109 protein-coding genes and 1 pseudogene (2 of these 110 cut by a window edge) are annotated in these 115,343 nt (G+C 62.8%); 64 read left to right on the forward strand and 46 right to left on the reverse strand.

The window, feature by feature from the left end:
* The 5 genes from WJU18_RS21100 to WJU18_RS21120 all read left to right on the forward strand — a co-directional run.
* Positions 1-744, forward strand: partial view of a KpsF/GutQ family sugar-phosphate isomerase gene (locus WJU18_RS21100; protein ID WP_423455403.1) — the 3' portion only. 234 nt of this gene lie to the left of the window's left edge; the window shows 744 of its 978 coding nt (coding positions 235-978); the start codon falls outside the window, past its left edge; its stop codon occupies positions 742-744.
* 91 nt (positions 745-835) lie between these two features.
* On the forward strand, positions 836-1,798 hold the full coding sequence (locus tag WJU18_RS21105) for a hypothetical protein (RefSeq protein ID WP_423455405.1): 963 nt from the start codon (positions 836-838) through the stop codon (positions 1,796-1,798).
* A 123-nt stretch (positions 1,799-1,921) separates the two neighbouring features.
* Positions 1,922-3,898 carry a capsular polysaccharide biosynthesis protein gene (locus WJU18_RS21110; protein WP_423455407.1) on the forward strand — a complete coding sequence of 659 codons (1,977 nt, stop codon included), beginning with the start codon at positions 1,922-1,924 and terminating at the stop codon, positions 3,896-3,898.
* Between the two features lie 78 nt (positions 3,899-3,976).
* Positions 3,977-4,663 (forward strand): hypothetical protein, encoded by a 687-nt coding sequence (locus WJU18_RS21115; RefSeq protein ID WP_423455408.1) that lies wholly within the window; start codon positions 3,977-3,979, stop codon positions 4,661-4,663.
* Complete coding sequence (locus WJU18_RS21120; protein WP_423455410.1) at positions 4,558-5,478, forward strand: hypothetical protein; 921 nt, start codon at positions 4,558-4,560, stop codon at positions 5,476-5,478. Before WJU18_RS21115 ends, WJU18_RS21120 begins: the two co-directional genes overlap by 106 nt.
* A gap of 7 nt (positions 5,479-5,485) precedes the next feature.
* Here WJU18_RS21120 and WJU18_RS21125 read toward each other — a convergent pair whose 3' ends face one another.
* Entirely contained in the window at positions 5,486-6,460 is a 975-nt protein-coding gene (locus WJU18_RS21125; protein WP_423455412.1) for a Bug family tripartite tricarboxylate transporter substrate binding protein, read from the reverse strand.
* Positions 6,461-6,689: 229 nt separating this feature from the next.
* On the opposite strand from WJU18_RS21125, the gene WJU18_RS21130 reads away from it, so the two are divergent.
* The 13 genes from WJU18_RS21130 (at position 6,690) to dnaJ (ending at position 20,582) form a co-directional block, all read left to right on the forward strand.
* The gene (locus WJU18_RS21130; protein ID WP_423455414.1) at positions 6,690-7,478 is read left to right on the forward strand and encodes a crotonase/enoyl-CoA hydratase family protein; all 789 of its coding nucleotides are present in this window, start codon (positions 6,690-6,692) and stop codon (positions 7,476-7,478) included.
* A gap of 43 nt (positions 7,479-7,521) precedes the next feature.
* A complete protein-coding gene (locus WJU18_RS21135) occupies positions 7,522-9,420 on the forward strand; it encodes a feruloyl-CoA synthase (protein ID WP_423455415.1) in 1,899 nt (632 codons plus the stop codon).
* Between the two features lie 20 nt (positions 9,421-9,440).
* On the forward strand, positions 9,441-10,688 hold the full coding sequence (locus WJU18_RS21140; protein WP_423455417.1) for a thiolase family protein: 1,248 nt from the start codon (positions 9,441-9,443) through the stop codon (positions 10,686-10,688).
* A gap of 25 nt (positions 10,689-10,713) precedes the next feature.
* Positions 10,714-11,478 (forward strand): SDR family NAD(P)-dependent oxidoreductase, encoded by a 765-nt coding sequence (locus WJU18_RS21145; protein ID WP_423455419.1) that lies wholly within the window; start codon positions 10,714-10,716, stop codon positions 11,476-11,478.
* A 68-nt stretch (positions 11,479-11,546) separates the two neighbouring features.
* Positions 11,547-11,957, forward strand: coding sequence for an acyl-CoA thioesterase (locus WJU18_RS21150; protein WP_423455421.1), 411 nt, complete (start codon positions 11,547-11,549; stop codon positions 11,955-11,957).
* 70 nt (positions 11,958-12,027) lie between these two features.
* Positions 12,028-13,167 carry an ABC transporter substrate-binding protein gene (locus tag WJU18_RS21155; protein WP_423455423.1) on the forward strand — a complete coding sequence of 380 codons (1,140 nt, stop codon included), beginning with the start codon at positions 12,028-12,030 and terminating at the stop codon, positions 13,165-13,167.
* Positions 13,168-13,244: 77 nt separating this feature from the next.
* A complete protein-coding gene (locus WJU18_RS21160) occupies positions 13,245-14,954 on the forward strand; it encodes an acyl-CoA dehydrogenase family protein (protein ID WP_423455424.1) in 1,710 nt (569 codons plus the stop codon).
* A gap of 5 nt (positions 14,955-14,959) precedes the next feature.
* A complete protein-coding gene (locus tag WJU18_RS21165; protein WP_423455426.1) occupies positions 14,960-15,448 on the forward strand; it encodes a MarR family winged helix-turn-helix transcriptional regulator in 489 nt (162 codons plus the stop codon).
* 181 nt (positions 15,449-15,629) lie between these two features.
* Positions 15,630-15,938 (forward strand): winged helix-turn-helix transcriptional regulator, encoded by a 309-nt coding sequence (locus tag WJU18_RS21170; protein WP_423455428.1) that lies wholly within the window; start codon positions 15,630-15,632, stop codon positions 15,936-15,938.
* Positions 15,939-16,087: 149 nt separating this feature from the next.
* Positions 16,088-16,438 (forward strand): FKBP-type peptidyl-prolyl cis-trans isomerase, encoded by a 351-nt coding sequence (locus WJU18_RS21175; RefSeq protein ID WP_423455430.1) that lies wholly within the window; start codon positions 16,088-16,090, stop codon positions 16,436-16,438.
* Positions 16,439-16,664: 226 nt separating this feature from the next.
* Entirely contained in the window at positions 16,665-17,234 is a 570-nt protein-coding gene (gene grpE / locus WJU18_RS21180) for a nucleotide exchange factor GrpE (protein ID WP_423455432.1), read from the forward strand.
* 92 nt (positions 17,235-17,326) lie between these two features.
* Positions 17,327-19,294, forward strand: coding sequence for a molecular chaperone DnaK (dnaK, locus tag WJU18_RS21185; RefSeq protein ID WP_423461067.1), 1,968 nt, complete (start codon positions 17,327-17,329; stop codon positions 19,292-19,294).
* 151 nt (positions 19,295-19,445) lie between these two features.
* Entirely contained in the window at positions 19,446-20,582 is a 1,137-nt protein-coding gene (gene dnaJ / locus WJU18_RS21190) for a molecular chaperone DnaJ (protein ID WP_423455434.1), read from the forward strand.
* A 38-nt stretch (positions 20,583-20,620) separates the two neighbouring features.
* Here dnaJ and WJU18_RS21195 read toward each other — a convergent pair whose 3' ends face one another.
* From WJU18_RS21195 to WJU18_RS21205, 3 genes are all read right to left on the reverse strand, one after another.
* A complete protein-coding gene (locus WJU18_RS21195; RefSeq protein ID WP_423455436.1) occupies positions 20,621-21,739 on the reverse strand; it encodes a PA0069 family radical SAM protein in 1,119 nt (372 codons plus the stop codon).
* A gap of 190 nt (positions 21,740-21,929) precedes the next feature.
* Entirely contained in the window at positions 21,930-22,397 is a 468-nt protein-coding gene (locus WJU18_RS21200) for a DUF1854 domain-containing protein (protein WP_423455437.1), read from the reverse strand.
* Positions 22,394-24,676 (reverse strand): ABC transporter ATP-binding protein, encoded by a 2,283-nt coding sequence (locus tag WJU18_RS21205; protein ID WP_423455438.1) that lies wholly within the window; start codon positions 24,674-24,676, stop codon positions 22,394-22,396. The genes WJU18_RS21200 and WJU18_RS21205 overlap by 4 nt, the downstream gene beginning before the upstream one ends.
* Before the next feature lie 210 nt (positions 24,677-24,886).
* Here WJU18_RS21205 and cphA (WJU18_RS21210) point away from each other — a divergent pair, with 210 nt between their 5' ends.
* Together cphA (WJU18_RS21210) and cphA (WJU18_RS21215) are read left to right on the forward strand one after the other, a co-directional pair.
* Positions 24,887-27,082 carry a cyanophycin synthetase gene (cphA, locus tag WJU18_RS21210; protein WP_423455439.1) on the forward strand — a complete coding sequence of 732 codons (2,196 nt, stop codon included), beginning with the start codon at positions 24,887-24,889 and terminating at the stop codon, positions 27,080-27,082.
* Positions 27,083-27,137: 55 nt separating this feature from the next.
* On the forward strand, positions 27,138-29,804 hold the full coding sequence (cphA, locus tag WJU18_RS21215; RefSeq protein WP_423455440.1) for a cyanophycin synthetase: 2,667 nt from the start codon (positions 27,138-27,140) through the stop codon (positions 29,802-29,804).
* Positions 29,805-29,856: 52 nt separating this feature from the next.
* Here the strand turns inward: cphA (WJU18_RS21215) and WJU18_RS21220 are convergent, their stop codons facing one another.
* Entirely contained in the window at positions 29,857-30,468 is a 612-nt protein-coding gene (locus WJU18_RS21220) for a GNAT family N-acetyltransferase (RefSeq protein WP_423455441.1), read from the reverse strand.
* A gap of 4 nt (positions 30,469-30,472) precedes the next feature.
* Positions 30,473-31,051, reverse strand: a complete 579-nt coding sequence (locus tag WJU18_RS21225) for an RNA polymerase sigma factor (RefSeq protein WP_423455443.1) — start codon at positions 31,049-31,051, stop codon at positions 30,473-30,475.
* Between the two features lie 264 nt (positions 31,052-31,315).
* On the opposite strand from WJU18_RS21225, the gene WJU18_RS21230 reads away from it, so the two are divergent.
* Positions 31,316-31,912, forward strand: a complete 597-nt coding sequence (locus WJU18_RS21230; protein WP_423455444.1) for a hypothetical protein — start codon at positions 31,316-31,318, stop codon at positions 31,910-31,912.
* Between the two features lie 46 nt (positions 31,913-31,958).
* Here the strand turns inward: WJU18_RS21230 and WJU18_RS21235 are convergent, their stop codons facing one another.
* Entirely contained in the window at positions 31,959-32,399 is a 441-nt protein-coding gene (locus tag WJU18_RS21235) for an ATP-binding protein (RefSeq protein ID WP_423455445.1), read from the reverse strand.
* Between the two features lie 22 nt (positions 32,400-32,421).
* Between WJU18_RS21235 and WJU18_RS21240 the strand changes: the two genes are divergently transcribed.
* Entirely contained in the window at positions 32,422-32,757 is a 336-nt protein-coding gene (locus tag WJU18_RS21240; RefSeq protein WP_423455446.1) for an STAS domain-containing protein, read from the forward strand.
* Between the two features lie 18 nt (positions 32,758-32,775).
* Entirely contained in the window at positions 32,776-33,510 is a 735-nt protein-coding gene (locus WJU18_RS21245) for a response regulator transcription factor (protein ID WP_423455447.1), read from the forward strand.
* 8 nt (positions 33,511-33,518) lie between these two features.
* Here the strand turns inward: WJU18_RS21245 and WJU18_RS21250 are convergent, their stop codons facing one another.
* The 14 genes from WJU18_RS21250 to sctW form a co-directional block, all read right to left on the reverse strand.
* Positions 33,519-33,968 (reverse strand): type III secretion system chaperone, encoded by a 450-nt coding sequence (locus WJU18_RS21250; protein ID WP_423455449.1) that lies wholly within the window; start codon positions 33,966-33,968, stop codon positions 33,519-33,521.
* Positions 33,969-34,038: 70 nt separating this feature from the next.
* Positions 34,039-34,299 carry an EscF/YscF/HrpA family type III secretion system needle major subunit gene (locus WJU18_RS21255; RefSeq protein ID WP_423455450.1) on the reverse strand — a complete coding sequence of 87 codons (261 nt, stop codon included), beginning with the start codon at positions 34,297-34,299 and terminating at the stop codon, positions 34,039-34,041.
* Positions 34,300-34,353: 54 nt separating this feature from the next.
* A complete protein-coding gene (locus WJU18_RS21260; protein ID WP_423455451.1) occupies positions 34,354-34,668 on the reverse strand; it encodes a hypothetical protein in 315 nt (104 codons plus the stop codon).
* A 56-nt stretch (positions 34,669-34,724) separates the two neighbouring features.
* Positions 34,725-36,068: a type III secretion system inner membrane ring subunit SctD gene (gene sctD / locus WJU18_RS21265; protein ID WP_423455452.1), complete on the reverse strand. Its 1,344-nt coding sequence runs from the start codon at positions 36,066-36,068 to the stop codon at positions 34,725-34,727.
* 22 nt (positions 36,069-36,090) lie between these two features.
* Entirely contained in the window at positions 36,091-38,220 is a 2,130-nt protein-coding gene (sctV, locus tag WJU18_RS21270) for a type III secretion system export apparatus subunit SctV (RefSeq protein ID WP_423455453.1), read from the reverse strand.
* A gap of 5 nt (positions 38,221-38,225) precedes the next feature.
* Positions 38,226-38,663, reverse strand: a complete 438-nt coding sequence (locus tag WJU18_RS21275) for a tetratricopeptide repeat protein (RefSeq protein ID WP_423455455.1) — start codon at positions 38,661-38,663, stop codon at positions 38,226-38,228.
* A 39-nt stretch (positions 38,664-38,702) separates the two neighbouring features.
* A complete protein-coding gene (locus WJU18_RS21280; RefSeq protein WP_423455457.1) occupies positions 38,703-39,122 on the reverse strand; it encodes a hypothetical protein in 420 nt (139 codons plus the stop codon).
* A gap of 25 nt (positions 39,123-39,147) precedes the next feature.
* Positions 39,148-40,050 (reverse strand): hypothetical protein, encoded by a 903-nt coding sequence (locus WJU18_RS21285; protein ID WP_423455459.1) that lies wholly within the window; start codon positions 40,048-40,050, stop codon positions 39,148-39,150.
* 328 nt (positions 40,051-40,378) lie between these two features.
* Positions 40,379-40,831 (reverse strand): type III secretion system chaperone, encoded by a 453-nt coding sequence (locus WJU18_RS21290; protein WP_423455461.1) that lies wholly within the window; start codon positions 40,829-40,831, stop codon positions 40,379-40,381.
* Between the two features lie 35 nt (positions 40,832-40,866).
* Entirely contained in the window at positions 40,867-41,331 is a 465-nt protein-coding gene (locus tag WJU18_RS21295) for a type III secretion system chaperone (RefSeq protein ID WP_423455462.1), read from the reverse strand.
* 42 nt (positions 41,332-41,373) lie between these two features.
* On the reverse strand, positions 41,374-43,557 hold the full coding sequence (locus WJU18_RS21300; RefSeq protein WP_423455464.1) for a hypothetical protein: 2,184 nt from the start codon (positions 43,555-43,557) through the stop codon (positions 41,374-41,376).
* 16 nt (positions 43,558-43,573) lie between these two features.
* On the reverse strand, positions 43,574-43,999 hold the full coding sequence (locus WJU18_RS21305; protein WP_423455466.1) for a type III secretion system chaperone: 426 nt from the start codon (positions 43,997-43,999) through the stop codon (positions 43,574-43,576).
* A 174-nt stretch (positions 44,000-44,173) separates the two neighbouring features.
* On the reverse strand, positions 44,174-44,551 hold the full coding sequence (locus tag WJU18_RS21310; protein ID WP_423455468.1) for a hypothetical protein: 378 nt from the start codon (positions 44,549-44,551) through the stop codon (positions 44,174-44,176).
* 4 nt (positions 44,552-44,555) lie between these two features.
* The gene (gene sctW / locus WJU18_RS21315) at positions 44,556-45,665 is read right to left on the reverse strand and encodes a type III secretion system gatekeeper subunit SctW (RefSeq protein WP_423455470.1); all 1,110 of its coding nucleotides are present in this window, start codon (positions 45,663-45,665) and stop codon (positions 44,556-44,558) included.
* Positions 45,666-45,856: 191 nt separating this feature from the next.
* Between sctW and WJU18_RS21320 the strand changes: the two genes are divergently transcribed.
* From WJU18_RS21320 to WJU18_RS21455, 28 genes and pseudogenes are all read left to right on the forward strand, one after another.
* Positions 45,857-46,648, forward strand: a complete 792-nt coding sequence (locus WJU18_RS21320; RefSeq protein ID WP_423455471.1) for a hypothetical protein — start codon at positions 45,857-45,859, stop codon at positions 46,646-46,648.
* Positions 46,649-46,881: 233 nt separating this feature from the next.
* Positions 46,882-47,175, forward strand: coding sequence for a hypothetical protein (locus WJU18_RS21325; protein ID WP_423455473.1), 294 nt, complete (start codon positions 46,882-46,884; stop codon positions 47,173-47,175).
* Positions 47,176-47,211: 36 nt separating this feature from the next.
* Positions 47,212-47,775, forward strand: a complete 564-nt coding sequence (locus WJU18_RS21330; RefSeq protein WP_423455475.1) for a hypothetical protein — start codon at positions 47,212-47,214, stop codon at positions 47,773-47,775.
* A 29-nt stretch (positions 47,776-47,804) separates the two neighbouring features.
* A complete protein-coding gene (locus WJU18_RS21335) occupies positions 47,805-48,326 on the forward strand; it encodes a SycD/LcrH family type III secretion system chaperone (RefSeq protein WP_423455477.1) in 522 nt (173 codons plus the stop codon).
* A gap of 45 nt (positions 48,327-48,371) precedes the next feature.
* Positions 48,372-49,472: a type III secretion system translocon subunit SctB gene (sctB, locus tag WJU18_RS21340; protein ID WP_423455478.1), complete on the forward strand. Its 1,101-nt coding sequence runs from the start codon at positions 48,372-48,374 to the stop codon at positions 49,470-49,472.
* A gap of 15 nt (positions 49,473-49,487) precedes the next feature.
* A complete protein-coding gene (sctE, locus tag WJU18_RS21345; protein WP_423455480.1) occupies positions 49,488-50,714 on the forward strand; it encodes a type III secretion system translocon subunit SctE in 1,227 nt (408 codons plus the stop codon).
* Positions 50,715-50,760: 46 nt separating this feature from the next.
* The gene (locus WJU18_RS21350) at positions 50,761-51,267 is read left to right on the forward strand and encodes a SycD/LcrH family type III secretion system chaperone (RefSeq protein ID WP_423455482.1); all 507 of its coding nucleotides are present in this window, start codon (positions 50,761-50,763) and stop codon (positions 51,265-51,267) included.
* Between the two features lie 19 nt (positions 51,268-51,286).
* Entirely contained in the window at positions 51,287-51,691 is a 405-nt protein-coding gene (locus WJU18_RS21355) for a hypothetical protein (protein ID WP_423455484.1), read from the forward strand.
* Positions 51,692-51,750: 59 nt separating this feature from the next.
* Entirely contained in the window at positions 51,751-52,188 is a 438-nt protein-coding gene (locus WJU18_RS21360) for an EscI/YscI/HrpB family type III secretion system inner rod protein (RefSeq protein WP_423455486.1), read from the forward strand.
* Between the two features lie 13 nt (positions 52,189-52,201).
* Entirely contained in the window at positions 52,202-53,026 is an 825-nt protein-coding gene (gene sctJ / locus WJU18_RS21365) for a type III secretion system inner membrane ring lipoprotein SctJ (RefSeq protein WP_423455488.1), read from the forward strand.
* Positions 53,027-53,104: 78 nt separating this feature from the next.
* Positions 53,105-53,746, forward strand: a complete 642-nt coding sequence (locus WJU18_RS21370) for a hypothetical protein (RefSeq protein ID WP_423455490.1) — start codon at positions 53,105-53,107, stop codon at positions 53,744-53,746.
* Positions 53,716-54,357, forward strand: coding sequence for an HrpE/YscL family type III secretion apparatus protein (locus tag WJU18_RS21375; protein ID WP_423455491.1), 642 nt, complete (start codon positions 53,716-53,718; stop codon positions 54,355-54,357). Before WJU18_RS21370 ends, WJU18_RS21375 begins: the two co-directional genes overlap by 31 nt.
* Complete coding sequence (sctN, locus tag WJU18_RS21380) at positions 54,354-55,757, forward strand: type III secretion system ATPase SctN (protein ID WP_423455493.1); 1,404 nt, start codon at positions 54,354-54,356, stop codon at positions 55,755-55,757. The genes WJU18_RS21375 and sctN overlap by 4 nt, the downstream gene beginning before the upstream one ends.
* Before the next feature lie 10 nt (positions 55,758-55,767).
* Positions 55,768-56,277 carry a type III secretion system stalk subunit SctO gene (gene sctO, locus WJU18_RS21385; RefSeq protein WP_423455494.1) on the forward strand — a complete coding sequence of 170 codons (510 nt, stop codon included), beginning with the start codon at positions 55,768-55,770 and terminating at the stop codon, positions 56,275-56,277.
* On the forward strand, positions 56,274-56,933 hold the full coding sequence (locus WJU18_RS21390) for a hypothetical protein (RefSeq protein WP_423455496.1): 660 nt from the start codon (positions 56,274-56,276) through the stop codon (positions 56,931-56,933). The genes sctO and WJU18_RS21390 overlap by 4 nt, the downstream gene beginning before the upstream one ends.
* Before the next feature lie 7 nt (positions 56,934-56,940).
* The gene (gene sctQ / locus WJU18_RS21395) at positions 56,941-58,044 is read left to right on the forward strand and encodes a type III secretion system cytoplasmic ring protein SctQ (protein ID WP_423455498.1); all 1,104 of its coding nucleotides are present in this window, start codon (positions 56,941-56,943) and stop codon (positions 58,042-58,044) included.
* Positions 58,045-58,083: 39 nt separating this feature from the next.
* Positions 58,084-58,734 (forward strand): type III secretion system export apparatus subunit SctR, encoded by a 651-nt coding sequence (gene sctR, locus WJU18_RS21400; RefSeq protein WP_423455500.1) that lies wholly within the window; start codon positions 58,084-58,086, stop codon positions 58,732-58,734.
* A 16-nt stretch (positions 58,735-58,750) separates the two neighbouring features.
* Positions 58,751-59,020: a type III secretion system export apparatus subunit SctS gene (sctS, locus tag WJU18_RS21405; RefSeq protein ID WP_423455502.1), complete on the forward strand. Its 270-nt coding sequence runs from the start codon at positions 58,751-58,753 to the stop codon at positions 59,018-59,020.
* Between the two features lie 19 nt (positions 59,021-59,039).
* A pseudogene (gene sctT, locus WJU18_RS21410) lies at positions 59,040-59,795 on the forward strand (type III secretion system export apparatus subunit SctT); the annotation flags it as partial.
* A 58-nt stretch (positions 59,796-59,853) separates the two neighbouring features.
* A complete protein-coding gene (gene sctU / locus WJU18_RS21415; RefSeq protein ID WP_423455504.1) occupies positions 59,854-60,912 on the forward strand; it encodes a type III secretion system export apparatus subunit SctU in 1,059 nt (352 codons plus the stop codon).
* A 14-nt stretch (positions 60,913-60,926) separates the two neighbouring features.
* Positions 60,927-61,298, forward strand: a complete 372-nt coding sequence (locus tag WJU18_RS21420) for a CesT family type III secretion system chaperone (RefSeq protein ID WP_423455506.1) — start codon at positions 60,927-60,929, stop codon at positions 61,296-61,298.
* Positions 61,291-62,523 carry a secretin N-terminal domain-containing protein gene (locus WJU18_RS21425; RefSeq protein WP_423455508.1) on the forward strand — a complete coding sequence of 411 codons (1,233 nt, stop codon included), beginning with the start codon at positions 61,291-61,293 and terminating at the stop codon, positions 62,521-62,523. The genes WJU18_RS21420 and WJU18_RS21425 overlap by 8 nt, the downstream gene beginning before the upstream one ends.
* Positions 62,424-63,260 carry a hypothetical protein gene (locus tag WJU18_RS21430; RefSeq protein WP_423455509.1) on the forward strand — a complete coding sequence of 279 codons (837 nt, stop codon included), beginning with the start codon at positions 62,424-62,426 and terminating at the stop codon, positions 63,258-63,260. Before WJU18_RS21425 ends, WJU18_RS21430 begins: the two co-directional genes overlap by 100 nt.
* Positions 63,261-63,280: 20 nt before the next feature.
* On the forward strand, positions 63,281-64,297 hold the full coding sequence (locus WJU18_RS21435) for an ABC transporter substrate-binding protein (protein WP_423455511.1): 1,017 nt from the start codon (positions 63,281-63,283) through the stop codon (positions 64,295-64,297).
* Positions 64,298-64,349: 52 nt separating this feature from the next.
* Positions 64,350-65,051, forward strand: coding sequence for a hypothetical protein (locus WJU18_RS21440; RefSeq protein WP_423455513.1), 702 nt, complete (start codon positions 64,350-64,352; stop codon positions 65,049-65,051).
* The gene (locus WJU18_RS21445; RefSeq protein WP_423455515.1) at positions 65,051-66,241 is read left to right on the forward strand and encodes a hypothetical protein; all 1,191 of its coding nucleotides are present in this window, start codon (positions 65,051-65,053) and stop codon (positions 66,239-66,241) included. Before WJU18_RS21440 ends, WJU18_RS21445 begins: the two co-directional genes overlap by 1 nt.
* The gene (locus WJU18_RS21450) at positions 66,231-66,980 is read left to right on the forward strand and encodes a hypothetical protein (protein ID WP_423455516.1); all 750 of its coding nucleotides are present in this window, start codon (positions 66,231-66,233) and stop codon (positions 66,978-66,980) included. Before WJU18_RS21445 ends, WJU18_RS21450 begins: the two co-directional genes overlap by 11 nt.
* A gap of 41 nt (positions 66,981-67,021) precedes the next feature.
* Positions 67,022-68,296, forward strand: coding sequence for a PP2C family protein-serine/threonine phosphatase (locus tag WJU18_RS21455; protein WP_423455518.1), 1,275 nt, complete (start codon positions 67,022-67,024; stop codon positions 68,294-68,296).
* 30 nt (positions 68,297-68,326) lie between these two features.
* Here WJU18_RS21455 and WJU18_RS21460 read toward each other — a convergent pair whose 3' ends face one another.
* The 8 genes from WJU18_RS21460 to WJU18_RS21495 form a co-directional block, all read right to left on the reverse strand.
* Positions 68,327-69,418, reverse strand: a complete 1,092-nt coding sequence (locus WJU18_RS21460; RefSeq protein WP_423455520.1) for a hypothetical protein — start codon at positions 69,416-69,418, stop codon at positions 68,327-68,329.
* A gap of 133 nt (positions 69,419-69,551) precedes the next feature.
* A complete protein-coding gene (locus WJU18_RS21465; RefSeq protein WP_423455522.1) occupies positions 69,552-71,192 on the reverse strand; it encodes a hypothetical protein in 1,641 nt (546 codons plus the stop codon).
* Between the two features lie 111 nt (positions 71,193-71,303).
* Positions 71,304-71,810 (reverse strand): hypothetical protein, encoded by a 507-nt coding sequence (locus WJU18_RS21470; RefSeq protein WP_423455524.1) that lies wholly within the window; start codon positions 71,808-71,810, stop codon positions 71,304-71,306.
* 144 nt (positions 71,811-71,954) lie between these two features.
* Positions 71,955-73,184 (reverse strand): PucR family transcriptional regulator, encoded by a 1,230-nt coding sequence (locus WJU18_RS21475; protein WP_423455526.1) that lies wholly within the window; start codon positions 73,182-73,184, stop codon positions 71,955-71,957.
* Between the two features lie 200 nt (positions 73,185-73,384).
* On the reverse strand, positions 73,385-74,518 hold the full coding sequence (locus tag WJU18_RS21480) for a branched-chain amino acid ABC transporter substrate-binding protein (protein WP_423455528.1): 1,134 nt from the start codon (positions 74,516-74,518) through the stop codon (positions 73,385-73,387).
* A gap of 104 nt (positions 74,519-74,622) precedes the next feature.
* A complete protein-coding gene (locus tag WJU18_RS21485) occupies positions 74,623-74,811 on the reverse strand; it encodes a hypothetical protein (RefSeq protein WP_423455530.1) in 189 nt (62 codons plus the stop codon).
* Between the two features lie 176 nt (positions 74,812-74,987).
* Complete coding sequence (locus WJU18_RS21490; protein ID WP_423455532.1) at positions 74,988-75,416, reverse strand: DNA polymerase III subunit chi; 429 nt, start codon at positions 75,414-75,416, stop codon at positions 74,988-74,990.
* Positions 75,417-75,436: 20 nt separating this feature from the next.
* Positions 75,437-76,978 (reverse strand): leucyl aminopeptidase, encoded by a 1,542-nt coding sequence (locus tag WJU18_RS21495; protein ID WP_423455534.1) that lies wholly within the window; start codon positions 76,976-76,978, stop codon positions 75,437-75,439.
* Between the two features lie 23 nt (positions 76,979-77,001).
* Here WJU18_RS21495 and lptF point away from each other — a divergent pair, with 23 nt between their 5' ends.
* From lptF to WJU18_RS21510, 3 genes are read left to right on the forward strand one after another with little or no spacing between them, the layout of a single operon-like run.
* Positions 77,002-78,210 carry an LPS export ABC transporter permease LptF gene (gene lptF, locus WJU18_RS21500; RefSeq protein ID WP_423455536.1) on the forward strand — a complete coding sequence of 403 codons (1,209 nt, stop codon included), beginning with the start codon at positions 77,002-77,004 and terminating at the stop codon, positions 78,208-78,210.
* On the forward strand, positions 78,107-79,228 hold the full coding sequence (lptG, locus tag WJU18_RS21505) for an LPS export ABC transporter permease LptG (protein ID WP_423455538.1): 1,122 nt from the start codon (positions 78,107-78,109) through the stop codon (positions 79,226-79,228). The genes lptF and lptG overlap by 104 nt, the downstream gene beginning before the upstream one ends.
* A gap of 26 nt (positions 79,229-79,254) precedes the next feature.
* Positions 79,255-79,602: a sirohydrochlorin chelatase gene (locus WJU18_RS21510; protein ID WP_423455540.1), complete on the forward strand. Its 348-nt coding sequence runs from the start codon at positions 79,255-79,257 to the stop codon at positions 79,600-79,602.
* 641 nt (positions 79,603-80,243) lie between these two features.
* On the opposite strand, the gene WJU18_RS21515 is transcribed toward WJU18_RS21510, so the two are convergent.
* On the reverse strand, positions 80,244-80,699 hold the full coding sequence (locus WJU18_RS21515) for an Lrp/AsnC family transcriptional regulator (protein WP_423455542.1): 456 nt from the start codon (positions 80,697-80,699) through the stop codon (positions 80,244-80,246).
* Between the two features lie 107 nt (positions 80,700-80,806).
* Between WJU18_RS21515 and mdeB the strand changes: the two genes are divergently transcribed.
* On the forward strand, positions 80,807-83,410 hold the full coding sequence (mdeB, locus tag WJU18_RS21520) for an alpha-ketoglutarate dehydrogenase (protein WP_423455544.1): 2,604 nt from the start codon (positions 80,807-80,809) through the stop codon (positions 83,408-83,410).
* A gap of 75 nt (positions 83,411-83,485) precedes the next feature.
* On the opposite strand, the gene WJU18_RS21525 is transcribed toward mdeB, so the two are convergent.
* The 9 genes from WJU18_RS21525 to WJU18_RS21565 all read right to left on the reverse strand — a co-directional run bounded on the left by WJU18_RS21525 (position 83,486) and on the right by WJU18_RS21565 (position 91,734).
* Complete coding sequence (locus WJU18_RS21525; protein WP_423455546.1) at positions 83,486-84,385, reverse strand: NAD(P)-binding domain-containing protein; 900 nt, start codon at positions 84,383-84,385, stop codon at positions 83,486-83,488.
* A gap of 5 nt (positions 84,386-84,390) precedes the next feature.
* Positions 84,391-85,200: an RraA family protein gene (locus tag WJU18_RS21530; protein WP_423455548.1), complete on the reverse strand. Its 810-nt coding sequence runs from the start codon at positions 85,198-85,200 to the stop codon at positions 84,391-84,393.
* Positions 85,197-86,183, reverse strand: coding sequence for a Bug family tripartite tricarboxylate transporter substrate binding protein (locus WJU18_RS21535; protein WP_423455550.1), 987 nt, complete (start codon positions 86,181-86,183; stop codon positions 85,197-85,199). The genes WJU18_RS21530 and WJU18_RS21535 overlap by 4 nt, the downstream gene beginning before the upstream one ends.
* A gap of 4 nt (positions 86,184-86,187) precedes the next feature.
* Positions 86,188-87,192, reverse strand: a complete 1,005-nt coding sequence (locus WJU18_RS21540) for a Bug family tripartite tricarboxylate transporter substrate binding protein (RefSeq protein WP_423455552.1) — start codon at positions 87,190-87,192, stop codon at positions 86,188-86,190.
* An 85-nt stretch (positions 87,193-87,277) separates the two neighbouring features.
* Positions 87,278-87,670 carry a carboxymuconolactone decarboxylase family protein gene (locus WJU18_RS21545; RefSeq protein ID WP_423455554.1) on the reverse strand — a complete coding sequence of 131 codons (393 nt, stop codon included), beginning with the start codon at positions 87,668-87,670 and terminating at the stop codon, positions 87,278-87,280.
* Positions 87,671-87,717: 47 nt separating this feature from the next.
* Entirely contained in the window at positions 87,718-88,395 is a 678-nt protein-coding gene (locus WJU18_RS21550; RefSeq protein WP_423455556.1) for a 4-carboxy-4-hydroxy-2-oxoadipate aldolase/oxaloacetate decarboxylase, read from the reverse strand.
* Positions 88,396-88,451: 56 nt separating this feature from the next.
* Positions 88,452-89,642, reverse strand: coding sequence for a mandelate racemase/muconate lactonizing enzyme family protein (locus WJU18_RS21555; protein ID WP_423455558.1), 1,191 nt, complete (start codon positions 89,640-89,642; stop codon positions 88,452-88,454).
* Positions 89,643-89,723: 81 nt separating this feature from the next.
* A complete protein-coding gene (locus WJU18_RS21560) occupies positions 89,724-90,719 on the reverse strand; it encodes a zinc-binding dehydrogenase (RefSeq protein WP_423455560.1) in 996 nt (331 codons plus the stop codon).
* A gap of 100 nt (positions 90,720-90,819) precedes the next feature.
* Positions 90,820-91,734 (reverse strand): LysR family transcriptional regulator, encoded by a 915-nt coding sequence (locus WJU18_RS21565; RefSeq protein ID WP_423455561.1) that lies wholly within the window; start codon positions 91,732-91,734, stop codon positions 90,820-90,822.
* A 127-nt stretch (positions 91,735-91,861) separates the two neighbouring features.
* Here WJU18_RS21565 and WJU18_RS21570 point away from each other — a divergent pair, with 127 nt between their 5' ends.
* On the forward strand, positions 91,862-92,803 hold the full coding sequence (locus tag WJU18_RS21570) for a CysB family HTH-type transcriptional regulator (protein ID WP_423455563.1): 942 nt from the start codon (positions 91,862-91,864) through the stop codon (positions 92,801-92,803).
* Positions 92,804-92,816: 13 nt separating this feature from the next.
* Positions 92,817-93,986: a pyridoxal phosphate-dependent aminotransferase gene (locus WJU18_RS21575; RefSeq protein WP_423455565.1), complete on the forward strand. Its 1,170-nt coding sequence runs from the start codon at positions 92,817-92,819 to the stop codon at positions 93,984-93,986.
* Between the two features lie 53 nt (positions 93,987-94,039).
* Here the strand turns inward: WJU18_RS21575 and WJU18_RS21580 are convergent, their stop codons facing one another.
* Positions 94,040-95,980, reverse strand: coding sequence for a hypothetical protein (locus WJU18_RS21580; RefSeq protein WP_423455567.1), 1,941 nt, complete (start codon positions 95,978-95,980; stop codon positions 94,040-94,042).
* A gap of 227 nt (positions 95,981-96,207) precedes the next feature.
* Here WJU18_RS21580 and WJU18_RS21585 point away from each other — a divergent pair, with 227 nt between their 5' ends.
* Positions 96,208-97,932, forward strand: coding sequence for a tannase/feruloyl esterase family alpha/beta hydrolase (locus WJU18_RS21585; protein WP_423455569.1), 1,725 nt, complete (start codon positions 96,208-96,210; stop codon positions 97,930-97,932).
* 68 nt (positions 97,933-98,000) lie between these two features.
* Here the strand turns inward: WJU18_RS21585 and lpdA are convergent, their stop codons facing one another.
* The 3 genes from lpdA to aceE are packed head-to-tail and all read right to left on the reverse strand — an operon-like array spanning position 98,001 to position 104,275.
* Positions 98,001-99,839, reverse strand: a complete 1,839-nt coding sequence (gene lpdA, locus WJU18_RS21590; protein ID WP_423455571.1) for a dihydrolipoyl dehydrogenase — start codon at positions 99,837-99,839, stop codon at positions 98,001-98,003.
* Positions 99,840-99,850: 11 nt separating this feature from the next.
* A complete protein-coding gene (aceF, locus tag WJU18_RS21595) occupies positions 99,851-101,548 on the reverse strand; it encodes a dihydrolipoyllysine-residue acetyltransferase (RefSeq protein WP_423455573.1) in 1,698 nt (565 codons plus the stop codon).
* Between the two features lie 12 nt (positions 101,549-101,560).
* Positions 101,561-104,275, reverse strand: coding sequence for a pyruvate dehydrogenase (acetyl-transferring), homodimeric type (aceE, locus tag WJU18_RS21600; protein ID WP_423455574.1), 2,715 nt, complete (start codon positions 104,273-104,275; stop codon positions 101,561-101,563).
* 194 nt (positions 104,276-104,469) lie between these two features.
* Here aceE and WJU18_RS21605 point away from each other — a divergent pair, with 194 nt between their 5' ends.
* From WJU18_RS21605 to folD, 3 genes are all read left to right on the forward strand, one after another.
* Positions 104,470-107,007, forward strand: a complete 2,538-nt coding sequence (locus tag WJU18_RS21605) for a PAS domain-containing sensor histidine kinase (RefSeq protein ID WP_423455576.1) — start codon at positions 104,470-104,472, stop codon at positions 107,005-107,007.
* Positions 107,004-107,630, forward strand: a complete 627-nt coding sequence (locus WJU18_RS21610) for a response regulator transcription factor (protein WP_423455578.1) — start codon at positions 107,004-107,006, stop codon at positions 107,628-107,630. The genes WJU18_RS21605 and WJU18_RS21610 overlap by 4 nt, the downstream gene beginning before the upstream one ends.
* Positions 107,631-107,762: 132 nt before the next feature.
* Positions 107,763-108,617: a bifunctional methylenetetrahydrofolate dehydrogenase/methenyltetrahydrofolate cyclohydrolase FolD gene (folD, locus tag WJU18_RS21615; protein ID WP_423455580.1), complete on the forward strand. Its 855-nt coding sequence runs from the start codon at positions 107,763-107,765 to the stop codon at positions 108,615-108,617.
* Positions 108,618-108,654: 37 nt separating this feature from the next.
* Here folD and WJU18_RS21620 read toward each other — a convergent pair whose 3' ends face one another.
* Together WJU18_RS21620 and WJU18_RS21625 are read right to left on the reverse strand one after the other, a co-directional pair.
* On the reverse strand, positions 108,655-109,650 hold the full coding sequence (locus WJU18_RS21620) for a Bug family tripartite tricarboxylate transporter substrate binding protein (RefSeq protein ID WP_423455582.1): 996 nt from the start codon (positions 109,648-109,650) through the stop codon (positions 108,655-108,657).
* Positions 109,651-109,722: 72 nt separating this feature from the next.
* The gene (locus WJU18_RS21625) at positions 109,723-110,934 is read right to left on the reverse strand and encodes a M20 aminoacylase family protein (protein WP_423455584.1); all 1,212 of its coding nucleotides are present in this window, start codon (positions 110,932-110,934) and stop codon (positions 109,723-109,725) included.
* A gap of 95 nt (positions 110,935-111,029) precedes the next feature.
* On the opposite strand from WJU18_RS21625, the gene WJU18_RS21630 reads away from it, so the two are divergent.
* The 3 genes from WJU18_RS21630 to WJU18_RS21640 all read left to right on the forward strand — a co-directional run bounded on the left by WJU18_RS21630 (position 111,030) and on the right by WJU18_RS21640 (position 114,934).
* Positions 111,030-111,908 (forward strand): LysR family transcriptional regulator, encoded by an 879-nt coding sequence (locus WJU18_RS21630; RefSeq protein ID WP_423455586.1) that lies wholly within the window; start codon positions 111,030-111,032, stop codon positions 111,906-111,908.
* A gap of 272 nt (positions 111,909-112,180) precedes the next feature.
* Entirely contained in the window at positions 112,181-114,211 is a 2,031-nt protein-coding gene (locus tag WJU18_RS21635) for a M3 family metallopeptidase (RefSeq protein ID WP_423455588.1), read from the forward strand.
* Between the two features lie 81 nt (positions 114,212-114,292).
* Positions 114,293-114,934 (forward strand): glutaredoxin family protein, encoded by a 642-nt coding sequence (locus tag WJU18_RS21640; protein WP_423455590.1) that lies wholly within the window; start codon positions 114,293-114,295, stop codon positions 114,932-114,934.
* A gap of 44 nt (positions 114,935-114,978) precedes the next feature.
* Here the strand turns inward: WJU18_RS21640 and rpiA are convergent, their stop codons facing one another.
* Positions 114,979-115,343, reverse strand: partial view of a ribose-5-phosphate isomerase RpiA gene (rpiA, locus tag WJU18_RS21645; protein ID WP_423455592.1) — the 3' portion only. Its footprint extends 325 nt past the window's final position; 365 of the gene's 690 nt are visible here — the last part of the coding sequence; its start codon lies beyond the right edge, outside the window; it ends in the stop codon at positions 114,979-114,981.

A 115,343-nucleotide genomic window follows, 5' to 3' on the forward strand; every position in this document is an offset into this window, starting at 1 on the left:
CATCCGGGCGAGGCCTTCCATGGCGATCTGGGCATGATCAGGCCTGTCGATGTGGCCCTGCTCATCTCCAACTCAGGCGAGACCGAGGAGGTATTGCGCATCCTGCCTTTCCTGGAGCATCAGCAGAACCAGATCATCGCGCTGACAGGCGGCATGGAATCCACCTTGGCTCAGCACTCGCACGTGGTGCTCGATGTCGGTGCCGAGCGGGAAGCCTGCAAGAACAACCTGGCGCCCACCAGTTCCACCACCAACACGCTGGCCATGGGGGATGCCCTGGCCGTGGCCCTGACGGTCAAGCGGGATTTCCAGCCCGAGGACTTCGCACGCTTTCACCCAGGCGGCAGCCTGGGGCGCCGCCTGCTCACGAGGGTGTGCGATGTGATGCAAAAAGGGCCACTGCCGGTCTGCTTGCCGGAAGCCTCTTTTCGTGATGTGGTCACCTCCATCACCGACGGGAGAATGGGTCTGACGCTGGTGATGGACGGGCAGGATCTGCGCGGCATCATCACCGACGGCGATCTTCGCCGGGCATTCGAGGCCCAGGAAGATGTCAATCAACTGACTGCGGCGCAGATGATGTCGCCCTGCCCGTTGACGATCGATCAGCACATGCGCTTTGCCGAGGCAGAAGCCTACATGCGGGATGAAGAGGTCAGAGCCCTCGTGGTGCAGGATGAGGAAGGGCAAACCATAGGCGTCCTCCAGATCTATGACATCAAGAACGAAGAACTGTCGGTTTGATTAGGGTGTGTCGTCAACTAAAACCCCCTAGACCGTGATCAAGGCTGTCGTTGTCTCCACCAATTTTCGCAACACCGAGAATTGGCTGCCTGTGTTCGAAAAGATCATCGAAGACGGCGGGCGGTGCAAGGCCATTTACTTCCCCTGGAACGGCGATGACTCGTTCCATCGGATGAATGACCTGAAGATTCCGGTGCAATGCAAGCTGGAAATATCAGCCTTGAGCAACGCCGCGCTGCCTGAGGAAGAGCTCGATCGCGTACTGGCCCAGCATATCGGCGAGGAGGATGTCGTGTTCCTTTGCGACATGCAGTCCTACCCCTCTTCAAAGATCCATGAAATCCTGCTGAATCGTGAACGCCGGCCATTGGTCGTCGGACTTCAGCATGGCCTTTTTCAATCCTGGTGGCTGTACAACAGGAATTTTTGCGCCGACTATCTTCTGTCGTTCAACAAAAGAGCGGCCTCCTCGATATTTCCTGCGTACAGGAAAAGAGTTTTCCCCGTAGGCCTGCCCAAGCTGGACCGCCTGGCCAACCTGGCCACCGCCGATGGCGGGTATGTGCTCTACCTGGCGCAGAAGTACCCTGAAGCCCATCTGGTGGAAGGCGTTCTGCAGGAAATGGAGAAGGAATTTTCCATTCCGGTTTTCGTGAGGAACCATCCTCAATACCCGGAGGAAGTGCGGCACGCCGGAGCACGGGAAATGCCGCTGATCAATGGCAAGCCCATTGCAGACTGCAGCTATGAAGAACAGATCGCCAACGCGAGCTGGGTACTGACTTCCCACTCCACGGGCGGGCTGGAAGCCCTGTACCTCAAGAAAAGCGTCGTCCTGCTTCCCAATCATGGGCTGACGGCCTGGCCAGACTACCCTGGCGTGGCGTTCGATATTTCCGCCAAGGCCATTTTTCATGCCTTGGGCAGAACGAAAGCCTATCGGCAGGATGTTGATCTATTCCTGAAAAACGCCATGGAGTCCAAATACAGAAGCCATACCAAAAGCGCCCTTTCCACGATTTACGCACTCGTGGAAAAGGCCCGGTCTTTCTAGGTCGCCACCTTCTGCCAAGAAGATGCGGATTGGCTTTTTTCACGGGGAATCGCCCGGATCCCCTGCCTCGCGCAACTGGTGGGTGACGAGGTACTCGCACTCCATCGTTGGAGAGGTGCGCAAGTGGATGCGATCGCCGGCTGGGGCCTTCGCCCCGGCGCGCAAGCAGCACGCCGGTATGCCCAGCACCATGGACTTCCCTATGTTGCGCTGGAAGACGGCTTTGTCCGGTCCTTTGGCACTGGACGAATCTTTCCGCCTCTGTCCCTGGTCCGGGACGAAGAAGGCATCTACTACGATTGCACCGGCCCCAGCGCCCTGGAGAACCTGCTCAGCAGCGACGCCAGATGGCAGACGCAGGATGCGGAGGCAGCCCGCCGGGCGCTCGGGCAACTGCTGCAACTGGGTTTGAGCAAGTACAACCACGCGCCGGATGTGCTCCCCGGCCTTCTGCGTACGGGCGATTCGGTTCGGATCCTTGTGGTGGATCAGACCGTAGGCGATATGAGTGTCGCCTTGGGGGGAGCCGACGCGCAGAGCTTTCAATCCATGCTGCAAGCCGCGCGGGATGAGAATCCCGGCGCCACCATGTATGTCAAGACGCACCCGGAAGTCAGCGCGGGCCACAAACAAGGGTATCTGACCGACGTGCAGCCGGATGCCCGCACAGTGCTGCTGCGCGATGCGGTCAATCCGCTCGGCCTGCTCGGCTCGATGGACAAGGTGTATGTGGTCAGTTCCGCCATGGGCTTCGAAGCCCTCCTCGCAGGCAAGCCCGTCATCTGTTTCGGCGTGCCTTGGTATGCGGGTTGGGGTGTCACGGATGATCGCCAGCCGCGGCATCCGGCGCTTTTACGGCGCGCGGGCCGGCGCCGCAGCGTGGAAGAGCTGTTCTCAGCCGCCTATCTGCACTACGCGCACTATCTGAACCCTGAAACGCGGCAGCGCGGCAGCGTGTTCGACGTGCTGGATTGGCTGGCACGCCAGCGCGAGATGGCGCAGCGCTTTTCGGGCCGGCTGATTCTGGTGGGCTTCCGGCGCTGGAAGGCGGCCCAGGTCAAGGCCATGCTCGAACTCCATGCGGGCCAGGTCGTGTTTGCCGGGGACGCCGCCGCGGCCGCGGCGCTGCAGCCCGCCGAAAACGATCACCTGATCTGGTGGGGAGCCACGCCGCCCGAGGGCGTGCGGGAACTGGCCCAGGCCACCGGCGTTCGCGTGCTGAGGATGGAGGACGGCTTCGTACGCTCGGTAGGATTGGGGTCTGACTTGATTCCGCCGCAATCCTTCGTGCTGGATGCCGCCGGGATTTACTTCGACCCCAGCCAACCGTCCGAACTGGAGATCCTGCTCAACACGCAGGTGTTCACACTGCAAGATCTGGAGCGTGCGCGGAATGTCCGCGCCTTCATCGCCCGGCACGGCATCACCAAGTACAACCTGGAGCCCCGCATGGCCGTGCAATGGCCATCAGATGGCCGGCAGGTCGTGCTGGTGCCGGGACAGGTGGAAGACGATGCGTCCATCAGATTCGGCTGCGACGCACAAGGAGTGCATACCAACCTGGGTTTGCTGGCTGCGGCACGTGACATGTTTCCTGATGCCTTTATTGTTTTCAAGCCGCATCCAGATGTGATCAGCGGCAATCGCCGGGGACACGTGGAGCCGGCCCAGATCCTGCATCACGCCGATCACATCGAGCCGAAAGCCTCCGTGGTGAGCTGCATCGACGCCTGCGATGCGGTCGTGACCATGACCTCATTGGCCGGCTTCGATGCCCTGCTCAGAGGCAAGCGGGTGGTGCTGCATGGCCGTCCGTTCTATGCGGGCTGGGGCTTGACCGAGGACATGCTGCCGGTGCCCCGCCGCAGCCGCGTGCTGTCTCTGGACGAACTGGTAGCGGGCGCGCTGCTCCACTACCCGCTGTATTGGGATCCTTTGCTCAAGGGCTACACCACCTGCGAAGCCGTGCTGCGCCGTTTGCTGGAGGAACGTACAGCGTTGGAGAACCGAGGACATCTGCGCCTGCTGCGCACAGGCTGGCTGCGGCGGCAGGCGCGCAAGAGCCGCGTGCTGCTTCGCGCCTGGCTCTCCAACGGTTGATCCTCACTTCCTACTCTTTACTCTTTATTTCAACTGCTTTTCCTGATGATCGCGCAACTTGCGTGAAGCTTGCGGAACGTGAACAAACTCAAAACAATCACGTGGCATGAGCAGCGTCTTTACGGCCTCAATGGTCGTCATGAGACCACTGCGGAGGCTTGCCACTCTTCCACTAAACACAAGGCCAGCGGCTTTGCAGGCAAGCGCATCTTGCTGCTGCAAGGGCCCGTTGGTCCTTTCTTCTGGAACCTCGCCAAGGACCTGCGATCGGCGGACGCAACCATCTTCAAGTTCAATTTCAACGCAGGAGATTGGCTGTTTTATCCGCGCGGCGCGTCTTCATTCCGAGGAGAACTGCCGCAATGGCCTGCCGTGCTGGAAGCGTTCATCGTGGAGCACCAAATAGACGCTGTGCTGATCTTTGGCGATTGCCGCCCCGTGCATCGCTGCGTCCCGGCACTGACGGAGCGTCTGGGCTGCGCACTGGGCGTGTTCGAGGAAGGCTACCTGCGTCCTGACCATGTCACGTTCGAACCCAGAGGCGTGAATGGACACTCCAACTTCCATGAACATCTGGCGGCAAGGCTCAAGCAACGCTCGCGGATGGGATTGGCCCTGTCTTCGCATGCGCCCGTGCCATCCGGGAAGCCCTGGAAAAAGTGGGCAACTCGTTCGGGCACGCCGCCACGTGGGGATTTATTTACTTTTTCGTGGCGTGGGTGTGGCAATGGCACTGGAACAATGCGCTCCATCACCGGCGCATGACGGCACGAGATGCCCCCTGGTGGTGCCTGAGTTACCTGCGCAAGCTCTGGTATCGCCATGCCGAGAAACAGGCGGGATCCTCCCTGCTGCACGGGAATCTGCGGAGAAAGTTCTTCCTCGTTCCGCTGCAGGTCTACAACGATCCCCAGATTCTGGTTCACTCGGATTTTGAGGGCGTCGCCGATTTCATCGGCCACCTCATGTGCTCTTTCTCGCATGCCTTGGCCAGGGAACAGACTGAAGGTCTGCCGGAGAGCGGCCGCTCCATCGCCGGCGACGTGCTGGTCTTCAAGCACCATCCCATGGATCGCGGCCACAGGAACTACGCCAGGATCATCCACCGCCTTTCTCAGCGCTACGGCCTTGAGGGGCGAGTTCTCTACATCCACGATCAGCACTTGCCTTCATTGCTCAAAAGCGCGAAAGGCGTTGTGCTGGTCAACAGCACGACCGGACTCTCCGCCTTGGGTCACGGCGCGCCGGTCAAGGTCTGCGGCAAAGCGCTTTACGACCTTCCCAAGCTCACCTACCAAGGGCCGCTCAAGGACTTCTGGTTCCTGAGCCAACAGGCCAAACCGGATAAAGCCGTCCTGCTGCGGTTTCGCGATGCCCTGATCGAATGCACGCAACTCAACGGCAGCTTCTACCGAAAACTCCCGGATGTGCCCTGGCAATGCGGCGTTGCCCTGAATGGACGGATGGCTCCACGTTTATGGCGCAGCGGCCATCTGACAAACCCTGCGTGCTGGCCGGAATGTGGCGAAACACAAGCGCCAGCCCACGAGTGGGCTGGCGGTCATCTGGGGGATTGCTAGCGGGCTCCTATTGCCGCTCGATCTTCGCTCGCGTAATCACTTCACCCCAACGCTGAATATCGCTGTTCAGCATGGTGGCGGCATCAGCAGGTGTACCGGGATGCGGATCGAGGTTGAGCGCTTCCAGCTTCTTGCGTACATCGGCATCATGCAGGGCGGCATTGATCTCATGATTCAGACGCTCCACCACAGCTTGAGGCGTTTTCGAAGGCACGGCCAAACCGTTCCAGGAGGCGGCATTGAGGTTCTTGACGCCTGCTTCCTGCGCGGTGGGCACATCAGGCAGCACGCGTGAGCGCTTGGCGCCCGTAACCGCCAACGGGCGCAGGGCCTTGCCCTGGATCTGAGACAGCAGTGGGCTCAGGATGTCCAACCCTGCCTGGATCTGCCCGCCGCGAATAGCGGTAATGACATCCGGCGTGCCCTTGAACGGCACGACCTGGGCATCGATCCCCGCCGCAGTCTTGAACAACTCGGCAGCCAGGTTTTGCGTGGTGCCAATGGCAGGCGTGCCGATATTGAGCTTGCCAGGGTTGGCCTTGGCCCAGGCGACCAGATCGCCCAAGGTCTTGAATTCACCAGTGGGTGAACTCACGATGACCAGGTCGAAAGTGGCCAATGGCGCCACGGGTGTGAAATCCTTGCGGGCATCAAAAGGCAGCGATTTGAACAGCGACTCGCTGACAGCTGTGCCGCTGGAGATGAGCAGCATGGTGTAGCCATCGGCCGGCGCATTCGCCACCGCCTGGCCGGCCACCACTCCGCCAGCCCCAGGACGGTTGTCGATCACCACCGGTTGGCCGAGGCCCTTGGCCATTTTTTCGCCTACGGTACGCGCCGTGAGATCCGCCGCGCCGCCGGGCGCATTGGGAACGACGATGCGGACAGGCTTGTTGGGGAAAGCCGCTTGCGCCCAAAGAGCGGCAGGGGTAAATACGATGGCGCAGGCCAATGCGCCGGTCAGCAGGAAGTGGCGTCTCATGATGATCTCCTTTGTTTCTTTGTACAGCCTCATTTTTGCATGACGGCTACACATTCATGGCAAGGGCAGTTGCGAAGGCAAGACGCTTGAGCCCGGCAGCGCAGAAGGAGCGTCATCCGCTCGGGGTCTCGTCCATTAATACAAGGGTAAACACCTAGAAATAAATTGCGCCTACCGCTTGAATTTGATTATTTTAAATAATCATAATCACCCATTGCTGGAGATATGGATGACGAAGAATTTCAAGGACCTTTCGCTGGAAATCCGTGGAGATGAGAAAGAAATCGCCCTGATTCGCCTGACCCGCGGAGCCAAGCGCAACGCGCTGTCCGATGGGCTGATCCTGGCTATCCGCGACACCTTCCAGAACCTGCCGGATACGGTGCGTGCCGCGGTGATTGACGGCGAAGGCGAGCATTTCTGCGCTGGCCTTGATCTTTCCGAGCTGAAAGAGCGCGATGCCGGACAGGGCATGCTCCATTCACGGCTCTGGCATTCGGCCTTGGAGTGCGTGCAGCATGGACCGGTGCCGGTCATTGCCGTGCTGCATGGCGCGGTGGTTGGTGGCGGGCTGGAGTTGGCGAGCGCAGCCCACATCCGCGTGGCCGATGACAGCACTTTCTACGCGCTGCCCGAAGGCTCGCGGGGCATCTTCGTCGGCGGGGGCGGCTCAGTGCGCATCCCCAAACTGATCGGCGCTTCACGCATGCTGGACATGATGCTCACGGGCCGTGTCTATAACGCCCAAGACGGCGAGCGGCTTGGCTTCGCGCAATACCTGGTGCCTGCGGGACGGGCGCTGGACAAGGCCCTGGAGTTGGCCGCGCGCATCGCCCAGAACGCGCCGCTCACCAATTATTCGCTGATGCATGCCCTGCCCCGCATTGCCGAGCAGCCGGCTGATCATGGCTTCTTCACCGAAGCGCTGATGTCGGCCATTGCGCAGTCGGCGCCCGAGGCAAAGGAGCGCGTGCGCGCTTTCCTCGAAGGACGAGCGTCCAAGGTGCAGAAGGCCTGAACGAGCGACGTCAAGTCAACCACACAATGAAGCGAGACTCTGCGTGACAGCCCCCGAAACCGCCCAAGCTCAACCCAAATACCGCCCCCTCGACTTCGGTGTAACCCGCGTGACCACGCGCGAAGGCCAAGATGGTGCGCAATACCTGGCCGCCGACATGGCGCTGGACTCGTTCAGCGAGCGCATGTCCGACCGCCTGGTTCACTGGGCGACCACCACACCGGATGAAACCTTTGTCGCGCAGCGCGAACGGGGACAGGATGGATCGCTGGGTGAGTGGCGCCGCGTCAGCTACGCCCAGGCGCTGGATGCCGCGCGCCGCATTGGCCAGGCGCTGCTGGATCGAGGCCTTTCGGACGAGCGCCCCGTCATCATCCTGAGCGACAACAGTATCGACCATGCCCTGCTGGCCCTGGGTTGCCTGTACGTGGGCATTCCGTATTGCCCTGCTTCACCGGCCTATTCCACCATCAGCAAGGACTACGGCAAGCTGCGCCACGTCATCAACACGCTCACGCCCGGCCTGATCTGGGCGGACAACGGCGAACGCTATGGCGCTGCCATTGCCGCCGCCGCGCCGGCCGATGCGGAAATCGTGCTCTCCCAGCAGGCCGGCCACGCGCATCTGCAAGGCCGCGCGTCGACCCCGCTGACTGCCCTGCTGGCCACCGAGCCCACGCCCGCCGTCGACGCCGCCCAAGCGGGCACGGGGCCGGACACCATCGTCAAGTTCCTGTTCACCAGCGGCTCGACCAAGCTGCCCAAGGCGGTGATCAACACCAACCGCATGTGGTGCTCCAACCAGCAGCAGATGCGGCAGTCGATGCCGATCCTGACCGAGGAGCGGCCGGTGCTGATCGACTGGCTCCCCTGGAACCACACTTTCGGGGGCAACCACAACGTGGGCATGGTGCTGAACAACGGCGGCACGCTCTATATCGATGAGGGCAAGCCCACGCCGGCGCTGGTAGGCGAAACGCTGCGCAACCTGCGCGAGATCGCGCCTACCATGTACTTCAACGTGCCGACCGGCTTCGAAGCCATTGCCAACGCGATGAAGACCGACGACACCCTGCGCCGGAATTTTCTCTCGCGCGTGAAGATGTTCTTCTACGCCGGTGCGTCTCTGGCTCAGCCCGTGTGGAACTCGCTGTTCGAAAGCGCGGAGCGCGAAGTGGGGGAGCGCATCGTCATGGCCTGCGGTTTCGGCATGACCGAATCCAGCCCCTACGGTCTGTTCCCGACCAGCCCGGACATTCGGGCCGGCGATCTGGGCCTGCCCACGCCGGGCATGGAATGCAAGCTCGTGCCCCTGGCCGGCAAGACCGAGTTGCGCTACCGCGGCCCCAACATCACTCCCGGCTACTGGCGCGCGCCAGAATCCACGGCAGAAGCTTTCGACGACGAAGGCTTCTTCTGCACCGGGGATGCGGTGCTGTGGATCGACCCGGCCGATCCGCACGCCGGCCTGCGCTTTGATGGCCGCATCGCGGAAGACTTCAAGCTCGCCACCGGCACCTTCGTGAGCGTGGGCCCGCTGCGTGCCCGTGTGATCGCGGGTGGCGCGCCCTATATCCAGGATGTGGTGCTCACCGGGCTGGACCGCAAGGAAGTCGGCGCGCTCGTGTTCACCACGCCCGCCGTGCGCACCCTGACCGATCTGCCCGCCGATGCGCCTCTGGCTGATGTGCTGGCCGATCAGCGCGTGCTGGCGAAATTCCAGAGCCTAGCGACCGATCTCTCGCTGACCGCCACCGGCAGCGCCAATCGCGTCACGCGCCTGATGCTGATGTCGGAGCTTCCCTCGATTGACAAGGGCGAGATCACCGACAAGGGCAGCATCAACCAGCGCGCCGTGCTGAAGGAGCGCGATGCGCTTGTGCAGGCGCTGTATGCGGAAACGCCAGGGCATACCGTCATCAAGCCCTCCGCGCAACCATGACATCTACGCAAAGGAACAGCATGAAAACCAAGGGATTCTTCTCCGCCTTCGACGACGTCTGGATGCTCGATGGCGTGCGCACACCGATGGTCGACTACTGCGGCGCCCTGGGGCATATATCGCCCACCGATCTGGGTATCAAGGCCGCGCGCGAAGCACTCAAGCGCACGGGTGTGTCTGCGGCCGATATCGGCTCGGTGGTTTGCGGCAACATGGCGCCGGGCGACTTTGACCAATTCTTCCTGCCGCGCCACATTGGCCTGTACGCAGGTGTGCCGGTCGAGGTACCAGCCATCATGGCGCAGCGCATCTGCGGCACAGGGTTCGAATTGTTCCGGCAAGCGGGCGAGCACATTCAAGGCGGCGCGTGCGAAGCGGCGCTGGTGGTCGGCACCGAGAGCATGACGCGCAACCCCATCGCCTCGTTCGACAACCGCACAGGCTTCAAGCTCGGCGCGCCAGTGGGCTTCAAGGACTACATGTGGGAGGCGCTGAAGGATCCGGCCGCCGGCATCAACATGATCCAGACGGCGGAAAATCTGGCGAAGAAATACGGCATCACGCGCGAGCAGGTGGATGAATTCGCTTCGGCCTCGTTCGCCAAGGCCGTAGCGGCGCAAGAAAGCGGCTTCCTGGCCGGCGAGATCGTGCCCGTGGCCACCGAGAAGTTCGAGCTTGAAGGCTACAAGCCGCGCGGCATCCGCCTGCAAGGCAAAGTGACCGAGGTGGCGCATGACACGCATGCGCGTCTTTCACCGGTTGAGGTGCTGGCCAAGCTGAAGCCGGTCTTCGAAGGTGGCGTGCAAACCGGCGGCAACTCTTCTGCTCTGGTCGACGCTGCCGCCGCCGCCGTGGTGGCCTCGGGCGCTTACCGCAAGGCTTCAGGGCGCCCGGCCCTCGCGCGCGTGGTGGCGGCAGCCGCTGTCGGCGTTCCGCCCGAGATCATGGGTATCGGCCCGGCGCCGGCCATTCGCCTGCTGCTCGAACGCACAGGCCTGAAGCTGGAGGACATTGGCCGCTTCGAGATCAACGAGGCCCAAGGTGCGCAGACGCTGTCGGTCGCCAAGGACCTCGGGCTTGATCTGGCCAAGCTCAACGTCAATGGCGGTGCGATCGCGCTGGGGCATCCGCTCGCGGCCACGGGCGTGCGATTGACGATCACCGTCGCACGGGAAATTCAGCGCGCGGGTTTGAAGTACGGCATTGCGTCGGCTTGTATTGGTGGCGGCCAAGGCATTGCGCTGCTGCTGGAGAACCCGGCGGTTTGAGGCAACCCATCGTAAGGAACACATCATGAAGATCGAAGGAAAAGCAGCCCTGGTCACGGGCGGAGGCTCCGGCCTGGGTGAAGCCACCGCGCGCGAACTGGCCCGCCTGGGCGCCAAGGTGGCCGTGCTGGATCTGAACATCGATAACGCCCGCCGGGTGGCGCAAGAGATCGGCGGGATCGCGATTCAGACCGATGTGAGCAACGGCCCCAGCATGGAAGCCGCGTTGGCCGAAGCCGCTGCAGCGCATGGTTCTGCACGCATCCTCATGCAGATCGCCGGCATCGGCACAGCCAAGCGCGTGATCGGCAAGGACGGCAGCGCCGCTTCGCTGGAAGACTTCGCCAAGGTGATCAATGTCAATCTGGTCGGCACCTATAACGCCGCACGCCTCTTTGCCGCGGCGGCCGCCAAGCTCGACCCCATGGAAGACGGCGAACGCGGCGCCATGGTCTTCACAGCCAGCGTGGCCGCATTCGATGGCCAGGTAGGCCAGCAAGCCTACAGTGCTTCCAAGGGCGGTGTGGTCGGCATGACGCTGCCGATGGCGCGCGATCTGGCGCAACACGGTATCCGCGTCTGCACCATTGCGCCCGGGCTGTTCGCCACGCCGCTGATGCGCACACTGCCCGAACCGGTGCAGCAATCGCTGGCGGCTTCGATCCCCTTCCCTTCCCGTCTGGGCAAACCCGAGGAATTCGCCGAACTGGCCTGCCACATCGTCACCAACGGCCATTTGAATGGCGAGGTCATCCGGCTTGATGGCGCCTTGCGCATGGCACCGAGGTGACTACGGGTTGAGGGCGGAAATTCAGCGAAACTACGCCCCCACCCTCTGCTCGATTCTCAACCACCCCTATGAAGACTACCGTTTACGACGTGAAAGTGATGTTCGGCGACTGCGATCCGGCCGGCATCGTGTTCTTTCCGAATTTCAGCAAATGGATGGATGCGTCCTCGCTCGACTTCTTCGTGCAGTGCGGCATCCCGCCCTGGCGGGAGCTGAGGAAGACCACCGGCATCATCGGTACACCACTGCTGGAAATCCACACCAAATTCATGCGCCCGGCCACCTATGGCGACCTGCTGCATGTGCACACCTGCGTGGAAACCTGGAATGCCAAGACCTTCGTGCAGAAGCACACGGTCATGAAGGGCGACGAAGTGCTGTGCGAGGGCCGTGAAACACGCGCCTTCTGCATTCACCCCGAAGGCGGCCGGCTGCAGGCCATACCGGTGCCTGATTTCATCAAGGAAGCCTGCTCCTGACCGGCGGCCCATGTCCATTCATTGCCACTCGTTTCAATCATCACCCAACCACAACCAAGGAGACAAAACGATGACCCGCTTCAAGAAACATGCGCTCGTAGCCGCCGCCGCGCTGCTGGTGACCGGCAGTGCACTGGCCGACATCACGATCGGCGTGGTCGCGCCCCTGACCGGACCTGCCTCTGGCCTGGGCATTCCAGCCGGCAACCAGGTCAAGCTCTGGCCCAAGCAGATCGGGGGTGAGAAGCTGAACGTGATCCTCATGGACGACGCCAGCGACCCGACCCAGGGCGTGACACACGCCAAGCGCTTCGTCACGGCCGACAAGGTGGACATCATCATGGGTTCGGTCGCCACGCCGGTGGCCGCGGCCATCGCCCAAGTGGCCGAGGAATCGGCCACGCCGCAAGTAGCATGGTCGCCGGTGGCGCTGCCGGCTGGCAAGGACAAGTGGGTGTTCCGCCTGCCCCAATCCAACGCGGTCATGGGCCACGCCATCATCGATCACATGAAGCGCCAGGGCATCAAGACCGTGGGCTTCCTCGGCTATAGCGATGCCTATGGCGAGACCTGGCTCAATGACTTCAAGCCACAAGCCGAAAAGGCAGGCATCAAGCTCGTGGCAGTAGAACGCTTCGCTCGCGCCGACACCAGCGTGACCGGCCAGGCGCTCAAGCTGGTCTCTGCCAATCCCGATGCCATGCTGGTGGTCGCCTCGGGCTCCGGTGCCGCGATGCCGCAAATGGCCTTGATGGAACGGGGCTTCAAGGGCAAGGTCTATCAGACCCACGCCGCCGCCACGCGCGATCTGATGCGGGTGGGCGGCAAGCAGGTGGAAGGCAGCTTCGTGGTTTCCGGCCCCGCGGTGCTGGCCGAACAACTGCCTGATTCGCACCCTTCGAAGGGCGAAGCGATCAAATTCGTGCAGCAATATGAGAAGGCTTACGGCCCAGGTTCCCGCAACCAGTTCGCTGGTCATGCCTATGACTCGATCCTGATCATGGAAAAGGCCGTGCCAATCGCGCTCAAGAAGGCCAAGCCCGGCACACCTGAGTTCCGCGCCGCGCTGCGCGATGCTTTTGAAGGCATGGGCAGTACCGTGCTCGCCCACGGTGTGCTGAACTGGACGCCGCAGGATCACTGGGGTTACACCAACGACACCGGTGTGATGATGCGCGTGACGAACGGCGAGTTCAAGGTCGAGAAGTAATTTCTGGACGGCCGTGGTTGGACTCCGGCTTACGCCGGAGCCAGCTGTCCGGGAATTCCTATCCCTGAACTTCAAGCATGAACGACTACCGCGTCCCCACTTCCGATATCAGCTTCATCCTTTTCGACACACTGCAGGCCTCGCGGCAATTGGCCGCCCTGCCGGTCATGGCCGAAGCCGATGAGCCGCTGATGCGGCAGTTGCTCGAGGAGATGGGCAAGTTCGTCAGCGGCCAGATCGCTCCGCTCAATCGTGTGGGCGACGAAACAGGCGCCCGCTGGCATGATGGCGCGGTCACCATGGCACCCGGCTTCCGGGACGCCTATCAAGCGTTCTGGCAGGCCGGCTGGCCGGCATTGTCGGCTGCGCCGGAAGATGGCGGACAGGGATTGCCCGCCATATTGGAGGCCACCCTGTATGAGAGCCTCTCGGCGGCCAACCACGGCTGGACCATGGCCCCCGGCCTGCTGCATGGCGCTTACGAATGCCTCAAGCACCACGGCAGTGAGGCACTGAAAACCCAGTACCTCTCCAAGATAGCCACCGGTGAATGGCTGGCCACCATGTGCCTGACCGAACCGCAGGCCGGCAGCGATCTGGGGTTGGCTTCCACCCGGGCCGTGCCGCAGGCGGATGGCAGCCATCGGATCACCGGCACCAAGATATTCATCTCAGGCGGCGAGCACGACCTAACGGACAACATCGTCCATCTGGTGCTCGCGCGCGAACCCGGCGCCCCGCCGGGGCCCAAGGGCTTGTCGCTCTTTCTGGTACCCAAGTTCTACCCCGATGGCAGCCGCTCCGCCGTGGCGTGCGAACGCATCGAGGAAAAAATGGGTTTGCATGGAAGCCCGACCTGCGTGATGCGCTTTGACGACGCCACCGGCTGGATCATCGGGGCGCCGGGCAAAGGCTTGACCGCCATGTTCGTCATGATGAACGCGGCCCGGCTGCATGTGGCGCTGCAAGGTATCGGCCTGCTCGACGCCGCCTGGCAAAAAGCCGACGCTTATGCCCGGGAACGGCGCCAGATGCGCGCACCGGGCGCCTCATCCACCAGCCTCATCGCCGACCACCCGGCCATGCGCCGCGTACTCGATACCCAACGCGCCTGGATCGATGGCGGCCGGGTACTCGCCTACGCCACTGCGCTTGAGCTCGACATGGCCAAGCACCACCCTGACCCGGCCCGCCGCCAGCAAGCAGAGCGCTGGTGCGCGCTCGTGACGCCGGTGCTGAAGTCGGCCTGGACGCATCAGGCCTTTCATGGTGGCAGCGACTGCCTGCAGGTATTTGGCGGCCACGGCTACGTGCGCGAATGGGGTATCGAGCAGCATGTGCGCGATGCCCGGGTGACCATGATCTACGAGGGGACCAACGAGATCCAGGCCATCGACCTGCTGGCGCGGAAGGTGCTGGCCGATGGCGGCGCGGGCCTCGGCTTGCTGCTGAACGAGCTGAAAGCCGGCCTGGGCGAGACCGCGCTGGCACGGGAAGCCGCGCACGGTCTTCAAGCGCTGGATACCCTGACCCGCCAACTGGCCCCTGCCTGCGCGAAAGACAGTGCCTTGGCCTATTGGGTCGCCGACGACTATCTCCGTGCCACCGCCATTGCGCTGCTGGGCTGGGCCGGCGCACGCATCGAAGCCGTGGTGCAAGACTTGCCGGCCCTCGAGGCAGCCCGCTGGCAGACGCCGCTGCAAGCGCTCACCCATTGGGTCCTTCCCGAATTCGAATGGCGCCGTGGCATCATGGAACGACGCTTGGCCCCGGCGCTCGCACCCTGATTCCCATGAGTGAACAAAACCACACCACCAAGAACGGCAGCAAAGCCGCTTCCGCGGTAGAAGAAATAGATACCCGCTACCTGAAGACCCTGCTCGGCTACAACGCCCGCCGTGCCGCGCTCGTCGTGATCAGCCTGTTCGTGCCGCGCATGGCCGAATTTGGCCTGAGGCCGGTGGATTTCTCGATCCTGTCGGTGATCTGCCATAACCCGGGCATCACCTCGAAGCAGCTGTGCAGCGTGCTCGATCTGCTGCCTCCGAACCTGGTTGGCAAGATCGGGGCCCTGGAGCAGCGCGGGCTGCTCGAACGCCACCCGCACCCCTCGGATGGCCGCGCCCTGGGATTGCACTTGACGCCAGAAGGCCTGAGCCTGATGCAACAGGCCGAACGCACGGCTTTCGAGCTGGAATCCGAGGCCGCCAGCGCGCTCTCGGCAGCCGAGCGTAGGACGCTACTCCGGCTGTTGCAAAAAGTATACGATCGCCCCGCCTGAGAGTGAGTCCAAAGCCTCCTCGCGGTGCACGGAAGACGAGCTGAAAACCTGGGGAAAGTCCCAATTTTGTAGCAGACAACCCACGCCCCATCTTCATATGAAGCTATTAAACGTGTAGCGCCTCAAAAAATTGAGCTATATTCAGGCTGACATACAGATACTACCTGAGGAGAAGCCTGAAATGAGTCCCAAAGAAAACGCGGCTACCGGCCAGCTTCTGGCACTGCTGGAAGCCCGCTACGCTATCCGGGTACTATGGGCGCTCCGTGACGGGCATCCTCAGACCTTTCGCCTTCTGCAGGACAGCGTGGGCGGCATCACCCCCAATACGCTCAATACGCGGCTGAAGGAGTTGCGGGCAGCCAGCCTCGTCACTCATGGCAATGACGGCTACAGCCTGACTTTGAGCGGCTCCGATCTGGTCAAGCGCCTGTCTGATCTGCAGGCCTTTGCCACCAAGTGGGTGGCGGCTCAGGCCAAGAAGAAATAATACTTAACTCTATACACTCCGCTCTATCCAGCCTTCGGAGTCCAGCGCCTCCTTTCTGAAATCTTGCCTTTTCCGGCTGTCTCCCCCAGTTTTCCGCCTCCGGGCAGCTATATTCGGGCCCAAATCCTCAACTCTCTTTCCTGCTTGCAATGAACACTACTCCCAGCGGCCTGCAATACACCGACACCCAAACCGGCACCGGCGATGAGGCTCGTCCCGGCCAATACGTGACCGTGCACTACACCGGCTGGCTCTATACCGACGGCCAGCAGGGCGCCAAGTTCGACTCCAGCCGCGACCGGAACGATCCGTTTCAGTTTCCGCTCGGCGCCGGCCATGTGATCAAGGGCTGGGACGAAGGCGTTGCCGGCATGAAGGTCGGCGGCCAGCGCACCCTGATCATCCCGGCCGAATTGGGCTACGGCGCGCGCGGCGCCGGTGGCGTGATTCCTCCCAACGCCACCCTGAAGTTCGATGTGGAACTGCTTGGCGTGAACTGATCGCACGGCTTTTGCATCTCCTCCTCCAAGCCCCAAGCGGAAGGGGCTGGAGGCTTGCGCAGCCCTTTTCTTGAGAGTTTCGAAGGGATTTTGGGGCGTTTTACCCCGTTTTTCGCCTTTTTCTCCCTCTTGATTTCCTCTCCCGGGGCTCCACCTAAGACACGAGTTACGTATAAGAGAGCGCGCGCCCAAGCCGCGCAGGTATTGTTTTTTTCCATCGAACCGCATGTCTGATCAAGCCAAACCTCACTCCCAAATGCCGGCCGACGCTCCCTTCAGCCCGGAAGAACTGGAAGCGGCCGCTGCTGCCAACGAGCATGATGCCGTCGCCCAGCTGGACAATGCCCTGGCCGAAATCGAAACACTGAAAGCCAAAGCCGCCGAATTGAACGATCAAGTGCTGCGGGCACAGGCCGACGCCCAGAATACCCGCCGCCGGGCAGACGAGGAAATCGCCAAGATCCGCAAGTTTGCCGTTGAAGCCTTCGCCGAAGGCCTGCTCCCGGTGCTCGACAGCCTGGAAGCCGCCCTGGCGATCGAGCACGGAACCGTCGAGCAGCTGCGAGAGGGCACCGAAGCCACCCGCAAGCAGTTGATCAGTGCGCTGGAACGCAGCAAGGTGGTGGAGATCAATCCGGCCCCTGGCAGCAAATTCGATCCGGCGCAACAGCAGGCCATCAGCATGGTGCCCGCCGAACAGGAACCCAATACCGTGGTGAGCGTGCTGCAAAAAGGCTATCTGATCGCCGACCGCGTACTGCGCCCCGCGCTGGTCACCGTGGCCGCACCCAAATAAAAAGCGCCCAAATAGAAAACAGAGAGGAAGGACAAGGCGCTGCGGACTTGAAAAACCGGCACTTATCCACAACCTCCTGAGCATCTGAACCAATACCCACCCAAGCGGAGAACAATATGGCAAAAATCATCGGCATTGACCTGGGCACCACCAATAGCTGCGTGTCCATCATGGAAGGCAACTCGACCAAGGTGATCGAGAACGCCGAAGGCGCGCGTACCACGCCTTCCATCGTCGCCTACCAGGAAGACGGCGAAGTTCTCGTCGGCGCCCCCGCCAAGCGCCAAGCCGTCACCAACCCCAAGAACACCATTTACGCCGTCAAGCGCCTGATTGGCCGCAAATTCGACGAGCCCGAAGTGCAGAAGGACATCCACCTGATGCCCTACCAGATCACCAAGGCCGACAACGGTGACGCCTGGGTGGAAGTGCGCGGCAAGAAACTGTCGGCGCAGCAGATCAGCGCCGAAATCCTGCGCAAGATGAAGAAAACCGCCGAGGACTACCTGGGCGAGGCCGTGACCGAGGCCGTCATTACCGTTCCGGCTTACTTCAACGACAGCCAACGCCAAGCCACCAAGGACGCCGGCCGCATCGCAGGCCTGGACGTCAAGCGCATCATCAACGAGCCGACCGCCGCCGCGCTGGCCTTCGGCCTCGACAAGCAGGCCAAGGGCGACCGCAAGATCGCGGTGTATGACCTGGGCGGCGGTACGTTCGATATCTCCATCATCGAGATCGCCGACGTCGACGGTGAAAAGCAGTTCGAAGTGCTCTCCACCAACGGCGACACTTTCCTGGGCGGCGAAGACTTCGACCAGCGCATCATCGACTACATCATTGGCGAGTTCAAGAAGGAGCAAGGCGTTGACTTGTCGAAAGACGTGTTGGCCCTCCAACGCCTGAAGGAAGCTGCCGAGAAAGCCAAGATCGAGCTCTCCAGCAGCGCTTCGACCGACGTCAACCTGCCCTACATCACGGCCGATGCCTCTGGTCCGAAACACCTGAACATCAAGCTGACTCGCGCCAAGCTGGAAAGCCTGGTCGAAGAACTGATCGAGCGCACCATCGCACCTTGCCGCACCGCCATCAAGGATGCCGGCGTCAGCGTGAGCGACATCAACGACGTGATCCTGGTCGGCGGCCAAACCCGCATGCCCAAGGTGCAGGACAAGGTGAAAGAGTTCTTCGGCAAAGAGCCTCGCAAGGACGTGAACCCCGACGAAGCCGTGGCCGTGGGTGCTGCCATCCAGGGCCAGGTGCTGAGCGGCGACCGCAAGGACGTGCTGCTGCTGGACGTGACGCCTCTGTCGCTGGGCATTGAAACCCTGGGCGGTGTGATGACCAAGATGATCACCAAGAACACCACCATCCCGACGAAGTTCGCGCAGACCTTCTCCACCGCCGAGGACAACCAGCCGGCCGTGACGATCAAGGTTTTCCAGGGCGAGCGCGAGATGGCCAACGGCAACAAGCTGCTGGGCGAGTTCAACCTGGAAGGTATCCCACCCTCGCAGCGCGGTCTGCCGCAGATCGAGGTGGCCTTCGACATCGACGCCAACGGTATCTTGCACGTGTCCGCCAAGGACAAGGGCACTGGCAAGGAAAACAAGATCACCATCAAGGCCAACTCAGGCCTGTCGGAAGCCGAGATCCAGCAGATGGTCAAGGATGCCGAACTGAACGCCGCCGAAGACCACAAGAAACTGGAGCTGATCCAGGCCCGCAACCAGGGCGATGCCATGGTGCACAGCGTGCGCAAATCGCTCGCCGAGCATGGCGACAAGCTGGAAGCCGGTGAGAAGGAAACAGTGGAAGCCGCCATCAAGGATGTCGAGGAAGCCCTCAAAGGCGACGACAAGGCTGCCATTGAATCCAAGACCGAGGCGCTGATGGCTGCCAGCCAGAAGCTGGGCGAGAAGATGTACGCCGACGCGCAAGCCGCTGCCCAGGCTGCGGGTGCGGGCGCGGGTGCAGCCCCTGGCGGTAACGCCCCGGGTGCCGCGGCCGCAGACGACAACGTGGTCGATGCGGAAGTCAAGGAAGTCAAGAAAGACTGATAGCCGCTCCCCGGCTCCATGGCAGATTTCGCGCGCATCAGCACCGTGATCTGCCGGTCTGGAAAGCCTCGATCATCCCTGATCGGGGCTTTCAGCCATCAGAAGCCAAGGCGCCAAGCCGCCGAGGTCTTCGTCATTTGTCATTGCTGCTATGGCTACCAAACGTGATTTCTATGAAGTATTGGGCGTACCTAAGAACGCGTCTGATGACGAGATAAAAAAAGCTTATCGCAAACTGGCGATGAAGTATCACCCTGACCGCAACCAGGGTGATGCGCAAAGTGCCGAGCTGAAATTCAAGGAGGCCAAGGAGGCCTACGAGATGCTCAGCGATCCGCAAAAGAAAGCGGCTTACGATCAGTACGGCCATGCAGGTGTGGACCCGAACATGCGGGGCGGCCCCGAGGGCTTCGGCGGTTTTGCCGAGGCGTTCGGCGATATTTTTGGCGACATCTTCGGTCAGCAGGGAGGGCGCGGCGGTGCGCGTGGCGGCCGTCAGGTCTTCCGTGGCGGCGACCTCAGCTACGCCATGGAAATCTCGCTAGAAGAAGCCGCTGGCGGCAAGGAAGCGCAGATCCGCATCCCGAGCTGGGACGAATGCGTCACCTGCCACGGCTCCGGTGCCAAGCCCGGCACCAGCGCCAAGACCTGTGCCACCTGCCACGGCCAGGGCGTCGTGCAGATGCGCCAGGGTTTCTTCAGCGTGCAGCAGACCTGCCCGCACTGCCACGGCACGGGCAAGATCATTGCCGAACCCTGCGGCACCTGCCATGGACAGGGCAAGACGAAAAACCAGAAGACGCTGGAAGTGAAAATCCCCGCCGGGATCGACGACGGCATGCGTATCCGCTCGGTCGGCAATGGTGAGCCCGGCGTCGGCGGCGGCCCTCCTGGAGACCTCTTCATCGAGATCCGCGTGAAGAAGCACGACATCTTCGAGCGCGACGGCGACGACCTGCACTGTGTGGTACCCATCAGCTTCACCACGGCCGCGCTCGGCGGTGAGATCGAAGTACCCACACTGGGCGGCAAGGCTGCCATCGACGTGCCCGAAGGCACCCAGGCTGGCAAGCAGTTCCGCCTGCGCGGCAAGGGTATCAAGGGGGTGCGCTCCAGCTACCCAGGTGATCTGTATTGCCACATCAGCCTGGAAACTCCGGTCAAGCTGACCGAACATCAACGCAAGCTACTCAAGGAGTTCGACGAGTCGCTGAAAAAAGGCGGCGCCAAGCATTCGCCCAGCACCGAAAGCTGGACGGACCGGTTGAAGAACTTCTTCGGGGCCTGAGGGCTTTGCGCAGGGTAGGCATCAATGCCTGCCCTGCATCAAAACAAGCTCCCCTGCCCCGCTTGGGAGCGCGGCCTGAACTGCGACAGATCCAACGGCGTCCTTTCAAGCTCGTAACCTAGCCGCGCACAAGCCCGGTTGAACCGCTGATCCAGAAGCTGGGCCCATATGCCGCTGCCGTGCATACGCTGCCCCCAACTGGCGTCGTAATCCTTACCCCCACGCATATCGCGCACGCGCGCCATCACACGATGGGCTCGATCAGGAAAATGCGCTTGCAACCACTCCTGAAAAATCGGCCCCAGCTCCCACGGCAACCTCAGCACGGTGTAGAAAGCCCTGCTGGCACCAGCCTCTCGGGCTGCGGCCAGCACCTGCTCCATGTCTTCGGTCACGAACGGAATCTGCGGCGCCACGCTCACGCCCACGGGCACGCCGGCTTCCGCCAGCGTGCGAATGACCCTGAGACGGCGCTGCGGTGCGGCAGCGCGCGGCTCCAGCTTGCGAACCAGCCGGGCATCCAGCGTGGTGATGGTGACATAGACCGCCGCCAGCCCCCGCGCGGCCAGCGGTGCAATCCGATCAAGATCGCGCTCCACGCCACTCGATTTGGTGATGAGCGAGAACGGATGCCCGGCCTCGGCCAGCACCTCGATGACACCGCGCGTCAGTTTCAACTCCCGCTCTACCGGCTGATAGCAATCCGTGGCTGAACCGATGTTGATGATGGATGGCCTGTAGCGCGGCGCCGCCAGTTCGCGCGCCAATTCGGCCGCAATGTTTCGCTTGGCGATGATTTTTGTCTCGAAATCCAGTCCCGGGGAATAGCCCAGATAGCTGTGCGTCGGCCTGGCGAAGCAGTAGATGCAGCCGTGCTCGCAGCCGCGATACGGATTCACGGAGTAATCGAACGGAATATCCAGTGAATCGTTGGCGCTGATGGCACTCTTGCAGTCTTCCAGGATGATCTCGGTGGCGGGCGCCAAAACTTCATCATCGCCTTCCGTGGCCTGAACTTCAGCGGATTCCCATCCGTCATCGAACGCGCTTCTCTGCTCGCGCATGAACCGGTGCGCCAAGTTGGAAACCGCACCGCGCCCCTTGTGCAACCGCACAGGCACCGCAGGTACATCAGGAGGATGGCGATCAGGATCCATGAACAAAGCCCATTCAATTTACTGTTTATTTATACAGTAAATTGAATGGGCTTTGCAAGCAGGAAGGCGGAGGAGTTGGGGGTTGGGGAGCGGGCGGGTTTGAAACCCGCCCCTACGAGCGACGTCAAACCAGATTCGCAGCGCCCCGCCGCAGGGGCGAGTTTCAAACTCGCCCTCCCCGCCTGGCTGACTACAGGAACCGATCCAGCAGCTTTTTACTGTGCCGGTCCATATCGAGCAGATCCTTGATGAGGTATTGCACTCCGTGCGCGTCGTTCACGATCAAAAGGCCCGGCCCCAGGCGCCGGATGTCTTCCTCGCCCTTCAGCACGAAGCTCGTGTGGCCGCGATCGGTTTCCACCTCCCAGGTGCTGGGCGTTGCGAAGCTGCTCACGCTTTTCAGCCGCTGCAGCACGGGCATGAATTCGCGCTGCTCCAGAGCTTCGGCCAGCAAGGTGCGTTTAGGTTCCTCCAGTGAGGAAAGCTCCGGCACCCAGGCCAATTCATGACCGTCCACGTCGAGCACGCTCACACCTTCGTCGGGCGCGGCAATGGGAAAGGCTCGCACGGCAACCACGCTGACGTGCTCCTGCCCTTGGGCATCGGTGAGCACCAGGCGGTTGAAAGCGTCCCGGCGCAAGTCGAAATCGGTGTTCATTGGCGCGCCTCCTCAAGATGGCCGGTGGACGGAGAGTCCATTTCCAGCATGCGCTCGCGCTCGGCTTTTTCCTGACGGGCCTGAGCTTCGTAGAGGCGCCAGTACGCGCCTTTCTCGGCAATCAACTGCTCGTGCGTGCCCTCTTCCACCTTCCGGCCCTTGTCCATGACCACCAGACGGTTGGCCTTGCGCAGGGTGGAAAGGCGGTGGGCAATGGCAATGGTGGTGCGCCCGCGTACCAGATTGTCGAGTGCCTTCTGGATTTCGCGCTCGGTTTCGGTATCCACCGAAGCCGTGGCCTCGTCCAGGATCAGGATGCGCGGATCGATCAGCAGCGCCCTGGCAATGGAAATGCGCTGCCGCTCACCACCCGAGAGTCCCTGGCCCCGCTCCCCCACGAGGGAATCGTAACCTTGCGGCAACCGGAGTATGAACTCGTGCGCATGGGCCGCCCGGGCGGCGGCGATGATTTCAGCCCGGGTGGCATGGGGTTTGCCATAAGCGATGTTCTCGGCAATGGTGCCGAAAAACAGGAAGGGCTCCTGCAGCACTAGTCCGATGTTACGCCGGTAGTCGGCCAGCCGCAGCTGGCGGATATCGACGCCGTCGACGGCGATGCTCCCTTCAGTGAGGTCATAGAAGCGGCAGATCAGGTTCACCATCGTGCTCTTGCCAGAGCCGCTGTGCCCCACCAGGCCAATCATCTGGCCGGGTTCGATATCCAGATTCAGCCCTTTGATGACGGCCCGGTTGCCATAGCGGAAATGCGCATCGCTCACGGTGATGCGGCCTTTCACGGCTGGCAGGTCGACCGGGTTGGCGGCTTCAGGCACGCTGGAAACATGGTCCAGGATCTCGAAAATGCGTTTGGCGCCCGAAGCGGCCTTCTGGGTGACCGACACGATGCGGCTCATGGAATCAAGCCGGGTATAGAAGCGCCCGATGTAGGCAATGAAGGCTGTGAGCACGCCGACGGTGATCTGGTGCTTGCTCACCAGCCAGATTCCGAAGATCCAGACCACCAGCAAACCGATTTCCGTGAGCAATGTCACAGTGGGGGAAAACAGCGACCACAGCTTGTTCAGTTTGTCGTTCACGGCCAGGTTGTGGCGGTTGGCCTCGGTGAAGCGCCGGGCTTCGCGGTCTTCCTGCGCGAAAGCCTTCACGACCCGGATGCCGGGAATGGTGTCGGCCAGCACGTTGGTGACTTCGGACCAGACGCGGTCGATTTTCTCGAAACCGGTGCGAAGGCGGTCCCGCACCACGTGGATCATCCAGCCAATGAATGGAAGCGGTACCAAAGTGACCAGCGCCAGCGCCGGATCGATGGAAAAAAGGATGATCGCGGTCATGATCATCATCAGGACATCTGTCGCAAAGTCAAGCAAGTGCAACGATAGGAAAACGTTGATGCGGTCAGTCTCGGAGCCGATGCGCGCCATCAGGTCGCCGGTGCGGCGGCCGCCGAAATATTCGAGCGACAGATTGAGCAGATGCTCGTAGGTAGTGGTACGCAGATCGGACCCGATCCGCTCGGACACCAGAGCCAGGATATAGGTCTTGGCCCAACCCAGCACCCAGGCCACCAGCGCAGCGCCAAATAGCCCCCCCAGCAGCATGGTCACCAGGCTCATGTCGATCTCCTGGCCGTTCTGGAAAGGGATCAGCACCTTGTCCATGAGCGGCATGGTGAGGTAGGGCGGTACGAGTGTGGCTGCGGTGGACGCAAGCGTCAGCAGAAAGGCCGCCAACAGGGGCCATTTATAGGGTTTGGCGAAACGCCAGAGGCGAAACAGCGTCCAGGTGGAAGGCGGTTTTCCGATCTCGGCGGCCTCGTCTTCCTCGGCTGGATCTTCGGGATCAGCGGCGAGGTCCGCAGCAGGCACCGCGCCGCCCTCCGACATGCCGGCCAGCAGGATGTCGAACTGCGCCAGCAGTTTGAGCGCGGCCGGATTGCGGCCCAACGTATAGCGCCAAACGCCCAATTGGCTGCGCTCGTCACGCAACTCCAGGGTGCCGACGCCGGCGTGATCGTGGTGCGCCAGAACCAGGCCTGGCCGCAGATCCCAGGCGCTCCACGCTGTTTCATCCGGAAACCGCGCAATAAACCTTTGATTTGTAATGAGGATCAACCCTGAGCCGAAACGCAATTGATCGGTCAGGTCAACTTCCAGCGTGGCGCGAACGTTCTCTTCTGGACGCAGCGCCAAGCCGGCAAAAGCCCCTTCCGGGATCAAGGTTTCAGGGGAGGTGAAGTCGGTGGAAGTTTGCAGCGGCATGAATTGAACAACGCATCGCACCCGTTTTGGGGCGACGACGAAAGCTGAAACCAAGAAAGCGAGTGCTCTCCAGATGAGGCGAACCAAGCACGATGAACAGGCCTTCTCGACCGGTAGCGCGGGGGTAGCGGATTTTATCCGCCGGCCAACCGTATCACGGCCGACGGCATTGCTGTTGGTGCGCCCCTGCCGCCCACAGTGTTTCCCGATATGGTGATCCGCCGCATGGCCTTTCTGCGCGGACCCAATATCTGGACCTACCGCCCGGTGATCGAGGCCATCGTGGACATCGGGATCCTGGAAGAGCAGCCCTCCAACACCCTGCCGGGCTTCTACGAACGCCTGACGGCCTGGCTACCCGGGCTGATCGAGCACCGCTGCAGCGTCGGCCGCCGGGGAGGTTTCCTGATGCGCCTGCGCGACGGCACCTGGCCTGGCCACATCCTGGAGCATGTGGCGTTGGAGCTGCAAACCCAGGCCGGCATGAAAACCGGCTTCGGCAAAGCCCGCATGACGGACGAATATGGTGTCTACAAGGTAGTCATCCGCACCCGGGACGAACTCATTGGCAAGACGGCTCTCGAATCAGCCCGAGATCTGGTGATGGCCGCCATCAACGACCGTCCCTACGACGTGGCCGCCACTGTCGCCCGCCTGACGGAAATGGTGGACCAGCGTTGCCTGGGCCCCAGCACGGCCAGCATGGTCGAAGCGGCCGGCGAGCGTGGTATCCCCCACATCCGCCTGAACGAAGGCAATCTGGTGCAATTGGGCTACGGCTCCGCGCAACGCCGCATCTGGACCGCCGAAACCGACCGCACCAGTGCCATCGCCGAGGGTATCTCGCGTGACAAGGACCTGACCAAGGAACTGCTGGCGTCCTGTGGCGTACCGGTACCCGAGGGCCGCACGGTGAGCAACGCGGCGGAGGCTTGGGAAGCCGCCGAACGCATCGGCGTGCCGGTGGTGGTCAAGCCGACGGACGGCAACCATGCCCGCGGGGTTTCTCTGAACCTCAATACGCAGCAGGAAGTCGAGGACGCCTTTGTCGCCGCGGAAAGAGAAGGCTCCGAGGTCATGGTCGAGCGCTTCATTCCCGGTCAGGAACACCGCCTGCTGGTGGTGGGCGGCAAGGTGGTCGCGGCCACACGTGGCGAAATCACCCGGGTCAGCGGCGACGGCCGCTCCACCATGGCGGAGCTGATCGAGCTGCAAGTCAATTCCGATCCGCGGCGCGGCCCCGAAGAGCACCTGCCGCTCGATACCGTACGGGTCTATGAAAACCCGGTCACCCAGCTCGAGCTCGCCCGCCAGGGCCTGACAGCCGAAAGCATTCTGCCGATCGGCCGCACCGCCGTGGTCGAGCGCACGGGCAACATGGCCAACGACGTCACGGACCGCGTGCACCCCGATGTAGCGCATCAGGTCTCCCTGGCGGCGCGCGTGGTGGGCCTCGATATCGCTGGCATCGACCTGGTGGTGGAAGACATCGGGCAGCCGCTGGCACCCCAGGGGGGCGCCATCGTCGAAGTCAACGCTGGCCCGGGCCTGCTGATGCACCTGAAACCCGCTGTCGGCCGTGCGCAGCCAGTGGGCGAAGCCATCGTGAAGCATCTTTTCCCGGCCTCCGAGGCTGGGCGCATCCCGGTCGTCGGCATCGTCGGCCAACCGGGAGACGTCCTTACGGCCCATCTGGTGGCCTGGCTGCTGCAGCTGGACGGCCGCGTCACAGCCCTGGCCTGCCAGGACGGGCTTTACCTGGGGCAGCGCCAACTATCCAAAGGCAGCGCGCTGGGCTGGGAAAGCGGCGAGCGCATGCTGATCAACCGTACAGTACAGGCTGTGGTGCTGGAAACCTCCGCCCGCCATATCCTGGCCGAGGGCCTGCCTTATGACCGCTGCGAGGTAGGCGTGGTCACAGCCATGCCCTCCACCCACGGCCTGGAAGAGTTCTACGTGCGCGATGCCGAGCAGATGCGCAACGTCGTGCGCACCCAGATCGACGTGGTGCTGCCCAGCGGCGCCGCGGTGCTCAATGCCGATGACGCCGAAGTCCTTGATCTGGCCGACTACTGCGATGGCGAAGTCATCCTCTACAGCCTGAACGAACACAACCCTGGCGTGGCCAAGCATCGTGCAGGCAAGGGCCGCGTGGTATTTGCACGTGAATCTGCCCTGGTTCTCGCCACTGGCGAGCGCGAAATACCGCTGGCGAACCTTTCGGCGCCTGCCTTCTCGCGCCTGATGAGCGCCCAGGCCGGCGACGCGCGTGCGCCCGTACTGGCGGCGGTGGCTGGCGCCTGGGCGCTCGGTGTATCGCCCGAACTCATTCGCGGCGGCCTGCAACGTTTCGGTGAGCCCGTGCGGGCCCCCCAGGCCCCCGTTCTTCAGGCTGCTGCGCAGTAAACCTCTTCGCGCACTGACCCGTTCATCCTTTTTTTCAGCAGAAGAAAGTAGTCTCATGCAAGTCACTCGTATACGTGCGTTGCGCGGCCCCAACCTGTGGAGCCGTCATACGGCTATCGAGGCCGTCGTTACCTGCGACGAGGCCGAGCGCGACCTGCGCCCCACACCCGCCTTTGAAAGGCGTCTGCGGGAGCTTTTTCCGTCTGTCGGCGCCCTGCACGCCAACAAGCCCAGCGTGCCGATCTCGATGGCCCATGCCGTCGAGTTGACCGCCCTGGCGCTGCAAGCCAATGCCGGATGCCCTGTTACCTTCAGCCGCACGACGGCCACCGAGGAACCTGGTGTGTTCCAGGTGGTGGTGCAATACACCGAAGAGGCTGTGGGCCGGCTGGCTTTCGAGAAAGCACAGGCCCTGTGCCAGGCTGCCTTGACAGAAGGCCAGTTCGACGTAGCCGGTGCACTGGCGGAGCTGCGCGAACTGGACGAAGATGAGCGCCTGGGGCCTTCCACTGGGTCCATCGTGGACGCAGCCGTGGCACGCGGCATTCCTTTCCGCCGCCTCACCAGCGGCAGCCTGGTGCAGTTTGGCTGGGGCAGCAAGCAGCGCCGCATCCAGGCGGCCGAGGTGGATCGCACCAGCGCCATCGCTGAATCGATCGCGCAGGACAAGGACCTGACCAAGAAGCTGCTGCATGCCGCCGGCGTACCGGTGCCTCTGGGCCGTCCTGTTTCCAGCGTGGAAGATGGATGGGCCGCCGCCGAGGAACTTGGCCTGCCAGTGGTCGTGAAACCTCAGGACGGCAACCAGGGCAAGGGCGTCACAGTGGGCATTTTTGATCGCGCGCATTTCGCGATTGCCTACGAAGCCGCCGCCAGATTCGGCGGCGTCATGGTCGAACGCTTTTTGCCAGGGCATGATTTCCGCTTGCTCGTGGTGGGTAACAAACTGGTGGCGGCTGCCCGCCGCGACCCGCCCCTGGTGATCGGAGATGGCATTCAGACAGTGCGCCAACTGGTGGACGAAGTGAACCGGGACCCTCGCCGCGGCGAAGGCCATGCCTCCTCGCTCACCAAGATCCGCTTCGACACCATTGCCGAAGCCCGCTTGGCCGAGCAGAACCTCACCCCCGATTCGGTGCCGGCCAAGGGCCAGCGCGTGGTCCTGCGCAACAACGCCAACCTGTCCACCGGCGGCACTGCCACTGACGTCACAGACAGCGTGCACCCTGAAGTGGCAGCGCGCGCCATCGAAGCCGCGCAAATGACCGGCCTCGACATCTGTGGTGTCGACGTGGTGTGCGAAACCGTCATCAAGCCGCTCGAGACGCAAAACGGCGGTATTGTCGAAGTCAATGCGGCCCCCGGCCTGCGTATGCACATCAGCCCTTCCTTCGGCAAAGGCCGTGACGTGGGCGAGGCCGTGATCGCGCAGATGTACCCGAACGGCGACAACGGCCGGATCCCCGTGATCGCCGTGACCGGCACCAACGGCAAGACCACTACCGTGCGCCTCACCGCGCACCTGTTGAAATCGCAGGGCCTGCGGGTTGGCATGACGAACACGGACGGTGTTTACGTGAATGGCCGGCAGATTGACTCCGGCGATTGCTCCGGCCCGCGCAGCGCCCGCAACGTGCTGATGCACCCCGACGTGGATGCCGCCGTCCTCGAGACTGCACGCGGCGGTCTGCTGCGCGAAGGCTTGGCTTTCGATGAATGCCAAGTGGCCATCGTGACTAACCTGGGCGCAGGTGACCACCTGGGCTTGAACTACATCACCACGCTCGAAGACTTGGCTGTCCTCAAGCGCGTGATCGTAAAGAACGTTTCCAGCAGCGGCATGGCCGTGCTCAACGCCGCTGATCCAGCCGTGGCCGCCATGGCTGTGCACTGCCCCGGCTCCGTGACTTTCTTCGCTCAGGATGGTGCGCACCCCGTGATCGACACACACCGCGCCAAGGGCCGGCGCGTCGTGTTCGTGGAGGGCGGCGATATGGTGTGCGTGGAAGGCCGCTTCGAGAAGCGCCTGCCGCTGGCACGCGTGCCACTCACCCGCAAAGGGCAGATCGGCTTCCAGGTGGAAAACGCGATGGCCTCCGTGGCCGCTGCCTGGGCTGTGAATGTCCCCTGGGAAGCCATCCAGCGAGGGCTCGCAAGCTTCGTGAGCGACCTCCACGGCGTCCCCGGCCGTTTCAACGTGTTCGATTACCGTGGCGCCACCCTGATTGCCGACTACGGCCACAACCCCGATGCCATCGCAGCCCTGGTGGCCGGTGTGGAAAACATGTCTGCCCGCCGCCGCTCGGTGGTGATCAGCGGCGCCGGAGACCGGCGCGACGAAGACATTCGCGGTCAGACCCGCATCCTGGGCGCGGCCTTCGATGACGTGATCCTTTACCAGGATGCCTGCCAGCGGGGCCGTGCCGATGGCGAAGTGCTGGCTCTGCTGCGCGACGGCTTGAAAGGTGCCCAGCGTACCACCCGCGTGGAAGAAGTGCATGGCGAATTCCTCGCTATCGATAGCGCGCTGCAAAGCCTTGAAAAAGGTGATCTGTGCCTGATCCTGATCGATCAGGTGGAAGAAGCGCTGGCGCATATCCGCCAACGCGTCGATGCAGCGAATGCGGCGTCCGCCAAGGCACCCGTTCCGGCGAAAACCCGCCGCAACAAGCCTCGGCCCGCAGCCGCCCACTCAGGGGTGGGTCTGCACTCGATCCCCTGACCGGCCTCCGCTCTCCCTCTCGCGCCAAAGCAGGAGGGAGAGAAGGAAAACCTCAAGAAAACGAGCATCCAGCAGGGTGCGTAGACAGATCGGCAGCCAGCAGCTGCCGCCGCAAGCCGTCCACCTCCCCCACCCAGCCGAGACGAAAACCTTCATGCATGAGGTTGTGCCGGCTGGCGTGGTTGTGTGGCGACACCACGGCCACACAAAAATTCCGCCCTCTGCTCCGGGCCAAGGCCATGCGCGCCTTGAGCAGCAAACGCTGCAAATGCTGGCCGCGATAGGACGTGCTCACCATGCAGCTCGCCAGATGGGCCACCCGGGTATCAACCTCCCCCAGACTCAAACCGGGGGCGCCCGCCTCTTTCGCGCCAAGGAAAGTCAGCGCCTCGTTCACAAAAAACCGTCCCAAATTGCCCGGGTCGCCGCGCTGAGGCAAACCGAGCATGCCGTAGGCGACAAGGCGGCCCTCGTCGAAAAGCCCCAGGGTTTCGCCCCGTCCCTGGGACGTCTCGACATGCATTCGCACGAATTCCGGCTCGGCGGATTCACGCACGTAGAGGTCAGGATCCGCCAGGTTGGCGAGCACCTCATCCCGCAGCCGCATCAGCGCAGAAATATCCCTGGGCGTCAAAAGACGCAGGGAAAGCGGATTGGAAGGCACTTCTTTATTGCTTCAGGAAATCCAGCTCGACACCCCTGCCTTCCAGCTTGGCGCGCAGCGCAGCGCGCGCACGGGAGAGGCGGCTGCGCACTGTACCGACCGGCACTGTCAGCAGGACAGCGGCTTCCTCGTAGGACAGCTCATCCACGGCAACCATGAGCAGCACTTCCCGCATTCTCGGGGGCAACTCCTCCAGCGCGGCCGCCAGCGCTCCGATCTGCTCGGTATGCTCGGCCTGCTCTTGCGGATTGGGCTGTTCGCTGGCGCTGTACTGCAGCTCGGAATCGTCCGTAAAATCGAATCTCCGATGGGACGCGCGCGAAAGGTAGTTGCGCACCAGGTTCATCGCAATGCCGTACAACCAGGTCGAGAGTTCGGATTGGCCGCGAAAACTCTCGAAAGACCGCACAGCCTCGGTGAAGGCCTGCTGTGTCAGGTCTTCCGCGTCGCTTTGATGGCCGATGTTCTTGATGATGAAACGATGCAGCCTGGTCCAGTGCTCTCTGACGAGGTCACGAAACAGGATGTCGGCGCCAGCCTCCTCGCTGGCATCGTCCGCATCAGGAGGGGGTTCAAACGACATATCCACCGCATGCCTGCCGCCAATGCCAGCCCCAGCGAAGTCGCCGCCAGAAGTAACCGGAAAGTGCGAAAGATTACACATTTGCACTCATCGTACTAATGAGAAACAAGAAAAACATCCCTGAAATCCGGTAGGACGAAAGTATTTTGTAGTGCCCGCTTCGAAGAGCTGTTTTTTGGAAAAAGCGGAACGTTTGGCACCGTACGGTTACTTACCGAGGCAATTAGCCGCACTCCTTCATTCACAAAAAAACAAGAGACCGTCTTGAGCATTGAAAACCCCTCCTCAGCGTCCGGCCCACGCGTAGCGCCGTCTTTGGACGAGTTTCGCAAGGCGGCGGAACAGCATGACGCCATCTCGCTCACGCTCGACGGCGAGCGATGGCAGGTCAAGGGCACGGGCATCCTGCCAGGTAGCGGGCGGCAAGTGGCATGGGTAAGCCCCGAGAACGCACGGATCGACACCACATCCGCTTTTACGCAGGCTCTGGAACAATCGTTTTCGGCGGGCATCAGCCGCGCCGTAGCGCGAGAACTCGACTTGCAGCCCCGGCCCGGCCAGCCCTTGTCGTCACGCGCCGTCACGCAAGCGATCGACATGGCGAAAACAGGCCAGCAGGCACTTGCGGGGGTTGATTTCTTTACGCGCCTGCAGTTCTCCGCTGTCCAGGGCGGCCCGGAATTCAAGCGTGTATGCGCCGAAGAGGGCCACGCCGCAGGCAAGCTTTCCCAAGCCGACCTTCAACATCTCGACCACCTGCTCGATCAGCACTTCCAGCAAGCCACATCGAACGGCGCATCTCCCGTCACTTACCACGAGGCCGAGCGCTGGCTGAAAGAGGCGCTTCGCTCGCTGGGCTGAACCAGGAGCGCGTTCAAGCAATCGGTTCTAAGAACGTGTTCACGTTCTAAGGCTCCCCTGCCACGAGCGTCAAGACGTTTCGCCCGCCTTCGCGGGTGTAGTGGACTGATTTCAGATAGTGGCGCATCAAACGCAGGCCATGGCCGCCCATTTCCGCGGTTTCAACGGATTCGGCCTGAGGCCCGGGTACAGCCAGCGTAGGGTCGAATGCAGGCCCTGTATCTTCTATGCGCAGCGCAATGCCCTGCGGCCCATCAAAGCAAGCCAGGCGGATGAGGGTCTCCCGGCCGCCCTCCGAGTCCCCGAAGGCATGGGTGACGATATTGGTCAAAGCCTCGTCCACACTGAGAATCAAACCGAAAGCAGCGCGCTCGTGCCATCGTGCCTCGGCCGCGAATGCCCGCAGCCAAGCCAGCGCGACGCCAATCTGATCGATCCGCGGTTCGATCTCAAGGACTCTCGGTGCGAAGGCGTCAGGACGTATCACTCTGCAACGGTATCATCACGCCATGATTGCCCATGAAGCCCTTGCCCATGCCCGTCTCATCAGCTTCACAGGCCAGCTCAACAGCGGCAACTCGGCGAGCGCCGAAAACGACATCCTGGGCTTGATCGCGCAGGGCGACCGGAAACTGATTCTCGATTTCAGCCACCTGGACTACATCTCCAGTGCAGGCTTGCGCGTCGTGCTGGTCGCGGCCAAGCGCCTGAAACCAGAGGGTGGCCGCCTGGTCTTGTTCGGAATGCAGCCGCAGGTGCGCGAAGTGTTCGACATCAGCGGTTTTCTCAACATCCTGGATGTGGTTGCATCGCGCGAAGAGGCCATCGCCCGCGTGGGCGCGTGACGGATGGCTGCAGGCACCATGAGTGAATTTGAGAGAGACCAGGACGACGCACTGCTTGATCCTGAGTCGGGAAAACCGTCTGCCGTGCTGCTGATCGAAGATGAGCCCGCAGCGGCCATGCGCATGACTGCGCTGTTGGATCGTATGTACCCCGGTGTGCTGATGCGCCACGCGTCCACGGTGGCGCAAGCGCGCACCTACATCCAGAGCACGCGATTCGATCTGGTTCTGGTGGACATGCAGTTGCCTGACGGCTCGGGCATCGAATTGCTTCAGCAATTGGCGCTTGCGCAGCCCAAGGCGGTGGGCCTGGTGCTTTCGGCCTGGGGACAGCCCGACACCATCGTGGGGGCCATCCGCGCAGGCGCGCGAGGTTACCTGCTCAAGAATGTCGACGACCTGGAGATCGAGCGCAGCCTCGCGAGTGTCGAGCGCGGTGGTGCCCCGATCGATCCGGTAATCGCCAGGCGGATTCTGTCCTTGATGTCGTCCGGCACCGGGACTGCGGCCCCGATGGCCCCAGCCACCGCAGGCTCCGCGGCGGCACCCGCAAAAACAGAAACGCTGCTGAGCCGCCGCCAGACGGAAATACTCCGGGCTGTCGCCAGCGGACAAACCAATCGTGAAATCGCACAGGCCTTGAACCTCTCGGCACATACGGTCGAATGCCATACGCGCAGCATCTACCGCAAGCTGGCCGTACACACACGAACAGAAGCCGTGGTGTTCGCGAAAACACAAGGATGGATTTAAGAGCCTGTTCACACTCTTTGGGAGGCGCGCGCCATGGCCATGGCATCGGCAGTCAGGAGCCCTGACACCTCTCCCTCCAAGCGCCGCTCCCAAAGATCGATGCCGTTGAGCATGCCTTCCATCTTGGCCAGCAGTTGCGCGGCACTGTCGTCGCCCAGCATGACTTCCTGCTGAAGACAGGCCTGCCCTTTCTCGTCGAGCGCAAACCAGCCGCCTCCCGTGCCGGCGCCCCACAGATTGGCTTGCAGCAGCACCCGCTCCATGCCGCCCGTACCAGACGTTCCGTCGCAGGCGACGCGCATGCTCATCACCAAGCGCCTTTGCGCCCCCGATGCGCGCAGTTCAAGCATCCGCTGGCCATCGAACACCAAACGGCAGCAGCCTTGCGCGTCAAGCGCAAGGCCGGCAATGCCCAACTGTTCGCCGAGGGCGCTCAGCACCGCACCGAATGAACTCACAGCACAGAAAGATGAGGGGTTTGAAAATGCGCTTGAAAATCAGGCCACCGGCCCAATCAAGCCCGCCCTGTCAGGCGGCCTTTTGGATGATGCCTTTCAAGGCGTCTCCAAGCTCCTTATTGATGGTGCTTTGGAGCTGAATCAGCATTGTCCATTTTTGAAGGCCTACTTGCATATCAAGCAAATCGGTCTGAGTCGGGTTGTCGCCCAGGTTGTCCAGCCTCGTGCGCAAAGCGGTTTCGGTGTTTCCCAAGACGGGACCCATTTTCTGCGCGATATACGCGAAATTGATGCCGCCGGATGTGCCAGGACTGAAGCCACCACTTGCCATGAGATACCTCCACAAACAAGACCATCAAAAAAGAGAACTGATTCAGCGTTGCCTTCACCGCATTCTCGCACCATGGCCACCGGAAGACGCGGCCTTGCCAAGAATTTCCCTGGCGGTTTCACATGCTTTTGCCACCGCGCGCAACCGAGCAAACCCGGCAGGATCGCTACCGGCGGCGATGGCTTGCTTCGTGCGCTGTGCCAGAGATGCCAAGCGGGCATCCGCGGCCTCGATTGCGGCCTGTGCCTCTTCCTTGGGGCCTGCCAGGGCCTTCTCGAGTTCGCTGATCGGCCCCAGACCCCCAGGCTCCACGGCCTTACCGGGCGCGGACAGCGGCCGGGGGGAAGAAGTATCGGTTGAAGAAGACATCTTGGTCGTTTCCTGATCAGGGTTCGAGAGTGTGTTCAATTTTTTCAGACGGATATTCACCTGGCCACCACCAGGCGCCGGGGGGCATCAAATACCAGGACATCCGGCTCGATCGACTGCAAGCGCCAACCGGCATGCGTCCCACCTGGCAGCAGCTTGCCTCCACCGGGCAACACCAGATAAGGCACATCACCTCCCACCACCCCCCGAATAGGAAAGGGAGGCTTGGCGTGCGCGGCCTGGCTCGTTGGCGCAAGCAGTTCCGGCACGACGCGCAAGGGCAATCCCGGAAATCGTTCGGCCAATGCGATGAGGGTATTTTCCAGACGGCCGCGGCTCTGATCAGACAGCGAGAGCGCCGCCACGATCAGGGTGCCGTCCCAGTGAGCTCGTACGTTGCCGAAACCCGCCGCGGCCAGCGCAGCTTGCACGTCAGGGGCCAGTTTCTCTGCCAGACGAAGCTCGCTGGCGAGCTTCATGCCAGCGGGCAGAAGCGGCCGAACCGCAGCCAGAACCTCCGCTTCGCCGGCTTCGGACAGCACGATGCCGCGTACACGCAAAACACCGGGACCGCCGGGCGAGAAATCAAGCTGCGGGTAACTGCCGGCCAGTTGAGCACGCAATTCAGTGCGCACATCGCTGGCCACGAACACGCGCATGAGCGGCGCCGGGCGGCGCATGCCCAGCACATCTGCCAGTCGATCGAACTGGGCCACTGCATCCACCCAGCCGCTGACCTGCACCCGCCCATCCCGCTGTGGCGTCAATTGCAGGCGCAACGCGGGATCGACCTGCGCGATGGCCAGAGCCAGATCCGGCACCTGCCGCTGCGCCTCGGCCGTCAGATCAGCCACCACCGATACCACCGGCCCTGCCGCACCTTGAGTCCCACGCTGCAAACGCTCCCACACCACGGCGCCCAGCAACGCCAGTACCAGCAAGACGGTAATCCACGGCCAGACGGCCCGGTACCGGCTGCGCTTCGCTGGTACCGAAGAAGTTTCAGGCGCGTGAACGGTCTCGACGATGCCGGGCTTCTCTTGTTCGCTCACGATCTCCGGCTCCGCGGAAAGCGCGGGAACCGCTTGAGGTATGGGCGGCCAATCCGTATGCGGCGCACTCACGCACAGAGCCAGTTGGCCCCAGTAAGCGGGCACGCCCATGCGCGGCGCCTGGGCCAGCGCCTTGGCATCGGGTTCGGCATCGGCACTCGCCAACAGCCAGCGCTCCTCGTCAACCAAGTGCAAGCGCGCAAGCCCAGCGCCGGGATCCAGGTCGGTCAGAATGACATCGGCCTCGTCGCTCACACCCACCAGCAAACCGTTCCGAGCCACTGCGCAAGCACCTGCATGGCGGCCGCTCAGCACGCGCAGCTCGAGTGCCAGTACATCGCGCATCATGGCGTAACCCCCTGGCCCAGGTTCACAGATCGATCCTCGCCAGCGGCTGGATGTTGATCTCTTGCGTCAGCTCCTGGTAGCTGAGCACCGGCAGTTCATACAGCTCCTGCTCGATCATCTTGCGCATGTAGCGGCGGATGTCCATGGAGGTGAGCAGCACGGGGCGTTGAACGCTCGCCCCCACATCACCCACCGTTTTCTTGATGCTTTCCACAAGCCGTTTGGATACCGCAGGATCAAGCGAGAGGTAGCTGCCAGCCGAGGTCTGACGGATCGCACCGCGCACCTGGTCTTCTATGCTGGGCGCCAGCAAATAGGCTGGCAGCACGTTCTGCCCGCTGGAATGCTTGTAGCTGATCTGACGCTTGAGTGTGGAGCGCACGTATTCGGTCAGAAGCACGGAATCCTTTTCCTTTTGCCCCCATTCGATCAGCGACTCGAGAATGGCGCGCAGATTGCGCACGGAAATATCTTCCGACACCAGGCGCTGCAGGATCTCGGCGATTTTCTGGATCGGCAGTACGCGGGTCGACTCCTTGACCAGATCCGGAAAGCGCGCTTCCATCGCGCTGAGCAGGAAGCGTGTTTCCTGGATACCGATGAAATCGGCCGAGTACTTCTTGAGCACGAATGCCAGGTGATAGGTGAGTACCTGGCTGGCGTCCATGAAGGAAATGCCCGAACTCGCCAGCGTCTCGCGCAATGCCTCCGGGGCCCACAGCGTAGGGATGTGTGGCAGGAACTTGCGATCGGTCTCATAGGCGATCTGCAACGCATCAAGGTTTTGCGCACTCTCGCGCACCAGCAGCCACCCGGGCCGCAGCCGGCCCTGCGATACCGGCACCTCTGACAGCAGGATGTTGTAGCTTTCCTCCGGCAGCGCCTCATTGAACCGCAGTTGAATGCCAGGGAACGGCACGCCCAGATCAAAATACAGCGCACGGCGGATCTTGAGCAATTCGTCGTTCAGCGTCTGGGCATCAAAACTGTTCTGCAGGCCGGTGGCCACATCCATCAGCAGCGGCACCGTGGGCGCGAACTCCTCGCTGCCATCGGTCTTGGGCTTGCGCAGCTTCTCGCCGGCGGGCTGCATGGCCGGGACCTCCGTGATTTCGCCTGTCTTCTCGTTGACCACGCGGCGTGTTCCGCGCACCAGCACGAAGCCGATAGTACCGATCACGGCCGCCAGAATGGCGAACACCGGAAAAGGCATACCGGGAATCAGCCCCAGGCCCAACGCCACCGCCGCGGCGATCAACAGCGCACGCGGTTGGCTCAGCACCTGCGCACCGATATCCCGGCCCACGTTGGAAGGCTCATCGCCCGTCTGCACCCTGGTCACGATCATGCCCGCGCAGATGGCGATGAAGAGCGCCGGAATCTGAGCGATCAGGCCGTCACCGATGGTGAGCACCGAATAAGTCTTTGTGGCGTCGGCCGCCGTCATGCCGCGTTGCATGGTGCCGATGATGATGCCACCCAGCAGATTCACCGCGACAATGATCAGGCCCGCGATCGCGTCGCCCTTGACGAACTTCATGGCGCCATCCATGGCGCCGTAGAGCTGGCTTTCCTTTTCAACGAGTCCGCGGCGGCGCTTGGCCTCTTCCATGTCGATGGTGCCAGCGCGCATGTCGCCGTCGATGGACATCTGCTTGCCCGGCATGGCGTCCAGCGAGAAACGCGCCGCCACCTCGGCCACCCTTTCGGCGCCCTTGGTAATGACCACGAACTGCACGATGGTGAGGATCAGAAACACCACCAGGCCCACTACCAGATTGCCGCCAACCACGAAATTACCGAAGGTGGTAATGATGTGCCCTGCATCGCCCTGCAGCAGGATCAACCGCGTGGTGGCAATCGAAATGCCCAGGCGGAACAGCGTGGTGATCAGCAGCACCGAGGGGAATGAGGAAAACGCCAGCGGTGAAGGCAGGTACATGGCCACCATCAGCAGGATGGCCGAGATGGTCATGTTGGTGCCGATCAGCATGTCCACCAGCCACGTGGGCAGCGGGAGGATCATCATGAAGATCACCGCCACCAGGAAAAACGCCAGGATCAGGTCGTTTCGGCTAGTGGCCAATTGCACCACCCGCTGCAAGCGGGCAAAAGGAACGTGGGAGGTCGTGGAGGTCTCGCCGCTGGCCATCGCACTCAGTTGATTGGGGGTTGATCTGCCGCCGCGGCGGTACGGGTTGCCGAGGAGGCTCCGGCTTGAGGGGCACGCAAGGCCACATGGGCGCGCATGGCGCCAGCGGCTTCGGCGCGTCGGCCCAGCACTTGAAATGCCTGCGCCCGCACCAGATGAAACGCAGCATCCACCGCCCCCAGCATTGCAAGGCGCTCCAGGGTCTCCAGGGCACGCTCCGGCTTGTCGGAACGGACCTGAGCCAGCGCTAAAGCCAACAACGTTTGCGGATGGTCAGGCTGAAGCGCATCCCGTGCGGCCAGAAGCACTGCTGCCTTGTCTGGCAAACCATGGCGCAAATAGATATGGCTGAGCAGATCCATCAGTTCGATCTGCTCAGGAAATTTGTCCTGAGGCCGCGCCAGTTCGGGCTGCGGTCCGGTGGCGTCTGGCTCAGTGGGCATCGAGGCGGTGCATATCGGGGGAATGTGTGTTGGCAGTTCTCAACCTTGATAGAGCACGCTGCGGTACATCTGCACCAGGCCGCGCAAATCGCGTTCCCTCCTGAGCAATCTCACGACTCGTTGAAGGACTCGTTTTCTCTCTGGCGGCATGGATTGCGGACTCTTCTGGTTTTCGTCTATCTGTTCGGAAAGCGCGGCATACAGGCTATCGAGCACTGACTGGAACCGGCTGGGAACCAACAGATCCCGGTTCTCGAGCTTGGGGCGGATCGCGTCCTCCAGAAATTCATCGAGCGTGGGCTGGGCAAGCAGCATTTCCAGCTGCGGCCGGCCGCCCAGCTCGGAAGGCGGCCCTTCCTGGCGAAGCGGAAGATGGTGCGTTTCGCCCCTGCGGGCATAGGTCACGCGATCGATGCCGCGATCGAAAGCAAGGTGTGGGCCGAGATGGTTGTCTGCCATGGGGATCTCAGCTCCTTATTTGCATTCAGCCCTGAATGAGCAAAGGCTTCACTCGGAAGCTGTAGGCGACCGCCGACTTGTCTTTCGAACCGGGATTCAATGGATAGGGTTCAATGCTCAGGTCGGGGTGAACGACAAACGAGAAGCGTGTGGTCGCCGCGCTCGCGGCTGAATCGAGTTGAACCACGGCGCCCTCTCCATCCAGCAGCCAACTCAGCGCTTGGTTCTCCAACTCGAAAAGCAAGTGAATACGGCCATCGGGCAGACGCGCAATCGACACGGATTTGTCTTTGGGCTGCTCGATCAAGGCAACCCCTGAAGAAGCCCCTTCGGGAAGCAGCCACCCCTCCTTGACCGCGTGCGTGTGGAATCCCACGACGTTCTGGAAAGCAAAGTGGCTCACAGTCATGCACAGGGCAGTATCACCCTGGCATTCGTTCAACAGCGCCGTCGCCGCGCTTTGCAGAGCATGCTCTTGAGCCGTCCCGCCTGGCGGGGCGTGCGGCTCCATCTTCGCCCCTCCGATGAAGTAATCCATCCGGGCCAAGTCCTTGCCCATGCCACGGCAAATGTACCGAGCATCGCCCGTGGTACTGGCCGGGAGCCGATCGTCCTGCAGCTCCCTGGGGCCCGGTGTTTTGTGGAGATAGGCCGCAAAATGCCTGTCAAGTACCGGGCCGCCCATTTTCTCTTGCGGGGCGGTGATGCCTGCCCACAGACGGCTGGGCCATTCCACCACGAATCGGCCAAGCGCGGCCAACCCATTGGCAACCGGCGCAAAGAACGCCTTGAAGGCCGCCTTGGCACGCGCGGCCCAGCCCAAGCTCTCTTCACGCTGCTCGCCACTCCCGACGGTTACCGGCTGAAGGACAGTTTCGGCAGCACCCGCAGGAGCAGACCGGGCGGAAGCATACCGCTCCTCGAGCATAGCCCTCACCTCGTCTGCCAATGCATGCAGGGCCTGCCGCCCTTCGCCTCCACCCAAACCAATCATTCGACCCAGCAGCCCACCGGAGCCTGGACTTAGAAGTGGCTCAGCCATCGACGGGGATGTGGACAGCCCTGGCTGAGCCAAACCTCGCGATCGAATACCCGGAATCTGAGATGGATTGAGATCCACCATGCCTGCCTGTCCTTTCGTCAAGCCACCCCACTGCGCGCCGGCGGCGATGTTTCAGCCACGGCCCATCCGCGCGCTCTTCCTGTAGGTAACAAAGGAGGCGTCATAGGTTCCATGAATAGATATGGAAATTGCTTCAGCTCACATGCGCATGCGCTTCGGAAGCAAGCAGTTCATGGATTCTGGCGCCCTGCCCCCGCTCAAGTGCCTCGGCCCATCGTGCGGAGGCGTCGGCCAGTTCACCCCACGCGATGGCAAGGCGGTTCGGGGGCGCATCCAGCGGCTCGCGGCGGGACAGGACCAGCCGGCCCGACCTCTGCAGACCCAGTGTGGCGCCAGACGTGGCAGGCCCCAAGGTATTGACCTGCAACAGCAGTTTCAGCAACTCGGGGGCGGCATTGACAGGCAGGGGCTCGGTACCGACATAGCATGCGCCTTGCATGGAACCGCCCATGCTGTCCGGCTCATAGGACAGCGCAATGGCCACGCCATCGATGATGAGTTCCTGGTATTGGGTCAAAGCGGCGGCATCCAGGCCAATGTCCTGAGCCAGTTCGGCCAGGGCGATTTCATAGCGTTCTTGAGACATGGGAGTAGCCAACGGAGAGATCAGGCGCGCCTATATCAGGCCCGCATATGGAGCATGTGCTGGAAATCCGGTGGCGATGGCTCGTTCTTCGGCTGAGCGGTCAGTCTGGCAGCCCAGTCATCGGCATCCATGCACAGCGTGTCCAGCATCGCCCCGAATGTGGCGACACTCAATGAGCCCATCCGCCTGGCCGCGCTCATCATGAGGGTGTCGCTGCCGCGCAGGCCCAAGGTGGAACCCTTCGAGCCCGCCCATAGATTGTTGGCCTGCAGCAGCAGCCGGCAGAGATCGTCGGCAGGCCACCGTGTGAACCTTGCCACGTCGGTCCGGCAAATGACCACGCCCTCTTCTGGTATGAGCTCATGAGGCATGAACGAGAGGCTCACCGTGCGGCCGTTGATCACAAGCTCCTCCGTTTCTGCCAAGACGGCGCCGTGCGCCCCGGGGCGCATGTGCTGCTGGTAGGCTGTCAGTAGTTCCGAGTAATATTCTTTGCTCATGTGGTCTGGAATCCGGTCACACGGGAAGATCGGCATGCAGCCTCACGCCGTGGAAAGCGCCCCCGTGAAGCCCTTGACAAGCTGCCAGTCCTGAGCGGCCTTGAACCGCTCCTGATCAATCTGCAGCAAGGTCATTTCATGGCTGAGCTTGCCGATCAGTTCAGCCTTGCGATCTTCAAGCGCTGCCTGCGGCCACTTCGCATAATCCGCCTTGTTCGCGCCCTCCTGCGCCGAAGAGCCAGGCTTCAACTGAGCCCATTTTTCCGCCACATAGAGCGAACGCATGGCCTGGCTTGCGTGGACCAGCGGGGTGAACATCGGCTTGGGCTGTTCCTGCACGAACATCACGCGCAGTTCGGAAACGCCCTCCCCGTTCAACGCATGCTCGAACTGCATGCTGCGTGCGCCGTTCGGGAAACCCGCGCCATGGTCATCAATGGTCATGCGGCCGCGAGCCTCACTCCCCGTCAGACCGGCCATGGTTCCGGTATAGGCTGAAGGCACGCTCATCAGGAAGTTGTAGAGCTGTCCATCAGGATCGGCCACGCTCATCGAACCGTCCGGGTTCAAGGCCGTGGAGAAACTCAATCCATCGGCGGATCTCTCCGCTTCAACTGCGACATGCCAGGCCAGTGCGCGCGCCAGCATCAGGCTCGCGGGAATGGCATATTCAGGCGAGATCTGAACCACACCGAAAGCCTTGCCCTTGCTTTCAAGAATGCTCTGCGCCAGGTTTTCACCCATGTGCACCCTGCTCCGGACAGAAGCCAGCCTGGCTTCGCATTCGGACTGGGAATAGCCCGCCTTCACCATGACGGCGAACACGTCGTCGCCGCTGGCACTGGAACCGGCTCTGGCCTTCGACAGCGTGCCCAGTGCATGCTTGTAGGCAGCCGCGAATGACTCCTCGCGCTGTGCCTCCGCTTTTTGCTCGCGGGCGCGCTCGAAGATATTGGACAGGCCGACCAGGAAATCCAGGAGTTTCGAGCATGCGCTCGCCACGGGCGCGAAGAACGACCGAAACGCCGATGCAACGCCCGAAGCCAAGTCCATCACCTGCCCGCGCATCGTGCCATCACCCAGCTGGGCAACGCCTGAAGTTCCGGCAGCCGCGGCAGATTTTTCCGAGAGTGCCCGCTCCACCTGGGCCAATTCGCTATTGAGCGCATTCACGGTCTGGTTGCGTTCCAGGGAAACCACCATGGTTCTCTCGCCAACCATCTGGCGCAGCTTTTCCTGCTCTTTCATCCGATCGAGATGCCCGAGCTGCACATGAACCTTCTCCAGCACATCGTTGATCAGGCCCTTGGCCGTTTCGTCTTTTGCCAGTTGAGGAAAGTTGAGAACGGTCTGGATCACCGAGTAGAGTGCGCTGCCTCCGCCCAGGACGCTCATTGCCAAGCCAGTCACCGCACCGCCCCCCAGCATGGAAGCCGCGAATTCCGCCAGAAGAGGAAAAGATGCGGCGACCGCTACCTGGCCCGCAGAATCTCCCGTCGCCCGCAAGGCCCCCTTCAACTGATGCCACAAGCGGTGTCCGTGATCGGAGTAGGAGAGCTCCTGCGTATCCAGGCGTCCGTGATCCCCCAGCCCCGTCAGTCCTGGCAAGCCCATGTAGCGCAGATGCTTGTCGAGCTTCATCAGACTGGCATCGATCTCGCGGGAGATCTCCCCCATGTCGTCGAGCGCTTTCGTGGCTACGGTCTCCTTGGCGGTATGGACCTGAGGCGGCGCGGGACTCGCAGGGGCCGCCAAGGTAGAGGAAGCCCCCGAAGTATCGGGCTCGCCGCCAACGCTGTCTTCAGCATCGAGCTGCTCCAGGCCCGGAAACAGCAACCTCGACATCAGGCGGTCGAAAAACCCTTCCTGCCTCTCGACCGCTTTCTGGATTTCGGCGCGCTTCTCTCCGGTACCCAGTCTGGCCTCTTCCGCCCATCCGGAGACGGCTTCGATTCCTTCCCGGATCACCTCGGGCGCCTCCTCGGCATCGAAGAACTCTTCGCCGTCGATGACCGTCGCGTTGCCTGCATCCAGAAGACTCTTTGCCGTATGGCCATTCCCGACCGAGATGGTGTGCGCCCGCCCTTCCAGGCCAAGCGGCGTCCGAACCGTGCCGGATTCCAACCGCCCATCGGACGTGGAAGCGAAAGGAGAAGAAGAAGGCGCTCCACCGAACGTGCCTTGCGCGTGAGTACCGGAATTTCCGTCTAACTTGAGGCCTGACATGGCTTCCTCGCTCTCTTCAGACAGCCACCTGGGACAGCTGGGGCCGCACCTTGCCCTGCACCACCTCGCGCCACAGCAAGGCCACGTTCTTGAATGCCTGCAGCGCCGCGGAAAGCGACCTTGCATCGCTCACCGCCAACGACAAGCGCGCGCACAGCAGCACGGCACCCGTGCCGGCCTGCAGACCCAGCGTGCAGCCGCCAGTGCCCACCCACAACCCATTGGCCTCCAGCATCAGCTTCATCAGCGCGACCTGGTCCACCTGCACCGAAGGCCGCCCCAAAGTGGAAAAGAAAATCACGTCGTCAGTGTCCTGATCCCCCTCGGGCGCCAGGCCGATGGCGATGCCGGAGATCACGACCTCCTGGTTGGCCAGAAACTCCTGCACAGGCAAATCTGCATGGCGGGCGTAGTCTTCAAGCAATGCGGTGTAACGTGTCATGGATAAATGCCTCTGGTGGAGAGAAATGCGCGTCATGCCGGGCAAAGCCGCGCGAACTGGGGAGCAACAATCGCCCTTCAACGATCGCCCTTCAACGATCACCCTTGCTTCTTGAGTAACCGGCGGGCGCCGTCAGTTCCATCGGGCGCCAGGCGCCCCCGACTTCCCCTTGAATCAACTGCGCAGCGCCGCTACGTATTCCCGCAGCCAACGGGTCAACCGGTGCAGCTCGCGGGCGGAGCAGTCCCGCTCGGGCAAACGGACCGCCAGCACGAGGCTGTCCGTGCCTCCAGCGCTGTGCAAGCCCACCTGCAGGGCAGGCTCTCCCGGTGGCGGGTCGCCAGCGCGCTTGAAAGCCCGCCACAGAAGATGAGGAGCGTCGTAGGGCGCGGGTTCGGCCCAGTGCAGCACCACGTCTTCGCCCTGGCGGAAAAGCCCCAGGACGGCACCATGGTCAAAACGCAGTTGCACCGCCCCGGAAGAGCCCGGCGCCAGTGTTTCAACACCGATATCCCGGCCAAAATCCGCCAAGGCATGTTCAAGGGTAGCCATGCCTTCAACCTTCCTCTCGGTCAATCGCCACGTCGAGCGCATCCTGCGCCGCCGTGAGCACGTTCTGGCGCTGGTCTTTATCGACAAAGATCCTCGGCGGCATATCGCGCAGCAAGCCCTTGATGCCCGTCAGGAAGTTGATCTGCGGCTCCACCTCTGCCGCCCCCGCAGCCTCGGCCAGCCTGATGAAACGATCGGACGAGACCCATGTTTCGCTGCTGAGGCCAACCAGATCCTTCATCAGTGCCACCGGTGCGTCGTCCGCGCCGATGCCGTGCCGTGCCTGCATCTGCGCCTGCAGCTCCTTGCAGCGCTCCAGGACCGTGTTGGCCACCCCCAGGTAATACAGATCCTGCATCAGGTTCTGTAGATGCTCGACGCTGGTGCTGGGGCGCGCAGCCGCCAGATCCTGCCCAAGCGCCCGTTGCAGGCGCTCGAGCCCGGCCACCAGGCCGGTGTCGCCAAACTGATCAAGCACGAGATTCAGTGCGCCAGCCAACGTGGCGTGGCCCAGCACCAGATCCACGTAAGTGAGCTGAAATTGCGCCACGCCCGCCGGGCCGCTGCCCTCCTCGGCCGCGGCGCCGATGGTGTTGATGTCGGCCCGTATGCGTGGGCCATGCTCCACTTCAAGCTGATCGATCGCGTCGAGCAGGCCCTCGAGGGTCTGCTCGGATGCGCCTTCCCGCTCACCCTGCTGCAAAGCATATTGCAGCGCAAGGTACTGCGAGGCAGGCCGAAGGAATGCCTGCTGCGCATAACGAAAAGGCCTTTCCTCCCCGCTCAGTACCCGCTGCACAAAGCTCAGCAGCTTGGCTGAGCCTTCTTCGTCCTCGCCGGTATCCTCCAGGTAGCTTTCGATCGCCTCGGAGCTCATCAGGGAACGAGGCCGTGCCAACTCCTTCTTGCGCTCCGCGACGTGCTTGGACTCGGCCGATTCGGCGTGATGGAGGCTGATTTCCTCGGCGGCCTCGGCGAGCATCGAGGCGTCGGCCTCCACCTCGAGTTGCTCAGCCCCCATCTGGCCGCGCATGCCTGCGCTGTGGTCAGCCGTGCGCCCGCGGGACCTCTCGAAAGGCGTGGAAAAACTGCCGGCGGTATCGATCGGATTCATCTCAGGCCCCAAAAGGACGAAGGAAATGCCGGCCCGCGCCGGCAAGAGATGAGTCACACCCGCAAGGAAAACGTTCCATCCACGGCGAAACAAGAAAGAAGAGTGAAGTGGAACGCTTTCAACCGCCCGGTTACTTACCTCGTGTACACAGCACCCGCTTTGGCGGCCTCGCCTGAAACCAGGAGCAATTTGTGAGCAGCGTACTTTCCCCGATCACCATCGGCAGCCCCCAGAGCGCCGCCCCTTCGAACTTCGATCTTGAAGCTGCCGTCCTGGCAACCACACTGGAGCGAATCAGCCTGTTCGACGGGCAAATTGCCGATCTGATGCAAAAAATGAAGGAAAGGAATACCAAGGCTGCCAATTACAACGCGGTACTGCAGGAGCTCAACAAAATCAAGAACGCCTTCAAAAATGATGCGAAGGCCGGCGACAAGGTCGACAAGACCATGGTCGAGCAATATAAGAAAGATTTTGAGAAAGCCTGCCAGGAAGCCGGCTTGACGCCCGATGTTTCAAAGAAAATCGACAACAAAAGCAAAATCTCCGAGCAAGAGGCGATTGAAAACCAAGCCATCAAGGATATTGCTGATTACAAGAAAAGAATTGCCGAAAAAGAAAAACAAATAGAAAACGAGCCCAATAAACGCGAAAAGGCCTTTCTCGTTTCCGAAAAGAACGCACTCGTCAACGAACACAACGCGAAGATCAAGATAAAAGACGCCGCCACAGCGCAATTGAAAACACTTAAAGCGCAGCACAACCCTGATGGCGCCATGACCGACGCGACCACCAAGGCCGATATTGAAAACGCTATCAGCAGGGTGCAAGGCCTGGTGGATGAAAACAACAATACCAGCCAGATGGATCAGCTCCAACTTCAATCGCTGATCAGCAAGCGGAATGCGCAGTTCGAAATGGCCAGCACCGTGGTCAAGAAAATCATCGATAGCGTTTTGGCCATCACCAGCAACATGCGCTGAGCGGAACCTCGGGGCCATCCCGGAACCGCGAGCGGTCCAGCGAAATAACGCCCCCACGCTTCCCCGCTTCGCGTGGTCCGCTGCCCCCGAGGGGGCGCCTTTTGTTTTGGGGCGGCCCGGCAACAAAAAAATCCACCGGAATGGAACCGCCCGCCCGGCGCTGTTACTCACCCCACATAGGCGATGCAAAAAAACACCGCCCAGCCACCAAGCCACCTCAAGGAATCCAGCTCATGCCGTCCTCCAGCCTGCTCCTCCGGAACAAGGAGATCATTGAACAAGCCGAGCAAGTCTTGCAGGAAAGCAGGGAATTCTTTCAAAAGCACGGGCTTGACCCCGACAAAGCCGCGGCCTACTTCGAGTCCATTACCACCCCCGAAATGCGTGCCGAGGCAAAGGCCGCCTTCGAGGCGGACATGCAGGCCATTGAGCAGGAAGTGCGTGAACAGATGGTGAGCAGAGCTTCCCAGCCATCTGCCAAACCGAGCGCGCGCACCACTCCCCGTCCCCCGCGGCAAATGATCTGACGATCTCCCCCCGAACACCCCAGCCAGGAGCCCACCATGTCAGCCGTCGCTCTCTCCCCCGTCACTATTGGCGGCGCCCAAAGCGCCGCGCCTTCCAATTTCGACCTGGAAACCGCCATTCTCTCCGTCACGCTGGATCGTATTGCCTTGTTTGACGGGCAGATCGCCGATCTCATGCAGAAAATGAAGGATCGGAACGACAAGGCTGCCAAATACAACGCTGTCAATCAAGTACTCAACAAGATCAAGAACGCCTTTGCCAATGATGCCAAAGGCCAAGACACCATTGACGGTAAAAAAGGCGGCAATGCGAAGGATTACCAAACCGAACTCACCGAGGCTTGCAAGGCCGCAGGAATAGACATTGCCATTGAGCGCGATGGCAAGGCCATCGACTTCAAGGATTTCAAGCTCTCCGATATCGAAAACCTGATCAGCAAAACCCAAGGTTTGGTGGACGAAAACAACAACACCAGCCAAATGGATCAGCTCCAACTGCAATCACTCATCAGCAAGCGGAACGCGCAGTTCGAGATGGCCAGCACGGTGATGAAGAAAATCATCGACAGCATCATGGCCATTATCAGCAACATGCGTTAAGGCATGGATCTTTAGTAAGGAGATCCAAAATGATGCAGTTTTCCCCCGTCAATGATTTGAGCGGCGCCGAAGCCATGGCGCAGATTGGCGACATGCAGGAATGGCTGGCCGCCGGCGGCGCCGTGGCCGATGCGGTGAACGTGCCCCAGGCGCAGCGGGAAGCGCTCTACCAGTTTGGGTACGGCCTCTACACGCAAGCCAAGTATGCGGAAGCCTTCAAGATCTTTGCGCTGCTGGTGGTGTATGAGCATCTCAATGAGCGCTATCTGATGGCCTTGGCGGGCGCCGCGCAGATGCTGGGGCGCTATGAAGACGCGCTGCAGCACTACGCCACGGCCGCCATGTTGCTGATGGATGACCCCCGCCCCGTGGTCCATGGCGCGGAATGCCTTCTGGCCCTGGGCCAGACCGACCTCGCCCGCGACAGCCTGAACATGGCCATCGAGCTGGCGGAAGGTGCCGAACCTCATTCGGCCATCAAGGTGCGCGCAGAAGCGTTGCGGGCAACACTGAACAGCCAAGCTGCGGCAGGCTCGCAGCCCCGGCCATGAATCGCTGCCGTTGAATCCCCCTTTCATCTTCCTACAGGATCCATCATGTCTAGCCAAGGCGTCTCCGGCACTCTCACGAAGTTCGTTGCTCCGGCCTCACACGGCGCGAAGGTCTCCGGCCCTTCAGACACGTCTGCGCCGGGCAATGCCCTGTTCTCGGACGAAGACCCCGACCTCGACATGATCGGCAAAGGCCACGGAAGCGGGCACGAGGGTGTTGATCTGCCCACGCCCGCGGCGGCCAACCGCTCCATCGTCCTGTCCACTGCCCAAACGCTGACCGAATTGAGTGCCGCTCAAGCCGGGGCTGACGCCTATGCTGTTCTGGCCTTGATCACCAACTCGCTTCGGGAGCAGCATGCCGGCGCGCGCCAAATACGAAACCAGGAAAGGCAGTCCGAGCTGAAATCCAAATACGCGGGTGCAGAGGAAATCCGCAAATCCATCCCGGCGCGCATGTGGGGCGGCATTGTGGCGGGTGGCATGACCGCGATCGGCGGGGCCGTCTCTTTCGGAGGGGCAGCCATCAGCGCCACCGCCTCATCGCAAACACTCAAGAACTCCCTGGAAACCAAACCCCATTTTGACGCGCCGGGCGGCCAGCCTATTGCGCCAGCCCCGACATCGCCCATGGCGGGCAAGGCATCGGAACAAGGCATTGAACTGACGGAGGTGAAGCCGATGGTTCAGCCGGCCACGTCCGATGCCCCCGCGCTCTCTGCTGACACCAGCACCCTGAAGACCAAGCCTCTTGATTCCCAGACGGCCCAAGCCGATACGCCAGCAGCGCAGGAAAAGCCCCTTGAACAAAGGGAGCTTGAAGCCAAGGAACTCGACAACTGGCACAAGGACCTCGCCAACCAGCTTCACAAGGACAGCCATTCCGCCACCAAGGGTGAAGCGGCCTCCAAGATGCTCCATGGCGCCGGAAGCGCGACAAACGGCTTTGCGGAAAGCTTCGCCGCCGAACACGACGCCAAGAAAGCCGATGAAGAAGCGACTGCCAAGGCGCATGAAATGGGCTACCAGCAATCCAACGACGAACTGAACCAAACGCAGGGCCTGCTGCGTGACCTGTGCGACAAGCTGGGGGCCATCTTGCAGTCTGATGTTGAAGCCTCCCGCTCCGTCAATCGCAACATCTAAGCCGGAGTGATTGCCATGAATGCAATGGTCGACAACGGATCGCTGCGGCCTACCACGCTGGGCAACACCTCGATGGCCTTCGGTGATGGCGTCGAGGACCTGGAAAAGGCAGGCACGCCGCAGCCTACGCCTCTTATGCCCACTGTCACGTCCACTGACGCGCCAGTCCCCGGCCTTCTTGACCCGGCTCGGAATACCGGCCCGTTGAAGGATACAAACGGCGCGCCAGCCTTGGCTCGCCCTACCATGAACTTCTCGCCGGAAGACCTGATCGCCGCGCTTGAAAGCTTGCGCAATCAGTCCTTGAAAGGACAGGAAGCGAACGCGCTCGGCAGAGTGGAAAAATCCCGCATCGACTCGAAAAAGGCCAACGAAAGCCAGCAGGCGAAGATCAAGGAATGGAGCGCTGACTGCGAGAAAGCCGCCAAAGCCGAGCGCAGGGCCAAGATCTTCGGATGGATCGGCAAGATCGCCGCTTTCCTGGCCGCGGGGGCGGCCGTGGTGGCCACTGTGGCGACCGCGGGTGCCGCCTCGCCCTTGCTGGCGGTGGCCGCCATCGGGCTGGCGAGCGCCACGCTGGCCGTGATCGATCAGGGTGTGAAGGATTTAGGCGGCAGCGAACGCGGATTCTCGATGTCCGTCATCTTCGGCAAGCCCATGGAGTGGATCCTGTGCGCGGCGGGCGTCGACAAGGAAAAGGCGGCACAGATCGGCCTGGTCGTGGCCGGTGCCATCGGCATCGCTTCGGGCGGCTTGCCGATTCTGATTGACCCACAGCTGTTGGGCGAAATGTCGAAGGGCATCTGCCAACTCGCCGGCGCCTCGGAAAAAACCACCATGGGCGTCACGATGGGCGTAGGCCTCGCCGCCACCGTTACGGTGGGGATCATCATGGCCGTCGTTGCCTGGAAGCTCCCGCCAGCAGAGTCCGTCAGCAAGATCGGCCAGGTGTTCACTGGCGCGGGCACGCAAATGCTCCAGGGCTCCACTCAGATGGCTCAAGGCGGCAACATGATCGCCCGTGCGGTCTATGAGGCGAATGCCACCGGAAAGGTAGCCGACAAAAAACTGCTTGAAGCCCTGATGGTCGAGTTCCAGAGGGCCATGGAGATCAGCCTGGATGATCTCAGGAAGATCATCCAGCAGTTGCAGAAAGCCGTGGAAGCGGTCAGCTCGATGATCAACAGCTTCGTCGAAAGCTCCGTGCAGATCGTCACCAATCTGAACAAGAGCCCGGTTTGATCCCGTCCGCCCCTTGTTTGAAATCTCTTCGAAAAATCACGCACCCATGACCACCGCAACGACGAATGAAATGGTTGAGGACGCCTTCGACGCGCATGCTTTTTCCGCCGATTTTCGCAAGGGCTTCGAGACACTGCCCGCCTCGCGGCGCTTCACGCCCGAACAGCTGGAAGTGATCTACGGAATGGCCTACGCCCACGCACAACAAAGGCAGTGGGACAAGGCCTTGCCCATCTTCGCCTTTCTTTCCCAATATGGGCCGACTCGCCGGCACTATCTGGCGGGTCTCGCGCAGTGCATGCGCGAACTGGGCCGGCATGAAGACGCCAAGAATCTGTATTCACTCATGCTGATGCTCTTTCCCGACCACCCCGAACCGCTTTTGTACATCGCGGAGTGCCAGATAGCGCAGGGAGATAGGGCAACCGCCCAAACTACATTGAGTGAGCTTCGCGACATCCTGGCGGAAAGCAGCCCACCACACCCACTGCAAGCACGTGTTCAAGCGCTGCTGGCACGCCTGGGTACGAACGCGCCACAAGCCGCCGCGTGAACATACCAGCCTGTCATTGATGACCTCCCATTCACCGCTGCCTGACAGCGACGATATCCGGCTCCTGACCGAAATCGGGTTCCTGGCATCTGCCAGGGGTGATGTTGCGCGCGCCGAAGCCATCTTCGGCGCGCTTCTGCTTTTGCGGCCGGATCAGGCTTTCGCCCATGTGGGCCTGGCCACCGCGCTGATGAATGCCCGCCGCCCTGGCGATGCAGCCGCCCGACTGGCTGCAGCACGCATCCCCCAAGGCGCGGACGAAGACATGGTGCAAGCCATGCACGGTCTGGCTTTGCAGCTGGATGGGCGGGTAAGCCAAAGCCAGCGCGTATTGCGTGAAGTATCCGGCAGATCAGGCGGTACCGATGAGCCCACCGACGGCATCCTGCTGGCCCGCAAGCTGCTTGGCGAAACCCTGCCCTAAGAACGCTTCTCAAGAAGCATCCGTATAGATCCGTATAGGCATAGGAATCGCGCAACACCATGGAAACCACCGCCAACGCGCTTGTCACTCAACTGGCCCCCACCGCGATCGAGCCAACGGCCGAGATCTCGCGAGCCTTGCCGGCCGCGGCGCCTGATGAAGCGGCGGCCGCACGCTTCGCGGCCATCATGAAGACACCCGAGATCACGCAGTCCTCGCCGCTGCAAGCAGCGGCTCCGAACCAGGAAGCCGCGCAGGCCGGCACCGCGCTCTCGCGCGGCGACCGGATGCTCGCCACCCTGCAGGGCGCCTCCGATAATTTCAAGAACGTCTGGAGCGCGACGGGAAGCAGGCTCCAGGCTGATCAGGCGCTGGAGATGCGCGAGATCATGGCCATGCAGCTGCAAGTCACGCAAATGGCCGTGGAGTACGACCTGCTGGGCAAGGCGATCAGCAAATCGGCGCAGAACTTCGACCAACTGGTGCGAGTGCAATAAGCCTGAGCCTCGCATGATGTTCAAGAGTATTGCTTTGCCTTTCTCGATGCCACGGATGCGCCGCGCGCTGCATGCGGCCCTGATGAGCCTTTGCCTGCTGATCGCCGCGTGCGGCGGCCGCGTGGACCTGATGGGCGCCATTCCGGAAGACGAAGCCAACGAGGTGCTGGGCGCGTTGCTCAAGGCAGATATCCCTGCCCGCAAGATCGCTGGCAAGGAGGGCATGGTCGCTGTTCAGGTAGATGGGCAGCAGGTCAGCCGCGCGCTGGAAGTGCTGCGCGAGAACGGCCTTCCGCGCGAACGCCATGCGGGCATGGGGCAGATCTTCAAGAAAGAAGGCCTTATTTCCTCACCGCTGGAAGAGCGGGCGCGCTATATCTATGCGCTGTCGCAGGAGATCTCTGGCACCTTGTCCAAGATCGATGGCGTGCTGTATGCGCGCGTGCACGTGGTGCTGCCAGAGCGTGGCACGGCCGGTGAACCTGGCGTGCAATCCACGGCGGCCGTGTTCATCAAGCACCAGGACGGCTATGACCTCGAACTGCTCCAACCGCAGATCCGGCGCCTGGTCACCAACAGCATTCCAGGACTCTCCGCCGAACGGGTCTCGATTGTCTTCGTGGCGGCGCGCGCTCCGGCTGGTGAAACTTCGGCCGCACCGGCCAATGTGCACTGGATGGGTTTTGACGTCGGCGCGGGATCGGCCGCAGGCTTGTCCGCACTCGTCTGGAGTCTGGTGGCGCTGCTGGCGCTGGCGCTAGCGGCGGTGGGTGCGCTGTTCTGGCGGTATGCGTTAGCGGCCCGGCGCGAATCACCAGCCAAGGAAGCGATGGCTTGACGCTCGCGAAAGCGCTCGCCGCATGAGCGCCCCCTCCCGCTCGCCCTATCCAGTTGGCCCGGTCTCGGCGGCCCGCTGGTGCCGCGCCTGCTTGAATTCAATCTGCTGCCCAGCCGCACCCTGCATCCTGCGCGGATGGCTCAGCTCGCGCCGCCCGCCGGGCTTGCCGAAGCCGCGCCGAGCGTGCTGGAGGCCCTGCACCGCCGCTGGTCGGCGCGCCTGCTTGATCGCCTGGGCACCGAAGCAGCGCCCGTACTGAATCTGGCTGAACCGGCGCTGCCGCTCGCGCTGGCAGCGCCCGCTTTGCTGCAGCGCCTGGCGCGGGATCTAGGCATGATGCTGCTGGGAAAAGCCCTGCGCCGCCTCATCGAACGAGAAGAAGTGCTTTCGGCGCGCGCGGGGCTGGGCGAAGACGCCATGGCGTGGGTGCTCGATGGTGCCATGCAGTTGCATCCTGGCATGGCCGATGCCCATCGCTGGCTGCAAGCCGGCTGGGCCGAGGCATCCGATCAACTGGGCTCAGGCCTCCTGGCTCAGGCTTGGCACGACGCGCCCGCCCCGCTGCGCCAGCGTGCCGACTGGAAGCTGCCGCCCGCCAGCGAGGATACAGAACCACGAACAGCCTCGGGGCTTGCGGCGCCACAAGCGCGCGCCCTCAGCCTGCAACGCTTGAAACAGATGGAACCCGCATGGTTTTTCAGCTTCCCCGGGACCCACTGAAGCCTGGCCGCACGCTGCAAGCGCGTGTGACCTCCGGCACACGTGTGCTGAGGGCAGCCGAGGTAAGCGTCTGGGCAGACGCCGAGGCCATGCTGGCAGCGGCACGGGCGCAAGCCGATGCCATCGTGGCCGGCGCCAAGGACGCCTTCGAACAGGAACGCCAGCGCGGCTACGCCGAAGGGCTGGCCGAGGCCCGCATGGAGCAGGCTGAAAAAATGATCGATACCGTGAGCCGCACGGTCGACTATTTCGCCAAGGTCGAATCCGACATGGTGGCCCTGGTCATGGCCTCGGTGCGCAAGATCATGGGCGATTTCGATGACGAGCAGCGCGTGGTGATCGCCGTGAAGAGCGCGCTCTCGGTGGTGCGCAACCAAAAGCAGATGACGCTGCGCGTGCACCCCCAGCAGGTCGAGCCGGTACGCTCGCACGTCAATGAGCTGCTGGCGGCTTACCCTGGCGTGGGCTACCTGGACATCGTGCCCGATGGGCGCCTCACGCCGGAAGCCTGCATCCTGGAGAGCGAAATCGGCATGGTCGAGGCCAGCATCGAAGGCCAGATCGCCGCCTTGCAAGGAGCGTTCCAGAAAGTGCTGGGCAGCCGCATATGACGACCCCAGCGCCTGCGCCAGACGCCATTGCCCTCGCGCCTGCCGCACGCACGCACCGGCAGTTCGACTACATCACCGAGATGATGGACCTGGCGCTGCAAGACACCCCCATGCTGCGCATCAAGGGCCGGGTCACGCAGGTGGTGGGCACCATCATCAGGGCTGTAGTGCCGACGGTGAAAGTGGGCGAAGTCTGTCTGCTGCGCAATCCAGGCGAGGATTTCGAGATGAAGGCCGAGGTGGTGGGCTTTGCGCGCGATGCGGCGCTGCTGACACCGATCGGTGACATGTACGGCATTTCCTCGGCCACCGAAGTCATCCCCACCGGCCGGGCACACATGGTGCCGGTAGGCTTCGGCCTGCTCGGGCGCGTGCTGGACGGCCTGGGCCGGCCGCTCGATGCCGCCGAACACGGGCCTCTGGAAGCCACCAAGTACTACCCCGTGTTCGCCGAAGCGCCTGACCCGCTCACGCGCCGGATCATCAACCAGCCGCTGGAGCTCGGAGTGCGTGCACTCGACTCGGTCCTCACCTGCGGCGAAGGCCAGCGCATGGGCATCTTCGCCGCGGCCGGCGGCGGCAAATCCACATTGATGGGCATGCTGGTGAAGGGCGCGGCGGTGGATGTCACGGTGGTGGCCTTGATCGGCGAGCGCGGACGCGAAGTACGCGAATTCCTGGAGCACGAGCTGGGCCCTGAAGGACGTCGCCGTGCCGTCATCGTCTGCGCCACCAGCGACAAGTCGTCCATGGAACGCTCGAAAGCCGCCTATGTGGCCACCGCGATCGCCGAATTTTTCCGTGATCAGGGCAAGAAGGTCCTGTTCCTGATGGATTCGGTCACGCGCTTCGCCCGCGCCCAGCGCGAGATCGGCCTGGCCGCCGGCGAACCGCCGACACGGCGCGGCTATCCGCCAAGCGTCTTTGCCACCCTGCCCAAGCTCATGGAACGTTCGGGCATGAACGACAAGGGTTCAATCACCGCGCTCTACACCGTGCTGGTGGAAGGCGACGACATGACCGAACCGATCGCGGACGAAACACGCTCGATCCTCGACGGCCACATCGTGCTTTCGCGCCGGCTGTCCGCTGCCAATCACTATCCCGCCATCGATGTGCTGGCCTCGGCTTCGCGCGTGATGAACGCCGTCGTCACGCCAGGACACAAGTGGCTGGCGGGCCGCTTGCGCGAGCTGCTGGCCAAGTATGAGGAAGTCGAGCTGCTGGTGAAGATCGGCGAATACAAGCGTGGCGGTGATGCGCGCACCGACGAAGCCATCGACAAGATCGAAGCCATTCGTTCTTTCCTGAAGCAGCGGACCATGGAGCAGTCTTCCCTGACCGACACGCTGGAGCAGTTGGCCGCGCTGCTGGGCCCGGTACCGAAGGGGCTGGCATGAAAGGCCTTTCATGAACGTGCTCCACGATCTGCTGCGCATCAAGGACTTCCGGGAAAACCAGGCTGAATTGCGCGTGCACCGCCAATACGGCCTGACGCAGCAGGCCCACGAGAAACATGAAGCCGAGCAGACCCGGCTGGCGCAGATGCTGCGCGAGGGCATGGAGACCGAGCATCGCCTGTACGGCGAACTCTGCGAACGCGTCGTGCGACTGCATGACATCGAGGCCGTGCAGCACACGGTGGCCAGCTTGCGGCAGCGTGAAGCTCTTCAGCGGGATGCGGTGGCCACCGCGTTCGCGGGCGCGCAGGAGGCAGATCAGGCTCTGGCGGAGGCACGGTCCTCGCACCAGGAAGCTCACCGGCAGAAAACCAAGTTCGTCGATCTGTCGCGAGACTTCGACATCGCTCTTGCGCGCGAAGCCGAGCGGCGGGAAGACCTGGAAATGGAAGAAGCAGCCAGTGTGCAACACGACCGGGAAGACTGGAACGCACATGATCCGGGCGAGCCACAGAAATGACCAACGATCGCCCCGTCAACCTTGATTTCGGCACCCCCGGGCCATCGGGCTTCGAGGCGCCGCCCTCCGGCAGTTTTGAAGCGCGGCCCGGGAATGGCGACTCCGCCCGGCCTGGCGCAGGCCGGCAGGACCAGCAGTTGCAGAAGGACACCTCCAAACTGCGGGAACTGCTCAAGACGGACGAACTCTCTCCCCTCCAGTCGCGACGTGAACCCGCGCCGCAAGATGATCAGCCGGACGGGCGCCATGCCGCACTGAACCCGTTCGACCTGTTTGGCAGCGCTTCCTCGGTATCGCAAGAACCCGAAGTTGCCGTGCAGGCGCCGGAGATATCCGGCCTGGAAGACAACTTGGCGCGGATGGCCCGCAGCTTGATGGTCGAAGAAAGCCCTCGCGGCGGCGAGGCCGTGCGCATGGAATTGACGGCCGAGAACCTGCCGGGTGTGGTGCTTGAAGTATTCAGGGACCAAGGCGCCATCGTCGCTCAATTCGTCTGCGCCAACGAGCACTCGCGCACCCAACTGGCCCGTGCCGCGTCTTGGCTGGGCGAATCGCTTTCCCATCGTTTAAGCCACGACACCCTCGTGCGCGTGTTGACGGACGATCCGGAAGACCCCAGCCCCGTGGAAGCTCGGAATCAAGGGGATCGAAATTGAAAGCTGCATGGAAAGAGGAAGGAGAACTAACGCAGACCATGGCCAGGCCCCTACAGCCCCCCGCTACAGCCGCAACGAAGCCAAGGCCCGCACCACCATTGCCCAGCGCGCTCACGCCATGCCATTGCACCTTGGCGATGCAGTCTGGCATGCGGACCTGCAGCCGCTTGTTGCCTCGGAGCCACCACACGCAGACGACTGGATGATCAGCCTGGAATGGGCTGGCGCGCCCTTCCAATTGCAGTTGCCTAAAGCCACCGCAGACCAGTTGGTCGCACCGCTGCTGCCCGGGGCATCGCTGCCGAAGCTGCCCCCTGAACTCGCCCTCGCCGTGCTGGAAGCGTCACTGAGCGATGCCCTCGGCGCCCTGCGATCGCTGGGGCACGGAGCGCCGCAACTGCGCGAGATGCGGCAGGATGCCGAGGTGCCCGCCAGCAGCCCGCACACGCTTGCCTTGCACTTGCACTCGCACGGCCACGACACCCCGGCAGCCGCTGCCGCCACACTGCATACCGATTCGCTGGGCCTTCTGCTGCTGGCCGGTCTGGTGGGCAAGCGCGCGCCGGCGCCTCCTGTGCTCGACGGGCCACTGCCGATCAGATTGCCCGCCGAAATAGGCTTCACCCTGCTTTCCGCCGAACTGCTCGCCACGTTGTCGCACGGTGACGTGGTGTTGATGGACCGCTGCCACATCAGTGCTCAGCGCGTCCTGTGGCTCAGCGCCGATGGCACGGCTGGCTTGCAGGCGCAGCTGCCTCCGTCCGCATTCGAGCAGGAAGACGAGCCCGCCGAAGCCCCCACCCTGACCGTGATCCAAGCCTGGAACTCCGACATGCCCGCCACCGAAACTCCACCTGAGACCTCCGCTACATCCATCGACGACGTGCCGATCCGGCTCTCGTTCGACCTGGGCGACATCACGCTGACCGTGGCCGAAGCGCGCGCGCTGCAGCCGGGCCAAGCCATCGCCCTCGCACGCCCGCTCGCGGGTCCCGTGCGCATCCGCGCCAATGGCGCCCAGATCGGCGAAGGTGATCTGGTCGACATCGACGGGCAGCTCGGCATCAGCATTCGCACCCTTTTTCAAGCCAATGGCCAAAGTGCCGATTGAGCGGATGGAACGTATTCAGCGGATTGAGTGTGAAGCTGTATGAATCCTAACTTCGATCCCATCACGCTAGCCTTGGTGCTGGCGCTGATGGCCCTCCTGCCCACCGTGGTGGTGGTCACCACTTCATTCCTGAAGATCACAGTGGTCATGGCGCTTCTGCGCAATGCCCTGGGTGTGCAGCAGGTGCCGCCCAACCTGGCGCTTCATGGCATGGCGCTGATTCTCACGGCCTACATCATGGCCCCCGTGGGCGCGCACATGGTCGACCGCCTGTCCGCCAATCCGCAGGCCATGAGCAATGTGCCGTCACTCGTCGCCAGCGTGCGCGAAGGCGCCGAGCCGCTGCGCGAATTCATGCTGCGCAACAGCAAGCCCGAGCAACGCGACTTCTTCGTGCGCACGGCCCAGCGGTTGTGGGGCCCCGAGTTGTCGGCGGGCATGACCGAACGCGACTTCATGGTGCTCATGCCCGCGTTCATGGTGTCCGAGCTCACAGCGGCTTTCCAGGTGGGTTTTCTGCTTTATCTGCCCTTCGTGGTGATCGATCTGATCGTCTCGAACATTCTGCTGGCCATGGGGATGATGATGGTCTCGCCCGTCACGATCTCGCTGCCGCTCAAGCTCTTTCTCTTCGTGATGCTCGACGGCTGGTCGCGTCTCATCCAGAGTTTGATTCTTTCCTACGTATAAACCCCGGCAAGCCGCCATGCAAACCGTCGACGTCGTCTCCTACTTCACCCAGGCGCTCTACCTCACCCTGTGGCTTTCATTGCCGCCCATCGTGGTAGGCGCGCTGGTGGGTACGCTGTTCTCGCTGTTCCAGGCCCTCACGCAGATCCAGGAGCAAACGCTCTCTTTCGGCGTGAAGCTGATCGCGGTCACTGTGACTATCCTGCTGACCGCGCGCTGGATGGGGGGCGAGCTGTTCAATTTCGGCGCACAGATCTTCGACGCCATGGCCACGGTGGGCCACTAAGGGAACAGCCGTGACCACGATGGATGTACCGCTGACCTACGAGGACGCCAGGACGTACATCCTGGCGCTCTCGCTGACGCAGCCGCGCATTCTCGCGATGTTCATCGTGATTCCGCTCTTCAACACTCAGATCGTGCCGGGTCTGGTGCGCTTTGCCATCGGCGCCGCGCTGGGCCTGATGGCCATGCCGGTGGTGGCCGGGCAGATGGCGGCACTGCAGTCTCCCTCTCCTGCCTTCTGGATGCTGGTGATCGTCAAAGAGGCGTTCGTCGGGTTCGTGCTGGGGTTCATCGTTGCCGTGCCGTTCTGGATCTTCGAAGCGGTGGGCTTTCTGATCGACAACCAGCGCGGCGCCAGCATCTCGGCCACGCTGAATCCGCTGACGGGCAACGATTCATCCCCCATGGGCATTCTGTTCAACCAAGCCTTTATTGTTTTCTTCCTGGTTTCAGGTGGCTTCATGCTGATGCTGGGCATGCTCTACGACAGTTTCCAGCTCTGGAGCGTCACGGGTTGGATGCCTGCGTTCCGCGCCGAGTCAGCTCCTGTGCTGCTCGATCAACTCAACCGCCTGGTTCGCATGTCCATGCTCCTGGCCGCGCCCGCCATCGTCGCCATGTTCCTGGCCGAATTGGGCCTGGCACTGGTGAGCCGCTTCGCACCACAGCTGCAGGTGTTCTTCGTGGCCATGCCGGTCAAGAGCGGGCTGGCCGTGCTGATCTTGGTGCTCTATGCCGCCACCTTGTTCGAGTACGGGTCTGAACTGGTGGAATCCGTCGGCGGAATCATGCCTTTCCTGCGCGAGCAGTGGGCAGGCAACGTGATGGGGGGCGATGAGCGAGAAAACCGAACAACCCACCGCCAAACGCCTGCGCGACTCACGCAAGAAGGGCGAGGTAGCCTACAGCAAGGACTTCACCCAGACGGTTCTGATCATGGCGATCTTTGGCTATCTGCTGACCGCCGCGGTCTTCATGATGGAAGACCTGATGGAGATGATCCTGCTGCCCACCACCTTGATGGAGATGAATTTCGCCGACGCGGCGGACATTCTCATCACCAAGCTGGTGACCGAAGCGGCGTGGTTCATTCTGCCGTTCCTGGGCATCATCCTGGTGCTGGGTATCTTTACTGACGCGCTGCAGGTAGGCTTGGTGCTGGCCTTCGAAAAGCTCAAGCCCTCCGGCAAGAAGCTGAACGCGATCACCAATCTGAAGAATATCTTCTCCAAGAAGAATCTCGTCGAGTTCCTGAAATCGACCGTCAAGATCTGCTTCCTGTCCGGCCTGCTGTGGCTGGTGCTGCGCGATGCCTTTCCGATCATGACCAGCATCCCGGCCGCTGGACTGGCGGGCATGGGGCAGGTGGTCGGCTCGCTGGTCAAGACCATGTTGATCTGCATCGGCCTGGCCTATACAGCCATCGCCCTGGCCGACTTCGCGTGGCAACGCTACAGCCACCGCAAGGGCTTGATGATGACCAAGAGCGAAGTCAAGCAAGAGTACAAGCAGATGGAAGGCGATCCGCTAATCAAGCACAAGCGCAGGCACCTGCACCAGGAAATGCTGCAGGAAGGGGCGGTGCAGAACGCGCGCAAGGCCACGGTGCTGGTGACCAACCCTACGCATCTGGCGGTGGCCTTGCACTACGAGGAAGGCGAAACGCCATTGCCCGTGGTGCTGGCCATGGGCGAAGGCGCACTGGCCGCACGCATGCGGCATGCCGCGCGCGAAGCCGGCGTGCCCGTGATGCAGAACGTTCCGCTGGCACGCGCGCTCACCGAGAAATCCATCGCGGGCCAGTACATCCCTTCCGATCTGGTCGAACCTGTGGCGGAGTTGCTGCTCCTTCTGCGACAGCTCATGGCCGAAGGCACGCCGCCACAGGACTGAACCTGGAAACACGCATGATTCTTGAACAATACGCCGCCACGCTGGGCCAGGACACGCCCTTCACCGGCACCCGCCTGTCGATGACGGTGGATGACCGCTACCGCCTGCAACTGCTGGAACGCCCGGACGGCCGCGTTCTGATGCGCACCCGGCTGCGCAACTTGCCCGAGGCCGGCCCGGCACGCGATGACGTGCTGCGCCATTGCGCCCGGCTGGTCTGCGGCCGCATGCTGAGCGCGCCGGTGGCCTGCGCGGTGGATGCGCACGAAAGCAGCCTGTGGCTGCAGCAGCTGTCCGATGCCGGCTCCGCGCAGGTGCTTGATGAGCACGTAGGTGCCTTCGTGAATGAGCTGGCCTTCTGGGCCAGCGCCGTACAGAATGACTGAAGGGACCGTGCGCTCGATGAGCTGTTTCCGATTTTCCTCCTCCAGGCATCGCCTGATTTTGCTGGCAACGGCCCTCGCCGCCGCGCTCACCGTCACCGCGGCGCCGTGCGCCCATGCCAGCCCGCCGCCCTGGACCGATGCGCCCTACAACTACTATGCCGACAAATCCATGCCATTGGCCACCGTGCTGCGCGAGTTCGCCAGCTCGTTCAGCCTCACCTTGGATCTTTCGCCCCAGGTAAGCGGCAACGTCAACGGGCGCTTCCAGGCGCGCAACCCCACTGAGTTTCTAAACCAGATGGGCGGCGTTTACGGCTTTCAGTGGTTTACCCATGCAGGCACGCTCTTCGTGAGCCGCAGCAGCGAGATGAGCACGGCCAGCATCACGGCCTCCGGCGCGAGCATCGGCGCCATGCGCCAGGCACTCGGCAGCCTGGGGGTACTGGATACCCGCTTCGGCTGGGGGGAATTGCCCGAGCAAGGATTGGCTCTGGTCTCCGGGCCACCCGCCTATGTGGCACTGGTGAAGAAAACCGTGGACAGCCTGCCGCTGGTGGCCGGTGGACAGCAAGCCGCTGTGTTCAAGCTCAAGCACGCCTCGGTGGACGACCGCACCATGACCTACCGCGACCGGCAGATCACCACCATGGGCCTCGCCCAGGTGCTGCGCAATCTGGTGAGCGGCGGTTCAGCGTCCCTGCCCGGCGTGAATGCCGACACCGTCGAGCGCCTGGCAGCACCGCTGCGTGCCAGCGGCAATCCGCAGGCCGGCCCGCTCAGAGCCCTGGACACCCGTGCAGCGGCCGCACCCGCCTTGTCGGGCGGCGCGCCCGCTGCTGATGGAACCGGCAAGACCGAAGGAACCAAGACGCAGGATGCCGGCAACATGATTGCCACCAGCCGGCGTGCGCCTTCCATCCAGGCCGACTCGCGCCTCAATGCGCTGATCATCCAGGATTCACCCGACCGCCTGCCGATGTACAAGGCCCTGATCGAGCAGCTCGACGTGCCAACCCCGTTGATCGAAATCGAGGCGCTCATCATTGATGTCAACTCCACGCGCCTGGATGAACTCGGCATCGCTTGGGGCGGGCGCAAGGGGGCTTGGCCGCCGGCTTCGGCAATGTGTCCGACAGCACCAACGCCATCACCATCTCGGCCGCCGGGCGGAGCGGCGGCATCAGCACGAACACCACCGTGCTGGACGCCGGCAACTACCTGGTAAGCCGCATCCGCGCGCTCGAAGGCATCGGGGAGGCCACTATCCAATCGCGCCCCTCGATCCTGACGCTCGACAATACCGGCGCCCTGCTCGATCTCGCGGAAACGTTCTACATCAAGACCTCCGGCGAGCGGGTGGCCTCGGTCACGCCGATCACGGTCGGCACCACGCTCAAGGTCACACCACGCTTCATCGACCTGGGTGAGTTAGGCCCCACGGTGCAGCTCGACGTGGATATCGAGGACGGCCAGATCCAGGATCGCACGGTCGACAACATCCCCACCATACGGCGCACCACCGTGAGCACCCAGGCGTTGGTGGGAGAAAACCAGACGCTGTTGATCGGCGGCTACAACACGCAAGAGTTCACGCAGCAAAACGACCACGTTCCGGTGCTGGGCGCCATTCCCGTGCTGGGGGCGCTGTTCTCCCACAAGGTCAACAATATGCAGGCGCGCGAGCGGCTTTTTCTCATCAAGCCGAGGCTCGTCACCTTGCCTGATCCCGAACCCGCACTGGTACCGGGCGCGCCCGTACCACGCATCGTTATGCCGCCAGGGCGTGGCGGTCCTTCAGGGAACGCCGCATCGCCTCAGGCCGCACAGCCGCGGGATTACCCGTCCACCTTGATCAACCCGCCGGCGGCGCCTTTCCCGCTGCCCAAGCCGGCGGCATCCGCCGCGCCCGTACCGCCCAGGAGCTTTCCCGCTTCGGGCGAGTTCGACGACGCCTCCATGTGATCGCCAACATGCGCTGGAGCGTGAAAGCCAAACGCGGGTTCCTGGTGCTTCTGCTGACGGGCGGTGCACTGGTGGGCGCCGTGTTGGCGGGCAAGGCACTTACGCCTCAGAGAACCCAGACCATCGCCATCGTCTTGCCCCGCGAAGAACAGAACGTCGAAGCTGGCTTCCGCGATTACCTGGCCAAGCGCCCTCTGCCGGTCAGGTTTGTCAGCGTCCGCTATTCAGGCCACCCTTCGGATGCGCCGGCGCTCATCGAATCGGTGCGGGCCCTCCAACCCGACCTGATCTATTCGTGGGCCACGAGCACCACGCTCGCCCTGGCCGGGCAGGACCGCCCGGAGGATGCGGCCACCCATATCCGCGACATCCCCATCGTATTCACCGAAGTGACCGACCCCGTGGGTTCCGGACTGCTGCGCCAGCTCGATCCTCCGGGGCGCAATGTCACGGGTGTGGGCCACGTGGCGCCGCTGCCGATACAGCTCAAGGCCATGAGCGGCTACCGGCCATTCAAGCGGCTGGGCTACCTCACCAACCCCCACGAATCCAACACCCTCGGGATCGCCGAGGCGCTGCGCCGCGCTGCCCCCGGGATAGGGTTCGAGTTGTTGGAGGAAATCGTGCCGCTTGATGCGAACGGTGAGCCCGATGCCAGCGCGCTGCCAGGCATGATCCACCGGCTGGCCGAGAAAAAAGCGGACCTGCTGTACGTAGGCCCCAGTACGTTCCTGGCGTTCACGCACCGCGATGCGGTGACCAGCGCGGCGCTTCAGGCACGCCTGCCCACATTCTGCGCCACGGAGAGCATCGTGCGGCAGTCGCAATGCATGTTCGGCCTGTTCGCCAACGGCGCCAACGTAGGGCGCTTCGCCGCCTACAAGGCCAGCCAGATCCTGATCGACCGCATGCCGGTGGAGCGCATCGCCGCGCAGACCTTGCAGGGGTTTTCGCTGCTCATCAACATGCCGGTAGCCAAGGCGCTGGATCTGTATCCCCCTCTGGCGCTGCTGAACGTGGCCGAGGTGATCGAATGAGCACCCCCTCCCTCTCTCCCCTTCCACGGCTTGGCTGCGCCCGCGCATCACCTTGTCCGCCTGCCTTGAAATAGCAGGCCGCTGGTGGGTGATCGCCGTCTGCGGTCTTTTGCTCCTGACCGCTCTGCTGCTCAGCCTTCAGCGCACACAAGCCCAGGTGCTGCGCGAAGCACGCCTGGAAATCGCCTTGCAGGGATTGCGCGAACGGCTTGAAATCAACCTGTCGCTGGGGTTCGAGCTGGCTGACAGCGATCAAGCGCAAGCCATGCTTGAAGACCTGCTGGCCGACGACCCTGCTTTGCTGGCGGCGGAAGTGTTCGATGCCGGCGCCACCTCGCTCTTCAATACCGACCGCGGTGCGATTGGCGAACGAGTGCCACCGGGTTGGCTCTCGGCCAGTCTGACGGCGGCCGCCAGACCTGAAGGCAAGGCGCACGCCTGGTCGGTCATCAGCGAAGATGCTTTCACGCTCGGCTTGCCCATCCGGGGACCCTTTGGAGAAATCGCGGGTCAAGTCAGCATCACCTCCACGCTCCCTCCATCAACCTCCCCTTGGCCTCTGATCGTGGTCTCCGTATTCGCCCTGTTGCTCTTCACGGGGGCGAGTCTGCTGCTGGCGGTCTGGCTGCTGCGGGGCTTGGCCAGGCAGCAGGATGACGCCGGCATGGATCTGGCCATGGCGCGCCTGGGGGCAGCCGAAATGCGCATGGCACATGCGCTGGCGAACCTGAAACGCCACGGGGACAACGCCTGATGCCCACAGCCGCCACGCTGGCCCGCCGATTCGCCTTCACAGGCTTGCTGCTTTTGCTGGCGGTGGGCTGCCTCGTGAGCTGGCTGGCGGTATCGCAACTGCGTGACATGGCCCGCCAGGAGGCCGAAGCGCGAGCGCGGCTTGTCGCCGAGAACATGGCCGATCAGGTTCAGCGGGCGGTGGATGTCGGCATACCCGTTGATCGCCTGGTGGGCGTCGAAGACCTATTTACCCAACGCATGCAAAGCTTTCAAGGCATTCTTCGCGTCGCCTTGCTCGACACGCAAGGCCGGGTGCTTCATGAGCGAAGAGCGCCCGCGCGGGACGCACTGGCTCCGGTGATGGTTCCGATCGCACGCGCCGGGGAGACCGTGGCTTCGCTGGAGCTGCACTGGCGCCAGCCAGCCATCGCCGCCCTGCTGCTTTCCTGGGGCCTGCCGCTGGCCGCACTGATCGCGCTCGTGGCGGGTCTGGCAGGGGAAGCCTTGCGCTATGCCTTGACCGGGCTGGTACTGCGCCGCGAGCGGATCGTGCTCGCCAGTTGCCAGCGCATCGCGGCTGGGGATCTGGCCACCCGTCCGCCCCGCCTCGGCCGCCGCGATTTCGATGCGCGCTTGCCTTGGCTGGCGGAACAGCTGCGCCACGTCGGCGAACAGCACATGCGCGTGGAACGCCTCGCCCAATCGCTGTGCCAGACCGAACCGGATCTCGACAAACGCCGCCAACACGCTGAAGTACTGGCGGCCGCGCTGGGCAACGACCGCTTCCCGGCGCCCGCCCCGCCCGAACTCCCCACCAGCTCGCATGCAGCGCTGCAACGATGGCGCGGGGTGTTGCTCGGACTTCTTGCCTGGGTGCCCGCGGCAGCCTTGGCCAGCCATCATCCCGTTGGGGTAGGTGCTGGCGCGTTGGCCTTGCTGGCTTTGCTGTCAGGTACCGCGTATCGCCTTCAATGGTGGCAAGGCACCGCCTCCGGCTGGTACGGCGCCGTGCTCGGCGGTTTGGTGTTCGGCCCGGCCTTGAGCCTGCTGGTTCAGATGGCCTGGGCTCCGCAGCACTTTCAAACCATGGGAAGCTTCGGCTATGCCATCCTGGCGGTGCTGAGTACGGCAGCCTTGCTGCTGCCCTGGTTTGGCAGCCAAAACATTGAACGGCTTCCACACGAAGCTGGCGAGCAGCATGCAGCTTAAGACCCGTGTCACGGCACTGCTGGTTGCCGCCGTGCTGGCGCTCTGGCTGGTGGCGGGTGCCGTGGAATGGCAGCGCGATGAAGAACTCACACGCCGCTACCACCATGTGCTGCTGCAATCGCAATCCATTGCGTGGAGCAAGCTGCAAGGCGAATCGATCGCCGAGCTGCAGGCTGCCGTGGCCGAAGTGCTGGCTCAGCCCGGTGTTCAACAGGCCTGGGCGAAGCAGGACTACCACGCCTTGGATCAACTGCTGGACCCTATCCTCGATCGACACCCTGGTTGGCGCGCCGACTGGTTTGATGCCCGGCGCACCTTGGTGCACTCCAGCTCGATCGCGCTGCACCAACAGCCCTTGATCGACTCTGGCTGGCTGACACGGGCTCTTTCTGCCGGCGATATTCAGACAGGGCTCAGCCAGTCTTCACGTGAGCACTATCACCTGGTGGCGTTGCGCCGCTTCGGCTCCGAAGCGGCGCCGGGCATGCTGGTCCTCGGGCAGGATCTGGCAGACCTTCTGCCGGAAATGACCCGGACCATCGCCGGCGAGAATTTCGTGCTCAACCTCCGCGGACGTGAAGTGGCGGGCACCACACCCAACCTCACAAATAGCGAAGGCCTGGCGTTGACCGCACGGCACGCGCGCGTGAAAGAACTCAAGGGATCGGACCAGCGCCGCTGGCTGACCGCCACTACCCCCTCGCCGGCTCCAACGACCGCCCCATCGGCGCCATCCTGACCGCCTGGGACATCACCGATCAGCAGGATGGCGACAGGCGCATGGAGTTGCTGGCACTTGGCGGCGCATTGGCTTTTCTGGCGGCTTCCGGCTGGGCGGTCTTTGCCTATCTGCGCCGCGCACTGCGTCCGCTGGAACGCTCGGTTCAGGTGCTGGACCGATTGGCCAGCGGTGACCTTCGCGCCATGCCGGATGAAGACGATCAGGCGCTGCCCGACGAAGCAGGCCAGATCGCCCGCAGCGTGGCCGCGCTGCGCAACGAGATGTTCAATCTGCAGATGCTGCGCGACGAGCGTGTGCGCATTCACCAGCAGCAAGAACGCCTGATCCGCCGCCAGTTGCGCCAATTGGCGGACACGCTTGACGAAGCGGCCCGCACCGAGGTGCTGGCCGCCCTGGAGCCGCCGGCCGGCGCTGAGCAGATGCGCGCCGACAATTCGCTTGTTCAGTTGGCCGGCATTCTCGGCCGCATGTCGGATCTGGTCACCACGCAGCAGCACCGGCTGGTGAGCTTGCTCCACAAGCTGCGCGAAGCCATGGCCCAGCAGGCCACTCTGATCAGCCTGCAGCAAGAGCTGGAGATCGCCCGCACCATGCAGTTGTCGATCCTGCCGCGCTCTGCCCCCGAAACTCGGGCGGCCACCGTTTCCGCGCTCATGGAACCGGCCAAGGAAGTGGGTGGCGATTTCTACGACTATTTCCTCATGCAGGACGGCCGCCTTGCGCTGGTGGTGGCCGACGTGTCAGGCAAGGGCATCCCGGCCGCTTTCTTCATGGCGGTTTCGCGCACCCTGCTCAAGAACATCGCACAGTTCCTCCAGGAGCCCGCCGGCATCATCGAGCGGCTGAACAAACAGCTGTGCGCTGAAAACGAACAGATGATGTTCGTCACCGTGTTCCTCGGCCTCCTGGATCTGCAGACAGGCCGGTTGGACTATGTCAACGCCGGCCACAACCCGCCGCTGCTGCTGCGCGCCGACGGCGCCGACGGACGCCACAACACCGTCGAAATCATGCCGCGCGGCCAGAACATGGCCCTGGCTGTCCTGGACGACGCGGTTTTCAAGCAAGGCCGGATGCAGATGCATGCCGGCGACACCCTGCTGCTCTATACCGATGGTGTGACCGAAGCGGCGGATCCGCAAGGCGCCTTCTTCGGCGAAGCCCGGCTGACCGAGCTGGCCGCGCAATATCAGCCATCTGACGGTGATTTGTCTCAAGCTCTGCTGGAAGCGGTTCGCCACTTTGAAGCTGGCGCCAACCAGACAGACGACATCACGTGCGTGGCCACACGGTTCCTGGGGGCTATGTCTTGAGACTAGGCGTTGAAATCACGGCGAAACCCTTCAGGCAAGCTGGCTCTGACTCACATGGAACTCTTGCCTGACATAGATAGCGCCGCTGAAAAATGGCGTCAATTTCTCGTGGGTATCCCAGCCGCTGTCAACCGCCGCAAGAAGCTCGCCCCACAGCAACAAGGGCACAGAAGAAAAGCTGGCTTCCCCGCATCGGCCCTCAAAAGACAGCCATGAAGGAAAGTTGTAGTAACCAGGGGCCTTGGCTACTTTCGAGATGGCGGCCGAATCTCTCTGAAAGCATGGACCGCCGACAGTAAAGGGAGCCACGCCAACGCTGGCAACGGAAGACAAGGACAACGCCCTGACTTCCGAGAAGGCCATGGCGATGGATTTCTCTTGCTTCTTGAGGCGGCCGATCAGGGGCTTACTCTTGTACAGGTAGTCAAACACTTCGGCCAAGGCCGCCTCCAGATAAGCAAGCTCTATCTTCGAGAAGAAAAGCCCTTTGGAAACATCAGTGCCTGCAAAGGTTTTTGATGGCGTTTCCGTGCTTGTCTTGCGCGCCTTCTCAAAAATACTTCGGACCGTTACCAAAGGCTCCAGTTTCTCCAATTCGGTTTTGAAGCGAACGAAGTCTTTGCTGAATGCTGAATCCTTGGGTTCGCCTTTGGAAATTTCCGCCCAACGGCGCATGCCGTGCAAAAATTTCCGCAGCTCAACGACTGTTTTTTCAATGAGGTCGTCCTCGGCGTCTCTTTCAGCCATAGCAGGATCACGTGCCTGTGCAACCGTTTCTGGTGGAATCAAAAGGGCTGAATTCGAGCAAGCCAAAGTTTCGTCTCCCTCGCCCTTCAAAGGGAAACTGCCATACGCTGCAAAGGCTACAGACTTTGACGACGTCAAAGTGCTGCCACCGGCCGGTGAATAGGGCATGTGCGTGCCCTTTTCAAACACACACTCCCGGGCACTCAAGGCCTCTTCCTGAAGCGATTTTCCAACGCCGGTGTCTCCCACGGCATTCCTGTCTTGAGCACCTGATCCGGTCACCGCCTGCGCGCACCTGGCTGGCGAAGGAAAAATGTCCTCATCTTGCTCCCTGAAGACCGATTTGGCGAAGCATTGAAAAACGAAATTGAGCATTCCCACTATTTCCAGCATATCCAGAACCCGAGCCGCCTATCGTGCCCGGGGCATAGATGCTGAGTAACAGGCCTGCTCAAATAGGTTCCAAACGCGCGCCAGAGCCCCGCGCGCTCAGAGTATTTTTATGCTCTCAGGGCTTATAGGCCGCCGTCCGGCAAGGCTCGCCATTGCAGGTGTCCACGACCTTGCCGCCCTCCTTCAGGAACTCCGCCTTCTGCAACCGCGCTGCGGGCGTGTTGCGAGGATCGCTGTGTGGATCCTTGCCGCCTTGAGGCGGGCGGTTGTCCTGGGGAATCGATGAAGCAGGCACGTTGCCAGGGCCGCTGTCCCACAGCACGATGGCGGAGCCATTGTCGTCCGCGGTGCCTGGACGCAGGCACTCAATGCCGACATAAGGGTTGGCATCCGGATGGCGGCCTGGCGCCAACGCCGGGCAGTGCAGTTTCGCGCCGATGGTCCGTGCCTCGATCTCGGCCGACCACATCGTGACCTGGTGATCGCCGTAGGCCACGTGCATCAGCACTTGATGCGAGGGCGTACCCGGCAACGGACGGTCAGTCATGGCGTGGGCGTATCCATTGCCCTCCGCGCGGTCCCACAGCGTCTGCCACAGCGAAAAGATAAACTGCTGATCCAGGGGATCTGGATAAGCGGCGTACACCATCTGCCCAAAGACAGGAAAATCGCTGCTGCGCTCCAGGAGCAGCGAGTAATTGATGCCCGGCACGCCGAGCACCCCGCGCCGAATATCCTGCGATGTCGCCATCAACGCCCCGCCGAGGATTCCCCCCTGGCTGTTGCCATCGTAGTAGAGCGCCCGGGTATCAAGGACGCTCGCGTGTTGCGCGCCCATCTGGAAAGCCGGATCCTGGCTGAAACCGTTAAGCATCGCTCGGCCCAGCAGGTGCGTATTCAGGATGCCCTGCTGAGTGGTGTCAAAGGGTACGCGCGCATTGGACAGATCGAAGAAAGCGAACGATGCAGGCAGCAATTCGTTCTCGGAGAATCCGTACCAATTGGTGGCGCAGAACACGAAGTTGTGCTCGTTGCCCATGCTCTTCACGTTGCCGCCATTCACTTCAGCCGCCCTGCCGAACAGGCCATGGCCGTAAAGGGAAATGCGAGCCGGATTCACGCTGCCATCGGCGTTGAGCACCGCACGCGGAATGTTGCAGATGAAAGGCACTTCCATCGTCGACTTGGCATCATGCACCGGAACGTCGTACATGCCGGGCGCCGCCGAAGCGTAGCGGAAGTGCGGGATCGGCAGCGGCTTGTCGCCGATGGCAGCAAAAGCCGCCTTGAGCTGATCTACCGGCAACGCCGTATTTTCCGGGTCTTGCAGGTAGGGCGCGATAGCAGCCGCTACGGGCATGACGTCCGCAACACCCTCGGTGGGCGCCTCGACGAAGCTGGGCACTGTGAGTACCCCTTCGACACGGCGTGCCAGGAGCGGTTCCTGGTCCAGCTCGAAATCAATGACCTTCTTGACCTTGAAAGCGGGTGCTGCGCTACCCAGTGCATTGAAAGCGGCATCACGAATGGCCAGCATACGCCCGGTGAGGCTGCGCTCGGAAGCCACGGTGAAATCCCATGCCAGATAGAGGGATTCGCGCTCCACGCCAGCGCTCTTGAGCGCGTCGAACAGCGAGTCCATGTGCGCGCGGCGCGAATTGACGAATTCCAGAGCACTCTCATGGCGGTCGCGGTAGATCCGGAAGCCAGCAGCTGCCTCCAGCGGCTTGCCTTGAGCGTCCTTCAGGTTGCGCAACGCTACGATGTAGCGGTGCCCCGGCGTCAGGTTTTTCGCTACGCGGATGTTCAGGCTCTGGCGGTCGGCCGCGGCATTGTTGTTGTCCAGCTCGGCCCATACCAGTTGCGGCTACAATGTCTGGGCATCGAGCACCAGCACGGGGCTGTCCTTGGACAGCGACACCGAAATATCCGTAAGCAGCGGAGCGCCGGTCTGTGCCAGATCCAGGCCCGGCACGCGAGTCACCAGCATGGCGCCAGGAGAGAAGCCGTCATTCCGGTTCCATTCCGTGGCATCTATGGGATGGTTGTTGGCGATCGCGCTACGCGGCATGTAGGCGGTCTTCAGGTTGACCCTACGGCCTGTCTCGCTGCTGGCCTCGGCCACCGTGAAGCGGTCGCTCGGGAACGGTAGCATGCAATGGCTGGGATCCAGGAAATCGCAGCCATCGGCCTTGGCGGCGATGCCCTCCGGCAGTTGCGCGTCGATGTTCTCGGCCATCGCCGGGTCATCGGATCCGCCGCAGCTGGACAGCGCCGCGGCAGCGGCGATAGCCATCAGCGCGAAGCCCGAGCGCCACACGCGCTTGCGGCGGCTCAGCGAAGCCATGGCGGGGTCGCGGATAAAACGATGCATGAACTTGTCTCCTCAAAGCGCCCACCACCTGGGCCTCAAGATGTGTTGTTCATGCAGTTTAGGACAGCGTCGCCAAAGGTGCCACTGTCAATCGGCACAGCGGCGAAGTGCATCTGCACAGTCGGTCGGCGGCCCTTGCTCGCTTCAGTGCAGAGGCGGCTGGATGGGGTCTGTCAGGCGGTGCTGGCGCAGCGCCAGATAAAGCCGGACCATGCTGCCCATGTCATCGAAGCGCACCTTCAGCAGCGACTCGATGCGCCTCAGCCGGAGCATTAGCGTATTTCGGTGAATGCCCAGTTCCGCAGCCACCGCCTTGTGGTTCTGGCGCTGCGCGAAATAGACCTCCAATGTGGATAGAAGCACGGGCTCCCCAGCCAACCGCTCCAGCGTCTTCATGTACAGACCGGAGAGTTCGTCCGAGTGCAGCATCATCGCGTCGAGCGCAAATTCGGCGTAACGGTGCACCGTTTCACCGGCGCTTATCCGCCCGCCGACGGTGATCGCGGTGATGGCCTGTTCGGCGCTGGTACGCCAGCCGGCCGTACCGCATCCGGGCAAGCCCACTCCTGCCGCCACAATACGGTTTTCATGAGCTGTCAGGCGGCGCACCAATGCGGCGAGGCGTGCCTCCCGCTCTTCTGCAGGTTCGGCCGCAGGCGCGGGCAGCCATAGCAGCGAGTGGCCCCGTTGCGGCAATGGCGGCGTGGATTCCTCGGGCATCAATACGGCCATCAGGTCCGGCTCCGCCTTGGGTGAAGACAGGCGCAAAGCGATCGCCACGTGCGGCAAGGCCGGATCCAGCCCCAGCGCATGCACGGTTTCCTCAAAGGCGGACACGGAATCCCCGCTTTCAAACAATGCGTCGGCCAGGGTATCGCAAAGCGGCCGCGCGGCCCCTCTGTCAGCGTAATAGGCCTCGCTGACTGTCCGGCTGATCACGTCGCTGTAGTGCAGCATGAAGGGTGAAACGCCAAACAGCACCTCATCGTTCAGGGAACGGTACTGCCCCGCCTCGGCCAGCAGGGTATCGAAATAGACGCGGGCGCCTGTGCGATAGGCCTGCAAGAGCGCCCCCAGCGAAACGTCTTGCTCATGCCGACGCTGGCTGAAGCGGCCGATCCAGCGCAAGCCTTCATCGTCGGGCGTATCGCGGGCCAGCAGGCTGTCATACCAGAGTTCGGCATTCTTCACCCCGGCGTGGTAGACGTCTTGTGCCAATTTGTCGTCCAACGCCCCATAGTCTGGGATAGTGCTCCGCAGCGTTTCGAGCATGCGCACCGAGAGCGCTGGGCTATCTCCACGCAAGCGATGGATCAGGTCACGCAATTGCGGCGACAGTGGGGTCAAATCGAGAGTGGGAATAGGCTTTTGCATGCGCGTTCTCTTGTCTCCGTGCGGCGTCATGCCTGAGGTGCCCACCCTGCCAACCACCCGGAGTGGGATTTCAATGCGCCGCTGGGCGAAGATGATAGTCCCTGAACGGGATGGAAGCAGCCTTTCCGCCCCTGTGCCCTGGCCACTCCGCCACCAAAAAAAACCGCCCCGTAAGGGGCGGTTTTCTGGAGAGTGTCCGTTCAGTTCAGAGGGGTTTTCTTCCCGTCTTTGTAAACCGACAGCGTGATGGTCGGGTTCTTCAGCTCGCCATTGGGCTCGAACTGGATCACGGAGGTCACGCCCTTATAGTTCGACTCGATCAGCTTCGGGGTATAAACCTTGGGATCGGTGGAGTTCGCACGCTTCATGGCGTCAGCCAACAGCATGGCCGCATCATAGGTGTAGGGGCTGTAGAGCTGGAACTGATTCGGGAAAGTCGCGTCGTAGCGCTTCTTCCACTCCAGGCCGCCAGGCATCTTCTGGATGGAAGAGCCGCCGTCGGCACAAACCACGTTCACCGTCGTCTTGGCGCCAGCGGCCAGCTCAGGCAGTTTCTGCGTGCAGATGCCGTCACCGCCGAAGTACTTGACGTTGCTCATACCCAACTGCTCCATCTGGCGCAGCATGGGGCCGCCCTGGGCGTCCATGCCGCCGAAGAAGATGCCATCAGGGGCCTTGGCTTTGATGGCGGTCAGGATGGCCATGAAGTCGGTCGATTTGTCGGTCGTGAACTGGCGGTCCACCACCTGCATGCCCTTGGCCTTGGCGGTTTTCTCGAAAATATCGGCAACGCCCTGGCCATAGGCCGTACGGTCGTCGATGATGGCGACCTTCTTCAGCTTGAGCGCATCCGCGGCGTAATAAGCCAGCCCAGCACCCAGCGAGTTGTCGTTGGCAATGATGCGGAAGGTGGTCTTGTAGCCGGGCTTGGTCAGATCCGGGTTGGTGGCAGCGCCGGTCACGTGAGGAATGCCGCAGTCGTTGTAGACCTTGGAAGCTGGGATGGTGGTACCCGAATTCAGATGGCCCACCACGCCATTGACCTTGGCATCGCACAGTTTCTGTGCGGCGGCGGTGCCCTGTTTTGGATCGGCGGCGTCATCTTCCGATGCCATTTCCCACTTGATCTTCTTCCCTGCAATAACGATGTTCTGCTTGTTCAGATCGTCAACGGCCATCTTCACGCCGTTTTCGTTGTCCTTCCCGTAATGGGCCTGGGGTCCGGACATGGGCGCCACGCTACCGATCTTGACCACCTGAACATCCTGTGCCATCGCCATGCCAGACACGGCGGCAATGGCGGCGGCGGCCATCAGACTCATCTTCACTTGCATAAAGCCTCCAAAATTGGAAATAGTCGAGCGTAATGTTTGCCCAACGGGCGCAAACGTTAACGCAATTTTGGGGCCAGCGTAATAGGAAACGTGCTAGGTAGCACTTAGGGGTTTTCACCGGTACTCGGCGATCCTCCGCTGGAGTTCGCGCTCGCGACCGTCTCGCGCACCGCCTCCGTCACGGCCTGCCTGATGCGGGCGTTCAAGGCCGGCATCTGCTCGTGCAAGACCTGGGCGATGGTTTCACTGATCCGGGCATCCAGCTCAGGGCCAAGGCGCTTGAGCAACTCCATGACCGCGTCATCCGGAGGCGAATCGGCCGATGGCGGGGCTGGATACTGCGCGTCAGGAGGCAGGGGGTATCAGGCGCGGGAGGCGGCGCCACGATCTCCGTGAGTGTGGGAACGAAGCGAGGCATCTGCCGGGATGGTGGCGAAGTATCGTCGGACATGTGTCTCAGAACGTGTTCTTAGGGCTTGGCAGACAGATCGTGCCGTTTCATGGTGTAACCGCGGTCAGCGTAGTGGCGCCAACGCTCACGGGCGCCTGCCCGATCGGCATCATCGTGGGTCACCAGCTCGATCAAACGTTCGAAACGCTCGAAACCCGCAGGAACGCTGTGGCCCAGATGCAGCAGCACCTGATTGTGGGCTAGCTTGCCTGCATCGGTCGCCAGGACGATGGAGCTGGCGGCCAGCACGGAGGGTTTGGCCGAGATGGCACAGTGCGGCACGAAATCCAGCGCTGAAAAAGACCACAGCGCCTTGTCCAACGCCTGCAGGGTTTCGCCATCGCCCAGCACACCGACCTGCGAGCCGCTGGCATACGCCTTGCGCAGCAGGCGGCAGGCATAGCCGAGCTTGTCAGGCACATTGAAGTGAAAGGCCACCTCGGTCATCTGGAGATCACCCCGTCCTGTCAAGCCCGCTGGCGTTTGCTCTTGGCGGGTGCGGACGCTTTCCTGGCGGTGGTCTTGGCGCCTGTCTTGGCGGTCGTCCCTGCCTTGGCACCTGATGGTACCGGCTCGGACTGCGCCAGCAGATACTGCAGCAACAGGCCCACCGGCCGGCCGGTAGCCCCTTTGGCAGCGCCGCCCTTCCAGGCGGTACCGGCGATATCCAGATGCGCCCAAGGGGTGTCGTCGACGAACCGCTGCAGGAACTTGGCCGCCGTCACCGCACCAGCGGCACGGCCTGCCACATTGGCAACGTCGGCGAAATTGGTCTTCAGACCGTCGGCGTAGTCGTCGTCCAGGGGCATGCGCCAGCACAGATCCTGCGCCTCGGCACCCGCTTGCACCAGCGCTTCGGCCAAGTCGTCGCGGTTGGAGAACAGGCCGCTGCGCACACCGCCCAATGCAATGACGCAGGCGCCCGTCAGTGTCGCGATATCGATCACCGTGCGAGGCTTGAAGCGCTTGGCATAGGTGAGCGCATCGCACAGCACCAGCCGCCCCTCGGCATCGGTGTTGAGAATCTCGATGGTCTGGCCGCTCAGGCTGGTGACCACATCGCCCGGCTTGACGGCACGCCCATCGGGCATGTTCTCGCAGGCCGGGATCAGGCCCACCACGTTGACCGCGGGTTTGAGCTCCGCCAAGGCGCGGAACACCCCCAGCACGCTGGCGGCGCCGCTCATGTCGAACTTCATCTCGTCCATCTCGGGCGCAGGCTTGAGCGAGATGCCGCCGGTATCGAAGGTGATGCCCTTGCCCACCAGCGCCACCGGCGCGCTCGATTTGGCCGCGCCGTTGTAGCGCAGGACGATGAAGCGCAATTCCTGCTCGGAGCCTCGGGCCACTGCCATGAAGGCGCCCATGCCCAGCTTGGCTACTTCCTTGGGCCCCAGGATCTGGCATTCAAAACGGGCGCTCTTGCCCAACTCGCGCGCTGCCTGAGCCAGATGCGTGGGCGTCGCGTGGTTGGCCGGGCGATTGGCCCATTCGCGCGCCAGCTCGACACCCCGAACAGTGCCCACGGCCGTCTGGAAAGCCACGCGCACGGCGGCGGCATCCTGCACGCCCACCAGCACCCGGGCCAGCTTGCGCGGCTCGGACTTGCTCTTGGTAGCGGTGTAGACATAAGTGGTATCCGCCACAGCCTGCACGGCCGCCGCCACGGCGGCGCCATCGACCATACCGGCAAAGCACAGCGCCACATCTTTCGCCGTGCTACCCTTGAGTGCTGCTGTTGCCGCCGAGACCGCCTTGCGGACCGAAGCGGAAGAAGCATCACCGATACCAGCCAGGATCAGCCGCGCGGGCATGACGCGCGCTGCGCCATATGCCTGCAGAAGGTTGCCGGTCTCGGTCTTGAAATCGCCGCTGTCGATGGCACGGCGCAGCAGCACCGAAATGGCGTCTTCGCCAGATTTGAAATCATTGGACACCAACACCACGAGGGCGCTGAACTTGCCGGCGGCAGCCTCATCGAGGCGCAGGGTTTTCAGCTCGAAGTTCATAATTCACCTTTTCCTTTCAGCCGATGTTATTCCATTCGTCGTTTCGCAAGGAGCTCGGACGCAGTTTTGGCGCCACGCTGATCGTGCTGATCACCATCGTGATGACCATGATGCTGATCCGCACGCTCGGCCAGGCCTCGGTCGGCAACGTCAACCCCTCCGAAGTCATGCTGGTGATGGGCTACACGGTGCTCGGCTACTTGCCCACCATCCTGACCCTGAGTCTCTTCGTCGCCGCCACATCCACGCTCACGCGCATGTACGCGAGCAGTGAAATGGTGGTGTGGTTCTCCTGCGGGCAAGGCCTCGCTTCGTTCCTGCGCCCGATGCTGCGCTTCTCCTGGCCGATCCTCCTGGCGGTCGGCGTGCTGGCGCTGGTGGTCTGGCCGTGGTCGAACGTGCAGATCCGCGAACTGCGCGAACGCTACCAGGGCCGGGGCGATATCGAGCGCGTGGCGCCAGGCCAATTCCAGGAATCGGCCGGCGGCCAGCGGGTGTTTTTCATCGACAAGGCCACCGCGGGCAGCGATACCGGCCGCAACATCTTCATCGCTGCCGTGGAAAACCAGAGGGAATCGGTCACGTCGGCGCAAAGCGGACGGGTCGAGATGATCAAGGGCGAGCGCTTTCTTATGCTGAGCAACGGGCAGCGCCTGGAAAATGAGCTCGACACCGGGGATTCCCGCGTCAGCGAATTCGTGGAATACGGCACCCAGATCAGCGACCGCACGCTGGCCGCCTCCACCGACGACTCGCCCCGCTACATGCCCACGCCCGCGCTGGTGCTCAAGCCCACGGCGAACAACCTGTCCGAGCTTTCATGGCGGCTGGGCTTGTTGTTCGCGGCGTTCAACTGCGTGGTGATCGCGCTGGCCGCCACCCGCGTCAATCCACGGGTAGGGCGTAGCGCGGGATTGATTTTTGCTCTCTTCGCCTTCGCCAGCTACTACAACCTGCTGAACGTCGGCCAGTCGTGGATCGCCGACGGCCGCATCGGCATGGCACCGTTCCTGCTGATCCTGCACGGCGGCATTTTCCTGCTGGCGATGGCCTGGCTGATGGCGCGCCAGGGTAACTGGTCCGTTTCGCGCCACCGGCGTTCGGCCCCCACAGCGAAGGCGGCGCGGCATGACCACCATCCGGCGCCTCATCTACGGCGAAATCCTGCGTGCGATGGGCTTCGTCACGCTGGCTTTCCTGCTGCTGTTCTTCTTCTTCGATTTCGTCGATGAATTGCAGGCACTTGGCCGCCTGTCGAACCAGGGCTACACGCTGCCCATGGCCTTGCTCTATGTGACCTTGCTGGTGCCCTCGCACCTCTACGAGCTGCTGCCCATCGCGGTGCTGATCGGCACCATCTACGTCATGGCACGGCTGGCCGAGAGCTCCGAGTTCACCATTTTGCGCACGAGCGGCCTGGGTCCAGGCCGCGCCTTGATCACCCTGCTGACGCTGGGCCTGAGTTTCGTGGTGCTCACTTTCATTTGTGGTGACTACCTGGCGCCAGAGGCCAACCGCGCCGCGCAGGTGCTCAAGGCCCGCTTTTCCGGCGAGCTGACCGTGGGGCAAACCGGCGCCTGGCTGAAAGACCGGCAGGACGAGCGCAGCTATTCGGTCAACGTGGGGGCCCTCTCTCCCTTGGGCAGCATGAGCAACGTGCGCATTTTCGAGTTCAATGCCGAAGGCCGGCTCCTCTCCACCACCAAGGCTGCCCACGCGCGGTTCGCGGCTGATGGCTCCTGGGCCTTGCAGGAAGTGCAGCGCAAAGAGTTCGATCTCACACCGCGTACCGCCGGTGGCGAAGGCCATGCCAACGTACGCAGCTCGAACCCGCCCGAGATGAACTGGCCCACACGCCTGTCGATCGACATGGTGGCGGCGGCGCTCCTGAGCCCTGACCGCATGAAGACCGTGGATCTGTTCCAGTACATCCACCACCTCAACGCCAACGGCCAGAGCGCCCAGCGCTATGAGATCGAGTTCTGGCGCAAGGTGTTCTACCCCTTGAGCTGCCTCGTCATGATGGTGCTGGCACTGCCGTTCGCCTACCTGCACTTCCGCTCGGGCAACATCGCGGGCTTCGTGTTCCTGGGCGTGCTGGCGGGCATCAGCTTCTTCCTGCTCAACAACGTGTTCGGCTTCATCGGCAACCTGCGCAACTGGGAGCCTTGGCTCGCGGCGGCGGCGCCGGGCATTCTGTATTCATTGCTTTCCCTGGGGGCGTTCCGTTGGCTGGTACTCAGGCAATAAGCAGCACAGGCGCCCCACGCGGGATCGTGCTTTTTGCCCACGGCTCGCGCGACCCAGGGTGGCGCATGCCCATCGAAGCCGTCGCTCGCCGCATGCGCGAGATGAAACCCGATGTGCTGGTGGCCTGCGCCTATCTGGAATTGACCGAACCCGATCTGCCTGCCTGCGTGGCTGGCCTGCTGGCGGAGGGCGCCCAAGCCATCACCATCTGGCCGATGTTCCTGGGTAGCGGGCGGCATGCGCGGGAAGATCTGCCCCGGTTGGTGGGCGAATTGCGCGGGAGATACCCTAGGATTGAGTTCCTGCTGCAACCCGCCATTGCAGAGCACCGGGAAGTGCTGGATGCCATGGCGCAGGCGGCGCTGGGAAAATAGAAAGCCGCTTGTATCCGTCATTGCCGGATGGCCGGCCCTAAAAGTCATGCCTTTCAAGCTCTCTGGGTCGCGGTCTGAGCCACAGGGTGTGAATGCTGGCGTTCCGTTTTGTCCGGATGGTTGTCGGGCGCTGGGATGAGGAGATTGGGAAAGAAATAGCCGGGTGGAAATGGCGCGGTGAAAGCCCCCATCCCTGCCTTCCCCCAGTGGGGGAAGGAGTAAGACAGCGGAGCGCAGCGAAGCCTGTTGATGCCAGGGCCGAGCGCAGCGATGGCCCGAGCCGCGGGTCCCCTCTGGCCGTGCCGAGGAGCGCAGAGCGAGGGGTGGGCAAGGGCACTGCAAGATGCCCTTGCTTCGTGCTCTGACTTGCTGCAGCTATTTGAGCGCAGTGAGCGAAGCGATCGTAGCGAGTTCTGCAGCACTACCCCTCGATTGAGCACCACAGGTTACCCGCAGCGTAGCGGAGGGACACGTCCAGTGGGGTCGCCTTTTCTTGGGTTACCTTCTTTTGGCGACGCAAAAGAAGGTGACTGCACTGCCGGGGGCAATCCCGGCCTCCGACATCAACTCAAACAGCAGAAGGCCATTAGAAAGCACTGCGAACGAACTCTTTATCGGAAAGCCAAGATCTTGAACACGTTCTAAGCCAAAGGCAAGGCCGTCTTGTATCTCACCTGCTTGAGCGCGAAGCTGGAGCGGATCTTCTCGATGTCCGCGATCGGAGTCAGCTGATCAAGAATGAAGCGCTCCAGCGCGGCGATGTCGGCCACGACGACGCGGATCAGATAGTCTGAATCACCGGTCATCAGATAGCACTCCATCACCTCCTCCTGCTCCGAGATGCGCTGCTCGAAGCGCGCCAGGGCATCCTTGCTCTGGGTGCGCAGGCTGATGTTGATGAACACGTTGAGGCCCAGGCCCAACTGAGCGGCATCAGCCAAGGCCACGTACCGGCGGATCACTCCGCTCTTTTCCAGCGCCTTGACACGCGCCAGGCAGGGCGACGGCGACAGCCCCACCCGCCGGGCCAGTTCCACGTTCGAGAGCGAAGCGTCTTGCTGCAACTCATTCAGGATGCGTTGATCGGTCTTGTCCAATTTTTCACCCGCATTTTTCTTTCATTGAAGCATATTCTGCTGCAATATAGCCAAATCACGGAACCAATCGGCAGCACATGCGGGCCCGATTTCTCTAGAGTGTCACCATGGATACTTTCTCCCTGACCACGGATACCGATCCGGCTGAAACCACCGAGTGGCGTGAATCTTTCTCTGCCCTGGCCGCCAACGCCGGCCCCTCTCGGGCTCGCTTCATCCTCGACGAACTCGTACGCCTGGCCCGCAGCCAGCAGATCGAGTGGCAGCCTGATCTCAACACGCCCTATATCAATACCATTCCCGCGCAGGCGCAGGCGCCCTTCCCCGGCGATCTGGCGATAGAGGCCAAACTGGCCTCGCTGATGCGCTGGAACGCGCTGGCCATGGTGGTGCGCGCCAACCAGGCCTATGGAGAACTGGGCGGGCATATCGCCAGCTACGCCAGCGTGGCGGATCTGTTCGAGGTGGGTTTCAACCACTTCTTTCGCGCGCGCTCGAACGCGGGAGGAGCCGCCAGCGGAAACGATGCCAGGGATGGCGGGGACCTCGTGTTCTTTCAGCCGCACAGCGCGCCGGGGGTCTACGCCCGCGCCTTCCTCGAAGGCCGGCTGAGCGGAACAGACCTGATGCACTACCGCCAGGAAATCACCGCCTCGGGCCAAGGGGCACAAGGTTTGTGCAGCTACCCTCACCCGTGGCTGATGCCCGATTTCTGGCAATTCCCCACGGGTTCCATGGGCCTGGGGCCGATCAGTTCCATCTACCACGCCCGCTTCATGCGCTACCTCTCCCATCGGGGGCTGATGAACTGCGAGGGCCGCAAGGTCTGGGGGGTGTTCGGCGATGGCGAGATGGATGAGCCCGAGTCCATGAGCGCACTCACCCTGGCCGCGCGCGAGAAGCTCGACAACCTGGTCTGGGTGGTCAACTGCAACCTGCAGCGCCTCGACGGGCCGGTTCGCGGCAACGGGCGGATCATCGACGAGCTCGAACGCCTCTTCTCAGGGGCGGGCTGGAACGTGATCAAGCTCATCTGGGGAAGCGACTGGGATGGGCTGTTCGCGGGCGACGCCAGCGGCGCGCTGGTGCGCGCTTTTGCGGACACCGTGGACGGCCAGATGCAAACCTTCGCCGCCAAGGACGGGCGCTACAACCGTGAACACTTCTTCGGCCAAAACCCGGAGCTCGCCGCCCTGGTGCAGGGCCTCACCGACGAACAGATCGACCAGTTGAAACGCGGCGGACACGACATCGTCAAGATTCACGCCGCCTACGCAGCCGCTGCCGCGCACCGGGGTCAGCCGACCGTGATCCTGGCACACACCAAAAAGGGCTACGGCATGGGCTCCGCTGGCCAGGGCAAGATGACCACGCATAGCCAGAAGAAGCTGGATGCGGACGATCTGATCGAATACCGCAACCGATTCCAGTTGCCGCTGACCGATGAACAGGCCACGGGCCTGGCCTTCTACAAGCCGGCGGAAGACAGCGCGGAAATGCGCTATCTGCGCGAGCACCGGGCGCGGTTGGGTGGCGCGATGCCCCGTCGGGAAACCGCCTGCAGCCAAGTGGCTGTTCCCGAGATGAGCCGGTACGCCAGTTTCGCGCTCAAGGCGGACGGCAAGGAAATGAGCACGACCATGGCTTTCGTGCGAATGCTGGGCACCTTGCTGAAAGATGGCGAACTGGGCCCCCGCATCGTCCCCATCGTGGCGGACGAAGCGCGCACATTCGGCATGGCCAACCTGTTCAAGCAGGTGGGCATCTACAGCAGCGTGGGACAACGCTATGCGCCCGAGGACATTGGCTCGGTTCTCAGCTACCGTGAAGCGCTGGATGGGCAGATTCTCGAGGAAGGCATCAGCGAGGCCGGTGCCATCGCCAGTTGGACGGCAGCCGCCACCAGCTACAGCGTGCATGGATTCGCCATGCTGCCGTTCTACATCTACTATTCGATGTTCGGCTTCCAGCGGGTGGGCGACGCCATCTGGGCTGCGGCCGACCAGCGCTCGCGCGGCTTCTTGCTGGGCGCCACTTCGGGCCGCACCACGCTGGGAGGCGAAGGCTTGCAGCACCAGGACGGCAGCAGCCACCTCATGGCCGCCACCATTCCGAACTGCAAAGCCTACGACCCCGCCTTCGCGGGTGAGTTGGCTGTCATCCTGGATGCCGGCATGCGGGAAATGCTGATCGAGCAGAAAGACGTTTTCTACTACGTCACACTCATGAACGAAAACTACGCCCAGCCGGACTTGCCCGAGGGGGCCGCGGAAGGCGTTCTGCGCGGCGCCTACCGGTTTGCAAGCTATGGGCCTTCGGCGGGCCAGGCAGGCCCGCGCGCCACGCTGCTGGGATCGGGAGCCATCCTGACCGAAGTGATCCGCGCGGCCGAGCAATTGGCATCCGAAGGCGTGGGGGTGGATGTGATCAGCATCACGAGTTGGAGCGAGCTGGCCCGCGATGCGGCCGATGAAGCGCAGGCCAGCTATCTGCACGCGCTGCTGGCGGACACCCAGGGCCCCATCGTGGCCGCGAGCGACTATGTGCGCGCCCTCCCCGAGTCCGTGCGGGCTTCCGTTCCTTCCGGGCGGAGCTATCGCACCCTGGGTACAGACGGTTTCGGCCGCAGCGATACGCGCGCGGCCTTGCGGCAGTTCTTTCGGGTGGATGCCGGCAACGTAGCCGCTATAGTGAGAAAGCAGTTGGCCTGAGCCGTGATCTGGTAGGCAATGTAGGACGGGCAGCAAGTGCCCGGCTTACAAGGCCTATTCGAATGGCACGGAGACTTAGCTCAAGCCCGCCGTCTTGTTCAACATCTCCAGCGCCTGAGCCAGACTGTCTGGCGGCTTGCCATCTAACTGGGCAGCCACTCCCGCCCCGGCGGTCATGGCCAGTCTGTTGCGCACAGCCCGAGCCATCACGGGTTCGACACCGGCCTCACGTACGGCCTCAATGGACATATCCAGCTCATGCATGCGCCGTTGCGCATGCAACAGATGCGTGGTCACCAGCAGCTCGGCCGTCGCGGCGGCAGGCCGGGCATCGAGCCAGTCACAGAAGGTGCCCAGAACCTCTTGCTCCACGTTCATGCGCGTGGCGGCCAGCAAGGCCTCCACATAGAGCGTTTCCAGGCCCTTGGCCAGCACGCTGCGCACGATCTTGATCGCGGACGCCTGTCCTGGTTCATGGCCCACTGCACGGGCATTCATGCCGAACAAGGAGAGACTGCCGGCCACGCGCTGCGCCTCCGGCCCGGCCAGGATGATCGGCATGCGGATACCATCCGCCGCGGCGCCAAGCACAGCGCCGTCGACGAACTTCCGGCCCGCTCGGGCGACGGCGTCTGCGACCGCACGCTTTTGCACCGGCCCCATGGAATTGAGATCGACATAGACCGCATCGGGCGCGAGCTCCGGCGCACAGGCCTGCGCGGCGCTCACTGCGGCCATGGGCGTGACGGCACTGAAGACCACCTGTGCATGGCGCAGCCCCTGCGCGGTAGCACTCCACACGGCGCCTATGCCTTCCGCGCGGGCGCGCGCGGCCTCGTCGGCGGGCACGTTGTGCGCGATGACATGTCTCGCGCCCGCCTTGATCAGCGACGACGCCAGCGAGAGGCCCAACTGACCGGTACCGATCAGGCCTATCCGGATGTCGGGACCGAAACCATTGTTTGGCGTGTCCATGGCGCTCACCATTTATCCGGCGGCAGGATCCTGGCGGTGTCCTGAGGCGTGGCCCCTGCCTCCAGCGCCGCTACCAGCCTCTCTTCACGCGCCGTGGCCACCACGGCGCGCTTCAGTACTTCACCGGCCACTTCCAATGGCACCACGATCACGCCATCGCTATCGCCCAGCACCAGATCGCCCGGCCGGATCTGCACCCCCGCGATTTCAACGGGGCCATTGAATTCCGCCAGTTCAATGCGGTGCTTTCCGGTTCTGGGAGTGATACCCTTGGCCCATACGTTCAACCCCATGGCCCGCATGTTAGTCACGTCGCGCACGCAGCCATCGACCACCAGACCGTCAATGCCTGCCTCCTTGATGGAAGTGGCCATGAGGCCGCCAAAATTCGATGCATCGCGTATGCCGCGGGCCTCGATCACCATGACGTCTCCCCGCTCACACAAGGTCACCTGATCACGCCCGCCCAGTTGCGGCGGCGGATGACCCGCAGCGAGGTTGTAGCCGGGCGAGCGGCGCGCTGCGATGTGGCGTATGGTCACGGCCGGTCCCACCATACGCTGGCCCTCCCGCAGAGGAGGAAGTTCGCTGGCGGGAATCGCCGTGTCGAAGCCCAGCGTGTCCAGGATATCGGCCACCGTGGAAGTCAGGTCGCGCAACTGCCGGAACCCTTCTATCAACTCCGGCGAGGGGCGCTCGAACCTTACCTTCCGAATACGCGACGCCGGAATCAAGCCCAGCAACCGGTCTCCGTACGCAGCGAGCCCGGCATGCACGCCGGAGTCCACCGCATCGTCTTCTTGCACTGCGTTCATTCTGCCTTGATCCCCGCGTTCCTGACGACTTCCTTCCAGCGCGGAACCTCCTCCTTGAGGACCGCCGCGAATTGCTCCGGACTGCTGCCGACCACGTCGATACCTTGCTGTGCAAGGCGTGCCTTGAATTCAGGCTGCTGATTCAACGCCATGATCTCGGCGCTGAGCTTCTTCACGATGTCCTTCGGAGTCCCTGCCGGTGCGAGTACGCCGAGCCACCAATCCACGCTCACGCCGGGCAGCCCTTCTTCCGCCAGCGTAGGCAATTTGGGCGCGATGGGCGTGCGCTCCCTGCCTGCGAGCGCAATGCCGTGGAGCTTGCCCGCCTCCAGGAACTGCATGACGGATGCGATCGCCAGGAACGCGGTATCCACCCGGCCGGCCAGCAGCTCGGGAACAATCTGGCCCTGTCCCTTGAACGGCACGTGCAGCAGTTGCACCCCGGCCTTGGATGCAAAGTACTCCGTTGTCAAGTGATGGGGCGCCCCCACGCCCGCCGAGCCGTAGGTCACCCTGCCCGGATGCTCCTTCGCGTAGGCAATGAAGTCCTTGAGGTTCTTCTGCTTGACCTCGGGGCTGGCGATGAGCGCCACCGGAAGATTGGCCGCCAGCGATACCGGAACGAAATCCTTGTAGATGTCGTAGGGTGCGTTGGCGGATAGCGCCGGGTTGGTCACCAGTGTGTTCGAGACAACCAGCAGGGTGTAGCCATCCGCCGGACTATTGGCGGCGGCGGAAATGCCGATGTTGCCTGCGGCGCCCGCACGGTTGTCCACCACGAACGGCTGCCCAAGGCGCTTTTGCAAGGCCTGCCCCAGTTCGCGCGCATAGACATCGTTTCCGCCGCCGGGTGGAAAGGGAACGATGAGCTTGACCGGTCTTGCGGGCCAGGTCTGCGCGGCCACGGGCAGCACCGCCAGGCAGGCGGCGAGCGTGGCGAGAAGCGGCAGGACCATCCGGCGCGATTTCAGGATCTTCTTCATCACATCACTCCGCTTTGATGTTGGCCAGACGCACGATCTCGGGCCACTTCTTCAGTTCGCTGGCCACGAAATCCCTCAATTGAGCCGGGCCGGAGCCGGAAACCGGCTCGAAGCCGATGTCATAGAGCTTTTCCCGGACAGCCGGATCGTTGACGGCCTTCGCGAATGCGGCAGCCAGCTTGTCCACGATGGCCGCGGAAGTCCTTGCGGGCGCGAACAGACCGCTCCAGGAGTAGGCCTGGACGTCGTAGCCCTGCTCCAGCAGCGTGGGCACCTCCGGCGCGGACTTCGCCCTCCTGGCGCTGGCCACGGCCAGGCGCTTGAGCTTGCCCGCCTTGACGTACGAATTGGTCGCCGCAAAGGTGTCGAACTGCATGATCGTGCGGCCCGCCAGCAGGTCCACGATGGCGGGCGCGGAGCCTTTGTAGGGCACATGCAGGATGTCCACCCCCGTGACGCCCTTGAACAGCTCCCCCGCCAGATGCAACGGAGCGCCCGTGCCGGAAGAGCCATACGAGAACTTGCCGGGATTGGCCTTCAGGTATGCCACCAGGCCCTTCACATCGTTGGCGGGCACGCTCGGATGGACCACCAGCACGAGCGGTACCTCGGCCAGCAGCGTGACCGGCTCGAAGCTCTTCTGTGCATCGAAGGGCATGTTCCTGAACATGGTCTGGTTCATACCGTGCGTGGCCGCGGTGCCCAGAAGCAGCGTGTAGCCATCCGGGGCCGACTGGGCCACCGCTGCAGCAGCGATGTTGCCCGAGGCACCTGCACGGTTGTCGATCACCACCTGCTGTCCCAACAACTCGGCCAGGCGCGGCAGCAGGTTGCGGATGAACAGATCCTGCCCGCCCCCTGGCGCGAAAGGAACGAGCAGCTTGATGGGTTTTTCCGGATAGTCCGTGCCTGCTCGCGCGGGCAGCAACTCGCTGCTCAGGGCCAGCATGGCGAACGCTTGCACGGCCTGTACGAGGCGGCGGCGGTGTACCTTCGGGGGTGCCAGCATCTCTTGTCTCCTTGATTTTTGTCGAGGGCGCGCGCGCCTGATCCTGGCGCACGGCCCTCCCTTTCCCTTCAATGGGGTGCGGCGGCTACTCGAAGGCGGGATCGATGGGTACCCTGTAGCCATTGGCCAACCGGTTGGTTTCATTGGCCATCCCCACGATGGCCATGACCTCGCCGAAGATGGCATCCGTCATGCCTGCCTTGGTGGCGGCCGCGCTGTGGCTCGCAATGCAGTAACCGCAGTTGTTGGTCACGCTCACCGCCAGGTAGATCAGCTCCTTCGTCAGGAGCGGGAGCTCTCCCGGCCCCATGACCTCCTTGACGCTTTCCCAAGTGCGGCGCAGCGTCGCTGGATCGCGCGCGAGATACTTCCACATGTTGTTCACGTCCGGAATGTTCCGGGTGCGCTTGATGTCGTCGAACACCGCGCGGACCTCGGCGGAAGCTTCCTCGTAGTGGATGGGTTGTGGCTTGGGCATGGTTACTCCTTCTTCATGGCTTCTTCATGGTGTCATTGGGAACGCGCTCAGGAGCCGAACGGGGACGCCACACCCTTGGCCTTGAGCAGCGCATCGAGGTTGAGCATGTCCCACGTGGCCTTTCCAGCCAGCAGGGCTTCGCGAAAGCGTGTCTCCTTGGCCTCGCGCTCCACACATTTGATTGCCAGCGGGCCCACCTCCGAGGCCGGCACGACACACACTCCATCGTCATCGCCGATGACAAGGTCGCCAGGCGCCACCAACACGCCGCCCACCACGACCGGAATCTGCAGCTGTCCCAGCGTCTCTTTGACCGCCCCCTTGATGCAGATGGCACGGGAGAACACCGGAAAGCCGATCTGCGAGATGGTCTCGGAGTCCCGAACCCCGCCGTCGACCACCAGACCTGCCAGCCCGCGACCCACTGCGCAGCTCGCCATGACATCCCCAAACATGCCCTGCTCCGTGAAGCCGCCGCCATCGCACACCAGCACGTCGCCGGGCTGGGCCATCTTCAGCGCGGCGTGCAGCGTGAGGTTGTCGTTCGGGTCGCAGCGGCAGGTGAAGGCACGGCCCAGCACCCGCATGCCATGGCGTATCGGCTTGATCGCCGAATCCAGCGCGCCGCGCCGGCCCATGGCCTCGTGCGCGGTGGCCGCCGATACGGAGGCATAGGCCTCATATTGCTTGAGCACAGCGGCTTTCTGCTCGGAAATGGATGTCATGTAGGGCTCCTTGAATATGACTTCTGTGTGAAAGCGATCGGGAACAAACTCTTTGCTCAGCGCGTGACGTTGGCCACGCCCCAGACATAGTTCTTGCGCGGAAACTCCTCGTGGTACGTGCGCATGCTCTTGAACGGAAAATCCTTGTAGGGCCGCTCCAGCAGGGCCTTCGTGTCGATGTCCACGCCCCATCCCGGCGCGGTGGGAATATCCGCCCAGCCGTCTTTCATGGCGATGCCCGGGGCGGCGATGGTGTCGCAGGCGTCCTGCAGGTTGATGAAGCACTCGGCGATCACGAAGTTGGTGATGAGCGCCGAGTAGTGAACCGTCGCCGCGAGGCCCACGATGGTGCTGTTGTAGTTGTGTGGGCAGATCCCCACCGCGTGCGGCTGCGCCATCGTCGCGATGTCCAGCATCTGCAGAAGGCCGCCTACTGCACAGATGTCGGGGTTCAGCATGTCGGCCGCGCGATGCTCGAGCACTCGGGCGAAGTCTTCCTTGGTGTAGAGCGTCTCGCCCGTCACCACCGGCGTGGAGATGGCACGGCGGGTTGCTGCCACCAGCTCGATGTTGTCGGAAAGACTGGGCTCCTCATAGCAGAAAATGTCGAACTCCTCGAGCCGCCTGGCCACGCGGATGGCATGGTGAGGGGCCACCCGCCGGTGCGCATCGATCAACAGATCCATGTCAGGTCCCAGCGCTTCGCGCACCGCCCGCACGTTGTCGACGGCATAGTCCTCCTCCGCGCGGCTGATGAACGTCCGCCAGGGACCCGGGAACGGATCCCACTTCAAGGCCGTGAAACCCATCTCCTTGACCTTGAGCGCCCGCTCGACGGTGGAATCGATCGAGTCCACCCCATACCACCAGCCGTTGGCATACACCTTGACCTGCTCTCGGCATGCGCCGCCCAGCAGCTGATAGACGGGCATGCCGGCACGCTTGCCCACGATGTCCCATAGGGCCAGTTCTATGGCGCTCCAGGCGCAGAAGAAATCCACGCTGGAGCGGCGGATCGCGAAATCATCGAACATGACCTGCGCCGTATGGCGGATGTTCACGGGATCGCGCCCGATCACGTAGGGAGCCATCGCCTTGATGTACTCCTCGACCACGTGCTCCTTCTTCACGCCCACGTAGGATTCCCCCCAGCCATGGATGCCGTCATCGGTCTCCACGCGGCAAAACAGCAGGTTCTTGCCGCTGCCTGGATGAAAGAAGAATGTCTCGATGCGTTGTATCTTCATGTCATTCCATCACGTCTGAAAAATAGAAAATGGCCCCACGCTTCCCCGCTTCCCCTTTCGCGAGGTACCCGATATCGCGGATCAGGCCACGCGGATCAGCACCTTGCCCCGGGCCTGGCCGGAGCTGAAGAAGTCCTGCGCGGCACCGGCATGCGGCAGATCGAACGGCGTGGGATCGATGCGGACCTTGACCTTCCCGGCATCGACCAGCCCGGCCAGCTCCGACAAGGTTTGGCCATGGCGCTCGCGGCCAACATCGTGCAGCAAGGGGATCAACATGAACACCACGCTCAGCGTCAAGCCCTTGGCGTGCATGGGCGAGAGGTCATGCGTGGAACGCGCGGCAATCGCCGCCACCCGGCCGTTGACCGCCGCCGCCTGCAGCGCGGCATCCAGCGATGCACCGCCCACCGTGTCGAACACGGCATCGAAGCCCTTGCCTGAGGTGATGCGCTGAATCTCTGCGGCGCGGTGAGCCGGATCATTGCCGACGATGACTTCATGGGCGCCCAGTTCACGGGCGATGCGGGCACCATCTTCACTGCGGACGGAAGCCGCTACCCTTGCGCCGCGTGCCACGGCAAGTTGCAAGGCTATATGTCCCACCCCGCCATTGGCCCCCTGGATGAGCACCCACTCGTTTTCCTGCACCTGGCTGCGGCGGAGACCTTCGGAAGCCGTGATGCCGATCAGCGCCAGCGCGGCCGCATCCGTCAGCGGCATGCTGCGTGGCGCCAAGGCCAACAAGCGCGCGTCGGCTGCGACAAACTGCGCCATGGCACCGCCCATGCCTTTCACACCAGCGGCGCAGCCATAGACCTGATCGCCCGCGCGGAAAGCCGTCACGCCCGGGCCCACGGCACGGACCGTGCCGGAAACGTCGCAGCCGATGGACGAAGGCAACTGCGGCCCCACCGGCAGACCTTCACGGATCTTGATGTCTATGGGATTGATGGAGGTGGCGGCCACCTCCACCAGCACCTGCCCAGCCCGAACCGGTGGAACGGGTACTTCGCAGAGCTCCAGATTTTCACTGCCCCCGGCTGACTTCAGAATCAGCGCTTTCATCGTTTCCATGGCGAATTCCACTTGATTGATACCACTCGAGGGGCATCATAGGATTCACCTTCCGATAGATAAAGCGACTTTTATTCTCCATGTGAATTCCCAAATGGAATCATGAGCGCCGGGGATACAGGCCGCGCGGATGGCGAAAATCGCAAACGCCGTGCGCAATCTCGGCGATGCGCTCGCTGACGATGTCGCTGCGGTGGATGGCCCGGAACTCCAGTTCCGCCGGCACCACGCTCCATTGAAAGATCTGGAGATCACCATGCTGCACGTAGGTATTGAAATACTCTTCGGGCAGGCAGGTGACGCCCAGCCCGGCCGTCGCCAGTTCCGCCAGGGCGATCAGGCTGTTGCAGTGGATTGGTTTGTCGAAGCGGACCCCAGCCTGCTGCAGCGAATGCGCGATTTCAAGATACAGGCGCGAGCCCTCGGAATGAGTCAGCAGAGGCTGCTTCTGTATGGCCTGCAAGCCGTGCCTTCCGCGGCTGTCAGGCGCAGGCAGAAGGCCAGGCTTGCACATCCAGCGGGCTGACATGACTTTCAACACGGAACTGCTGAAGCTGAGCGGCTCCTCGCCCATCATGGGACAGATGATCATGTCCAGGCGCTGATTGCGCATCTGGTTCCAGAGCACCGAAGTGAGATCGACGGAGGGCTTCAGGACCAGGCGAGGAAAGGTTTCCTTCACTGCGGCCACGAGCGCGGGCAACCATGTCAGCGCGACCATTTCGGAAACGCCCAGGCGAAAATCTCCCGCATACATAGCCTCGTCCGAAACACGCAGCATGATGTTGCGCTGGAGCTCCAGCATCTGCTCCAGATCACCCAGGATTTCCCTGCCCTTCAGGGTAAGCTGAGTCCTGTTCATCGGCTCGAAAAGCTTCACATCGAGCGCCTCCTCCAACTCCAGCACACGCTTGGATATGGCCGATTGCGTGGCATGCAGGTGTTCCGCCGCCGCGTGATATCCGCCCAGTACGTGAACCCAGTAAACGGCTTGAATCTGCTTCAGTGTCAACATTTATATGCGCTCATGACGCCACGGAGCAGCTGACTTTACCGAGATCGCCATCCCCCCGGGAATCCCCTCACCCAACCCCTTTAGATCAATAAGGCATAATAATTAGATTTCATATGCCCTACCCTCTATGAACCTCCACCAATTTCGCTTCGTTCAGGAGGCTGTCCGCCGCAATCTGAACCTGACGGAGGCGGCCAAGGCGCTGCATACGTCGCAGCCAGGGGTTTCCAAGGCGATCATCGAGTTGGAGGAAGAGCTCGGTATCGAGATTTTCAGCCGCCACGGCAAGCGCCTCAAGCGCATCACCGAACCGGGGCAGCACGTGCTGGAAAGCATTTCCATCATCATGCGCGAAGTAGGTAACCTGAAGCGCATTGGCGATCAGTACAGCGCGCAGGACAGCGGTATGCTGTCGATCGCCACCACGCACACCCAGGCGCGCTATGTGCTGCCGGTGCCAGTGGCCAAGCTCAGGGAAACGTACCCCAAAGTCAATGTCAGCCTGCACCAGGGCTCGCCCGATCAGGTGGCGCGCATGGTGATCGAGGAAACCGCTGACATCGGCATGGCCACAGAATCCCTCGCCAGCTACCCCGAGATCGTGACCCTGCCCTGCTATGAGTGGGAACATGTGCTGGTGTTGCCCGTGGACCATCCGCTGGCCAAGAAGGAACGCGTGACGCTGGAGGACATCGCGGCGGAGCCGCTGATCACCTATCACCCCTCATTTACCGGCCGCACCCGCATCGACAGCGCCTTCGCCCAGCGCCACCTGGAACCGCGCATCGCGCTGGAAGCCATCGACTCCGATGTGATCAAGACCTACGTGCGCCTGGGGCTGGGAATCGGCATCGTGGCGGAAATGGCGGTCAAAAGCGATTCCGACCCGGATCTGACCACCCGCCCGCTGGGGCAGCTTCTGGGCCAGAACGTGGCCCGCATCGCGCTCAAGCGCGGCGCCTATCTGCGGCATTTCGTCTATCACTTTGCGAGCCTGCTGTCTGACCGGCTGGATCGCGACCTGATCATGAAGGCCATGGTGGGCCACATGAACGATTACGAGTTGTAGAGATCCCGAGACCATGACCGCCAAGACGCCTGCTTTTCCGTCCCGCCTGCCCCAAGTGGGCACAACCATATTCACCGTGATGTCGGCGCTGGCCGCCGAGCACCGGGCCGTGAACCTGGGCCAGGGATTTCCGGATTTCGACTGCGACCCGACTCTGGTGGATGCGGTGTCCGCCGCCATGCGGCAAGGCCAGAACCAGTACCCGCCCATGCCGGGGGCAGCTCCGCTGCGCGAAGCGATCACTTCAAAAATCGAAGCACTCTACGACCGCCAATATAACGCTGCCACGGAAATCACGGTCACGGCAGGAGCAACCCAGGCCATTCTGACAGCCATTCTGTGCTGCGTGGGCCCAGGCGATGAGGTGATCGTGCTGGAACCCTGCTACGACAGCTACGTCCCCAACATCGAGCTCACAGGCGCCAAGGTCGTGCCCGTGCCGCTCACGCCGGGCACCTTCCGCCCCGATTTCGGCAAGATCGCCGCGGCGCTCTCGCCCCAAACACGCGCCATCATCATCAACAGCCCGCACAACCCTAGCGGTACGGTCTGGTCTCCCGCCGAGATGCGGCAACTGGAAGAGCTGCTCGCCCCGACCGATGTGCTCGTAATCAGCGACGAGGTGTACGAACACATGGTGTATGCCCCATTGCGGCATGAAAGCGTGGCGCGTTACCCGGGCCTTGCCGCTCGGGCCTTCATCGTCAGCAGCTTCGGCAAGACCTACCACGTCACGGGCTGGAAGGTCGGCTATGTGGCCGCGCCGGCGGCGCTGACGGCCGAGTTCCGCAAAGTGCATCAGTTCAACGTGTTCACCGTGAACACCCCCATGCAGTATGGATTGGCGGCGTACATGCAGGACGCACGGCCCTATCTGGATCTGCCGGCGTTCTATGCCGCCAAGCGCGACCTGTTCCGCGCCGGGCTGGAGAAGACGAAATTCAGGCTGCTGCCATGCGAAGGCACTTATTTTCAGTGCGTCTCGATCGCCGATCTGGCCGTGCCGGAGCGTGATTTGCCCGAGGCCGATTTCTGCCAATGGCTCACACGCGAAGTGGGTGTGGCGGCGATTCCGCTTTCCGCTTTCTATGGCGGAGGGTTCGATCAGAAGGTGATCCGTTTTTGCTTTGCCAAGAAGGATGAGACCTTGCTGGCGGCTTCCGAGCGTTTGGCGCGGCTGTAACCCCCCTTGCCCTGCCCCTCTACCGCAAGGGGAAAGGGGAGTTCAATGCGCCATCAATTCTTCGCGAAATCCCGGATGGCCTGGTAGAACTGATCCGAACCATCCTTGGCATTGTCCGGACGGATCTCCATACGATTGACGGCGCTCTCGGCGCTTCCCTTGAACCGGTCAGGCACGAGCGAAAAATACATGGGACTGACAAAGCGCGCCCCCGCGTCATACTGGGAGCGCAAGGCCGCCAATGCGGCCCCCGGCTGCTTCCACTGCTGCGGATGAAACTCAGGAGCGCCGTAATCGCTCATTTGCCGCCGCCGCATGAAGTCACGCATCCACGCGCTGTTGGTAGCGCCGCCGTACATGTTGATGCCGGGCCGCCAGGGGAGGTTCGGCTGAAGGGTGCTGTCCACGGCGAACAATTGAGGGTTCCACGAGGAATTGACCCTGGGGATGATCTGGTGTGAAAACAGCATGTCCGCCGGAAGACCTGCTTCCTTTGCCACATTGAAAAATGCCGTCATGAAGGCCAGGGTCTGCCCATCGCGATACCGGTTCCATTCGCGCGCCAGCGGGTTGTAGTAGACGTCCTGCAGCGCCCTGGGCATGTCCAGCCACGAGCGAACGCCCGGCAAAGCGGCCGGCCCGGGCAAAGGCCGGTCGAACCCCAGCTTGCGCAGCGCCTTGTTGATAAAAGTGCGCGTGCGCGAAAGCGAGCCTTCGGTCTTCAGCCCATCTACCCCCGCAGGCAGCGCATCCGGCACCTTGGCCTGGTCCCGGCCGACCACCACAAAGGGCACTTCGGCCAGCAGGTAGCGGTCCGGTCCTGAAACCGCGATGACTTGCGCCCGATGCCGGCCAGGCGTCATGGCGCTGAAATCCAGGTCATGGCGGAATCCCACGTTGGGCGTGGTGATCTCCTCCACCGCGCGGTACACATCCAGACGGTTCATGCCGCGCTGCACCGGCCCCACTAGCTTTCCATCGACATACAGCAGGAGCTCGTTGATCCGGCCCTCGGGATCAAAAACCCAGCCGGAAATAGGCAGGTAGCCGTCTGCCCAGGCGTCGTAGTGCTCACTGAAGCGGTTGAGCCGCTCCTTGCGGATGTTCTTGCTGGGTGCTGCCACGGCCTCGAACGAGGTTTCATTGAAGCCCATGGCGGCGTTCAGTTTCTCGATGCTGCCATAGCGCTTGGCCAGCATGCGCCGAAACCCATCGACCGAAGCGGGGCTGTAGTCAGTGACGCGGATATCCTCATACGCCCCCATGCCGTTCTCGAAATCCGGAAAGAGCTGATGCGCTTCGCCCGCGAGCGTGATGCCCACAATCCGCTCGCGCGCCTCTGCGGGCAAGGCCTGCATGCGCTTGATCACATGCCGCAGCGCCGCGAAGCGGTAGGCGTTGACAGGCAGGGCCGGATCCGGCGATAGCGTGAAAGGAGAGATGGCGAAACCGAAGTACCCTAGCTGCGGCGGCTTGCCATCGGCGAACAGGAGCAGGTTGCGCGGGTCTTTCGCCAATGCGGCGGGCAGCGGGCCCTGGGTATCGAAGTGCGTGGACTGCAGGTAGACGACTGCCGGGCGCTTCACTTCGGTCAGCATCCGCAGCATGGCGTCAAGGCGCCGGTCGTCGATGACCCATCCATCCCCCTGGGGTTTGTACAGGCTGAGCAATTGCACGGTGAGCAGGTAACCCACCTGAACCTGCCCCTTGGGACCGCCAGGTTCTAGCACATCCAGCATGCGGTTGAGCGCCGCGGAACCATCGCGGCCCGTGCGGTCACATGCCTGCAATGCCAGATTGAAATTTGCCTGCTTCTGGTCTTCGCGTGCTTCGTCGCAAAGCAGAAGGCCTTCGAACGTCGGCACGATATAGAACGGTTTTCTCGCGGGCAGCTCGGCCTCTGCGGCAGAGCAGGTGAAAGCGGTCAGCGCCAACAGAATCGCCGGCGTATGGCTCCATTGGATGCGCGAGGCTGAACGAGTGAAATACGGCATCAGCCGAGTTTCCCACAGAGCCCGAGGATCCCTGGCACCCGAAATTGGTTTTACGATGCGTCCTGCGTTTTACTGAATCAGGAGACACTCGCCGTGAAACACCACGCCTGCCAGAAGATCACCTACCCTGCGGCTCTGCTGAGCCTGGCCGTGCTGGCCGCCTGCTCCAGCACCCCCAAGCCCCCGCCTCTTCTACCGATGCTCCCAGCGCGCCTCTTGCCTGCGACATGCAAGGCATCGGCCAACTCAAGATAGATCCGCAAACCCGCATCATCGCGGTCAAGAGCTTCAAGGCCGGTGAAGCCGTGCGTCTCGAAAACTCCCCCGAGCCCTTCCCGAAGACTACTGCCGACGTGTGCATGGTCAAGCTGGTGGTGGGGCCAGGCAACCCCGGACCCGCAGATGCCCCCTCCACCTCTCCGGGCATCGGCATCGAGGTCTGGCTGCCTGCGCGCGCGCAATGGAATCACATCATTCGAGCCTACGGCAGCGGCGGCTGGGCGGGGGGCTACTATGCCGACGCCACGCGCATCGGGCAAAACGGCGGCGGCAATCCGCTCTTCCTGGGGGCCGTGCAGAAAGGCTATGCGGTCAGCGGCTCCGATCACGGCCACGGCGGTACGGTCTCCGGCCGTAACGCCTCGTTCGCCATGAACCCCGACGGCTCCATCAATACCGTTCTCTGGCGCGACTTCGCCGAACGCAGCCTGCTGGAGCAGGCGCTGAAGACCAAGGCTGTGGTCAAGGCCTACTACGGCCAGGCGCAAACCAAAGCCTACTTCGACGGCTTCTCCACGGGCGGCCGCCAAGGCTACAAGCTGGCCCAGAAATACCCCGAGCAGTACGATGGCATCCTCGCTGGGGCGCCCGCCTTCAACTGGACGCGCTTCATTACCGCCGAGCTGTATCCGCAGGTCGTGATGCAGCGGGATCTGGGCCATACCATTCTGAATGCCAAACTGCATGCCGCCAGCGCGCGCGCGCTGCAGTCCTGCGGCGGCGCGCAAGCCAGTTGGGGCTTTCTGCTGGATCCGCTGGCCTGCGCCTACAACCCCGCGCGCGACGCCGCGGCGCTTTGCCGTGGCGAACGGGGGGAAGCCAATGTGCGGGGCAGAAGCACCGAGGCCACTTGCCTTGGCGCCAAGGAAGCTCAAGCCCTCAAGAAGATCTGGTCCGGCATGACACGCGGCGGAAACGCCACTACCCCACAGCCGAACACCAGCCGTTCGGGCACCCTCGCCTCCACCCAGGGGCAGCTCTGGTGGGGCCCCACCAGAGGCACTGACCTGACGGGACTGGCGGGCGAGCAGGCGCCGTTTCCCATTGCCTCACAAATGGCAGCGCTTTCTCTGAAGAACCCAGGCATCGCACAAAAGGGCATGTTCAAGAACGCCACAGGCAATGCCGAGGACGGCTGGAAAAAGCTGAGCTACGCCGATCTCGTTCAGGTCTACGAGAAAGGCCTGGCCATGCAGGCGCAGTACTCTGACATCAATACCGACTCACCCGATCTTTCGGCCTTGCGGGATCGCGGCGCCAAGGTGCTGTCTTACCATGGGCTGTCGGACCAACTCATCATGCCCCAAGGGTCGCTCAACTATTTTGACCGCCTGGTGCAGAAAATGGGCGGCGTGGACAAGGTGCAGGCGTTCAACCGGCTGTTCTTCATCCCTGGCCTGGGGCACAGCGGTTCGTTCAATCTCACCGCATCGGTTGATCTGAACGGAGCCGTCACCCCCTTTGCAGAGGCGCCTCTGCCACAACCCTCGACCGGGCGCGACGAGATGTTCAATGCCCTGCGCGACTGGGTGGAAAAAGGCATTGCGCCCGAACGCATCGAACTCACGGCAGCCTCCGGGAAGCTGAGCCTGCCCATCTGCTCGCACCCCAAGAAGCCTGTGCTGACGACAGGGGCTGCGCCCGGAGTGGCGTCCAGCTATATCTGCCGCTGAAAAGAGAGGCAGAGGGGTAGGTTGGGATCGCCAAGCTGGAGCTTGGCGATCCCAGGAGAAGACAAGCGTTATTTGCGTTGCGGCGGCACATCCGTGCAGCTGCCGTGCGCCACTTCCGCCGCCATGCCGATGCTTTCGCCCAGCGTGGGGTGCGGATGGATGGTCTTGCCGATATCGACGGCGTCAGCCCCCATCTCGATGGCCAGCGCGATCTCGCCGATCATGTCGCCTGCATGCGTGCCGACGATACCACCACCAAGGATCCTGCCGTGGCCGTGGGCTTCAGGGCTGTCGTCGAACAAGAGCTTGGTCACGCCCTCATCGCGGCCGTTGGCAATCGCACGGCCCGAGGCGTTCCAGGGGAACAGGCCCTTCTTCACCTTGATGCCCTGGGCCTTGGCCTGATCTTCGGTCAGGCCCACCCAGGCGACTTCTGGATCGGTATAGGCCACGCTCGGAATCACACGGGCATTGAACGCGCTGCGCGCCAGCGCCTCATCGCCCTTGAGCTCGCCCGCGATCACCTCGGCGGCCACATGCGCCTCGTGTACCGCCTTGTGCGCCAGCATGGGCTGGCCCACGATGTCACCAATGGCGAAGATGTGCGGCACGTTGGTGCGCATCTGGATGTCGACGTTGATGAAGCCGCGGTCCGTGACGGCCACGCCTGCTTGATCAGCACCGATCTTCTTGCCGTTGGGACTGCGGCCCACGGCCTGCAGGACCAGATCGTAGGTTTGCGGCGCGGGAGCGCCCTCCCCCTCGAACGTGACCTCGATACCCGCCTCGGTCGCCTTGGCGGCCACCGTCTTGGTCTTGAGCATGATGTTGTCGAAACGCGGCGCGTTCATCTTCTGCCACACCTTGACCAGGTCGCGGTCGGCGCCCTGCATGAGGCCATCGAGCATTTCAACTACATCGAGCCGCGCGCCCAGGGTGCTGTACACCGTGCCCATTTCCAGGCCGATGATGCCGCCCCCCAGAATGAGCATGCGCTTGGGCACTTCCTTGAGCGCCAGTGCGCCGGTGGAGTCGACCACGCGCGGATCTTCCGGCATGAAGGGCAGGCGCACAGCCTGCGAGCCGGCCGCGATGATGGCGCGCTTGAACTGCACCACCTGCTTCTTGCCGGTTTTCTCCTGTCCGTTGCCGCTGGTCTCTTCAATCTCAATGTGGTTCGCGCCGACAAAGCTGCCGTACCCGCGCACCACCGTCACCTTGCGCATCTTGGCCATGGCGCCCAGGCCGCCGGTCAGCTTGCCGATGACCTTTTCCTTATGGGCGCGCAGTTTGTCGATGTCGAGCTTGGGTGCGCCGCCGTAGTCGATGCCAAGCGCGGCCAGGTGGCTCACCTCGTCCATCACCGCAGCGACGTGCAGCAGCGCCTTGGACGGAATGCAGCCCACGTTCAGGCACACGCCGCCGAGCGTGGCGTAGCGCTCGATAAGCACCACTTTCAGGCCCAGATCGGCGGCGCGGAATGCGGCGCTGTAGCCGCCGGGGCCACCGCCCAATACCACCACATCGCAATCGAGATCGGCGCTGCCGCCATAGCTGGCCGCTGCCGGTGCAGGTTGCACGCTGCCGGATGAAGTTGCCGGTGCGGCAGCAGGTGCCGGCTCGGGGGCAGGCTTGCTTTCATTGGGCGCAGCCGGAGAAGCAGCGGCATCCGCGGCCTCCAGCGTCAGGATCACCGCCCCCTCGCTGACCTTGTCGCCCAGCTTCACAGCCAGCGACTTCACCACGCCCGCATGGCTGGAGGGGATTTCCATCGAGGCTTTGTCGCTCTCGACGGTCATCAGGCTTTGCTCCTGCTTCACGGTGTCGCCGGGTTGAACCAGCAACTCGATGATGGCGACTTCCTTGAAGTCGCCGATATCGGGCACCTTGATCTGAATTTCATTCATCGCCAAGCCCCTTACAGCAGCACGCGACGGAAGTCGCTCAGGATCTGGCCGAGATAGGCATTGAAGCGCGCGGCCGCGGCGCCGTCGATCACACGGTGGTCCCAGGTGAGCGAGAGCGGCAGCATCAGGCGCGGCTGGAAAGCCTTGCCGTCCCATACCGGTTCGGTGGTGGAGCGGCAAACGCCCAGAATAGCCACCTCGGGCGCATTGATGATGGGCGTGAAATAACGCCCGCCGATGCCGCCCAGGCTGCTGATGGTGAACGTGGCGCCGCTCATGTCGGCCGGACCCAGCTTGCCATCGCGGGCCTTCTTGGCCAGCTCGCCCATTTCCTGGCTGATCTGCAGCACGCCTTTCTGGTCGGCGTTCTTGATGACGGGCACCACAAGGCCATTGGGCGTGTCGGCGGCAAAGCCGATGTGCCAGAAGTTCTTGTAGATCAGCGCGTCGCCGTCCAGGCTCGAGTTGAACTCAGGGAATTTCTTGAGCGCCGCCACGCAAGCCTTGATGAGGAAGGCCAGCATAGTGACCTTCACGCCGCTCTTTTCGTTTTCCTTGTTCGTCGAAACGCGGAAGGCTTCGAGATCGGTGATGTCGGCATCGTCATGGTTGGTGACGGCCGGGATCATCACGGCGTTGCGCAACAGGTTGGCACCGCTGATCTTCTTGATGCGCGAGAGCTCCTTGCGCTCGATCGGACCGAACTTGGCGAAGTCGATCTTGGGCCACGGAATCAGGCTCAACTCACCGCCTCCCGTGACGCCACCGCCCGCCGGTGCAGCCACACCCTGCGCCTTGGTGCGCGAGGTGCCAGCCATCACGGCCTTGGTAAAGGCTTGTACGTCTTCCTGGGTGATGCGGCCCTTGATACCGCTTCCCTTGACCTCTTCCAGCGGCACGCCCAATTCGCGGGCGAACTTGCGCACGCTCGGGCTGGCATAGGGCAGACCGACCGGCGGCTTGGTGGGATCGTGCGCGGCTTCGCCCGCCTTGCCCGCCACGGGAGACGGCGAGGCTTGAGACGATGAGTTTTGAGGCGGCGATGCCGGCGCGGAAGCCGCGGCAGGCTTTTCCTCGCTGGCGGCGGACGCGGGCGCAGGAGCCGGAGCGCCTGCCGCGGGCGCCGCAGCGCCCTCCAGCACCGCCAGCAGATCGCCCTTGTTGATCTTGTCGCCCAGCTTGACCTTGAGCTCCTTCACGACGCCAGCAGCGCTGGAAGGGATCTCCATCGAAGCCTTGTCCGATTCGACGGTAATGAGGCTTTGCTCCACCTTCACGGTGTCTCCAGGCTGGACGAACACCTCGATCACGGCGAGATCCTTGAAATCACCGATATCAGGCACGTACACCTCCACCGGACCGCTGGCAGCGGCCTGCGGCGCTGGCGCCGAGGCCTGAGCAGCAGGTGCGGGTGCAGGTGCGGCCGGCGCCGATGCGGGAGCAGGAGACGACTCGGAAGCCTCTCCCGCGCCTTCCGCCTCCAGCAGCAGCACGACTGAGCCCTCGGCCACCTTGTCGCCCAACTCGACTTTCAACTCCTTGACCACGCCCGCCGTGCTGGAGGGAATCTCCATGGAGGCCTTGTCGCTCTCGACCGTGATGAGCGATTGCTCAGCCTTGACCGTATCGCCCGGCTTGACCAGCAGCTCGATGACCGCCACTTCCGCGAAGTCGCCAATATCAGGGACTTTGACTTCCACCAATGCCATGTTCGTCCCCTCTTAGGCGTACAGCGGGTTGATCTTGTCGGCGTCGATGCCGTATTGCTTGATGGCGGCCGCGACGCGGTCCATCGGCAGCTTGCCTTCGTCGGCCAAAGCGCGCAGCGCCGCTACCGTGACGTAGTGGCGGTTGATCTCGAAATGCTCGCGCAGGCGGTAGCGGAAATCGCTGCGGCCGAAACCGTCGGTACCCAGCACCTTGTAGGCACGGCCCTTGGGAATGAAGGGACGGATCTGCTCGACGTAGTTCTTGATGTAGTCGGTCGAGGCGATGACCGGACCCTCATGGGGGTTCAACTGCGTGGTAACGAAGGCTTCGCGCTGCGGCTCCGTGGGGTGCAGCAGATTCCAGCGCTCCACGTCCTGGCCCTCACGCGCCAGTTCGTTGAAGCTGGGGCAGCTCCAGACATCAGCAGCCACGCCCCAGTCCTTCAGCAGGAGGTCCTGCGCGGCAATGCTTTCGCGCAGGATGGAACCGGAGCCCAGCAACTGCACGCGGGGTGCGTTGCCAGTGGCCTCGGCCGAGGGCTTGCACAAGTACATGCCCTTGATGATCTGCTCTTCGGTGCCTTCGATCAGGCCCGGCATGGCGTAGTTCTCGTTCAGCAGCGTCAGGTAGTAGAAGACGTTGTCCTGCTTTTCCACCATGCGCTTCAAGCCGTGATGCAGGATCACGCCCACTTCGTGCGCGAAGGTCGGGTCGTAGGTGATGCAGTTGGGAATGGTGCCCGCCAGGATATGGCTGTGGCCGTCTTCGTGCTGCAGGCCTTCGCCATTGAGCGTGGTGCGTCCGCTGGTGCCGCCCAGCAGGAAGCCGCGCGCCTGCATGTCGCCGGCCGCCCAGGCCAGATCGCCCACGCGCTGGAAGCCGAACATGGAGTAGTACACGTAGAACGGCATCATGATGCGGTTGCTCGTGCTGTAGCTCGTGGCCGCCGCGATCCAGCTGGACATGCCGCCAGCTTCGTTGATACCTTCCTGCAGGATCTGGCCGTCCGTGGCCTCCTTGTAGTACATCACCTGGCTCTTGTCGACCGGCGTGTAGTTCTGCCCCTTGGGGTTGTAGATGCCGATCTGGCGGAACAAGCCCTCCATGCCGAAAGTGCGCGCCTCATCGACCAGGATGGGCACGACGCGGGGGCCGAAAGCCTTGTCACGCAGCAACTGGGTGAGAAAACGCACGAAAGCCTGGGTGGTGCTGATCTCACGCCCTTCGGCGGTCGGCTCGAGCACGGCCTTGAAGGTATCGAGCGACGGGATGGTGAAGCTCTCGTCGGCCTTCACGCGGCGGTGCGGGAGGTAGCCGCCCAGCGCCTTGCGCCGCTCGTGCAGATAGCGCATCTCCGGCGTGTCCTCCGCCGGCTTGTAGTAGGGCAGCTTGTCGAGTTCGCTGTCGGGCACCGGGATGTTGAAGCGATCGCGGATATAGCGAATGTCTTCGTCGGAGAGCTTCTTGGTCTGGTGGACGGTATTGAGCCCCTCGCCGGCCTTGCCCATGCCATAGCCCTTCACCGTCTTGACCAGCAGTACGGTCGGCTGGCCCTTGTGGTTGTAGGCCGAATGGAAGGCGGCGTAGACCTTCTCGGGATCGTGGCCGCCCCGGCGCAACTCGAAGATCTCGTCGTCGGTCATGTGCTCGACGAGCTTGGCGGTCTCGGGGTATTTGCCGAAGAAATGCTTGCGCACGTAAGCGCCGTCGTTGGCCTTCATGGCCTGGTAGTCGCCGTCCAGCGTTTCCATCATCACCTGGCGCAGCTTGCCGGACTTGTCGCGTGCAAGGAGTTCATCCCAGCCCTTGCCCCAGATAAGCTTGATCACGTTCCAGCCGGTGCCGCGGAAATCGCCCTCCAGCTCCTGGATGATCTTGCCATTGCCGCGTACCGGGCCGTCCAGCCGCTGCAGGTTGCAGTTGATGACGAAGATCAGGTTGTCCAGGTTTTCGCGTGCCGCCAGGCTGATGGCGCCCGTGCTCTCGGGCTCGTCCATCTCGCCGTCGCCCAGGAACACCCAGACCTTGCGGTTGGAAGTGTCGGCAATACCGCGGGCATGCAGGTATTTCAGGAAACGCGCCTGGTAGATGGCCATCAAGGGGCCAAGGCCCATGCTGACGGTGGGAAACTGCCAGAAACCGGGCATCAGCTTGGGATGCGGGTAGCTGGAAAGGCCCTTGCCGCCTACTTCCTGGCGGAAGTTCTCCAGTTGATCCTCGGTGATACGGCCTTCCAGGAAGGCGCGGGCGTAGATGCCGGGGGCGCTATGGCCCTGGATGTAGAGGCAATCGCCGCCATGGCCTTCGCTCTCGGCATGCCAGAAATGGTTGAATCCGGCGCCCCACATGCTGGCCAGCGACGCGAATGAGCCGATGTGCCCCCCCAGATCGCCGCCATCCTCAGGGTGCAGGCGGTTGGCACGCACGACCATGGCCATGGCGTTCCAGCGCATATAGGCGCGCAAGCGCTTTTCGATGGCGATATTGCCGGGGCAACGCGCCTCGTGCGTGGGCTCGATGGTATTGACATAGCCCGTGGTAGCCGAAAACGGCAGGTCGATGCTGCTCTGGCGGGCGGTTTCGAGCAGTTGCTCGATCAGGAAGTGCGCGCGTTCAGGGCCCTGTGTTTCGATCACGGCGGACAGCGCGTCCGTCCATTCGCGGGTTTCCTGTTGATCGGCATCGGCAGGCGAAACGTTGCCGGGCGCATTGGATTCTGCGGACATTTCGTCGTCTCCTCAATCAGTGGCGTTCAGCCATTGTGTACGAAGTGCGCATCGTCCCACAAACATGTCTTTTTTTCAAGTAATGAATGTATTTTTCATATTAAGGAAAATGAACCAGGCTCGCGCCTGAAAACCAAAAGAAAAGGAAGACATGCCCACAGGGACTCACCCTTGTCGCCTACACTGCAAAATTCATGCAGTCCTCACCTCTTTCCACCAGTAGCGAAAACACCACTTCGGCCTCGCCGGCGTGGTGGTTGCTGATGTCGCCGCAAAGCCGCGAACGGCTTATTCACTTCGCGCCACTGGCCGCGGTGCTGTTGTTCCTGGCGGTCATTGCCTCGGCGTTCTGGTATTTGCGGCTCGAAGAGATGCACCGCGAGCAGGAAGCGGTCAAGCGGGATGTCGAATACGGCCAGCAGCGCCTGCGCCTGCGCCTGATCGAACGCCAGGAGCAGTTGATGCGGCTGGCGCGCGATGTATCCAATCGCGAGTTGAGCGCCTCGCACTTTCTCATCCGGGCCGAATCGCTGGTCGCCCAGAACCCGGAACTGCTTTCCATCAGTTGGATCGATGACCGCCGCAAGGTGATCGCCATCCAGGCGTCCGTCAGCGTGTCCGATCAGCGCGACTGGATGGATGGCAACGTGCTCAAGGCCGGCGATGCCGAAGCCGGCTACGGCCTGGCGCGCGACCTGCTGCAGCCGGTGTACTCCCAGCCCATCACCGCCAAGGGCAGCGAGCCCATCCTGCAGCTGCATGTGCCGCTGACCTTGCGCGGCAAGTTCTCAGGCGAGTTGCTTGCGGAATACAGCGTGGATGGCCTGCTGCGCTATAGCGTTCCCTCGGAAGTCCTGGCCAAGTACGCCGTCGCGCTGCTGGACGCCAAGGGCGCGCTGCTCGCGGGCCAGAGTATTCCGGATCGCCCTGGGCTTTTCTCCAAGCGCCTGCCCTGGGCAGGCAAGGTCAACGAATACGAAAGCCCTGTCTCCCCCGTCGGCAACGGGCTGGTGCTGCGCGCGCAGGCCTGGCGGACCTCCCAGGGTGTGGTGGGCGGCGCCCTTTTCTGGCTGGTGGCGGTGCTGGCCGCCATGACCACCTGGATGCTGATCGCCAACTGGCGCCAGTCGCAACGCCGCCAGCAGGCGCAGTTGGCGCTGCAGGCCGAGACCAGCTTTCGCCGCGCCATGGAAAACTCCATGCTCACCGGCATGCGCGCGCTCGATCTGCAGGGGCGCATCATCTATGTGAATCCCGCCTTCTGCCAGATGACAGGCTGGAGCGAAGATGAGCTCATCGGCCAGTCGCAGCCGTTTGCCTACTGGCCCTCCGACGACCGCGAAACCCTGGCGGTGCGCCTGGAAGAAGAACTCGGCGGCTCCGCCGACCCCGCAGGCTTCCAGATGCGCGTGCAGCGCAAGAACGGCACGCAGTTCGACGCCCGCCTGTATGTCTCTCCCCTGGTGGACGCCACAGGCAAGCACAGCGGCTGGATGGCCTCGATGACCGACATCACCGAGCCCAACCGGGTCCGGCGGCAACTTTCGGCCTCCTATGAGCGCTTCACCACGGTGCTGGAAGCGCTTGATGCCTCGGTATCCGTGGCGCCGCTGGGCAGCGAGGAGCTGCTGTTTGCCAACAAGCTGTACCGGCAGTGGTTCGGCACCACTACGGAAGGCCACCTCAAGCTGGTGGTGCGCGGCGGTACGGCAGAAACGCAGCTGAGCGACGAAAGCCTGGATACCGTCGACTCCTTCGCCGGCCTGCCCATGCACAGCGTCGCCGCCGCCGCCAACGTGGCCGAGCATGCCGAGATCTACATCGAGCGCCTGGACAAGTGGCTTGAGGTACGCTCGCGCTATCTGAACTGGGTGGACGGCCGGCTGGCGCAGATGGTGATCGCCACCGACATCACCGTGCGCCGCCAGGCCGAGGAACTGGCCGCCGCGCAGGCCGAGCGCGCACAATCCGCCAGCCGCCTGATCACGATGGGGGAAATGGCCTCCAGCGTGGCGCATGAACTGAACCAGCCGCTCACCGCCATCAGCAACTACTGCACCGGCATGATCTCGCGCATCCGCAACGGCAGCATCAGCGAGCAGAACCTGCTGGATGCGCTCGACAAGACCGCGCGGCAGGCGCAGCGCGCAGGCCAGGTGGTGCAGCACATCCGCAGCTTCGTCAAGCGCAGCGAACCCCGCCGCCAGTTGGCCGAGGTATCGCAGATGATCGATCAGGTGCTCGAGCTGGCCGAGATCGAGATGCGCCGCCGCCAGGTGCGGCTCACACGCCAGATCGCGCCCAAGCTTCCGCCCTTGCATGTGGATCCGATCCTCATCGAGCAGGTCCTGCTCAACCTGATCAAGAATGGCGCCGAATCAGTGGATGCCGCGCATCGCGCCCCGGCCAACCGGCTTGTCGAGCTGCGCGTGGTGCCCTGCGTGGTGGACGGGCATCAGGCCGTTCAGTTCAGCGTGACCGATTCCGGCAAGGGCCTCTCCGCCGAGGCCCTGGCACGCCTTTACGAGGCATTTTTCTCCACCAAGAGCGAAGGCCTGGGCATCGGCCTCAATCTCTGCCGCTCCATTGTCGAGTCCCATCAAGGCCGGATCAGCGCCGAGAACCTCTACAATGCCGGGCAACCGGTGGGCTGCCGGTTCACCTTCTGGATTCCGGCCGGCCCGATCCAAGATATCACCCGCATGGGCGACAACGTCAAAACCATCGCATGAATCTGATCCCCAAGAGAGGAACCGTCTACGTCGTCGACGATGACGAAGCCGTACGTGACTCCGTGCAGTGGCTGCTCGAAGGCCAGGACTTTCGTGTACGCTGCTTCGAATCAGCCGAAGCCTTCCTGTCACGCTACGACCCGCGTGAAATAGCCTGCCTGATCGTCGACATCCGCATGGGCGGCATGAGCGGAATCGATCTGCAGGACCGGCTGGTCGAGCGCCAGTCGCCGCTGCCGGTGGCCTTCATCACCGGCCACGGCGACGTGCCCATGGCGGTGGACACCATGAAGAAAGGCGCCATGGATTTCATCCAGAAGCCCTTCAAGGAAGACAAGCTGGTGCCTCTGGTCGAGCGCATGCTGGAACAGGCCCGCGCCGCCTTCGCCGAGCACCAGCAGGCCGCCAACCGCGATGCCCTGTTGTCCAAGCTCACGGGCCGCGAAGCCCAGGTGCTCGAGCGCATCGTGGCCGGCCGCCTGAACAAGCAGATCGCGGACGACCTCGGCATCAGCATCAAGACCGTGGAAGCGCACCGCGCCAACATCATGGAGAAGTTGGGCGCCAATACCGTGGCTGACCTGCTCAAGATCGCTTTGGGGCAGAACGCACCAAAAGCCTGACTCTGTCTCCCTCGCCCTCTGGGAGAGGGTTGGGGTGAGAGCAAGCAGCGCCACCTCACTAACGCCCCTCACCCCGCCCCTCTCCCGCAAGCGGGAGAGGGAGAATATCGGGCCCCATCCGGAGAACACCCCATGACCGCACAAATCATCGACGGCAACGCGGTTGCCAAGCAATTGCGCGCCGAAGTAGCGCAGCGCGCCGCCACCCTCAAAGCCAAGGGCATCACACCCGGCCTGGCCGTGATCCTCGTCGGCGAGGATCCCGCCAGCCAGGTCTACGTGGGCAAGAAAGTGCAAGCCTGCCAGGAAACCGGCCTGCACTCCGTGCTCGAGAAATACGACGCCAGCCTGAGCGAAGCCGCGTTGCTGGAACGTGTGGAAGCGCTCAACCAGGATCCCGCCATCCACGGCATCCTGGTCCAGTTGCCGCTGCCGGCCCATATCGACGCGCACAAGGTCATCGAAGCCATCTCCCCGGCCAAGGACGTCGATGGCTTCCACGTGGCCAGCGCCGGCGCGCTCATGACCGGCATGCCCGGCTTCTGGTCGTGCACACCCTATGGCTGCATCAAGCTGCTGGAGAGCACCGGCATCGACCTGCGCGGCAAGCATGCCGTGGTCATCGGCCGCAGCAACAACGTGGGCAAACCCATGGCCCTGATGCTGCTGCAAAAGAATGCCACCGTCACCGTCTGCCATAGCGCCACGCAGAACCTGAAGGCCCATACGCTGCAGGCCGATGTGATCGTCGCCGCCGTCGGCCGCCGCAACACCCTGACGGCCGACATGGTCAAACCGGACGCCGTGGTGATCGACGTCGGCATGAACCGCAACGAGCAAGGCAAGCTCTGCGGCGACGTCGATTTCGCAAACGTGAAGGAAGTCGCCGGCTGGATCACGCCCGTCCCCGGTGGTGTCGGCCCCATGACCGTGACCATGCTGATGGTCAATACCGTCGAAGCCGCCGAGCGGGTAGCCGCCGGCTGAAGCCGCTCCTACATATCACTGGTCCGTGGATGCGAACTCACTCGCGCATGTTCGCGAACTTGACCAACTCCGCATACTTGGCCATGTCTTCACGCATGATGCGCGTCAGATCCTCATCCCCCTTCGCGGGCAGCGAGCCCCCCTCTTCCAGGCGGCGCTGATAGGCCGGCTCGGCCAAGCCCGCCTTGAGCGCCCCCCGGATCTTCTGCCCGATATCCGCCGGCAAGCCCTTGGGCGCCGCCAAGGCGAACCAGCCAGTAAGCTCATAGCCCTTGAGATGCGCGTTTTCACCCAGCGCAGGCACTTGCGGCAGCGTGGGAAAGCGCTTGGCGGAGGTCACGCCCAGCGGAGTGATCCGGCCGGCTTTGATGAAAGGCGCCGCGGCCGTGGGAGAAACGATCGCGAAATCGAGCGCTCCGCCCACCAGATCGCTGGTCAGCGCCGCCGTGCCGCGATAGGGAATATGAACCATGTGCACACCCGCACGCTGCTTGATCAACTCGCCCGCGAAATGCAGGGTTGAGCCGACACCTGAACTGCCATAGCTGTACTTGCCAGGGTTGCGTTTGAGCAGCGCGACGAACTCTTCGATGTTCTTTGCCGGGACGTTCGGGCCAGCCGCCAGCATCACCGGTGCATTGGCCACCAGGCCCAGTGGCGTGAGATCCTTGAGCGGGTCGTATTTCTGCGCGGGATTCACAAGGCCTGTGGCGGCCATCTCGTTGCTCGATCCCACCAGCAGCGTGTAGCCATCGGCCGGGCTGCTGACCACGCGCTGAGCAGCCAACACGCCCGCTGCACCGGGGGCGTTGTCGATAACCACCGTGCTGTTCAGCTTGGCTGTGAGTATGTCAGCCACCACACGGGCAGCCATGTCCACCGAGCCGCCAGGCGCGTAGCCCACCACGATCCGGATCGGCTTGGACGGATAGGGTGCCTGTGCCATCGCGGGCAGAGCCGATGCAACAACCGCAGCACCCATGGCTATCAGCCCCAAGCGGCGCGTGCAGGAAAGAGAGCGGTGGAAGTTCATGGTCAAGTCCAAAAGTGAAGGGAAAGATGGGAGTTGCCCGTCATGACACAACATCTGTCTCGAAGGCACGCGTCATACCGCCAGGAAACGCCGCACCAGCTGCACCCAGTAGCTCGCGGCCACGGGAAGGATGGCGTCGTTGAAGTCATAGCCAGGGTTGTGCACCATGCAGCCGCCAGTGGCGTGGTGATCTCCTTCTCCATTGCCCACGATCAGGTAGCTCCCGGGGCAGTGCTCGAGCATGAAAGAGAAGTCTTCACTGCCCGTGAGTGGCTGCAGCGGCGGCAAAAGACCGTCCTCGCCCAGCCAATCCTGCGCTACCTGGCGAGCAAACGTGGTGGAGGCTGGGTCATTGACCAGGGCCGGATAGCGCCAGTGGTAATCCACTTCCGCCTTCACCCCGAGCGTAGCTGCCTGCGACTGCACCAATGCGGTGATGCGTTCACGCAGCATGGCCCGGATCTCGGGCCGGTATGCACGCACGGTCAAGCGCATCTCCACGGTCCCCGGGATCACGTTGGGCGCGTCGCCACCGTGGATGGCGCCCACCGAAATCACGGCCATATCGCGCGGGTCCACATTGCGCGACACAATGGTCTGCAGCGCGACGATGATGTGGGCGGCCGCCACCACCGGGTCGGCAGCCAGATGCGGCGAAGAGCCGTGGCCGCCCTGTCCCCGTACAGTCACGATGACTGAATCGGATGAGGCCATGAACGGCCCCTCCTTGAAGCCGAACTTCCCGACAGGAAAGCCCGGCATGTTGTGCAGCGCGAATATCGCGTCGCAAGGAAAGCGCTCGAACAGCCCGTCTTCCACCATGCGGCGGCCGCCGCCCAGACCCTCCTCGGCCGGCTGGAAAATCAGATGCAGCGTGCCATCGAATTGGCGCTCTTCCGCGATACAACGTGCTGCCGCCAGGAGGATGGACGTATGGCCATCGTGGCCGCAGGCGTGCATCTTGCCCTGCACCTGGCTGGCGTAGGGCAAGCCCGTGGCCTCCTGAATCGGCAGGGCATCCATGTCCGCGCGCAAGCCCAGCCTGCGCGAACCGCTGCCCAAGCGCAGTGTGCCCACCACACCGGTGCCCCCCAAACCCCGATGGACTTCGTAGCCCCATGCCGCAAGACGCTCAGCCACAAGGTCGCTGGTCTTGAACTCCTCGAATGCCAGTTCGGGGTGGGCATGAATCTGGTGGCGCAATGCCACCATCTCTGGCGCGGCATCGCGTACGGCGGGCAGGACCTTGTCCAGGGCAGCAGCTTGATCGAGGGAAAACGTCATAGGTGGCGCAGTCTAGAAACAGGTAGCTCTTGCCGACAGACAGGCCATGCCTTTCCAAGAATGGTTTTTCCTTTCTCCCACTGATAATGCAGGGTATGAAAGTGCACCAACTGCGATACCTTTCGGTCGTGGCGTCGGAAGGCAGCATCCGCGCGGCGGCGCGGGCGCTGGGGGTCACACAGGCCACGGTCACCCAAGGTCTTCGCGAACTCGAAGCCCATGCGCAAGTGGCCTTGCTGACACGGCATGGCGGCGGGGTAAGCCTCACGCCCGCGGGGCTGGATCTGGTGGCACATGCCCAGCGGGTACTTTCGCAGCTTCGCCAGGCCGAGGACACCCTCGCCCGGCATCGTGATTCGGCGACACCTCAGCGCCTGTCCATTGGCATCACGCCCTGGGTGGCGCAAACCTTGATGCCGCGCACCGTTCCAGTGTTCCGGCAGTCACTGCCTCATGTGCAGCTTGAGATGTTCGACGGCCTTTCCGCCCTGGCCTATCCCCGCCTGCGGGAAGGCAGCCTTGATCTGATGATCGGCCGCATCGCGTCCGACACCACCATGCAGGGGTTGCAAGCCCTGCCGCTGTGCTCCTACGAAATGACCGTGACGGCGCGGCGTGGGCACCCGCACGAAAACGCCAGCTCGATCATCGAACTGCTGGAAGACGACTGGATCTTGAATTTCACGCCCGGCGAACAGGCCACGCTGATGGACAACCTGTTCAGCCAGCATGGCGTCGCACCGCCGCTCCACCACGTGCATCTGGCCCATTCAGCCTCCTTGATGCTCACCATGGTGCAGCGCACGGACATGCTCACCTTTGCCCTTGGCCTCTGGTGGAAACCGATGGCCTCAGGCACACCCTGGCGGCCCTGCAGCTCAAGGAACGCTTCCGCCCTCACGAAGTCGGCATTCTGCGGCGCGCCCACGAAGCCCCAAGCCCCGCAGCCACACGCTTCATCGAGCTATTTTTGACCGAAGTGCAGGCGTGGGTCCGCTCAGACGACCCGCAATTGCGGCGTGTGCTGCACTCGGTTGATTTGCTGGACCAGCCGCAGTGGGTATCGTGGTAAAAAACAGCCGCGTGCTCCGCGCCACCTCACTTGATCGGCACTTGATCGGCATTTGGATGGCGAGCTTGCTACTTGCTATATTGAGCAATCATTTACCGGGCTGGACGCTGGAAATGAGCCGGTATACCGTTTTCCGGCTTGACATCCGCCGCCCCCGCCCTCAGCTAATCCTCCATGGCCAATCCTCTACTCAACTTCACCGACCTCCCCCTGTTCGACCAGATCCGCCCCGAGCATGTGGCGCCGGCCATCGACCAGTTGTTGGCCGAATCAGAAGCCGCCTTCGAAGCGGCCGTGGCCCCAGATCTGCCCGCTGATTGGAATACGCTTGCGCGCACCCTGGATGTGGTGACCGAGCGCCTGGGCCGCGCCTGGAGTGTGGTCAGCCACTTGAACGCGGTGATGGACACGCCCGAGCTGCGCGCCGCCTACAACGCCGAACTGCCCAAGATCACCGAGTTCTGGACGCGCATGGGCAGCGACGAGCGTCTTTACGCCAAGTACAAGGCGATTGACTCTGCCGCCCTGAACAGCGAACAGCGCCAGGCGCTGAAGAACGCGCGGCGCAATTTCGTGCTGGGTGGCGCTGAGCTGCGGGACGCCGCCAAGGAGCGCTATGCCGCCATTCAGGAGCGCATGGCGGCGCTGAGCCAGAAGTTCAGCGAAAACGCGCTGGACGCCACGGACGCCTACGCCTATTACGCCAGCGAAGCCGAGGTAGACGGCCTGCCCGCCGACGTGAAAGCCGCCGCGCGCGCCGCTGCGGCGGCCGATGGCCAGGAGGGTTACAAGCTCACGCTCAAACTGCCCAGCTACCTGCCCGTGATGCAGTTCGCGAACAATCGTGCTCTGCGCGAGCGCCTTTATCGCGCCTACGCCACGCGCGCCTCCGATCAGGCTGAGGGCGATGGCGCCAAGTTTGACAATGCGCCCTTGATCCGCGAGATCCTGGCGCTGCGGCGTGAGGAAGCCGAGTTGCTGGGCTTCGCCAATTTCGGCGAGGTGTCAGTCATGCCCAAAATGGCCGAGTCTCCCACGCAGGTGATCGAATTCCTGCGCGCGCTGGCCGTGAAAGCCAAACCCTTTGCCGAGCGCGACGTGGCCGATCTGCGGGATTTCGCCAGGAAAGAGCTGCAATTGGAGGATCCTCAAAGCTGGGATTGGCCCTACATCGGCGAGAAGCTCAAGGAAGCGCGCTACGCTTTCAGCGAACAGGAAGTGAAGCAGTATTTCCAGGCGCCGAAGGTGCTCCAGGGCCTGTTCAAGATCGTCGAAACCCTGTTCGAGGTGGCTATCCGCCGAGACACCGCGCCGGTATGGCACCCTTCGGTAGAGTTCTACCGCATTGAGCGCGACGGCAAGCTGCTTGGCCAGTTTTACCTCGATCCCGGCGCACGGGCGGGCAAGCGCGGCGGCGCCTGGATGGACGACGTGCGCGCCCGCTGGCTGCGCCCTGACACCGGCAAGCTGCAAACGCCCGTGGCCCAACTGGTGTGCAACTTCGCGGAAGGCGTGGACGGCAAGCCGCCCCTGCTCACCCATGACGATGCCACCACCTTGTTCCACGAGTTCGGCCACGGCCTGCATCACATGCTCACACAGGTGAACGAGCATGATGTCTCGGGCATCAGCGGCGTCGAATGGGATGCCGTGGAACTGCCGAGCCAGTTCATGGAAAACTTCTGCTGGGAATGGGATGTGCTCAAGCACATGACAGCCCATGTGGATACGGGCGAGCCGCTGCCGCGCGCACTCTTCGACAAGATGACCGCCGCCAAGAACTACCAGGCGGGCATGCAGACCGTGCGCCAGATCGAATTCGCGCTGTTCGACATGCTTTTGCACACCGAGCACGACCCCGCTCAGGATTTCCAGCCCTTGCTGGATGCCGTGCGGAAAGAGGTCGCGGTGACCGAACCTCCGCCTTTTGCGCGCACGGCCCAAACCTTCAGCCACATCTTCGCTGGCGGCTACGCGGCGGGCTACTACAGCTACAAGTGGGCGGAAGTTCTCTCTGCCGACGCCTACGCCGCTTTCGAGGAAACCGCTTCTCCGGAGGGCACCCCGAGCGTGGAAACCGGGCGCAGGTACCGCCAGGAGATCCTGGAAGCCGGCGGCAGCCGCCCGGCCATGGAATCATTCAAGGCTTTTCGTGGCCGGGAACCCAGCCTGGAGGCGCTGCTGCGCCACCAAGGCATGGCTTGAAACCAACGCCTGGGCCTCCAGGAGAGATATTGAGAAGAAGGTATTCACGCTCGGGGGTCATTTTCAGGAACAATGCTGCTGATGAATATCCGTCATTCCTGGACGATGGGCCTCACCGCGCTCCTGCTGGCCGGCGCAGCCCAGGCACAGCTGTACCGCTCGGTCGGCCCCGATGGGCGCGTCACGTATTCTGACAAGCCCCCTGCAGCCAACACCTCTACGAACGGCGCGGGGGCGGCGCCCGCCAATCGCGCGGGCTCCGGTAACGCGAGCCTGCCCTACCAGCTCCGGCAGATTGCCGAACGCTATCCCGTCACGCTCTACGCGAGCACGGATTGCGCGCCGTGCAACAGCGGCCGCAACCTGCTGGTAAACCGTGGCGTGCCGTTCACGGAAAAAACCATTTCCACCAATGACGACATCCTGGCGTTGCAGCGGCTGACGGGCCAAGGCAGCAATGTGCCCCTGCTCACCATCGGCCGCCAGCACCTCCAGGGGTACTCGGATGCCGACTGGAGCCAGTATCTGGATGCCGCCGGCTACCCCAAGACCTCTCAGTTGCCCAGCAGCTACCAGCGCCCCGCTGCGACGCCGATGGTGGCCGTGCAGCCCGCGCAGGCGGCTGGCTCGCCAGCGTCGGCCTCCGCCCCGGAAGCCGCTCCCACGGACCCCAGCGTGGCACCCACGCCAACGGAAACGAACCCTACGGGCATCCGGTTCTGATCCGAAAGGGGCGGATTTCAAACCCGCCCAATGCACCCAAACCCTCAGTACTGGATCGTGCGCACACCCTGCGCCGTGCCCAGCAGGCACACCGCCGCTTTCTGATGGGCAAACACGCCTACGGTGACCACGCCGGGCCATTGATTCACGTCAGACTCGAATGCCAGCGGGTTGCCGATCCGAAGGCCATGCACGTCGAGTATGTGCTGGCCGTTGTCGGTCACCAGGGGGGCGCCGTCCTTGAACCTCAGTTTCGCCTGCCCGCCCAGCGCCGCAAACTGCCGTATGAGGCGGTTCGCGGCCATGGGAATGATTTCCACCGGCAGCGGAAAGGCCCCCAGCGTCTCCACCAGCTTGGACTCGTCGGCGATGCACACGAAGCGGAGAGACTGCGCGGCCACGATTTTCT

This window comes from Ottowia sp. VDI28, from assembly GCF_049532675.1.
GTDB lineage: Bacteria > Pseudomonadota > Gammaproteobacteria > Burkholderiales > Burkholderiaceae_C > Ottowia.

Coding starts and splice junctions, on each gene's coding strand:
- WJU18_RS21125 (WP_423455412.1), bottom strand. CDS start 6,460: ATGAGACGCCACTTCCTGCTGACCGGCGCATTGGCCTGCGCCATCGTA.
- WJU18_RS21130 (WP_423455414.1), top strand. CDS start 6,690: ATGACGAAGAATTTCAAGGACCTTTCGCTGGAAATCCGTGGAGATGAG.
- WJU18_RS21140 (WP_423455417.1), top strand. CDS start 9,441: ATGAAAACCAAGGGATTCTTCTCCGCCTTCGACGACGTCTGGATGCTC.
- WJU18_RS21145 (WP_423455419.1), top strand. CDS start 10,714: ATGAAGATCGAAGGAAAAGCAGCCCTGGTCACGGGCGGAGGCTCCGGC.
- WJU18_RS21150 (WP_423455421.1), top strand. CDS start 11,547: ATGAAGACTACCGTTTACGACGTGAAAGTGATGTTCGGCGACTGCGAT.
- WJU18_RS21155 (WP_423455423.1), top strand. CDS start 12,028: ATGACCCGCTTCAAGAAACATGCGCTCGTAGCCGCCGCCGCGCTGCTG.
- WJU18_RS21160 (WP_423455424.1), top strand. CDS start 13,245: ATGAACGACTACCGCGTCCCCACTTCCGATATCAGCTTCATCCTTTTC.
- WJU18_RS21165 (WP_423455426.1), top strand. CDS start 14,960: ATGAGTGAACAAAACCACACCACCAAGAACGGCAGCAAAGCCGCTTCC.
- WJU18_RS21170 (WP_423455428.1), top strand. CDS start 15,630: ATGAGTCCCAAAGAAAACGCGGCTACCGGCCAGCTTCTGGCACTGCTG.
- WJU18_RS21175 (WP_423455430.1), top strand. CDS start 16,088: ATGAACACTACTCCCAGCGGCCTGCAATACACCGACACCCAAACCGGC.
- grpE (WP_423455432.1), top strand. CDS start 16,665: ATGTCTGATCAAGCCAAACCTCACTCCCAAATGCCGGCCGACGCTCCC.
- dnaJ (WP_423455434.1), top strand. CDS start 19,446: ATGGCTACCAAACGTGATTTCTATGAAGTATTGGGCGTACCTAAGAAC.
- WJU18_RS21195 (WP_423455436.1), bottom strand. CDS start 21,739: ATGGATCCTGATCGCCATCCTCCTGATGTACCTGCGGTGCCTGTGCGG.
- WJU18_RS21200 (WP_423455437.1), bottom strand. CDS start 22,397: ATGAACACCGATTTCGACTTGCGCCGGGACGCTTTCAACCGCCTGGTG.
- WJU18_RS21205 (WP_423455438.1), bottom strand. CDS start 24,676: ATGCCGCTGCAAACTTCCACCGACTTCACCTCCCCTGAAACCTTGATC.
- cphA (WP_423455439.1), top strand. CDS start 24,887: ATGGTGATCCGCCGCATGGCCTTTCTGCGCGGACCCAATATCTGGACC.
- cphA (WP_423455440.1), top strand. CDS start 27,138: ATGCAAGTCACTCGTATACGTGCGTTGCGCGGCCCCAACCTGTGGAGC.
- WJU18_RS21225 (WP_423455443.1), bottom strand. CDS start 31,051: ATGTCGTTTGAACCCCCTCCTGATGCGGACGATGCCAGCGAGGAGGCT.
- WJU18_RS21240 (WP_423455446.1), top strand. CDS start 32,422: ATGATTGCCCATGAAGCCCTTGCCCATGCCCGTCTCATCAGCTTCACA.
- WJU18_RS21245 (WP_423455447.1), top strand. CDS start 32,776: ATGAGTGAATTTGAGAGAGACCAGGACGACGCACTGCTTGATCCTGAG.
- WJU18_RS21255 (WP_423455450.1), bottom strand. CDS start 34,299: ATGGCAAGTGGTGGCTTCAGTCCTGGCACATCCGGCGGCATCAATTTC.
- WJU18_RS21260 (WP_423455451.1), bottom strand. CDS start 34,668: ATGTCTTCTTCAACCGATACTTCTTCCCCCCGGCCGCTGTCCGCGCCC.
- sctD (WP_423455452.1), bottom strand. CDS start 36,068: ATGATGCGCGATGTACTGGCACTCGAGCTGCGCGTGCTGAGCGGCCGC.
- sctV (WP_423455453.1), bottom strand. CDS start 38,220: ATGGCCAGCGGCGAGACCTCCACGACCTCCCACGTTCCTTTTGCCCGC.
- WJU18_RS21275 (WP_423455455.1), bottom strand. CDS start 38,663: ATGCCCACTGAGCCAGACGCCACCGGACCGCAGCCCGAACTGGCGCGG.
- WJU18_RS21280 (WP_423455457.1), bottom strand. CDS start 39,122: ATGGCAGACAACCATCTCGGCCCACACCTTGCTTTCGATCGCGGCATC.
- WJU18_RS21285 (WP_423455459.1), bottom strand. CDS start 40,050: ATGCTCGAGGAGCGGTATGCTTCCGCCCGGTCTGCTCCTGCGGGTGCT.
- WJU18_RS21290 (WP_423455461.1), bottom strand. CDS start 40,831: ATGTCTCAAGAACGCTATGAAATCGCCCTGGCCGAACTGGCTCAGGAC.
- WJU18_RS21295 (WP_423455462.1), bottom strand. CDS start 41,331: ATGAGCAAAGAATATTACTCGGAACTACTGACAGCCTACCAGCAGCAC.
- WJU18_RS21300 (WP_423455464.1), bottom strand. CDS start 43,557: ATGTCAGGCCTCAAGTTAGACGGAAATTCCGGTACTCACGCGCAAGGC.
- WJU18_RS21305 (WP_423455466.1), bottom strand. CDS start 43,999: ATGACACGTTACACCGCATTGCTTGAAGACTACGCCCGCCATGCAGAT.
- WJU18_RS21310 (WP_423455468.1), bottom strand. CDS start 44,551: ATGGCTACCCTTGAACATGCCTTGGCGGATTTTGGCCGGGATATCGGT.
- sctW (WP_423455470.1), bottom strand. CDS start 45,665: ATGAATCCGATCGATACCGCCGGCAGTTTTTCCACGCCTTTCGAGAGG.
- WJU18_RS21325 (WP_423455473.1), top strand. CDS start 46,882: ATGCCGTCCTCCAGCCTGCTCCTCCGGAACAAGGAGATCATTGAACAA.
- WJU18_RS21330 (WP_423455475.1), top strand. CDS start 47,212: ATGTCAGCCGTCGCTCTCTCCCCCGTCACTATTGGCGGCGCCCAAAGC.
- WJU18_RS21335 (WP_423455477.1), top strand. CDS start 47,805: ATGATGCAGTTTTCCCCCGTCAATGATTTGAGCGGCGCCGAAGCCATG.
- sctB (WP_423455478.1), top strand. CDS start 48,372: ATGTCTAGCCAAGGCGTCTCCGGCACTCTCACGAAGTTCGTTGCTCCG.
- sctE (WP_423455480.1), top strand. CDS start 49,488: ATGAATGCAATGGTCGACAACGGATCGCTGCGGCCTACCACGCTGGGC.
- WJU18_RS21350 (WP_423455482.1), top strand. CDS start 50,761: ATGACCACCGCAACGACGAATGAAATGGTTGAGGACGCCTTCGACGCG.
- WJU18_RS21355 (WP_423455484.1), top strand. CDS start 51,287: ATGACCTCCCATTCACCGCTGCCTGACAGCGACGATATCCGGCTCCTG.
- WJU18_RS21360 (WP_423455486.1), top strand. CDS start 51,751: ATGGAAACCACCGCCAACGCGCTTGTCACTCAACTGGCCCCCACCGCG.
- sctJ (WP_423455488.1), top strand. CDS start 52,202: ATGATGTTCAAGAGTATTGCTTTGCCTTTCTCGATGCCACGGATGCGC.
- WJU18_RS21375 (WP_423455491.1), top strand. CDS start 53,716: ATGGTTTTTCAGCTTCCCCGGGACCCACTGAAGCCTGGCCGCACGCTG.
- sctN (WP_423455493.1), top strand. CDS start 54,354: ATGACGACCCCAGCGCCTGCGCCAGACGCCATTGCCCTCGCGCCTGCC.
- sctO (WP_423455494.1), top strand. CDS start 55,768: ATGAACGTGCTCCACGATCTGCTGCGCATCAAGGACTTCCGGGAAAAC.
- WJU18_RS21390 (WP_423455496.1), top strand. CDS start 56,274: ATGACCAACGATCGCCCCGTCAACCTTGATTTCGGCACCCCCGGGCCA.
- sctQ (WP_423455498.1), top strand. CDS start 56,941: ATGGAAAGAGGAAGGAGAACTAACGCAGACCATGGCCAGGCCCCTACA.
- sctR (WP_423455500.1), top strand. CDS start 58,084: ATGAATCCTAACTTCGATCCCATCACGCTAGCCTTGGTGCTGGCGCTG.
- sctS (WP_423455502.1), top strand. CDS start 58,751: ATGCAAACCGTCGACGTCGTCTCCTACTTCACCCAGGCGCTCTACCTC.
- sctU (WP_423455504.1), top strand. CDS start 59,854: ATGAGCGAGAAAACCGAACAACCCACCGCCAAACGCCTGCGCGACTCA.
- WJU18_RS21420 (WP_423455506.1), top strand. CDS start 60,927: ATGATTCTTGAACAATACGCCGCCACGCTGGGCCAGGACACGCCCTTC.
- WJU18_RS21425 (WP_423455508.1), top strand. CDS start 61,291: ATGACTGAAGGGACCGTGCGCTCGATGAGCTGTTTCCGATTTTCCTCC.
- WJU18_RS21445 (WP_423455515.1), top strand. CDS start 65,051: ATGCCCACAGCCGCCACGCTGGCCCGCCGATTCGCCTTCACAGGCTTG.
- WJU18_RS21450 (WP_423455516.1), top strand. CDS start 66,231: ATGCAGCTTAAGACCCGTGTCACGGCACTGCTGGTTGCCGCCGTGCTG.
- WJU18_RS21455 (WP_423455518.1), top strand. CDS start 67,022: ATGGAGTTGCTGGCACTTGGCGGCGCATTGGCTTTTCTGGCGGCTTCC.
- WJU18_RS21460 (WP_423455520.1), bottom strand. CDS start 69,418: ATGCTCAATTTCGTTTTTCAATGCTTCGCCAAATCGGTCTTCAGGGAG.
- WJU18_RS21470 (WP_423455524.1), bottom strand. CDS start 71,810: ATGCATCGTTTTATCCGCGACCCCGCCATGGCTTCGCTGAGCCGCCGC.
- WJU18_RS21475 (WP_423455526.1), bottom strand. CDS start 73,184: ATGCAAAAGCCTATTCCCACTCTCGATTTGACCCCACTGTCGCCGCAA.
- WJU18_RS21480 (WP_423455528.1), bottom strand. CDS start 74,518: ATGCAAGTGAAGATGAGTCTGATGGCCGCCGCCGCCATTGCCGCCGTG.
- WJU18_RS21485 (WP_423455530.1), bottom strand. CDS start 74,811: ATGGAGTTGCTCAAGCGCCTTGGCCCTGAGCTGGATGCCCGGATCAGT.
- WJU18_RS21490 (WP_423455532.1), bottom strand. CDS start 75,416: ATGACCGAGGTGGCCTTTCACTTCAATGTGCCTGACAAGCTCGGCTAT.
- WJU18_RS21495 (WP_423455534.1), bottom strand. CDS start 76,978: ATGAACTTCGAGCTGAAAACCCTGCGCCTCGATGAGGCTGCCGCCGGC.
- lptF (WP_423455536.1), top strand. CDS start 77,002: ATGTTATTCCATTCGTCGTTTCGCAAGGAGCTCGGACGCAGTTTTGGC.
- lptG (WP_423455538.1), top strand. CDS start 78,107: ATGACCACCATCCGGCGCCTCATCTACGGCGAAATCCTGCGTGCGATG.
- mdeB (WP_423455544.1), top strand. CDS start 80,807: ATGGATACTTTCTCCCTGACCACGGATACCGATCCGGCTGAAACCACC.
- WJU18_RS21525 (WP_423455546.1), bottom strand. CDS start 84,385: ATGGACACGCCAAACAATGGTTTCGGTCCCGACATCCGGATAGGCCTG.
- WJU18_RS21530 (WP_423455548.1), bottom strand. CDS start 85,200: ATGAACGCAGTGCAAGAAGACGATGCGGTGGACTCCGGCGTGCATGCC.
- WJU18_RS21535 (WP_423455550.1), bottom strand. CDS start 86,183: ATGAAGAAGATCCTGAAATCGCGCCGGATGGTCCTGCCGCTTCTCGCC.
- WJU18_RS21540 (WP_423455552.1), bottom strand. CDS start 87,192: ATGCTGGCACCCCCGAAGGTACACCGCCGCCGCCTCGTACAGGCCGTG.
- WJU18_RS21545 (WP_423455554.1), bottom strand. CDS start 87,670: ATGCCCAAGCCACAACCCATCCACTACGAGGAAGCTTCCGCCGAGGTC.
- WJU18_RS21550 (WP_423455556.1), bottom strand. CDS start 88,395: ATGACATCCATTTCCGAGCAGAAAGCCGCTGTGCTCAAGCAATATGAG.
- WJU18_RS21555 (WP_423455558.1), bottom strand. CDS start 89,642: ATGAAGATACAACGCATCGAGACATTCTTCTTTCATCCAGGCAGCGGC.
- WJU18_RS21560 (WP_423455560.1), bottom strand. CDS start 90,719: ATGGAAACGATGAAAGCGCTGATTCTGAAGTCAGCCGGGGGCAGTGAA.
- WJU18_RS21565 (WP_423455561.1), bottom strand. CDS start 91,734: ATGTTGACACTGAAGCAGATTCAAGCCGTTTACTGGGTTCACGTACTG.
- WJU18_RS21570 (WP_423455563.1), top strand. CDS start 91,862: ATGAACCTCCACCAATTTCGCTTCGTTCAGGAGGCTGTCCGCCGCAAT.
- WJU18_RS21575 (WP_423455565.1), top strand. CDS start 92,817: ATGACCGCCAAGACGCCTGCTTTTCCGTCCCGCCTGCCCCAAGTGGGC.
- WJU18_RS21580 (WP_423455567.1), bottom strand. CDS start 95,980: ATGCCGTATTTCACTCGTTCAGCCTCGCGCATCCAATGGAGCCATACG.
- WJU18_RS21585 (WP_423455569.1), top strand. CDS start 96,208: ATGCAAGGCATCGGCCAACTCAAGATAGATCCGCAAACCCGCATCATC.
- lpdA (WP_423455571.1), bottom strand. CDS start 99,839: ATGAATGAAATTCAGATCAAGGTGCCCGATATCGGCGACTTCAAGGAA.
- aceF (WP_423455573.1), bottom strand. CDS start 101,548: ATGGCATTGGTGGAAGTCAAAGTCCCTGATATTGGCGACTTCGCGGAA.
- aceE (WP_423455574.1), bottom strand. CDS start 104,275: ATGTCCGCAGAATCCAATGCGCCCGGCAACGTTTCGCCTGCCGATGCC.
- WJU18_RS21605 (WP_423455576.1), top strand. CDS start 104,470: ATGCAGTCCTCACCTCTTTCCACCAGTAGCGAAAACACCACTTCGGCC.
- WJU18_RS21610 (WP_423455578.1), top strand. CDS start 107,004: ATGAATCTGATCCCCAAGAGAGGAACCGTCTACGTCGTCGACGATGAC.
- folD (WP_423455580.1), top strand. CDS start 107,763: ATGACCGCACAAATCATCGACGGCAACGCGGTTGCCAAGCAATTGCGC.
- WJU18_RS21620 (WP_423455582.1), bottom strand. CDS start 109,650: ATGAACTTCCACCGCTCTCTTTCCTGCACGCGCCGCTTGGGGCTGATA.
- WJU18_RS21625 (WP_423455584.1), bottom strand. CDS start 110,934: ATGACGTTTTCCCTCGATCAAGCTGCTGCCCTGGACAAGGTCCTGCCC.
- WJU18_RS21630 (WP_423455586.1), top strand. CDS start 111,030: ATGAAAGTGCACCAACTGCGATACCTTTCGGTCGTGGCGTCGGAAGGC.
- WJU18_RS21635 (WP_423455588.1), top strand. CDS start 112,181: ATGGCCAATCCTCTACTCAACTTCACCGACCTCCCCCTGTTCGACCAG.
- WJU18_RS21640 (WP_423455590.1), top strand. CDS start 114,293: ATGAATATCCGTCATTCCTGGACGATGGGCCTCACCGCGCTCCTGCTG.